Source organism: Kitasatospora sp. NBC_01246, from assembly GCF_036226505.1.
Lineage (GTDB): Bacteria > Actinomycetota > Actinomycetes > Streptomycetales > Streptomycetaceae > Kitasatospora.
Genome location: NZ_CP108484.1, coordinates 400,383 through 514,959 on the forward strand (window position 1 = coordinate 400,383; position 114,577 = coordinate 514,959).

The following is a 114,577-nucleotide window of genomic DNA, read 5'->3' on the forward strand; positions in this document are numbered from 1 at the left end:
AGCGCGTCCGCGTCCGCGAACGAGGCCGGGAACGCTCCTCCGGCGATCCGCTCCAGCAACCGACGCGCCCCGGCCAGCCCCTCGGCGGGCGGGCCCGGCAGGTGCGGCAGGTGAGCGACCAGATCGAGGTGGTGCAGCGTCCACTCCAGCACGTAGGCGTCCAGGTAGTCACCGGCGGTCAGCACCTGCCCCTGGGTGGCCACCCGCAGCCGCGGATCGGCGAGTTCGGCGGCGCGCCCCGCCGCGGAGCCGACGTCGTCGAGGTGGAGGCGGAGCAGCCCCGGGTCCCCGTAGGCGGCGGCCAGCCGGACGGTCAGCGCGTCCAACGGGTCCTGGCCGTCGGGCGGTTCGGCGGACACCTGCCAGTACGACGCCGCGTCCCGGGTCGGCTCCGCGGGGGACGGGGTGACCAGGGTGATCAGTACGTCCTGGGCGTCGATCACCAGGTGGCACACCAAGTCCCGCACCAGCCACCCGGCACAACCCGACGGCTCGGCGAAGTCCTCCTCCGCGAGCCCGTCCACCGCGGCCCGCAGCGCCGCCCATGACCGTCCGAAGAGATCCACGCCCGCAAGCTACCACCGCCCCCGCCCGGGCCGCCGGAACCGGCGACCGGGTGGAGCGGGAGCGGGCCGACCGCCTCTGCCCGCGCACCCGCGGCGAAGCCTTCTCGGCGCGGAATGCGGCGGCGGTGCCCTACTCGGTCGGTGCCCTACTCGGTCCAGACGAGCACGGCCTGCCGGTAGCGGGCCGCCGTCCGGAGGAAGTCGGCGAGGGCCCGGTAGTGGCCGGAGGCGAGGTGCGGCGCGTCCTCCTCCGTCCAGCCGGCGGGCAGCGCGACAGCGGCAACGAGTTCCGCCGGGTCGACCCCGTCAACCAGGGCGCCGGGGGACAAAGCCGTGGCGCGTCCGCGAGGGCGCGGACCTGTTCGGGAGTCAGGCAGCGCGGCGGGCCGTAGCACCGGTCCCCCGCGTCGGGGAGCTCTTCCTCCCCGTGGACGACGTCGACCGGGGGGCGTGGCGGCGGAGCAGGAGGCCGAGTACGTGCCCGGCCCGTCCGGTCTCGTGCAGCCGCTCCCGGGCGGCCGCCCCGCCCCCGTCAAGCTCGGCGACCCGTGCCCGCGCCCAGTCCGGCTCGGCCGCCGCGCGCCGCAACTGGTCGGCGCTCAGCCGAGACAGCGACCGTTCATTCCCAGGACCGTGAGTCTGGAGCCTGACGGTTCGGCGTCCCTGCGGGGAGAGCGGGTGGTCCCGGGGGATGGCCGGCACCCGCGTCAACTCCCGGGCGAAGCGGCGGTCGTGGGACAGTCGTGGTGATGGGGTGGCAGGCACACGACGTTCAGGACCGGCTCCTCGTCGTCCACGATCTCGAAGGTGAAGACGGCGCCGGAGGGTTCGGCCTCGACCGAGCGCTGACCCTCGAAGGTGAGTGCCGGGTACGGCCGCCAAGGACAACCGGCCCGGTCCAGGGCGGCGATGACGTCGGTGTAGTACGGCTGTCCGGGAAGGGCCGGTCGGCCGGCCAGTGCGGGCGGGAGGTCGATGACTTCTCGCCAGGTCTGGAGGCAGACGAGCACGACGGCTCCGCAGCGGCACACCGCCAGTTCCAGGTCCCCGTAGCCGACCAGTCGGGGCCACTCGTTACGGTGCCCGACGGCACCCACCCACGGCTCGCCGAACTCGGCGGTCACCGAGGCCAGGGTCACCCCGTTCGCGACCGGCCCCAGGTGCCCGGTCCGCGCCAGGCCGGTCAGGACATCGAGTATCTCCACGACGGCGGAGCCTGCCACCTGCGGCGATGGCTGTCCAACCGGTTGACCGGCCCCGGACGGCCGCGCCCGACCCGGAGCGAACGGCCGAGCAGGTCCCCACACGGGAGGCTCGTGGACGCGGGCCCACCGCAAGGGGTCGACCCGCAGCCGGTGGGCGCGTGCCACAGTGAAACCGATGCCCGGCAACGGTGGTGACGCCGACTCGGCGACATCCGTATTCCCGATTCCCGGATGCCGGCCGATCCTCGTGGACTCCCGAACCGGATTCTGCGGGGTCTCCTCGCTCGCGGAGCGGGAGAGGTGGCGGGGCGCCGGCTGAGCGTTCGACGCAGGCCGGCGCGGACGTCCAACAGTGCGGTGAGGGCGGCCCGTTCAGGCTGTGGGCGCGGTGGAGGTCAGCCGAGCCGGAGGTCAGCCGAGCCAGACGATGTCGAGGACGTACAGGCGCTCGGCCAGGCGGTTGACCGAGTAGACCAGGCTGAGCTGGCCGACGGAGGCGCAGCGCAGGTCCTCGCCTTCGAGGTCGGTGGCGTCCCACTGCGGCCATCCCCAGGGGGTGCAGGAGGCGATGTCGAGCAGGTCGCGGACCGTCAGCCGCGCGTGTCGGGGCAGGTCGACGAAGGTCTTGGCCGCCTGCGGGGACAGGCGGGCCGGCCAGACCCGGTCGGTCACGGGTTCGTCCCGGTGAGTTCGGCGAGATCGATGCCGTCCTCGTCGTCCAGGCCGGCAGCGAGGAACGCGTCGACCGCCGGTGCGCTGTCCAGGCGGAACCGCCAGGTCCGGACCACCTCGTGCAACGGGGAGAGGTCGTAGGTCTGGCGGGAGTCCTCCAGCGCCTTCGCCCAGTCCCGCTCGAAGGCCGGCAGCCACCGGGCGGACCGCTCGGGCGGCTCGGCGTGGATGCGGACGAGCAGTTGGGCGGCGGCGCGAGGCGCCGGGGCCGACGGCGGGGCGGGCAGGTGGTCGGGCTGGGCGCTCAAGAGGTCCTCCACTTCGTCGTCGGTCACGGTACGGCAATCGGTGGGCGCGAGGGCGGGGCCGCTACCGGATTCCCTCCTGGTTGGCCGATTCGCGTGCGTCCCGGGCCGTCGGTCCGGCCTGCCCCGGGTCCGGCGGTCCGGGGCGTGCTCGTCCGCCCCGTTTCCCCAGAGGGGGCGCCGCCGCGTCGAGTTGCCCCGCGCCGTACGGGTCGCGAGTCGCGCCCCTGCCCCGCCGCCCGGGGGCCCGGCGCGGACGCGACAACCCCCGTGCCGCTGCTGCCGCTCACGAATCTCACCCACCGGACCGCTGACACCCGAACCGCCGCGGGGGCGACGAGCCGCAGCTTCGGGGTGTGCGGCGACGCTTCGGCGGCGTACGCCCCTCCACCGTGTCGGATGCCTCCGGCAGCGGTCGCCACTCGACCGATCCGTCGAGCAACGCCCTTCCAGCCAAAGGGAGATGGGGCGCGGACAGGGGTGCCGTTCAAGCACCGCGTCGGGTGCCGGGAACCCTGGTCGACCTCCGTCCGCCAACACCCGCCCGCCCTCCGCGCGTTCGCTTCCACACCGGTTCCACCGAGGTCGGGCCACGCACCGTCGGCACCCCGTGCGATGGAACATTCCGCAATCCTCGTACACCCCGCCCGGCTAGCCGTACATTCACTGCACGACTGGTGACGGACTACGCGTAGGAGTGGTTGTGGGAAACGGGAACACTTTCGGTACGGACAGCGGTGTGGGATCGACGATTTCGCTGTTGGAGGGGAGACTGCCCGCAGTGCGGGACCGGCTCGCCCGGGCGGAGCAGGAACTCGCCGCCGCCAGGGCCGAGGAGGAGGCAGTGGCCAAGGCGCTGGCGGGCCTGCGGGGGCTCGCCGGCGTGTCGATCGGTGACGGGGGCGAGTCGGGCGCCCCCGAGGCGCAGCCGGTTTCGGCCGAGGCACCGCAGGAGGCGGCCGCGGCGACGGAGCCGACCCCGGCGGCACCGGCACCGGCTGCGGCGGAGGCGCCCGCTGCCCCGGCCACGCCTGCCGCTCCGGAGGCGTCCACCGCTCCGGAGGCGTCCACCGCTCCGCCGGCGAAGGCGCGGAGCAGGAAGCCGGCAACCGCCAAGAAGGCGGTGGCGGCGAAGAGCGCCGCGTCCGAAGCGGAGCAGGCGGCGCCGTCGTCGGCCCCGGGCAAGAAGCGGACCGCGACGAAGGCGGCGGCCAAGGACAGCGGGCCGAAGCCCACGGCGAAGCGGACGGCTGCCAAGAAGGCCACGTCGACTCCGGCGGCGGCCCCCGCCAAGAAGGCGGCTCCGGCTCCGGCGACCACCGCCAAGAAGGCCGCACCGGCGACCCCTGCCAAGAAGGCCGCACCGGCTCCGGCGACCACCGCCGAGGGCAAGACCGCCTCGTCGGACCGCCGGCGCCAGGTGGCGGACGCGGACAGCGTGGTGGCGGTGCTCGCGAAGGCCGAGGGCCCGCTGCGCGCCCGCGAGGTCACCGAACTGCTGGGCCTGGAAACGCACGAGGGCAACATCAACACGATCCGCACCAGGTTGGAGCGTCTCGCGAAGGCCGGCCGCGCGCAGCGGCCCGAGCGCGGCCTCTACACGGCCGTCGCCGGGGCGAAGGCCTGACCGCCGGACGGGGGCGTGCACCGGTCGACTCCGGTGCACGCCCCCGGCGATGACGTCCGTCGGGCGGCCGGGCCCGTCGCGACGGGCCCGCCTCGGCCGGTGGGGGTGAGGGCATCGGCACGAGAGGACGAGGCCGGTGCACGCAGGGACCGGTGCGGCGGGCCCGAGGGGACGGCCGCGACACCCGCGCAGCGCTCTGTCCTATGATCATCCCTGCCCATCGGGTCCCCGAGACACGGCGGACGAGCCGCGTCGACGAAGAAGGAGCCCGATCGGTGGCGACAGTCAAGCCCGGCAGGAACACCGCGGCCACGGTGACGGCGGTGGCACTCGCCGCCGTCGGAATCGGCGGCGGCGCGTGGGCGCTGGTCGCCCCCCGCACCGAGCGGGCCGAACCCCCGGCCGCGTGTGCCGCACCCCGGCCCACGGACCCGGCCAGCTACGCCGCGCTCTGCGCCGCCCTCAACCGCCCCGACCTGCCGGCCCTGCTGGGCACGCCGCAGGACCGGGTCTCCACGGCCGGTCCGGCACCCTTCGGCCTGGGCAAGGACGCCATGGTGGAGGTTCGGCTGGGGGTGAGTGCCGTCGCCCTGACGGACAGCTCCACCACGGTCGAGGACATCGCCGACATGCCGCGGTTCCTCCCCCGGCCCGCCACCGTGCTCGGCCATCCCGCCATGACGTACTACACCGACGCCATGAGCCTCGGCTTCGGCACGGACGGGAAGGCCACCACCGGCGTCGGCTCCCCTGTCCGGAACCTCGTCGTCGCGCAGGGCGCCGGCGCCCCGGGCGGCCGGGCCTTCGAGGTCGCCGTCTTCCGCCACGACGGCCGTCCCGTCGACGACGCACTCCTGTACCGGGTCGCCGAGGCCGTCATGCCCACCCTCCCCGGCTGGGTCACGGCGCCCTCGGAACCGTCCGGCCACTGACCGCGCCGCACGGCGACCACGACAGCCCCACCAGCCGGGGCGCGGAAGCAGCCCCGACAGCCCGGCCGGGCGCCGGACGGACGGACGCGAGCCGGCCCGCGGCTATGACGACTGTCACGGCCCGTGAATGATCACCCGGCTGGTGCGGCGTTCCGCCCGGTTGCGATGATGGGTGACATGGACGGGGCGAGGTGCCCCGAGCGGTCGAACGGGGGGGTCGGCGATGTCGCCGCATGAGATCGGGTTGTACGCGAGCGCGGCGGTGGTGGTCGGTGCGGGGCTGCGGACCTTGGTCCTGGCCGGCCTCACGGGCGGCTCCGGACACGGCGGTTCGGCGAGCGGCGACTCCGGGCCGGGTGAGGTGTTGGCGGTTGTCCGTACCGCCTTGGCGCGGCGCCCCAGGGTCACCCTCGCGCTGTTCGCGGTGATGGCGGCGATGGCGGTGGTCCAGTACGCGGTGCCCGGCGTGGTCGAGGACCTGATGCGCCGGCCGGGTGCGCTGTCGGACGGTCAGTGGTGGCGGGCCGGGACCGCGCTGCTGGTGCAGTCCTCGGGGATCACGCAGATCGCGTTCAACCTGTCGGCGCTGCTCGTGATCGGCGCCGTCACCGAAGCGGTCCTCGGACGGTGGCGGACCCTGGGCGTCTTCCTGGCCAGCGGTGTCCTGGCCCATGTGGTCAGCCTGGCCGGCTGGGCGCCGAACGGGGGCGGCGACTCCGTGGCCATCTGCGGACTGCTGGGCGCACTGGCCGTCACCTGTCTGCTGGGCAGGAGCACGCTGGGCGTGACCGCCAAGGACATCTGGCCCGTACTGCTCATCCCCGCGGCCGGCACGTTCCTGTGTCTGCTGGAGAACAACCACGGTGCCGGACTGGTGGCGGGCTGCCTGATCGGCCTGGCCCTCGCGCTCCGCGGCAGGGAGCTGCCTCCGCAATCGGTCGTGGCGTAGCGCCACGAGTCCCGCCGGCGCGGGCCGGCAGCCCGTCCCGGAGGCGGCCGCCCAGGGACGCGTTCGCCGCCCCGATGCCGCGACCGCACCGCCGATGACCCCGAGGCGGCTCGACCGTCTCGGGGTGGGCGGGCTCCCGACCGAACCGCGGCAGGTCCGCGGGGACGCGGCCCGCTGTTCCCGGGGTGGGTCGGGGTGGGGCGAAGCCGCCACCCCGGAACCGTCGGTTCGGCGGCCGGCCCCGGTCCGGCTCCGCACCGGGCCGGGGGCCACCGCCTCCGTCACCGCAGGACGGTGTCGAGCCAGTCGAGGATCCGGCCCATGGCGAGACGCTGGGCGCCGGTGTGGCAGTGGGCGCCCGCACCCTCGGCGACGGTGAAGCGGGCGAGGGTCTTGGGGCAGGTGAGGCGGTCGTAGAGCTGCTGGGCCTGGCCGTCGAAGAAGAGGTCCTCCTCGGCGTCGCAGACGAGGGTGGGGCAGGTGATCCGCTCGGCGATGCCGTCGGCGAGCGTGTAGTCGAGGTAGGAGGCGAGGAACGCTCGCGGGGTCGCCACGTCCATGACGTAGGAGCCGTGCGTGATGGCCCAGCGCACGGTCGGGTTGGTCTTCATCAGCGCCTCGATGGAGGCGTCGATCTCGGGGGCGTGCTCGGCGCGCAGCAGGGCCTCGGCCTCGGGGCGCGGCATCGGCAGGTTCTTCACGCTGACTTCGCCGAGGTCGTACACACCGTCGACGGCGATCACGGCGGCCAGTCGGTGTTCGAAGGCGGCCGCCCTGGGCGCGAGCAGGCCGCCCATGCTGAGGCCGAGCAGGGCGATGCGCTCGGGGTCGACCTCGGGGCGCTCGGCGATCAGCCAGTCGACCACCGGGGTGACGACGCTCTCCCAGTTCGGGCGGAAGGGCAGCCCGTCCCGGAAGCGGGCGGCCGGCTGGCCCGGGCCGTCGAAGGTGAGCACGTGGTAGCCGCGCTCCTGGCCGGCCGCTCCCCCGAAGAAGTGCATCTCCTCGGCGGACCCGTCGAAGCCGTTGTGCATGACGATCGTGGGCGCGGGCGCGTCGCCGGGGGCCCGGTAGAAGTAGCCGTGGAGCACGGTGCCCTCGAAGGGGATCTCGACGGGTTCGATGCGGGGCTCGAAGAGGGCGGCCGCCGAGCGGAAGGTGTCCACCGCGCGCTCGTAGGAGGCCGCGATGCGGGGGTCCTTCGGGTTGCCGTGCAGGAAGAACTCGGCGGAGCGGAAGTAGTTGCTCGCCCGCAGGTAGGCGTCCCGGGCACTGATCCGGTGGCCGCCGGCCAGGGCGGTGGCGGCCTCGGCGGCGGTGCGCTCGGCGGTGGCGGACCACTCCTCGTACCAGCCGTCGTAGTCACCGGCGGTGATCCTCTGGGCCGTGGCGATCACCTCGCCGAAGTCGGAGCCTCCGTAGGCCGCGTGGCCGATCGCCCGGAGGGTCTCGTACCAGAACTGCGGGTCGTTCTCGAAGAGCAGGGGCTTCATGGCGTTCTCCTAATGCAAGATTGGTTGCGTTAATTACGGTAGTGAGCCGAAGCCATAGACGCAAGTTCTCTTGCGTTAGTCTTTGGCTGTGAACGAAGACCAGGTACGGCGCAGGACCGGCGGCCGAAGCGCCCGCGTACGGGAGGCGGTGCTCGGCGCGACGGCCGAGCTGATCGCCGAGCACGGCCACGCACGGATCTCCATCGCCCAGATCGCCGAACGTTCCGGCGTCCACCAGACGTCGATCTACCGGCGCTGGCGGTCGACCGACGCGATCGTGCTGGAGCTCGCGGTGGAGCGCCTCTCCGCCACGTCCGTGATCCCCGACACCGGGACACTGCGCGGGGACCTCGTCGCCTACGCCCACGGGGCGGCGTCGTCGATCGAGGGACCGGACGGCCTGGCACTCCTACAGGCGCTCGTCGCCCTGCCCGCCGGGAGTGCCGACGCCGGCCTCGACCCCAGGACCGTGCTCGCGCCGCGCGGCAGGGACCTGCAGGACATGCTCGACCGGGCCGTGGCACGCGGGGAGCCGCAGCTGCACCTGATGGACGTCCTGGACGGGATCGTCGCACCGCTCTACCTGCGGGTCCTCTTCCGGATCGGGGGGATCGACGAGGCGTACCTCGACTCCCTGGTCGTCAGGACGCTGGCGGCGGCGGCGACGGACTGACGCGACCGGCGGCCGGAGCCGGGGCGCCGCGCCGGCCCTGCCGGGGCGGCGAAGAAGGCCCCCGACGCGGCGGCAGGCCGGGCCGCCACCGCCGGGCGACTGCGGGCCGTTCGGCCTTTCCAGCTGTGTGCAAGGTTCATGACGCACAGACTGGCGCCGGACGGCGTCCACTTCCCAGGTCCGTGCGGGGCGGGGACTGTCCACCCCTGTCCGCGGCTGTCCACCCGGTCCGCGACGGTCCACGGCGGTCCACCCGGTCCACCCGGTCCGACGATGCGCGGACCAGGCCGTGCCCGTACCGCTCGGTCGCGGTCATGGCCCAGGCGACGAAGGCCGTGCCCGGCAGGTCCGCCGACGGTCTCGTCGCCGTGCCCGAGCACCTCGGGGATCCGCTCGCGTACGCGGGCCCGGCCGTCGTCGTGCTTCTGAGCGCGCTCGAACTCCGCGCACTCCGTCGCCGGGGCGGGCGCGGAGTGCGCGGAGCGACAGCCGGCTGACCGGTGTCGGGGCCGCCCCGGGCGCGGGACGGCCCCGGTCGGCCTCGCCGGGTGGGGTCAGCGGGCCCGCAGCGGGCCGGCGAAGGACTTGCGCAGGGAGGACGGGGCGACGACGGGGAGCAGCGAGGCCAGCAGCTTGCCCTTCAGGGTGTCCGGGGTCCTGGTCAGTCGGACGTCCACCCGGGTGCCGTCGCCCTCGGGGGTCAGCCGGAAGACCCAGCCGCCGCCGGGCCCGAAGAGCTTGGAGTCGAGGGTGGTGATGGTGACCTCGTCGCCCCCGGGCTTCCAGTCGTAGCGGGCGCGCTCCCAGGCGGCGGCGGTGCCCTCGGTCACCTCGGCCCAGCCCTCCCCCGCGCCGTGCACCGCGAAGTGCGCCGCGTCGATGGTGGGCCACGCCTGGGCGCGGGCCGGGCCGAAGTCGGTGAGGACGGCCAGCACGGCGTCCGGGTCGAGCGAGGAGATCAGCTGGAAGTTGACGACGGTCACGAGGTCCTCCGGAGGTGGTGCGGGGCGGGCTGGGCCCGGTCGCACCCACCCTGGTGCGCGGACGCGGGTACGGCATCCGTCAGTTGACCGAGGACAGGGCCCGCGTCATGGCACTACGTCGACCGCCGGGTACGAAGTACCCGCGCCGGGTGGGGGTTTCGCCGGCCGCGGGTGGCGGGGCGGGGCGGTGACGGGCAGTCGGCGGCTCGCTCGTTCGCCCCGGCCGGGCCGTCGGCGGGTGCCGGGACCGACCGTCATTCGACGGATCCGCGGCGCCGCCCGTGCCGCGAGGGTGGAACCACCGAGGCGCCCACCGTCCGCTCGGACGGGTTCGGGGCGCCGCATCGGCCCACTGCCCCGCGTACCGGTACCCGTACCCGTACCGAACGGAAGGACTGTCCCATGGCAGCAGGAAAGAGCACCCGGACGCGCCGGCTGGCAACGGCGGCGGTCTGGGCCGCGGCCGCGAGCGTCGTACTGGGCACGGCCGTGGCCGGGGGCACCGCGAACGCGAGCGCGCCGGTCGCGGTCGGCGTCAGGCCGACGATCGTCCTGGAACACGGCGCGTTCGCCGACGCGTCCAGCTGGAACGGCGTGATCAAGCGGCTCCAGGCGGACGGGTACCCGGTGGTGGCCCCCGCCGTCCCGCTCCGCGGCCCCGCCTCCGACGCGGTCGCGCTGCGCGGCCTGCTCCAGCACATACCGGGGCCGAAGATCCTGGTGGGCCACTCCTACGGCGGCTCGGTCATCAGCGCGGCCGGCGCGAACGACCCGCAGGTCAGGGCCCTGGTGTACGTGGCGGCCTTCCTGCCAGCGCCCGGGGAGACGGCGCTGGAGCTGTCCGGCAGGTTCCCCGGGTCCACCCTCGGGGACGCGCTGGACCCGGTCACCTACCCGCTGGCCGACGGCACCGCCACCACGGACCTGTACATCCGGGCGGACGCGTTCCGCCACCAGTTCGCCGCCGACGTCCCCGCCGCCCAGGCGGCGCTCATGGCCGCCACCCAGCGCCCGATCGCCCAGAGCGCGCTCCAGGAGCCGGCCACCGTCGCCGCCTGGACGGAGAAGCCGAGCTGGGACGTCGTCACGACCCAGGACCTGAACATCCCCGAGGCCGCCCAGCTCTTCATGGCCCGCCGCGCCCACGCCCGCGTCACCCTCGTCCCGGCCTCGCACTCGGTCGCCGTGTCGCATCCGGGGACCGTGGCGCAGGTGATCGAGGAAGCCGCCCGGACCACCCGCTGAGGCGGACCGGAACGGCGGCTCCCGGGGCCCGGCGTCCGGCCCGCCCCGGCAGCGGCACCGCACATCTGACGCTCCATCAGCAGGAGTCAGGATCCGAACCGGTGACCGCGGACGCGGAGCGCCGGACCGACACGCACGAGGAGAAGGACATGGCAGTCAGTTACACCGGTGTGGTCACGGTGACCGGCGAGGGGCGCAACGGCGGGCAGGTCACCGCCAGCGACGGCCTGCTCAGCACCGCACTGGCCATCCCGAAGGCGCTGGGCGGCGCGGGCGGCGCCACCAACCCGGAGCAGCTGTTCGCGGCCGGCTGGGGGGCGTGCTTCCTGGGCGCGGTGCGGCGTGCCGCCGCCGAGCGCGAGGTCCGGCTGACCAGCACCGCCGTCACCGTCGAGGCCACGCTGACCCACGGCGACGACGGGGAGTTCGGCCTCAGCGCGGTGCTCGACCTCGAACTCGGCGGCGTGGACCAGGCGATGGCCGAGGAGCTGGGAGCCGCCGCGCACCGGCTGTGCCCCTACTCCAAGGCGACCCGGGGCAACATCCCGGTCACCGTCCGCGCGAGCGCGGTGGCCGGCTGACGCGGCCCGAGTCACTCGCGGCGGCGGTGAACACGTTCTGACGCGCACGGCGCACAGAGCGAATCACGCGCACACACCGAGGGCCCCGCCACGGCGGGGCCCTCGGTCGTGTCGTGTTCCCGACCGGACCGGCCGGGAGTACGGGGGCCGGCACAGGCGCGCGGCCCCCGATCGGGCTCCCGGCCGGTCAGCGGGCCGGGGCGGTGGGGCGGACGCCCCGCTCGTCGAGCCAGTCGAGGACATAGTCGGCGACGGACCGCCAGCCGCTGTCGATGACCAGGGAGTGGCCCCGGTCGGCGAACTGCTTGAGGTCCGTGGTCGCGGTGGAGTCGCCGTACGCCTTGTAGACGGCACGGGTCACGCAGTCGGGCACCAGCAGGTCCTCCTGCCCCGACACCAGCAGCAGCGGCCCGCGGGCCGCGTTCCGGGTGTCCGCCGAGGTGCTCGGGTGCCGGGGGCCGCCGCCGCAGCCGAGGTCCGCCAGCAGGCGGCGCGGCGCGGGCACGACGTAGCGGTCGTACAGCCGCTCGCCCTCCGCGCCGCCGACCGTGGTGCCGAGGAGGTCGCGGAAGCGCTCGGGGGTGAGCGGGACGGCGAGGCGCGCGGACGCGCAGGCGCAGTCCGGGCAGCGCAGCGCCACGTCGTTGACGGGCGCCGGGGCGAGGGCCACCGCGGCCCGGCCCAGGCCGGCGCCGACCAGGTGCTGCGCGACCAGTCCGCCGACCGAGTGCCCGATGATCACCGGCGGGACCTCGAAGGAGCGCACGATCCCGGCGTAGTGGTCGGTGAGGCCGTCCAGGCCGAGGTCGGGCACCCGGTCCGGGTGCTCGCGGGCCTCCCGCGCGGTGGCGGCCTCGCCGGGCCACCCCGGCGCGAGGGCGCGGTAGCCGTGGCCGGTGAAGCGCTCGACCCAGCACTCCCAGGACAGCGCGTGCAGCCACGCGCCATGGATGAACACGACGGGAGTACGGATCACAACGGGCCCTCCGAGCGGGATGTCGGCCTGCACCGGCGTGCGGCGACCGTTCCAGCATCGGTCCGGGCGTCGCCCACGGGATCAGTCGAATGACTGAGGCCACGGGGTACCGACAGGAACGGACGACACCCACCAACGGGCGACACCACCGGGCGCGCACGGCGCGGCACCGGGGCGGCGCAGCGGCCGCCCCCGCCGAAACGTCCCGGCCCGCACCCCGGGGAGAGGGGTACGGACCGGGACGGCCCGGGGACGGGTCAGCGCCGGGTGGCGGGCCCGCAGCGGAAGTTGGCGGCGTCGGCGGTGTCGCCGTGGCCCTGGTAGCGCGGGACCATCGGGTAGGCGCACAGGTCGCGGGTGACGGTCCGGCCGTCGGCCGTCGGCAGGGTGGCGGGCAGCGTCCGCGGGGCCTCGCCGTGCTCGACCCAGGCGGTCAGTGCGGCGAGGTCGGCGCCCTGGCCGAGGAGTCCGCAGTGCGACGCCCCCGGGGCGAGGAAGACGCGGTAGAAGTCGTCGACCTTCTTCGCGCCGCCCATCCGCTGCTCGACCCGCTCGCGGTACTGCACCGTGCCGGCGGCAGGGATGAACTGGTCGGCGGATCCGTGCCAGGTGAGGAGCTTGCCGCCGGCCTTCCGGAAGCCGGACAGATCCGGGTCGTCGGTGCCGATGATCCGGTCGTACTCGGCCTCGGACTGCCGGAACAGCTGGGCGAACCGGCCGGTGGTGAGGGTCGTGAGGTCGAAGGCCGGCTGCTTCTTCAGCCAGGTCGACACCCAGGCGGCCGGTACCGGGAACGGCGTGCCGACCCGCTCTCCGGTGGTCTCGTCGACCTTGCTGCCGGCGAGGCCGGCCAGGTCGGCGCCGATCGGCACGCCCGACCACAGCTTCGTGCCCGAGGCGGTGCGCGGGCCGTCCCAGATCCGGCGCACCACCTCCGCGTCGGCGGCGGTGATCGTCAGCCGCCCGCCGTCGCACTCGACGGTGGTGCCGATCAGCCGGCGCGGGTCGAAGCCGCACGCGTCGGGGTCGGTCAGCAGCCCGTCCGCGGCGCCGTCGAGCCGGTCGCAGGCCTGGACGGCGGCGTCGGTGAAGGCCTTGAACTCGCACGCGGTCGGGAAGGTCCCGGCCTCGTTCATCACCACCTGCGGCCACAGCGTGGCCACCTCGAACTCGTCCCAGTTGACGGCGGGCGCGTTGGCGAGGATGCCGTCGTAGTCGGCCGGGTACTTCTGGGCCTCCGCGTAGCCCTGGCGCCCGCCGGTCGAGCAGCCGTTGAAGTAGGAGTAGGACGCGGCCCGGTCGTAGTGGGCGGCGACGACCTCCTTGGCGACCACCGCGGCCTCGTGCTCGGAGCGGGAGGCGAAGTTCTCCAGCAGCGCCCGGTCGGCCCGGCCGTCGGCCTTCAGCGCCCACGTGGTGTCGAGGTAGGTGCCGACGCCCGCGTCGGTGGTGGCGGCGGCGTAGCCGCCCTTGACCGCGCCGGCCAGGCCCGCGCCGTAGTCGCCGGCGGCGTACGCGCTGCCGCCCACCGTCTGCAGCCGGCCGTTCCAGTTCTGCTGCGGCAGCCAGACCCGCACCGTGGCGTGGTCGCCCTGGCCGGGGTGGGTGAGGGTGATCGTCACGTCGCAGAACGCCGGGACGTCCGGGACCTGGGCCGCCGGCTGCGGGAACACCGCGGGTACGTCGAAGGTGCCGGCGGCGTGGGCGACCGCGGCGACCCGCTCCACCGCGGTGCCCGCCGGGGCGTGCACCGCGGGGCTGGTACAGCCGTGCGGAGCGGCGGAGTCGGGCGCGGCGGCCGAGGCGCCGGGTGCGTACACCGCGGCGGCGAGGGGCACGGCGGCGGCGAGGGCGGCCAGGAAGCGTCGGTTCATGGAGGTCCCTTCCCAGGGGTGGTGTGGTGTGGTGCCCGACGGGGAACGGCGTTGTTCGGTCGGGCGGGGCGGCGGCCGCCGGTCGGGGCGGACCACAGACTCCCGGCGGATTCGCGGGTACCGGGGTCGGGCCCGCGACCGGGGCTCGCCGGTCAACTGTGTGCCGCGGCCGGCCACCACCACATCAGTCATCCGACTGCCGGTCGGGCAGCGCCGTCGGCGCAGTCGTACCGGCCGGCCACGGCTGTTGCGCCCCCTCACGCACCGTCAAACTGGTCCGGCACGGGGCCCGGACCGACTGCGGGGAGGGGCTCGGCCACCAGGGCCGCCCTCCCAGGGTCGGCTTTCGGGGTCGGCTTCCGGGGTCGTGGGAACTCCCGCCCCGGCGCGGGAATCCGCCGGACCGCTGCCACGTTCCCCGGGTACGACACATCCGCCACCCGTCAGCCGGAGGTCCCTGTGAAGCCCCGCGAACACGGCACCGACGAAGCGGCCGAGGCCGGCCGGGCCCGCTTCCGCACGCTGCCCGAACGGATCCGCCCGGAGCAGACGTCCACCTCACTGCCGGCCTCACCGGCCGGCCACGCACGGGGCTCGTACAGCCAGGACGACTGGCTGGCCCGGAACGTGTGGTGCGGCACGCTGCTCTGAGCCCGGGGCGGTCCGGGCCCTGCGCCTGTCTGACGATCCGGGTCGCACGCGCAGCAGGAATCCCCTACCGCTCGGGCTGCTCCCCCGGCTGGTCCGGGAGGGCGGCCAGGGCGTCCCGCAGGGCCGCGCGGGAGGTCACGCCCAGCTTGGGGAACACCCGGTACAGGTGGGAGCTGACGGTGCGCGGCGAAAGGTGCGTCCGCTCGCCGATCTCCTTGTTGGTCAGGCCACCGGCGGCGAGGTCGGCGATCCGGCGCTCCTGCCAGGTCAGCGCCGCCGGGTGCGCCGCGGCGGACTGCGCCGGGGCGCCGCAGAGCCGCAGTTCGGCCCGGGCCCTCTCGGCCCAGCCCCGGGCGCCGAGCCGCTCGAAGGTCTCGACGGCCCCGCCGAGCACCGGGCGGGCGGCCCGCGGCCCCAGGTGCTGGCGCAGCCGGATGCCGTGCGCCAGCCGGACGCGTGCCAGCTCGAACGGGAAGTCACCGGCGGCCGGGTGCTCCTCGGCCCGGCGGTACATCTCGGCCGCCTCGGTGCCGTCCTCGGCCGTCATGGCGAGGGCTCCGAAGGTGATCACGGCCAGCCGGGGCGAGACCTCGGGCAGGCCGGCGTCCCGGGCCGCCAGGGCGTGCCGGCGGGCCTGCTCGGCACGGCCCGTGTGCAGGGCGGCCTCCACCAGGTCGAGCACGGTGCGCGAGGCCTGGTGCGCGCAGGGTTCGAGGACGCCGGGGGCGGTGATGCCGATCGCGCACAGGTAGGCGGCCTCGTAGTCCCCATCGCTGAGGGCGGCCGTCGTCCCCACCGTGTCCGCGATCTGGGTGAGGAAGCCGATCCGCCGCGGCCGGGCCCACCGGTCGACCACGGCCTGCAGGTCCCGTGCACGGTCGAGGTCGCCGCGCAGCGCCGCGAGCACGGCCAGGTAGGCCCGGCTCTGCTGGGCGAAGAGGACGTGGCCGTGGGCCAGGGTCAGTTCCAGGACCTGCTGTCCGGTCCGCTCGGCCGCCTCCCAGTCACCCGAGGCGGTCTGGTCCAGCATGATCAGGTGCAGCATGGTCATGCCGGTGCCCACCGCGCCGGCCCGCAGTTCGCGCTGCACGCTCCGCCGCAGGTACGTCCGGTAGTGGCTCAGGGCGTCGACGTGGTAGGCGGCCACGCCCAGCCGGGTGATGTCCCACGGGTCCAGGTCCGGGTAGGCGGCGAACGCCGCGGCGACGCGTTCGCCGACCCCGGCGCCGCGGCGCACCACGTCGCACCAGGCGTCCTGGTAGACGCGCGAGTTCGGGGGGACCAGGCTGCCCAGGGAGTCCAGCAGGCGGTGGGTCCGCTGCCAGGACGTGCTGTCGCCGGCGTACTGGCTGACGGCCAGCAGGAGGTTCACCAGCCGGGTGAGTTCCTCGCTCGGCGCGGGGGCATCACCGACGGTCCGCCCGGCCGCACCCCCGATGGTCCGCGCCGGGACGCCGCCGACCGGCTGCCCGGCCGCGCCGTCGACGATCCGCTCGACGGCCGCCGCCACCTGGCGGTGGGCGGACCGCACGTCCCCGTCCTCGTAGAGGACGGCGTAGGCGAAGGCCAGGGCGGAGGCCGTCGTCCCGGCCCGGCCGGGCGCGCCGTCCGCGCCGACCAGGCGCTGGGCCTGGTCGAGCAGTCCGGCGTGCCCCGCGACGAACGCCGCGTCCCCGAGCCGGCGGGAGCGGTCCTCCGGGGTCCGGCTCAGCTCCGCGGCCCGGGTCAGCCAGGTCACCGCGGCGGCCGCGCCGCCCCGGCGGGTCGCCGACGCGGCCGCCTGCTCCAGGGCGGCGGCCACCTCGTCGTCCGGATCGACCGCGGCGGCGGCCAGGTGGGTGGCCCGGCGCTCGATGTCGTCCCGGTGCACCTCGGCCAGCGCCGCGTGGGCGGCGCGCCGCTCGTTCGGGGTGGCCGCACGGACCACGGTCGAGCGCACCAGCGGGTGCCGGAACACGAACTCGCCGCTGAAGTGGTCCTGGTCCAGCAGGCCGACGGCCGCCGCCTCGTCGACGTCCCGCATGCGGTAGCGCGCACCCGCGGTCGGACCGGCCGGGGCCCCCGCGTTGACGCCGTCCAGGGCGCCGCGCAGCAGCTCCGCGCGGGCGGCCGGTCCCAGCGCCGCGATGCGCGCGCCGAAGACCTGGCGGAACCGGTCGGGAAGCGGGACGACTTCATGGCCGTCCGGCTCCCCGGGGGCGGGCCGTGCGGCGCTCCCGCCCAGGTACGACGGGAGTTCCAGGAGGGCGAGGGGGTTGCCCTGGGCCTGGTCGAGCACCCGGCGGCGGACCCGCGGGTCCACGTGCGGGTGGCGCTCGTCGAGCAGTCGCTCGGCGGCGGGCCCGTCCAGCGGCGGCACCGGCAGCGCGGGCAGCGCGGCCGCGTCGAACCCGGCGGAGCTCTCGGGCCGCAGGGCGACCAGCAGCTTCACGGTGTTGCCGGCGAGGCGGCGGCCGACGAACCCGCAGACCTCGACGCTGGCCGCGTCGAGCCACTGGCCGTCGTCCAGCACCAGCAGGAGGCGTTCCTGCGCGGCCGCGACCGCGACCAGGTCGAGCACCGCGATCCCCAGGGCCATGACGGACGGGGCCCGTTCCTGGCTGCGTCCGAAGACCACGTCGAAGGCGACCCGGTGGACGTCGTCCAGGCGCTCGGCGTACGGGAGCAAGGGGTGGAGCAGCTGGTGCAGACCGGCGAAGGGGAGGTGCGACTCCGCCTCGACGCCGACCGCCCGGACCACCCGGTAGCCGACGCCGCCCGCGTACTGCGCGACGTGCTCCAGCAGGGCGCTCTTGCCGACACCGGTCTCGCCCTTGAGCACCAGGGCCTGGCCCTGCGGCGCGGCCAGGAACGAGGCGAGGACGGCCCGCTCGGCCTCCCGGCCGACCATGGGCGTGGCGAGGGACTCCACCGTGTGCTGCTCCTTCCGCCCGGCGGGCCGGCTGTGGCCCCGCGCCCACTCTCTCCTCCTCCGGTGCCCGGGGGCCAGGCAGTTGACCGGCGGTTGGCAGGCGGTTTCGCCCGCCGCCTCCCGGTGGACGGGTGCGACAACCGACCCGCCCGGATGAGATGATCTCCGTCGAGGGAGCAGGTCGGGGGGTGTGGGGCGATGGAGCAGGCGACCTTCGGCGCGCTGCTGCGGGCGGCACGCGGGCGTGCCCGGTTGACGCTCGACGGGCTCGCCGGCGCGTCCGGCGTCAGCGTGCGGGCGATCGGCGACCTGGAGCGCGGCCGCAGCGTCCCCCGGCACGGCACGCTGGACGAGCTGATGGACGCCCTGGCCCTGGACGAGGACGAACGGCGCACGCTGACGGCCGCCGCCCGGCTCACCGCCGACCCGGCTCCGGCGACGACGACCGCCGCCACGGCTCCGTCGGTCCCCCGCCAACTGCCGCCCGCCCTCCGGACCTTCCGCGGGCGGGACGACGTCCTGGCCCGCGTCCGGCACCTCGGCGGCGGCCCCGGCGACCGGGCCGAGCACCCGCCGGTGGTCGCCGTGGGCGGTATGGCCGGAGTGGGCAAGACCAGCCTGGCCGTCCACTGGGCCCACCGGGTCGCGGACCGGTTCCCCGACGGCCAGCTCTACGTGAACCTGCGCGGCTTCGACCCCTCGGGCACCGGGCTGGACCCCGCCGAGGCGCTCGGCGGGTTCCTCCGCGCGCTCGGGGTGCCGGGAGCGTCGATCCCCGACGGCGCCGAGGAGCGCGCCGCCGTGTTCCGGGAGCTGCTGGCCGACCGCCGGATGATCGTGCTCCTCGACAACGCGCGCGACTCGCAGCAGGTACGGCCGCTGCTGCCGAGGTCACGGCACTGCCTCACGGTCATCACCTCCCGCAACCACCTGACCGGACTCGCCACCACCGACGAGGTCCGGCTGGTCGACCTCGGCCTGTGGACGGCCGAGGAGAGCCTGGACGCGCTCGCCGCACGGATCGGCCCCGAGCGCGTGGCCGCCGAGCCCGCCGGGGCGGCCGAGCTGGTGGAGCTGTGCGGGCGCCTCCCGCTGGCCGTCGCGATCGTCGCCGCCCAGCTGGCCGCGGAGCCCGCCCTGGCGCTGCGGGTCGCCGCCGGTGAACTGACCGGGGCCCGCTCCCGGTTGGACGCCCTCACCACCGACGACCCGCACTCCGACGTCCGGGCCGTCTTCTCCTGGTCCTACCGGGCGCTCGACCCGGCGGCCGCCCGGTTCTTCCGCCACCTGACCGTGCTGCCGGGCCCGGTGTTCTCCGCCGAGGCGGCGGCCTCCGCCGCGGGCGAGCCGATGGCGACGGCCCGCCGCCTGCTGCGCTCCCTGGTCGCCGCCAGTCTGCTCAGCCGTGACGCGGACGGCTGCTTCGTCCTGCACGACCTGGTCCGGGAGCACGCCGGGGACCTGCTCGACCAGGAGCGCGACGACCGCTACGCCGCCGAGATCCGGCTGCTCGACTACCTCCGCCACAACGCCCGGGCCGCCGTCCGGGCGTCGGAGACCCGCCCCATCCACGAGCTGGACCACGCACCGGCGCCCGGGACGGTGCTGCTGCCCTTCGACGGCCGCGAACAGGGCCGGGCCTGGTTCCAGCGGGAGGAGCGCACCATCCTGGCCGCCCTGCGGACGGGCGACGACCCCCGGCTGCTCCACTACCGGATGGGCCTCGCCCACGACTGCATCCCGCACTTCTCCGCCCGGGGGCAGTGGGCCGACGAGATCGCCATGCAGCGGCTGGCGCTGGAGGCGGCCCTCCTGCTCGACGATCCGGAGGGCATCTGCCGCACCGCGGCCTCGCTGGCCCGCGCCCTCGCCGAGACCGGCCGCAGCGAGGAGGCGGACCGGGCGGTCGGCCACGTCGAACGCCGGCTCCACCTGCTGCCGCCGCTCGCCCAGGCCAACGCGCAGCGCAGTCTCGGCTGGGTCCGCGGCCGGCAGCGGCGGCACGGCGAGGCCCTCGGGCACGCCCGCACCGCACTGGCGATCTACCGGACCCTGGCGGACGACAACCTCATCGCGCGTGAACTCAACGCCGTGGGCTGGTACCTGACCCTGCTGGGCCGGCACCGCGAGGCCATCGCCACCTGCCGCGAGGCACTGCCGCTGCTCCAGGAGACCGGCAACCGCTTCAGCGAGGCCGCCACCTGGGACAGCATCGGCTACGCGCTCCACCACCTGGGCGAACTGGACGAGGCCGTCCACCACTTCCGGACCTCGCTGGGGCTCTACGAGGAGCTGCTCGACGGGTACAACCAGGCCGAGGTGCTCGACCACCTGGCCGGGACCCAGCAGGCCCTCGGGGACGCCGATGCGGCCCGGGCCAGCTGGCTCCGGGCCGCGGACCTGCTGGGCGCGCTCGGCAACTCCCGCGCGGACGAGATGCGGGCCCGCGCCCTGACCGGCCGGGAGCCGGCCGGCTCGTCCGCCCACGCGGGCGACTGACGGTCTGTCGGGCGCTCAGGCCCCGGGCCCGCAACCGGTGCCCCGCTACCCGCCCGGGAGCGCCCGGGCCGAAGCCCCGTCGGCCGCCGGGGGCGCCGGGTGGGGGCGCAGGACCATCAGCGAGTCCTCCCAGGTCGCCACCACGGCGAACGGGAACCGGTCGAGTTCGAGGCAGAGCGCGACGTCGTCGGGGTGGGCTCCCTGCCGCACCCCCTCGGCGAGTTCGGCGGCGGCGCGTGACCCGCCGGCGCGGCGCAGGTACTCGGCGGCGTCCGTCCCGGCACCGGTGGCCCGCCCGGCGATGTACCGGGCGCAGGCCTGGTCCTCCTCCGCGTGCCCGTCCTCGCCGGTGACCACGAAGGTCACGCTGTCGCACGCGCGCGCCCGCAGCAGCCGGGCCGTCGCCTCCGCCACCACGAAGCCCGCGCACAGCACCAGTGCCGCGTCCCTGACGGCGAGTGCGCCGACCGTCCCCGCGGTGGTCTTCTGCACCACGGTGCGCCCGCCGAGGTCGGCGGAGCGCAGCAGGCCGGGCGAGTTGACGAGGTCGAAACCGGGCGCGGGCGGACCGTCCTTGAGCGCCAGCCACTCCGGGTGGTGGGCCTTGAGTGCCAGGGCATCGTCCAGCGACTCGGCGAGAACGATCTTCTCCGCCCCCCGGGCGAAGGCCCAGGGTGCCACGGTGAAGGCGCGCATGACGTCGACCACGACGGCCACGGACGGGGCTTCGGCCAACTCGGCGATGCCGAGGAAACGAGTGTCCATCCGGTCATGATCACGCAGGGCGGCCGCGGCGCGCCCGGTCAGTGACGCGCCTCACAGCGACGGGGGCCCCGCCGGACAGCCGCCCCCGCACAGCGCGGGTCACTCCACCAGGGCGGCGGCCACCCGGCGGACCAGGTCGCGGCGCCGGGTGCGGTCGGCGGGGCCCACGACCGCCAGCACCTCGGGGTTGGGCCGCCCTCCGGGACGCCCTCGCCCGAACCGGCGCCTCGGAGTCCGATTCCTCGCACGTCTGATCACAGGTGCGGTTTTCCCCGCATCTCCCTTCAGATTTCTGCACCATCGCGCCGCCATTTCTGGACAAATCGCCCATCGAACTCCCGCACCTGCATAAACTCGGCCATGACAGCGGCTTAGCGGCCGGAGCGACCCCCGCACGAGCGGTCCCGACCAGGGCCTAGTTGCAGTTATCTGAGTCAAAAGAAGCAGTTGCGCTCATGTTCGTTCTCTTGACTGCACTTTTGGTGAGTGGTGTCATGCCTACGCTGCCCACTCGGCCAGTCGCCCGTCGCGTTCGCCGGCGGGTTCGGACCTTCTCCCGTGAAGGACGTCGCATGCCTCGCAACACAACCCGCTGGTGGCAACGATGGGGTGGGGGGCGGCCGTTAGCGGCCGGGCTCGTCGCCGTACTGGTCGGGGCGGTGCTCTCCGTCACCGGTCCGGCCTCGGCCGCCGCGGCCTCGACCGCCGGGAACGCCACCGGGCTCACGCAGTCCGGGAGCACCTACACGGTGAGCACGTCCAGCGGGGCGAAGGCCCGGGTGGCGATCGCCCGGGCGGACATCTTCCGGATCTGGCTCTCCCCCACCGGCGCCTTCACCGACGACCCGGCCGGCTCCGCGCTGGCCGTGAAGACCGACTTCGGCCCGGTGGTGACGAGTCACTCCGACGCCGGCGCCTACTACCGGATCAACACCGACGCGATGACCATCAGGGTCTACAAGTCGCCGCTGCGGTTCGCCCTCTACCGGGCGGACAACACCACGCCGATCTGGCAGGAGGCCCAGCCCACCACCTGGACGGCCTCCCAGACCACCCAGTACCTCACCCAGGGCGCCGACGAGCAGTTCTACGGGACCGGCCTGCGGCTGGGCGAGTGGGCGCTGCGCGGCAAGACGGTGCCGATCTCGGTGAGCAACACCTGGCGGGAGAACGACAACGCCAGCCCGGCGCCGTTCTACATGTCGACCAACGGCTACGGCGTCATGCGCAACACCTGGGCCCCCGGCAGCTACAGCTTCGGCGCACCGGGCTCGTTCACGCACAACGAGAAGCGGTTCGACGCCTGGTACGTCGTCGGGGACTCGCTCAAGGGCGTGCTGAACTCCTATACCGACGTCTCCGGGAAGCCCTTCCTGGCCCCGATGTGGGGCTTCGAACTGGGCAACGCCGACTGCTTCAACGCCTCGAACCCCACCTACCAGGGCGACCACGACCGCGTCCGGCACCAGACGACGCCCGACGTGGTCGGCTACGCGACGGACGCCCGCAACGCCGACATGCCGTCGGGCTGGTTCCTGCCCAACGACGGCTACGGCTGCGGCTACACCGATCTGCCCGGTGCTGTCAGCGGGTTGAAGGCCAAGGGGTTCCAGACCGGCCTGTGGACGTCGACCGGTCTGTCCAACATCGGTGACGAGGTCAGGACCGCCGGCAGCCGGGGCGTCAAGACCGACGTCGCGTGGATCGGCGGCGGCTACAAGTACGCGTTCGACGGCGTCCAGCAGGCCGTCAAGGGCATCGAGGACAACTCCGACGCCCGGCGCTACGTGTGGACGGTGGACGGCTGGGCCGGGACCCAGCGCAACGCGGTCGTCTGGACCGGCGACACCTCCGGCACCTGGGACGCGATGCGCTGGCACGTGCCGGCCATCACCGGAGCCGGGCTCTCGGGCCTCAACTACGCGTCCGGCGACGTCGACGGCATCTTCGGCGGCAGCCCGCAGACCTACGTCCGGGACCTCCAGTGGAAGGCGTTCACCCCGGCGTTCATGACCATGTCCGGCTGGGGCCCGACCGCTCCCTCGGCCGGGTACAACGACAAGGAGCCCTGGCGCTTCTCGGAGCCGTACCTGTCCATCAACCGCAAGTACCTCCAGCTCAAGATGCGCATGATGCCGTACCTGTACACGATGAGCCACACCGCCGCCCAGACCGGTGTGCCCTCCACCCGGGCGATGGTGCTGGAGTACCCCGACGATCCGGTCGCCCGGGGCAATCTGACCAGCGGTCAGTTCATGGCCGGTGACTCCCTGCTGGTGGCCCCGGTGGTCACCGACACCACCACCCGCGACGGCATCTACCTGCCTGCCGGCACCTGGACCGACTACTGGACCGGCAAGGCCTACAACGGTCCGGGCTGGCTCAACGGCTACGCGGCGCCGCTGGACACCCTGCCGCTGTTCGTCAAGGGCGGCGGCATCGTCCCGATGTGGCCCCAGATGAACTACACCGGGGAGAAGCCGGTCTCCACCCTGACGTACGACGTCTACCCGCGCGGCAACTCCTCCTTCAGCCTCTACGAGGACGACGGGATCACCCGCGCCTACCAGGGCGGCGCCTCCGCCACCCAGCCGGTGAACGTCACCGCGCCGACAGCCGGCACCGGCACCGTCACCATCGACGTCGGCGCCAGCACCGGGTCCTACACCGGCAAGCCGGCCTCCCGGGGCTACGAGTTCAGCGTGCACGCGGCCTCGGCCCCCAGCGCGGTCTCGGTCGGCGGCACCCGGCTGGCCGCGTACGGCTCGAAGAGCGCCTACGACAGCGCCGCCACCGGCTGGTACTTCGACGCGGCCGACCGCTCGGGCGTGCTGTGGATCAAGGCCGGCGACAGGTCCGGCGCGTTCACCGTGACCGCGTCCGGTGTGACGGTCGCGGCCGGGAGCGCGATCCCGACCTCCGCCACGCCGATCCCGCAGGCCGGCTGGAAGCTCGTCTCCGCCGACAGCCAGGAGACCGCGGCCGAGAACGGCGCGGCCGCCAACGCCTTCGACGGCGACCCCGCGACCCTCTGGCACACCGCCTGGTCCGCCGGGAACGCCCCGCTGCCGCACGAGGTCCGGATCGACCTCGGCGCCCGCTACAACGTCGACGGCATGACCTACCTGCCGCGCCAGGACGGCGGCAGCAACGGCCGGATCGGGTCGTACGAGGTGTACGTCTCCGACAGTGCCGACACCTGGGGGACGCCCGTCGCCACCGGGACCTTCGCCGACTCCGCCGGGGCGAAGACCGTCACCTTCAGCCCGACGACCGGCCGCTACCTGCGGCTGCGGGCCCTCACCGAGGCGGGCGGCCGCGGCCCCTGGACCAGTGCGGCGGAGATCACCGCCACCGGCCGGCCCACCCCGCTGCCGAGCAACGCGGAGCTGGTCAACGCCGCCTCCTCCAGTTGCGTCGACCTACCGGGCAGTGCGAGCACCCCGGGCACCCAGCCCGCCCTCTACGGCTGCCACGGCGGACCCAACCAGCGGTGGACCTTCCAGCCGAACGGCACCCTCACCGGCCTCGGTGGCAGCTGCCTGGACGGTGGCGCGGCCGTCGCCGCCGTCCAGACCTGCAACGGGTCGAGCGGCCAGCAGTGGCAGCTCGGCGGCGCCGGCACCGTGACCAACGGCGGCCGCTGCCTCGCCCCCGTCGGCGCGGCCACCGCCTCGGGCACCAAGCTCGAACTCGCCACCTGCAACGGCACCGGCGCCCAGCGCTGGACGCCCACCCCGTAGTCCGCCGACGGCCGTTCCCGCTGCCCGGCCCCCACCGGGCAGCGTGGACGGCCGTCCTCCGTCCAAGAGGACGCGGGGGCGACCGGTGCCCGCAGGGAGGCGGGCTGGCGTGGCCTCGCGATGGTCATCGCCGCCGACACCATGACGTACTCGATGACGTACTCGGACATCTCGTTCTCCGGCCGTGCATCCCCGCCCCGATGTCGACGCGTGCGTTCTGCTCGACGCGGCGCGGTCGGCACACCCCCGTCCCTTACCCCCTGGCGGCGGGGTCGCGCGGGGGCCCGGGGGCCGCCGCACGGCCCCGACCAGGACCAGGGGCCCGGTCGGGGATCGGCCCCCGGTACCGGTTCGGGGCCGGGAGCCGCTGCGACAATGGGACCACCGACGCCCCCGGGTCCGCAGGTCACCACAGGTCACCGCAGGGGACGGCGCACGGACGACGGCTGCGGCGGACCCGCGAGGGCCGGTCCGCCCGGCCACGGAAAGGACCACCACCAGCATGTCGACGCACCACCGGCCCCCGCCGCCCTCACCGGGAACCGACGGCCTGCCCTGGACGGCCAGTGACGCGCTGGTGGCCGTCGCGGCGGCGGCCCTGGACCTCCTCGGTTACTCGATGGGCGGGCCGGACGGAAGCCCGCCGATCGCCCTGACCGCCGTGGTCCTGCTCGTCCTGGGAGCGGTACCGCTGCTCACCAGGCGCCGCTACCCGCTGGCGTCGCTGTCCGGCGTGCTGGTCCTCGGTCTGGCGCTGAACCTGAGCGTCGCGGTGCCGCAGCACTTCAACTGCGCGCTCTGCGTCGCGCTGTTCGCCGTGGCCCGGTCCCGGGGCATCGCGGTGGCGGCGCCGGCCGGCCTCGTCGCGGCCGCGGTGCCGCTCCTCGGGCGGGGCTACCCGTGGCCCCCGCCGGTCTCCGGAGTGGCGGTCAACCTGCTCGCCGCGGCCCTGGTCGTCGCCGCGGCCGAGGTGCTGAAGCGCTGGCAGCACGAGGTGGAGGTCAGGCGCCGGCTGCTGGCCGACCGCGCGGTGGCGCAGGAGCGGCGCCGCATCGCCCGGGAGCTGCACGACATCGTCGCGCACCACATCACCACCATGCAGTTGATGGCCGGCGGTGCCCGCGCCCACCTCGGCCGCGACACAGAGGTGGTGCGCGACGCCCTGGTCACCCTGGAGGGCTCCGGCCGGATGGCGCTGCGCGAGATGCGCCACCTGCTCGACGTCCTCCGGGCCGGCGACGAGCCGGACGACGGGGCCCCGACCGCGCCGCAGCCCGGGGTCGGGCACCTCGGCGGGCTCGTCGAGGAGTCCCGCAGGGCAGGTCTGCCCACCGGGTTCACCGTCCGGGGCGAGGAGCGCCCGCTGCCGCCGAGCACCGGCCTGGCGGTGTTCCGGATCGTCCAGGAGGCCCTCACCAACACCCGCAAGCACGCCGGCCGGGCCCGGGCGAGCGTGGAACTGACGTACCACCCGGACCGGATCACCGTCGAGGTGACCGACGACGGCGCCGCCGCCGCACCGGCGGACGCCCTGGAGGGTGCCGGAGCAGGGGCCGGCACGGGCGCCGACGGGCCGGGGCCGACCGCGGGCCGCACCGGGTACGGACTGATCGGCATGCGCGAACGCGTCGCGCTGCAGGGCGGCAGCATGGTGGCGGGCAGCGTCGACGGGGGTGGCTTCCGGGTGCTGGCCACCCTGCCGGTCGCGGCGGTCGGCGGTGGAGCGGAGGAGCTCGACTGACGGCCCCGCTGACGGCCTCGCGGCCCCTGAGCCAGGGGCCGCGAGGCCGTCAGCGGGGCGGGTCAGCGGCAGAGGGCCGCGTCCAGGGCGTCCGCCATGTGCTGCGCGCCGGTCGCGCCCGGGACGGCGGTGACCGTGATGGTGGCGGCCCGCCCGTCGTCGGTCACCCCGCCCCTGGTCCGGTAGCCGGGAGAGGTGCCGCCGTGGCCCCAGGCGAGGCCGCCGCAGGAGAGCGGCTTGCTCTGCAGCCCCAGTCCGTAACGGACCCCCGGGCCCAGCAGTTCGGCGGGCACGGTGGTCCGCATCTCGGCGAGCTGGGCCGGCGGCAGGAGACGGCCGCCGAGCAGCGCGGCGAAGAACGCGTTGAGGTCGGTGTTGGTGGAGACGATCCCCCCGGCCGCCCAGGCCATCGAGGCGTCCATCTCGGTGTAGTCGACCAGCGGCGCGTCCGGCGAGCCGCGGAAGTAGCCGTGCGGGTGGGCCTCGTGGACGGCGGTGTCGCCCGGGGCGGGGAAGTAGGTGTGCCGCAGGCCGACGCGGTCGATGACGCGCTTGGTGATCACCTCGCCGACGGGCCGTCCGGTGACCTTCTGGACGAGGAGCCCGGCGACCAGGTAGTTGGTGTTGCTGTACTCCCAGCTGCTGCCGGCGGGGAAGCGGGCCTTCTGGACGAGGGCGCCGTCGAGCAGCTCGCGGGGCTCGAAGTAGCGGTACTGCACGGTGGTGAAGTCCGCGAGGGCGGGCGCGTCCATGTAGTCGGGCAGGCCGCTGGTGTGCTGGAGCAGTTGGCGGACGGTGATGGCGCGCCCGTCGATGCCGTCGCCGCGCAGCAGGCCCGGCAGGTAGGTGTCGACGGACGCGTCGAGGCCCACCTTCCCCTCCGCGACGAGCTGGAGGACGACCACGGCGGTGAAGGTCTTGGTGTTGCTGCCGGCCCGTATCTGGCCGTCCACGGGGACCTTGGCCCCGGTGGCGAGGTCGCCGACCCCCGCGGTGTAGTCGCGGGTACGGCCGTCGCGACCCTTCACGGCGGCCAGCGCGGCCGGCAGCCCGTCCTCCTTCACCAGGGCGGTCAGACTCGACTGGACACTGTCGGGCCGGCCGCCCGCGAATGCCGTCGTCGGCGCCAGCGCTCCGGCCACCACGGCACCCGCGGCCAGGGCGGTCACGACCGCCACCGCCCGGTGCCGGCCGCGGCGGGTCCGGCTCTGCGGGACGTACTCGCTCACGATGGAACTCCTCTGCTGGGAATGCTGGGGGAACTGATGGGGGGCAAATGGGGAGACTGATGGGGGCCCGACGGGGCGCGGGTGCCGCACGCCGTGGCGCGCGGCACCCGCCGGTCATGCCGGTACGGACGCTCCGGTCCGGCCGGGGAGGGTCAGCGGCACAGCGCCGCGTCCACCGCGGCTTCCACGTGCTGCCCGGTCTCGCCGCCCGGGATCATGGTCACCGCGAGGCTGACGGCCCGGCCGTCGTCGGTGGCTCCTCCGGCGGTGTCGTAGCCCGGGATGGTCCCGCCGTGGCCCCAGGCCACGCCGCCGCACGACAGCGGCCGGCTCACCAGGCCCAGTCCGTAGCGGGCGCCCGGAGCGATCGCGTCGGCGGCCACCGTGGTCCGCATCTGGGCGAGCTGCGCCGCGGGCAGCAGGCGGCCGCCGAGGAGCGCGGTGAAGAAGCGGGTGACGTCGCTCGGGGTGGAGACGGCGGCGCCCGCCGCCCAGCCCCAGGACGGGTCCAGCTCGGTGTAGTCGCGGAGCGAGCCGTCCGCACCGCGGTTGTAGCCCTTGGGGTGGGCCTCGCGGATGCCCATGTCCCCCGGAGCGGGGACGTAGGTGTGGCGCAGGCCGATCCGGTCGACGATGCGCCGCCCGATCTCCTCACCGAGCGGCCGCCCGGTGACCTTCTGGATGATCAGGCCGGCCAGCAGGTAGTTGGTGTTGTTGTACTCCCAGCTCGTCCCCGGGGCGAAGTGGGCCTTCTGGCCCAGCGCCGTGTCGAGGAGTTCGCGCGGCTCGTAGTAGCGCGTGGGGTCGGTGAGGATGGCGTCCTTGTCCACGTACTCGGGCAGGCCGCTGGTGTGCTGGAGCAGCTGACGGACGGTGATGTGACGCCCGTCGATGCCGTCACCGCGCACCAGGCCCGGCAGGTAGCTCTCCACCGGGGAGTCCAGGCCGACCTTCCCCTCCGCGACGAGCTGGAGGACGACGACGGCGGTGAAGGTCTTGGTGTTGCTGCCGATCCGTATCTGGCCGTCCATCGGGACCCTGGCCCCGGTGGCGAGGTCGCCGACGCCGGCCGTGTAGGTGCGGGTACGGCCGTCGCGGCCCTTCACGGCGGCCAGCGCGGCCGGCAGCCCGTCCTCCTTCACCAGGGCGTTCAGGCTCGACTGGACGCTGTCGGGCCGGCCGCCCGCGAACGCCACGGTCGGCGCCAGCACCCCGGCCGCCACCACACCCGCGGCCACCGTGGTCGCCACCCAGCGCCGACCGTGGCGGCTCCGGCTCTGCGGGACGTACTCGTTCATGGAAGGACCTCTCTTGATCGATGGCACCGGTGGTTCCCGGCTTGCTCAAGAAGACCATTCGGGGACAACGGAGTTCGTCCGCAGCCAGGACGAACCGCAGGTGGGAGCAGGCTCCGGGCGAGCGGTCCCGGCCAGGACCGTACTCCTGGGACCGCGAGGACCTGACTTGGCGTCAACGAGCGGGCGCGACGGGGACGCCGGCCCCGCCCGGGTGGGTGGAGCCGACGCCGGAGCGCTCCCGGCACGGCGCCGGCGGGCGAGGCCTCCGGGCCCCGCCCGCCGGACCGCCACCCATGCGCGTCAACTCCCGGCGCGGCCGGAAGTCCGTTCGCTCACGGGCCCGTTGCGGTCAGCCGCCGATCTCGACGGTGACGTCGTCGAGCACGAAGCTGGTCTGCAGGGAGGTGTCCTCCCTGCCCTTGAAGCCGAGCGTGACGGTCCGCCCGGCGTAGGACGAGAGGTCGACGGTGTGCCGCGTGTAGCCGTCGGCCCGGTCGAGGTTCGAGTGGGTCGCCACCTCGGCGCCGTTCACCGTGACGCTGAGCCGGTCGTACTGGGTGGTCGAGGTGGTCTCGTCCGAGCCGACGTGCAGCCAGTACCCCAGCATCGTGGTGCAGCCCGCGGGGACGACGACCGTCTGCGTCAGGGTGTCGGTGTGGGAGGACCCGTAGCCGTCCAGCCAGGCCTTCCAGGTGCCGCCGTGGGCCGGCTGGGTGAGGTCGGCGTCGACGACGCTGCCGGACGTCGTCCAGGGCGCCGCGGCGCCGCTCTCGAAGCCGGCGTTGCCGACCAGCTGCGCCGAGGGGCAGGGTCCGGTGCCGTCGGTGACGGCCCAGGTGAACCCGGTGCTCGCGGTGGCGCCGGAGGCGAACACGGCGGTCACCGTCACGGCCGCCGAACCGGCGGTACCGGGCACACCGGTGATCCTTCCGGTGCCGGCGTCGATGGACAGGCCGTCCGGCAGACCGGCTGCCGAGTAGGTCGGCGCGCCGGAGCCCCCCACGGTCGGGAGCAGCAGGTCGACCCCCGTCCCGACCGCGGTGACCTGGTCCCCCGGATGCGTGATCGCGGGCGCGACGGACAGGGCCGTTCCGACGTTGACGGCGCCCCAGGCGGCGCCGACGGCGGCGTACTCGCCGCTGCCGGCGCCGTACAGGTCCTCGGCCGCCCGCAGGGTCGCGGTGCGGGCAGCGGCGTAGTCGGTGGTGGAGGTCATGTAGACGGTCAGCGCCCGGTACCAGACGGCGGCGGCCTTGTCGCGGCCGATCCCGGTGAGCGTGGAGTGGTCGAAGGTCGGGCTGTCGTAGGCGACGCCGTTCACGGTCTTCGCGCCGCTGCCCTCGGAGAGCAGGTAGAAGAAGTGGTTGGCGACCCCGGAGGAGTAGTGAACGTTGCGGCTCCCGATGCCTCGGTACCAGTAGTCGGCCGAGACGCCGTCCTTGGACGGCTTGTCCATGAAGCGCAGGGGTGTGCCGTCCCCGTTGATGTCGATCTTCTCGCCGATCAGGTAGTCGGGGGTGTCGGCGGGCAGGTCGGCGGAGAACTCCACCATGGTCCCGAGGATGTCGCTGGTGGCCTCGTTCAGGCCGCCGGACTCGCCGGAGTAGACGAGGCCGGCCGTGGCCGCGGTGACGCCGTGGGTCATCTCGTGACCCGCGACGTCGATCGCGGTCAGCGGGTGGACGTTGCCCTCGCCGTCGCCGAAGGTCATGCAGAAGCAGCCGTCGTCCCAGAACGCGTTGACGTACCCGTTGCCGTAGTGCACCCGGCTGGACGCCCCGACGCCGTCGCCCCGGATGCCCTCCCGGCCGAAGGCGTTCTTGTAGTAGTCCCAGGTCGCCGCGACGCCGTAGTGCGCGTCGACCGCCGCCGACTCGCGGTTGGCCGGCAGGCCGTCACCCCAGGTGTCGGTGGCCCGGGTGAAGATCGACCCGCCACCGCCACCGTTGCCCAGGTCGGTGGTGTACGTGCCGCCGCGGGTGCCGTCCTTGAGCTGGTACCCGGAGTCCGTCGGGGTGGTGGCGATCGGGACCTCGCCGACGTGGACGCCGTGGCCAGTGCCGGCCTGCACGCCCTCGAAGGTCCGGATCACCTCGCCGTCCGCCGCGTCGGTGATCACGTGGAGCCTGCTCGGGGTGCCGTCGGCCTCCACGCCCTCGGTCACGGTCTCCCACGCGACGCGCGGGGTGCCGTCGGCGGCCCAGACCACGAGCCGGGGCGGTTGGCCGACCGCGGCACCGGGTCGGGCGTGGAGGGCGGCGGCCTGCGCCCGTTCGGCGTCCAGCGCGGGCTTGGTCACGAGGCCGGCGAGGGGGGCGGCGGAGGCACGATCGACGCCGTGGAGGGATCCGTCCGCGGCCTGATGCACCACCAGGTCACCGCCCAGGACGGGGAGTCCGGCATAGGTCCGCTCGAAGCGCAGGTGCCGGGCACCGTCCGGGTCGAGGACGACGTCCTTGGCGACGAGCCGCTCCTGGGGAGCCAGGCCGAGGCGCTGGGCGACGGCACCGCTCTGGCCGTCGGCCGCCGCCAGGGCAGCGCTCCGGCCGTGATCGGGCGCCGACACCGGGACGGCTGGCACCGGCTGCGCGGTGACGGCCGGGGCGCCGGTCGCCAGCAGGGCGGTGGTGATGGCGAGTGCGGCGAGACTGTATGCGGGAGCTTTGCGGGACACGAGCACTCCTTTGCCTGCCGACCGCGGGTGCGGCCGGGCACGGGTCCGCGCCGCAGGGTGCGGCGCGGGGTGCGGCCGGCCGGTGATCGTCGGGTGGGACGCCGGGCGAGCCGCTGCGGCTCTGGACGGTGCGGGTGCGGCGCATGGGTGACTGCCATGCACATGACATGAATGCCGCGATACGTCGACTTCGCGACAACGGCGTCAACCTGCGCGCAGCATCAACCCCCCGAGAGAGACCCCGAGGAAGGAGATGTTGGAATCATAGCCATCAAGTTGGAATGACTGTTTGAATATGCGCCATTATGGTGCCACGGCCGATGCTTTCCGGCCGCCGGGTGGTCCCCCGGGCCGTGGAACACCGGCAGGTGTTCCACGGCGCCCGGGCCGCCCCCGTCCGGCCCGGGCGTTCGACCTGCGACGGACCCCGCCACGGCGATCAGCCGTCATCGGCCGGATCCCGACGCTCCTCGCCCGGTGTGGTCGTGCCTGGACCACTCCACCCTCCGCAAGCTCAATGTCGGCCAGGCCCCGGGCGGCGGCCGGGCGTCCTCCCTCGGCCCGGTCGGCGGAGGCCACGGGGCACACACGGTCCGGCGGGGTCCCCGGGACGGCCCTCCGTGGAGACCCACCAAGGAGCCGGTACCAGGGTTCGGACGAACACACGGAACTCTCGGCACCCCCTGGACTCCGCGCCTGCGGAGCGGGTAGAAAACGCGCAGGGAGCATTTCGCCGCCGCCCGCGGAGGCAGCGCAGACCGCGTCGAGGCGACGCTCACCTACCTGCTTCCCACAGCGCGGTACCGAGCATCCGCAGGCCGTACGGCTCGACGCCGACCCCTCAACTTCGACGCCCGCGGCCGCCGACATCACCATCGCCTCAATGCCACCTGGAGCAGCACGTGCGCAACCGGCAGACACTCACCGGCGGCGGCTCCGCCGCCACGCGGTCCGTCCCCGCCATCCCCTCGACGCTTCGCCCCGGCGTCACCGGTTCACCGGCCGCGCACCGGCCCCTGAGTACGCCCATCCCGAGTCTGCTCCTCAAGAGGATCACCGCCGGTGCCCGCCGCGTCGCCGGGCACCCCCGCGAAGCGCACTGAACCCCCGCACGACGCACGCCCGCGGGTCGCACCCGATCTGGGGAGCCGCCGCGGCTCCCCCCACCGCTCGCCGTCCCGGCCGGACCGGGCGCAGCGTCCACGCCGACCGGGCCGGCGGTCGGTGCGGGAGGTCCCCTCCGGGGTGCCGGAACACCGGCGCCTGCGGGAACGGCCGTGTTCCGGCACCCCGGGCCCGCTTCAGACCGCGGGCACCAGCCCGAGCAACTCGCCCAGCCGGCGGAGCGTAGCGGGCGACGTCACGTGCAGGGTGGCGAGGTCGAGGCCCTCGTCACCCAGGACCGTCAGCAGGGCCTGATCACCGATCGCCATCACCACCACGTAGCCACCGTGGCAACGGCTGACCACCTCGCGCAGCCCGCCCACGCCCACCTCGAACGCGGTGCGCCTGCCGAGGCCGAGCATGGCGGCCGACAGCGCCGCGGCCGACTCGGGGTGGACGGTGGCCGTGTCGGCGGCCACCAGGAGGCCGTCCACGGTGGAGATGAGGCTCTCCGAGACGCCTGTGACCGCGTCGCGGAGGGCCTGCAATTCGGCGACCAGCACGGCGGTCGGTATCTGGCTGCTCATGGCGCGCTCTTCTCTGTCGTCTCGGTTCGCTCGGCAGGGTGCTCGTTCGATGGGCTGTCGGAAGCGAGCGGCGCTCCCTCGGACCGGGTCGGCCTCCGGAGGGTGCTGCTCCGGCTCCCCTCACCCGGCAGGCGGCGCGGCAGCGGTCCGACCGGGGCCGTGGACGGCCCGCTCCGGGCCGTCCGTGGGGCAACGCTCGGGGCCATGGGAACGCCGGACACCGGCTCCCGGTGGAGCAGGTGCAGGGCGTCCATCCGGACGACGTCGAGCAGCACCGCGAACACCCCGCGCCCCAGGGCGAATCCGATGTCGCGCGCGGTGCGCCGGCCGGTGGCCGCGTCGAGGACGTCCCGGTAGCGGACGGGGATCCGCGGACCCTCGGCGCCGAGCAGGGCCGCGGGCCGGATCCGGGTGCGGGCCAGCTCACCGGGCGGGCGTCCCGTGAGACGGTCGAGCAGCGCCGTCCGACGTGTGGTCTCCTCGAAGAGCCGCTGCGGCGTGATTCCCGGACGCAGCGCGATCCTGGCGGGCGGGGACGCTTCGACGGTCTCCCGGACGCCGGGCCCGGCGAGCGCCAGGGCGAAGGCGCCGTCGACGACGGCGGCGGCGCAGACGACGTCGAGTTCGGCCGTGCCGATCACCCCCCGGGCGATCAGGACGGCACCGAGGTCGCGGTCCCGGGCCGCGGCGGCGGCGTTCGCGTCGACGCCGGAGACGGCTGTCTCGGCCGCCACCCAGGCGGACTCGTGGACGCGGCCCGATCTCAGTAGCAGCGATTCGACGGACGGGGCTCCGGGGGTCTCGACGGCCGTGACGAGCCCCTGTTCCAGGTGGATCGTGCCGCCCGGTGCTCCGGAGAGCACGACCGAGCCGGTGAAGCCCTCGCTGTGCAGGGCGAGCAGGTGCGCGGGGACGCCACGGACGCCGGGCCGCTCGGAAGGGCCGGGCAGGCCGGTCACGTCAGCAAGTCCGCTGCTCTGTGCGCGGTCTGGTGGACCGCCAGCGCCAGGTTGGTCCGTCCCCGGTCGAGCACGGTCGCCAGCAGCAGGGGGTCGCCGTGCCGGGGCACCACCTGGACGACCTCGTGGTGGCGAGTGCTGGTGACCACCACGCTCTCCAACTCGCCCGTCGCCCCGGCGGCGAACAGCCGGTCGCCGATCAGCTGGGCCAGCTCGGCGAGTTCGACGCCGGACCCGAGCAGTCGGTGGTCTCCGGCGGAGCCGTAGCCGAGGCCGGTGACGGCGTCGACGAGAACGGCACCGACCACCCCGGGAACGCCGAGCACATCGGAGAGGGAAGCTTCGAGCGCGCGCACTTGGACCCCTTCGCGTTCTGAACTCCAGGCAGCGTACATTACTCCGACCACTATTAGCAGGGTGACACCGACGGGTGATTCCTTGCTATTTTGTTGCCCCACAGGGGAGTTCCGCCCGGACGCCGACCAAGGGACGATCAGCGCATGAACATTGACGACGCACTCAAGGACGCGATGAAGCTCGAAGGCGCCATCGGCGTGGCTCTGGCCGACTTCGACAGCGGTATGTCGCTCGGGTTTCTCGGCGGCAACCGGCAACTCGACCTGGAGGTCGCGGCCGCCGCCAACACCGAGGTCGTCCGCTCCAAGGTCAAGGCCCTGGCCGCACTGTCGATCGACGACGCCATCGAGGACATCCTGATCACCCTCGGCACCCAGTACCACCTGATCCGCCCGCTGGCCCGTAGCCGCGGGTCGCTCTTCCTCTATCTGGCGCTAGACCGTTCGCATGCCAACCTTGCCCTGGCCCGGCACGGCCTCAAGCGCATCGAGGCCAACCTCGACGTCTAGTCCACACCCGGCCGGTGGGGCGGAGCCCCGCCCCACCCGAGCCGCCCGCACAAGCGGCACACCGCGCGGGCAAGGCGAGCACCGGGGCACGCCATTCGGGAATCTGCCACCTTTTCCTCGGGGGCACATCGACCCCGGAAACGAATCACCGTTCAACAACTCCGCCGTAGCAGCCCCCCGGGGATTCTCCTGAATTCGCGCGCACCGGATCGGCGGCACGAAGAAGGGCATTGTGGAATTCGGCTCGGCCACGCTCCAGAAAGAGCACGGCCGAGCCGCCGCCCGCCCCTTCCGGCCGCGCCAGAATCCAGATGCCACACCCGCTTACGGAAGAGCGGGACGTTCTCCTTGAGTGCGAGGATCCCCGTCGGCCGCTCTGACAAGAAAGAGCGGTAAGTCCGCGTCGGCGCCCGCGGCGTTGCCGAACCGTTATCGGGCCGGACGGGCAGCACCTGTACTGCCACGGCCCGGTGTCGCGCCGTCACCGCCACTCACCGGGGCACCGGCCGTTCGGGAGACCGGTCGGAGCGGCGCCGACGACCTCCCCCATGAACATCGGCCCCGCGCGGCCGTTCGATCACGCGGCGGCCGACCCGGGCGTCCTCACCGGCCTCCATGCCACCCGACGACGCGGCCCGCTGTCGCCAAGTCCTGCGCGACAGCGGGCCGGAACGTCCGACACCTCACGGACGACGCCCCTACGGCACCGAACCGTCCTTCGTGAACGCGAGACCGCCTCCCTCTCTCGGCACCGACAGCGGGGACCACGACCTCTCCGCGCCACGCGCGCGTGCCCCCGGGGCCGCCGGGCACCGCGTCGCCGAGCGGCCCGGGGGGGCGGCACGCGCGCCGTGGGCCGTGCACCAGGGGCTTTCGGCTACCCGGCGGTCAGACCGCGCGGGGCCGGCACCCCGGCCTTGCGCGCGTGCAGCAGGGTGCCGCCGAGCGGCAGCGGCGAGTCGTCGACGGGTTCGAGGCCCGCGTCGGCCAGCAGCCGGGCGAAGTGGTCGGCGCGGCGTTCGCGGCCGCCGGTGTTGCACATCATGTGGAGGTCCCACGCGGTGGCCAACGAGGTCGAACCGTCGGCCGGCAGGACCCGCTCGACGATGAGCAGGTCGGCGTGGGCGGGCATGGCCCGGGACACGTGACGCAGGATGTCCCGGCAGCGCTCGTCGTCCCAGTCGTGCAGGACCCGGGAGAGCAGGTACACGTCCGCGCCCGGCGGTACGTCCGCGAAGTCGCCCGTGACGTACGTGCACCGCTCGCCGCAGCCCGCCGCGTCCAGCTGCCCGCGGGCGGCGGCGACGACGTGCGGGCGTTCCAGCAGGACGCCGCGCAGGCGGGGGTTGGCGGCCAGGACGCGTCCGAGCAGCTCGCCCGTCCCGCCGGCGATGTCGACGACGGTGCCGGGAACGGAGGCCCGGCCTGCGGCCAGGATCGCCGGATGTGCGGGGACCGGCTCGAACATCCGGGTGCTCGCGACCATCGACCGGTCGAACTGCTCGGCGAGTTCGGGGTCCCGGGCGAAGTGGTCGAAGTGGTTCTCGCCGAAGAGGTGGTCGAAGGCGGCCTCCCCGGTCCGCACGGTGTGCTCCAGTTCCGCGAAGGAGTGGTAGAACGGGCCGCCGTACATCAGTGCCAGCGGCCGCATCGACCCCGGGGCGTCCGCCCTCAGGAGCGCCCCGGTACCGGTGAGCCGGAAGCCGTCCGGGTGCTGCGCGACCACGTCCAGCATCACCAGGTAGCGCAGGAGGGTCGCGAGGCTCTGCGGGTGAGCGCCGATCCGGTCCGCCAGTGCCTCGGCGCCGGCTCCCGTGCGGGTGTCCAGGGCGTCGGGCAGCCCCAGCCGGGCGAACACCGCGAGGGCCTGGGTCGTCCAGGCCCCGGTGAGCAGGTGCAGCAGCGCTTCCGCTTCCCGGTGCGGATCGGCGGGCCCGTCCGGGCGGTCCTGCCCCCGGTCCTCGTCCGGCCCGGCGGGGTACCGGCCCAGGTGCGCGGCCAGGGTGTCCGGGTGGGCGCCCGCCACGTGGAGTTCCAGCCGCCGGTACCCGGTCCGCGACCCGGCCGGGGCGGTGAAGTACAGGACGGTGCCGTCCTCGTGCGGGTTGTAGCCGCCGCCGTCGGGGCTCGCGCCGTGCCGGGCGAGCAGCGCGCACAGGCCGTCCAGCACCAGCGGGTCCGCGGACTCGACCTCGAAGGCGAGGTGCGCCTCGTGCTGGGCGACCCGCTCGTGCGCGGCGAGCGCGGCCAGGCCGGAGCCCGGCGGGACGGTCAGCGCGAACACCTCGACCACCCGGCGCTCACCGAGCGGGCCGCGCAGCGGTGGCCGCAGGATGGCGACGTCCAGGCCCGCCGGGTCGTGGCCGTGCCGCAGTGCCAGCCGCTCGCGGACCACGGTGCTGGGCGTCGACGGCACGTCCACGGTCAGGTCGCAGGCGGCCAGTTGATCGTGCAGGGCGTCCCGGTCGGACGGGAAGACCAGGACCGCGGCGTGGGCGAAGCGGCAGTGGTCCGCCAGTGCCCGCAGCCGCGAGTCGGGGAGGCCGGGCAGCAGGAGGCGGAGCAGCGTGGTGCTGTCGTGTTCCCGGACGAAGGTGGCCGCCGCGAGGAGGCGGGTGACATCGTCGGTGTCCGGGGGCGTCATCGTGGTCGGCATGGTGCGGTTCCTTGTCCGGGTGTTCGGGAGTCCGGCGGGCGGCGGGCAGCCGACAGCGACCGGCCGGCTCGGAGCCGGGCGGAGCGTGGCGGGCGCGACGGGGCGGGCACAACGAGGTCGGGCGGAGCGGGGTCGGCCAGCGCGGGGCCGGGCGGAGCGGGGTGGAGCGGGAGGACTCAGACGCCGGTGTAGCTCTCGGCGAACCAGTCCTGGTGGGAGCGCGAGGTGCGCAGGGATTCGAGGCGCGAGCGGCGCAAGGATTCGTGGAAGAACGATTCGCCTATGGGAGCGGCGGGCTCGCGGTGCAGCAGCCGGATCATCCAGAGCGAGAACTCCTGCGCCCGCCAGATGTGCTCCAGGGCCTGCCGCGAGTACCGGTCCAGCGCCTCGGAGTCGCCGTGCGCGAGGTCGGCGATCAGGGCCCGGGCGAGGAGTTCCGCCTCCAGGACGGCCAGGTTGGCGCCCTTGGCGGCGGACGGGCTGATCAGGCTCGCGGCGTCCCCGGCCAGCAGGAGCGATCCGTGGCGCAGCGGTTCGATGACGTCGGACTCGAAGTCGACGACCCCGCGTTCGAGGATCCGGCCGCGGTGCAGCGGTCCGTGCTCGGCGGCGTACATCCGCGTGTCGAGTTCGTCCCAAATCCGCCCGTCGGACCAGTCTCCGGTCGCGGTGCCGCGCTCGCACTGCAGGTAGTAGCGGGTGACCTCCGGGGTGCGGGCCATGTGCCCGGCGAAGCCGCGGTCGTGGACGGCGTAGCCCACGGCGTCCAGGCTCGGCGGCGCCTCGGCGAGCAGGCCGAGCCAGGAGATCCCGTGGTCCCGGTGGTGGCGTACGGTGCCGGGCGGCAGGGAGCGCCGGGCCGCGCCGTGCCGGCCGTCGCAGCCGGCCACGTACCTGGCCTGCCACCGGGCGAGGCGGCCGTCCGCCTCCCGTACGGCGACGGTGGGGCGGGTGGTGCCCGTGTCGTGCACGGCGAGCGCCTCGGTCTCGAAGTGCACCCGCCCGCCTGCCTCCAGGTAGGACGTCAGCAGGTCGGAGACCAGGTACTGCTGGGGGTAGACGGTGTGCGGTTCGCGTCGGCCGAGGTTGCCGTAGTCCAGGCGGAAGCGGCCTTCGGCGGTGCGGAATTCGCAGGCGCCGTGCTGCTTGCCATTGCGGTGCAGGCCTTCGGCCAGGCCGTGGCGGTCCAGGATCCGCAGGGTGTTGGGTGCGAGGAAGCCCGCGCGCGCCCGGGTCTGTACGCGGGTGCGGTCGGTGCGTTCCAGGACCACGCAGTCGATTCCGCCGCGCTTGAGCAGATTGGCCAGCAGGAGACCGGCCGGGCCCGCCCCGAGGATCACGACGTCGGCCGACTGCACTGCCGTTATGGTGCTCTGACTGTTCGTCACAAGAAGTGGATCATAGTCACCGATCTGCGACCGCCATGGCGCCGGTAACCCGAATTGGCCAATAGGATGACAATCTTTACGCCAGCCACAGAAATCGGCGCGTGGCCGTCATATTCACCGTCGCGAGGAAATCGTGCGGCAACGGCGGCGCCCCGGGGGGAGGCGCCGCCGTTGCCGCTCCGCCGGAACGGGTGGTCCGGGGCGGTGTCAGTCGCGGTACTCGCAGAGGTAGGCCGTGTCGGCTTCGACCTTGAGCTGGAACTCGCTGTCCGCCGGGACGTCGAAGCGCTCGCCGGTCCGGAAGGTCTCCCAGGAGGGCAGGCCCACGTAGTAGCCTCGGCGACCCGCCACCGCATCGGCGGACCGCCCCGGCGCAGGCCTCCCCGAAGAGGCCGCGGGCCCGCTCCCGGTCCTCGATCCCACCCTCCGTCAGAACCCGGCAGCCGCGCCGGAAGAACTCCTCGCCGCCGCCGTCGGGGAGCGGCGGAGTCCTCGTCTCACCCGTGCGCCCAGGCCTACCACCACCCACCGACAGGGACCTGCCCCCGGCAGGCCGGGCACGGCAAGGCCCCGGAGGGCGGGCGCCACCGTCGGCGCCCGCTCTCCGGGGCCGGTGGGTCAGTCCCAGGGGTTGGCCGACTGGCCGCTGATGGCGGTCCAGAAGCGGGTGTTGGCGGGCAGGGTACCGTTGGCCCACAGGCCCCAGCCGGTGCCGTCGTGGAACTCGGCCATCCGGAAGCCGGTGCCGAAGGCGGTCGCGCACTTCTGGTCGGCGACGGCACGGCTGGTCAGCTCGTAGCCGGGCAGCGCCGGGGTGACCTTCACCTCGCCGCCGGCCCAGCTGTGGAAGCCGCTGGTGGGGACGCCCGCCGGAGCGGGGCGGCCGTCCTGCCTGATGCAGAGCACCGGCAGCACGGCGTTCGCCGCGGTGTCACCGTTGTACGGGTCGCTGTTGGTCAGGTTGTCGAAGCCGACGTGCACCACGTTGTCGGCGCGCTGCTCCAGGGTGCCCCAGGTCATGCCCTTGTGCTGGCCCGGAGGAGCACTGAAGATCGCCTCGTAGGTGCTGCGGTAGACGTCCCACTGCTGGTAGCTGCCGCCGTCACAGCCCCTCAGGACCAGCTTCCAGCCGCCGAAGTTCTTGCGCGAGTTGTCCAGGCAGTCAGACGTGCCCACGTTCTTCAGCCGCAGGCCGACCAGGTCGTAGAGGGCCGGCTCCGCCTCGAACGGGGTGATCTCCCACTGCTGCCTGGTGTAGCCCGCCACGCAGCCGGTGGTCATCGGCAGGTCGTCGGCCGTCAGACAGAGGACGCCGTCCGGGCTGCTGGTGGTGACGGTGAACCGCTCGGGGTAGCCCGGGACGCGCTTGACCACCCACATGCCGGGGTTGTCGGACGGAGCGCAGGGGTGCATGTCCTGGATCCCCGACCTCGCGTCGGGGCAGCGCTGGGAGTACTGGTTGAACAGGACCGACGCCGGGGTGTCGGCGGACGCGCCGCCCGGCAGCATGAGCAGCCCGGTGAGGGCGAGCAGGATCGCGAGCAGGGTACGCCTGAGGGATACGAGCAAGAGTGCCTCCGGAAGCCGTCGGTACGGGGAATGCCGGATCCTGCGCGGGAACGCCCCTTCGCAGTGGCCGGCCACGCGCCAGTTTGTCCGTACGCAGCCAAGGCCGGTATCCCAGCCTTCTGGGATACCCGCCGGACGGCGACCGGTGCCGCACGGGCCCCGCGACGCCACCCGCGGACAGGCCTCGCCGCCGATCGGCCGCGACACCCCGAGGGCCCTCTGGCGACACCGATGGCGCCCTTGCGCATACGAAGGGAGGCCTCCCCGCCGCCGGTCGCCGAGCCCGGCCCGCCTATGCTGGACGCCGCCCGAGCCGTCCGGCCGCCACGGCGGCCGAGCGGAGCGGAACGACGGGGGAACGGACCCGTGACCGGGGACCAACGGGGGGAACGCAGTGCCAGCAGAACACGAGGAATCCGGCGCGTACGCCGACGACCACGGGTCGGACCCCGAGTCCATCGGGAACCCGCCCGGCCACACCGAGTACCCGGACGACGCCGAGGACATCGAGGACGAGGAACCGCCGCGCCGCTCCGCCGGACGCCGGGTCTGGCAGGGCGCGCTGGCGGCAGCCGTCGTGGGGCTGCTGGCCGCCGGCGGGTACGGGGCCTACAACGTGGTGAACGCCGTGACGGGCAACGGCCCGGCGGCCGGCGACCACCAGGAGTCCCCGGCCGCGGCCGCGTCGGCGCAGCCGGCGCCGACCGCCGCGGAGGCCGACGCCGTGGCGAAGGACTTCCTGGCGGCCTGGGGCCGTGGGGACGTCACGGCCGCGGCGGCGCTCACCGACCGCCAGGAGACCGCGCGGACCGCCCTGGCGGCGTTCCGCGACGCGGTGAAGCCGCGCTCGTTGACCTTGGCCGGGACCGGCCCGGTGGCGTCCGCGACGCCGAGCGAGCCCGCGGTGGGCTTCCGGGCGAAGGCGGAGTTCGAGGGCACCGCGGAGGCCTGGGAGTACGACAGCGCGCTGACGGTGCTGCGGGCGGCCGACGGGCGGGTCGCGGTGCGCTGGTCGCCGCACGTGATCCACCCGCATCTCGACGCGGGCGAGACGATCGGCATCAAGCTGCTGCCCGATCCGGTGGCGAAGCCGGTCGACCGGAACGGCAAGCCGCTCGACGCGTTCCCGTCGCTCAGGAGCGTGCTTCCACAGATCACCCCGGCCCAGGGCGGGTCCACCGTCGACGGGCAGGCCGTGGTGATCTCCGACGGCGGCGCGAAGGCACCGGAGCAGCTGTTCGTGCTCACCCCGGCGAACGCGCCGGAGGTCAGGCTCACCCTGGACGCCGGCCTCCAGCAGGTGGCCGAGGAGGCGGTGAAGAAGCAGGCCGCGGGCGGGAAGCCGGCCTCGCTGGTCGCCGTCCAGCCGAGCACCGGCCACATCCTCGCCCTCGCCTACTCCTCGCCGGACGGGTTCAACCGCGCGGTCGGCGGCGGGCAGCCGCCGGGGTCCACGATGAAGGTGATCACCTCCGCCGCCCTGCTCCAGGCCGGGGTCGGGCCGGACACCGTGGTGCCGTGCAAGGAGACCACCAACTCCCCGCGCGCCTGGCACAACGACGAGCCCGGCGACTTCCCCGGCTACACCCTGACCGACGACTTCACCCGCTCCTGCAACACCGGGTTCATCGACAAGGGCCTGGAGAAGCTGCAGCTCGGGACGGTGCCCGAAGTCGCCCGCAACCAGTTCGGCCTCGGCCTGGAGTGGCACATCGGCATCCCGAGCAGGGACGCCACCATCCCGGTGCCGAAGAGCAAGGACGAGGCGGCCGCCACCTTCATCGGCCAGGGCCAGATCCAGGTGAACTCGCTGCTGATGGCCTCGGTCGCGGCCACCGTGCAGAGCGGAACGTTCCGCCAGCCCGTCCTGGTGCCGGACGCGAAGCGGGTGACGGCCCCCGGCAGGCTTCCCGAGGGCGTCGCGCGGGACCTGCGGGCGATGATGGCGAAGACCGCGACCCAGGGCACCGCCCGGGCACCGATGTCCGGACTGTCCGGGCGGATCGGCGCCAAGACCGGCACCGTCGAGGCCGGTGCCGGCAAGGGCACCAACAGCTGGTTCATCGCCTACCGCGACGACCTCGCGGTGGCGGCCGAGGTCGAGGGCGGCGGCCACGGCAACAGCGCGGCCGGCGTGGCCGCGGCCGAGGTCCTGAAGGCCGGCGGCAAGGGCTGACACCGTCGGTCGGGCCGGTGCCGGCACCGGACCCGTCGAACAGCCCACCCCCGCGTTCGTCCCGGGCGACGAACGCGGGGGCTTAGCCTTGTCCGCAGGTACCGAGCGGGGGGCGCGGTCAGGCCCCTAACCTGCGGAGATGATCAGGCACATGGCGACGCACTCCGCCGGCGGCCTGGGCCGGGTACTGCGGGACCTCGGCCCGACGCTGCTCGACCTGCTGCACGGCGACGTCGGCCTGGCCCCGGAGATCGGCGGCGTGGGGATCCACGACCCGTACGACGAGCAGCAGTACCCGCCGCGGGCTATCGTGCTCGGGGCCGGCGTCCGGGGCTCCGAGGAGATCGTCCGGCTGCTGCACGAACTGGCGACCCACCGCGTCGCGGCCCTGGTCGTACGGGGGCCCGTCGGGAGCGGGCCCGTCGGGAGCGGGCCGGTCGGGAGCGAGCCCGTCGGGGACGGGCCGGTCGGGGACGGCGAGGCACTCGCGCGGGCGGTGTCCGAGACCGGGATACCCCTGCTCGCCCTGACCCGCGGCGCCTCCTGGGCCCAGTTGGCGGCGATGCTGCGCACCCTGCTGGCCGAGGGCGACATCGGGGACAGCGGCGGGCAGACCCTGGGAGGGGTGCCCTCGGGCGACCTGTTCGCCCTGGCGAACGCCGTCGCCACCCTGCTGGACGCGCCTATCACCATCGAGGACCGCTGCCAGCGCATCCTGGCCTTCTCCGGCCGCCAGGACGAAGCGGACCCCGCCCGGGTGGCCACCATCCTGGCCCGCCGGGTCCCCGACCGGTACGTGCGGCTCATGGAGAGCCGCGGCGTCTTCCGGGAGATCTACCGCAGCGAGGACCCGGTGCGGATCGCACCGGCGGCGGTCGGCGAGGGCGAGACGGCACTGCCGCGCGTGGCGATCGCGGTACGGGCGGGCGACGAGGTGCTCGGCTCGGTGTGGGCCGCGGTCCGCGAACCGCTCACCCCCGCCAGGGAGGCCGCGTTCAAGGACGCCGCGAAGCTCGTCGCCCTGCACATGCTGCGCCACCGCGCCGGGGCCGACGCCGAGAACCGGCTGCGCACCGACCTGGTCACCACCGTGCTGGAGGGCGGGGCCGGCGCGCCCGACGCGCTCGGCCGGCTGGGACTGGCGAACGAGCCGACCCTCGTCATGGCCCTGGGGCTGGCACACCGCCCGGGTGAGGACCACGCCCACGTCACGGCGGAGCGGCAGCGCCTGGCCGGCGCGCTGGCCATCCACCTCACCGCCGTCCAGCCGCGTTCGGCGGTGGCCCTCCTGGGCGACGTGGCCTACGCGCTGTTCCCGGTGCGGGGCGAGGCGGCCCATCGGTGCGAGCGTGCCGTACAGGTGGCCTCGGACTTCCTGGAGCGGACCGGGAACCGGACGGGCGCCGTCATCGGCATCGGGTCGGTGGCGGAGGAGTCCACCGCCCTGGCGCGGTCCAGGACGAACGCCGACCGCGCGCTGCGGGTGCTGTTCGAGCGGCGGTCGGGCGCGGGGGTCGCGTCGATCACGGACGTCAACACCGACGCGCTGCTGCTGGAGCTGCGCGACCTCGCCGCCACCCACGGCGACGAACTGTCCGCGCCACTGGCCCGGTTGGTGGCCTACGACGCCAAGCACAACGCCCACCTCGTCGAGACGCTGCGGGCGTGGCTGGACGCCTTCGGCGACGTGATCGCCGCCTCGGCGAGCGTGTACGTCCACCCCAACACCTTCCGCTACCGGATCCGCCGGGTGGCCGAGGTGGGGTGCCTGGACCTACAGGACCCGGCCGCCCGGTTCGCGGCGATGCTGCAACTGCGCCTGATGCCCTCGCAGCGCGGTGGTGCGGACCCCGCCTCAGGAGCGGGCGCCACCGGCTCCGGCTGACCGCCCGGGTGCCCGGGCGCTGCCGCCTCCGGCGCCGTGTCCGGCGCACCGCGGCGTCCGGGCTCTTGGGTCCCGCGTACGAACGGGCCGTCCACGTTGTGACGGGACGACGAACGCGCGGCCGTCGGCACTGCCTAGCGTGGGTGTCACCCCACCCCAGGAGGACCCTCCCGTGCCGGCCGACCTCGGAACCCCGCCCCTGCCCGCGCCCCCGCCCGCAGACCTCGCGCCGGAGCTCGACGCGATGCTCGCCGACCTGGAAGAGCTCGTGACCTGCGAGTCGTACTCCGCCGACCACCAGGCGGTGGCCCGCAGCGCCCGGGTCGTCGCCGCCCAGGGGACCCGCCTGCTCGGCGCCCCCGCCCGGCTGCTGGTGAACGGCGGCGTCACCCACGTCCAGTGGACCTTCGGAACGCCCCGCGTCCTGCTGCTCGGCCACCACGACACCGTCTGGCCGGTCGGCTCGCTCAGGACCCACCCGTGGTCCGTGGCGGACGGCATCGCGCGCGGACCCGGCGTCTTCGACATGAAGGCCGGCCTGGTCCAGATGTTCCACGCCCTCGCCTCCCTCCCCACGCTCGACGGGATCTGCGTGCTCGTCACCGGCGACGAGGAGGTCGGCTCCGCCACCTCGCGCACCCTCGTCGAGGAGACCGCCCGCCGCTGCTCCGCGGCCCTCGTCGCCGAGCCCTCTGCCGACGGCGGAGCGCTGAAGACCGCCCGCAAGGGCGTGTCGATCTACGACCTCACCGTGCACGGCCGCGCCGCGCACTCCGGACTCGAACCGCGGAAGGGCGTCAACGCGGCCGTCGAACTCGCCCACCAGGTCCTCGCGCTGCAGGACATCGCCGACACCGTGGTCGGGCGGACCGGGCCCGGCACCACCGTCACCCCGACCCTCCTGTCCGCGGGCACCACGAACAACACCGTCCCGGCCCGGGCCGACCTCAACATCGATGTCCGGGTCCCCAGCACCGCGGCCCAGGAGACGGTCGACCACCTCGTGCACACGCTCCGGCCCCACCTGCCCGGCGCGCGCCTCGACCTCCGGGGCGGCCCCAACCGCCCGCCCCTGGACGCCACCGCCTCGGCCGCGCTGTTCACGCTGGCGGCCGAGCAGGCTGCCGCGCTCGGGCTCCCTCCCCTGCGGCAGGCCGCCGTCGGCGGGGCCTCCGACGGCAACTACACCGCCGGCGTCGGATGCCCCACCCTCGACGGCCTCGGAGCCGTCGGCGACGGCGCCCACGCCGACCACGAACACGTCCGCACCGCCGAGATGCCGCACCGCGCCCGCCTCCTGGCCCACCTCACCGGAGCCCTGCAATGACCGCGTTCCAGGTACGCGAACTCCACGACCTCAAGGACTTCGAGGACGTGAAGCGCCTCTACGCCGACATCTGGCGCACCGACAGCGGCGGCACACCCGTCCCGGTCGAGGTGATGCGTGCCCTCGCACACGCCGGCAACTACGTGGCCGGCGCGTACCGGGACGGCCACCTGGTCGGGGCGTCGATCGCCTTCCTCGCCACCCCGCCCGGCACCACCCTGCACTCCCACATCACCGGCGCCGCCCCCGGCCGCGGCATCGGCCTGGCGCTGAAGCTCCACCAGCGCCGGTGGGCGCTCGAGCGCGGACTGCGGCGCATCACCTGGACCTACGACCCGCTGATCCGCCGCAACGCCTACTTCAACCTCGTCAAACTCGGCGCCCGGCCCACCGAGTACCTGGAGTCCTTCTACGGCCGCATGGACGACGCCATCAACGGCGGCGACGACTCCGACCGCGTCCTGGCGACCTGGGACCTGAGCGCCCCGCCGGTCACCGCGACCGTCGCCGGCACCTGCCCGCCCGTCACCGCGCCGCCCGGCACCGCTCACGCCGTCCGCGACCGCGACGGCCGGCCCGAGACCGGCCCGATCGACGCCGAGTGCGTCCTCATCGACCTCCCCGAGGACATCGAGGCGCTGCGCCGCACCGACCCCGGCGCGGCCCGGGCCTGGCGACTGGCCGTCCGCCACACCCTGGGCGAGCTGCTCGCCGACGGTGCCCGGGTCACCGGCCTCCACGACCGGCGCTCCTACCTCGTCCGACGCACCGGCGCCACCGCCCCGCGGACGCCCCTGACCACGACCCCCACCCCGACCCTCGCCAGGAGCCACCAGTCATGAAGATCTCCGGGATCGAACTCCGCCGGATCCAGCTGCCGCTCGTTTCTCCGTTCCGCACCTCCTTCGGCACCGAGACCGGCCGCGACGTCCTGCTGGTCCGCGTCGAGACCGCCGACGGCGAGGGCTGGGCCGAGTGCGCCGCGATGTCCGAGCCGCGCTACTGCTCCGAGTACGTCGACGGCGTCCAGGACGTCCTGCGCCGGTTCCTCGTCCCCGCGCTGCCCAAGGACGGCATCGACGCCCACACCGTCGGCCGGGTGCTGGAGCCCTTCACCGGCCACCGGATGGCCAAGTCGGCCCTGGAGACCGCCGTCCTGGACGCGCAGCTCCGGGCATCGGGCGAGTCCTTCGCCCAGTACCTCGGCGCCTCCCGCGACAAGGTCCCCTGCGGGGTCTCGGTCGGCATCATGGACTCGATCCCCGAACTCCTGGACGCCGTCGACGGCTACGTCGCCGAGGGCTACGCCCGGATCAAGCTGAAGATCGAACCCGGCTGGGACGTCGAGCCGGTCCGCGCGGTCCGCGAGCGCTTCGGCGACGACCTCCTCCTTCAGGTCGACGCCAACGCCGCCTACACCCTCGTCGACGCCCGGCAGCTCGCCGAACTCGACGCGTTCGACCTGCTCCTGATCGAGCAGCCGCTCGCCAACGACGACCTCGTGCAGCACGCCCGGCTGGCCGATCTGCTGAGGACCCCGATCTGCCTGGACGAATCCATCGAATCCGCCGCGGACGCCGCGGCCGCCATCTCGCTCGGCTCGTGCTCCGTCATCAACATCAAACCGGCCCGGGTCGGCGGCTACCTGGAGGCCCGCCGCATCCACGACCTGGCGCGCGCCCACGGCATACCCGTCTGGTGCGGTGGCATGCTGGAGACCGGCATCGGCCGGGCCGCCAACGTCGCCCTCGCCGCCCTCCCCGGCTTCACCCTGCCCGGCGACACCTCCGGCTCCCACCGCTACTTCGCCACCGACATCACCGAGCCGTTCGTCCTCGCCGACGGCCACCTCGCCGTCCCCACCGGCCCCGGCCTCGGCGTCGAACCCCTGCCCGACCTCCTGAAGGAGGTCACCACCTCCACCGAGTGGATCGCCCTGTAACCGAACGCGGGGAGGGTGTCCGGCCGATCGGTCGCGACGACCAGCGGCGGTGGTCCACCGGTCCGGTGGACCACCGCCGCCGCGACCGTGTCCCGCCGGGGCCCCGGGCCGCCCTCCGGAAGGAGCGCACGTGCGCCCGGCCCGCGCCGGCTGCCGGGGGAAGGCTCCGGCCTCCGGCGCGGGCCGGGCGCGGGGCGGGCCGTGGATCCCGTAGGGTCGGCCAATGGCGAAGTACTTCGACGTTCACCCGCAGACCCCGCAGGCCCGCACCATCGGCACGGTGGCCGAGAGCCTCCGTGCCGGGTCCCTGATCGCGTACCCGACCGACTCCTGTTTCGCCCTCGGCTGCCGCATGGGCAACACCGAGGGCCTCGAACGGATCCGGACGATCCGGCGGCTCGACGACCGCCACCACTTCACCCTGATGTGCGAGAACTTCGCCCAGCTGGGCCAGTTCGTCCACATCGACAACGCCGTCTTCCGCGCCATCAAGGCGGCGACACCGGGCAGCTACACCTTCATCCTCCCCGCCACCAAGGAGGTCCCGCGCCGGCTGATGCACCCGAAGAAGAAGACGGTGGGGGTCAGGATCCCCGACCACGTCGTCACCCAGGCCCTCCTCGCCGAACTCGGCGAGCCCCTTCTCTCCAGCACCCTGCTCCTCCCCGGCGAGGACGAGCCCCTGACCCAGGGGTGGGAGATCAAGGAGCGCCTCGACCACGTGCTGGACGCCGTGGTGGACTCCGGCGACTGCGGCACGGAACCGACCACGGTCGTCGACTTCTCCAGCGGCGAGGCGGAGATCGTCCGGCGCGGCGCCGGCGACCCCGCGCGCTTCGAGTGACGCCCCGGCCACAGGCCGACCGGGGGGTCCAGGGCCGGTTCGCCGGGGGCTGAGAGCGGGCCGACGAGCCGTGGGCGACGTCGGGGCACGGGAGGGACCGGTACTCCGGTCCCTCCCGCGGCCGGCCGGGCGCCTGGGGAACGCGCCGTCAGTGGACGTCGTAGGTCACGTGCGTCGCGGTCGATGTCGCGAGGACGCTCCGCTGTACCAGGGTGCGCGGCACCGCGCCGGTGAACAGGGGTGTGCCGGCGCCCAGCAGGACGGGGGCCAGGTGCAGCGACAGCAGGTCGACCAGGCCGGCGTCCAGCGCCGAGCGGATCAGGGCGCCCCCGCCCATCAGGACGACGTCGAGGTCCCGGCCGCTGCTCGCGGAAGCCGCCTCGGCGTGCCGGCGCGCGACGGTGACGGCATCGGGCAGACCGGTGGTGACGAACGTCCAGTCGAGGGCGCCGAGTCGGACGGACTCCGGCCGCGAGCTCGTCACGACGACGAAAGCCGGTTTGCCGACCTCCGCGGCGCCGTAGCCGGTCTCGTCGTCCCAGCCGTGCGGCCCGTCGACCAGGTCGAAGAGCCGGCGGCCGAGGATGACGGCGCCCGAACGGCCGGTCGCCTCGCGCAGGAGCCGACGGTCGTCGGGGTCGTCGGAGAACGCCCAGGTGTGCAGCGCCTCGCCACCGGTGCCCAGCCCGCTGTCCGGGCCCGGGTCCGGTCCGGTGACGAAGCCGTCGAGGGAGACCGAGATGTCCGCGATGATTCGTGTCATGTCGAGGTGGACTCCATCTGCCGCCTGCACTCATCTGTCATGGCCGCAGTATGTGACGCACGCCACTCGCCCTCAACAGGACGCGCTCGGGGTTCGCCGATCCGGGACGGGCGGGCGGGCGGGCGGCGGGGAGGCGAGCCACGGCCTGCCCCGGCGGCACCGCGCGGTTGCGCGAACGCGCACCCCGCGAAGGCCCGGTGAACCCCTCGGACCTGAGCAGCCGTCACCTCGACAGAGGAAGCCGTCCGCCGGACGGGCGGCTCCGGTCCGCGCTACTGAGGAGTACCCATGAAGAAGATCAAGACGGCGGTGGCCGCCGCCGTTCTCGCCGGTGTCGCGTCGATGGCCGCGCCCGCCAGCGCGGTGGCGGAGCCGATGCACTGCACCAGCCCGGCTTGGGGCGGCGAGTACCTCTGCGGCGGCGAGTTCGGCCAGCCCGGCATGGCCGAGTACGCCTACCGGGACGGTCGCCGACAGGTGTTCGTCATCGGCACCGACCACGCCGTGTGGACGCGTTCGAGCAGCGCGGCCGGCAAGAAGACCGCTTGGACGTCCCTGGGCGGCTACCTGATCGGTGGCGTCGGCATCATCGCCTCGGACACGGGCGGGGGCCAGTTCGAGGTCGGCGCGAGGGGCACGGACGGCGGCCTCTGGGCCCGGAGCCACGCCGCGAACGGCAGCTGGACGGCCTGGGCCCGGATCGCCTAGCACCCCGACTCCCCCGGCCCGTCGGGCATGCGAGCGTGCGCGCGTCGACGTCGGCGGCGAGCCGCGGCCGAGCCGCGTCGTCGTGCCATCGCGCCGCCGGCCGTGCCCTGGCGACGATCTCCCCGCCCGGTGTCCGGCGGGGAGTTCGTCGTTTCGGCTGCCGGGCGGTCTCACGGAGATCCACCGCCCCGGACGTTCACCGGCTTCCGCACCGGGAGCCGGATCGGCCTGGGTACGCTCGGCCCCATGGAAGATCGCGAACAGTACGTGAGGTACCAGCGGGACCGTGCCGTGCTGGCGGCGATCGGGGCCCATCTCGATCCCCAGGTCGATCGGATCACCGTGCGGTTGCCGCGCTCCGTCGCCGAGTCGGCGGTCGCCGCCTGGGACCGTGACGAGCTGGGCGAGGTCGGCGAGGAGAGCATCGCGGAGTACGAACTGCGCAACGACGCCGGTGACCTGGCCCTGATCGGCCTGATGATCACCGGCCGCGGTGTGTGGGACGCCGAGGGGGTCGTCGTCGATCTGGGTGTCATGGTCGTCGCGGGGGCGTTGCGGGCCGCGCTGGAGGCCGGGCCGCACGAGTGAGGGGCCGTTCGCCCGGTGGACGCGGTCCCCGGCCCTGGGACATGGGGCCGGGGACCGCGGTCGGTGGGGCGACGAAGGGTCAGGAGGCGGGCATCAGCACGGTGTCGACGATGTAGACGGTGGCGTTGGCGGTCTGCACGTTCCCGCAGAGGACCTTGGCGGACCCGTTGACGGCGAACTCGGGCGTGGCACCCGTGACGGTGACCTCGTCGGCCTCCAGGGTCTTGTGCGCACCGGTCAGGGCCGTCGGGGCCAGCCGCTGCGGGACGACGTGGTAGGTGAGGATCTTGGTGAGCTTGTCCTTGTCGGCGAGGACGGCGTCGAGGTCGGCCTTGGGCAGCTTGGCGAAGGCGTCGTTGGTGGGGGCGAAGACGGTGATGTTCTTCGCGGAGTTGAGGGTGTCGACGAGACCGGCCTTCTTGACCGCGGTGACGAGGGTGGAGAGCAGCGGGTTGTTGGAGGCGGCGGTGGCGACCGGGTCGGCGGCCATGCCCGTGAAGGAGCCGGCGCCGTCCTTGGGGACGGCGGTGCAGGCGGCGCCGAACGGCTGCCCGGTCATCGCCTGTCCGGCCGTGCTCGCCCCGGCCGTGCTCTGGGCGGCCGGGGAGTCCGGCACGGGTACCGGGTGCGCGGCCCCGGTGGTCGCGGCCGCCGCGGTCGGCGCCGGGCCGGCCGCCGTGGAGCTGTCGTCGCCCCCGCAGGCGGTGAGCGTGGCGGCGAGGACGCCGCCGACGAGCAGGGCGGTGACGGGCTTGCGGCGCAGGATGGTGGTCATCGGTTTCTTTCTCTTTCGGATGGGTGGTGGCGTCCCGCTCGGAGCGGGGGTCGGACGGTTCACAGGACGGTGACGACGGTGCTGTGCCAGCCCGTCGCACCGGCCGGGAAGGGCGGTCTGCGGGTCTCCTCCTGGACGGCCCCGGTCGCGTCGGTGGCGCGGACCTCCAGGCGGTGCGTGCCGGGCGTGGCCGAGCGCCAGGTGTGGTGCCACTGCCGCCACACGTCGGGCCCGGCGTCGGCGGCGAGCACCGCCTCCTGCCAGGGCCCGCCGTCGACGCGGACCTCGACGGCGGCGACGCCGCAGTGGGTCGCCCAGGCCGTGCCGGCGACGGTGACGTCCCCGCCTGGCACCCGTGCGAAGGCGGCGGGCACGTCGATGCGGGAGGCGGTGCGCACCTCGCCGGTGCGGTCCCACCCGCGCTGCACCCAGTACGGGTCGCGGGGCGGCGAAGGTGGTGACCTCCAGGTCGACCAGCCACCTGGTGGCGGAGGTGTAGCCGTAGAGGCCCGGGACGACGGTGCGGCAGGGGAAGCCGTGTTCGACGGGCAGCGGCGCGCCGTCTATGCCGATCGCCAGCAGGGCGGCGCGGCCGTCCAGGACCGACGCCACGGGTGTGCCGATGGTCATGCCGTCCTCGGAGCGGCCGAGCAGCTGCTCCGCACCGGTCCGCAGACCGGCCCGGCGCGGCAGGCCCGGCAGCGAGGCCCCGAGCCGGCGGGTGGTGCCCGCGTACGGGCCGCCGACCTCGTTGGAGACGCAGGTCAGGGTGTGGTCGAGTTCCTCCATCGGCAGCGCGAGCAACTCGTCGAAGGACAGTTCCAGGGGCCGGTCGACCAGGCCGTGGATCCGCAGCGTCCAGTCGCGCGGGTCGATCCGGGGCAGGGTCAGGGCCGTGTCGACGCGGTAGAAGTCGGCGGTCGGCGTGCGCAGCGGTGGGAGTCCGGGGATCCGTGGCCCGGCGGCGGGCGGCAGCGCTGGCAGGGGGCGGGCCGGTGGCGGCAGGACGACGGCCGCGGCGCGGTGGCGGGCCGCCACGGGCCCCAGGGCGACGGCGAGCAGTGCCATGACGGTGTAGATCCCGGTGAGGAGCACGGTCTTGTCGGAGGTGCCGAAGGAGCGCACCGCCCACTCCTTGACCGCGGTGGGCGCGAGGTCGATCGCGGCCGAGCCGATCGCGATCACCGGGGCCGCCTGCGGGCGCAGGAGGGCCGCCGCCGTCTCGCCGACGGCGAGGGCCGCGCAGGCGGCGGCCGCGCCGAACGCCATCAGGGCCGTCAGCGCTCCGGCACGGTCGCGGCGCCCGGCGCGTCGGGTGGTCACATCGTTGCTCACACTCCCCATTCGGTCGGCTCGGCGCCGCGGATGGGTCCGTTGCCCGGGTTCACTCGATCGGGTGAGGGGGGCGACCGGATCCGTCCGAAGGCAATCCGCCGGCCCGCCGGGGGCGAATACCGTCCGACCGGTGAACGACATTCCTGAAGCCCCGAACCAGGCCCGGACGGTCGCCGTGCCTGCCGCACGCGACCGTCCGGCCGGTACGCCTCGCCGCTGCATCCGCCCGGCCGGTCACCGGAGTTGCGGATCGCGGGGGCGTGGCAGGTGACCGCCGTCGCCTTCCTGCCCGGCCGCTCCGAGCCGCCGGGCGACCTCAAGGCGGTGATGGCGCTCGTCGCCGCCGGTGATCACGAGGCGTTCGCCCGGCTGTACGACGCGGTGGCCGGCCCGGTGTTCGGCCTGGTTCGCCGGATCCTTCGGGACGAGGCCCAGTCGGAGGAGGTGACGCAGGACGTGATGCTGGAGGTGTGGCGCGGCGCGGCCCGCTACGACCCGCTGCGCGGGGAGGTACTGCCCTGGGTGATGACCATCGCCCACCACCGTGCCGTGGACCGGGTCCGGCACTGCGAGGCGGCGGCCGACCGCGACCGGACGGTGGCCGCCGGCAGCCGGGAGACGCCCTTCGACGAGGCCGCCGAAGGAGCCGGTACCTGGATGGAGCGACAACAGGTCCGGCACTGCCTGCGGCGCCTGACCGATCTGCAGCGCGAGTCCGTCCTGCTGGCGTTCTACCAGGGCCTGACCCACCGGGAGGTCGCCGAACGGCTGAGCACCCCGTTGGGCACCGTCAAGACCCGGATGCGCGACGGTCTCATCCGCCTGCGCGACTGCCTGGGAGCCGGATCATGACCGCCCCCGCCGACAGCGATCTCCACCTGCTCACCGGCGCGTACGCGCTGCACTCCCTCGACGCGGACGAACGTGACGCCTTCGAGGCCCATCTCGGCGGGTGCGAGAGCTGCGGGGAGGAGGTGGCGGGCTTCGCCGCGGCCCTGAGCCGGCTCGGTACGGCCCAGGCGGTCGAGCCACCGCCGCGGCTGCGGGCGGCGCTGCTGGCCCGGCTGGAGGGGGAACACCAGTCGCCGCCGCTCCCCCGGCACACCGGCGCGGCCGCGCCCCGGGTCGCGCCGCCCGGCGTCCGCCGGCGGGCCCGCTGGCCGCGGTTCGCCCTGGCCGCCTCGCTGGCCGCGACCACCGCGCTCGGTGTCCTCGCCGTGCAGCAGCACGAGCAGGCCCGGCGGGCGCGTTCCGACGCCGGGCAGTTGCGTGCCCGGCAGGCGGCCTTCGGCGAGTTGCTGACCGCCCCGGACGCCCGGGTGAGCACCGTCACCGCCGGTTCGGGTGTCGGCACCGTGGTCTGGTCGGCCGACCGCAACCGGGCCGGGTTCCTCGCCACCGGCCTTCCCGATCCCGGGCCCGGCCGCGTCTACGAACTCTGGCTCGACCACGCGGGCACCTACCTCCCGGCCGGTCTGCTGCCGGACGGCGACGGCGCCCTCCTGCTCACCGCGCCCCTGGACGGTGCCCGGTCCGTCGGCCTGACGGTGGAGCCCGCCGGCGGGTCGGTGCGGCCGACCGGCGAGCCCGTGCTGGCCCTGCGCCTGGGGCGGACCTGATGCCCGGCCGCCCGGGGCCGGCGGCCGGGCACGCCGAGGGGGGTGCCGGGCCGCCGGCCCGCGGCCGGGTCAGGAGGAGGTGACCCGGCCGCGGTGCGGCGGACGGCGGTGTTCGGCGGGCTTCCGCGGGCGCCCTCCCCAGCTGTGCTTCACGCGGTGAGGTGCCGCTCCGCGTCGGAGCCGGTGGCGGGCGCGGTGGCGGCGGCGGTGCCGTGCTGCTCTTCCTCGGGGCGGCCCTTCCTGGGCAGCAGGAAGGTGATCGCGAAGAAGACGGCCAGCAGGCAGGCCTGGACGATCAGCGCGCGGTGGAAGCCGCCGGTGAAGTCACCGGCCTTGGCCTGGGCGAAGAACACCGAGCCGAAGACCGCGACACCGATGGAACCGCCGACCGCCTGGACCGCCGACAGGACACCGGAGGCGGAACCGATCTCGTCGTCGTCGACCGCGGCCAGGATGAAGCTGAACAGGGCGGCGATCACCATGCCGGCGCCGATGCCCGCCACCGTCACGCCGGGGACGACGTCCCAGATCGAGAACGAGGTAACGTCCAGGCCGTCGAGCTCGAACCACAGCACGCCCGCGCCGGCCAGCTGGACCAGCGGTCCGATCTGCAGCACCTTGCGGCCGATCCTGTCCGCGAGGAACGCGCCGCTGACCGCGCCGCCGATCGCGGTTCCCACCGCGAGGGGCAGGTTGCCCAGTCCCGCCTCACCGGCGGTGAAGTGCCGGCCGATCTGGAGGAACAGGGTAAGAACGAGCTGGGTGCCGATGAGCCCGCCGAAGAACAGGGCGATGCCGCCGAGGCCTACGGTGAAGGCCGGCTTGCGAAGCAGGCCCGGGGTCACCAGCGGCTCGCGTCCTGCGGCTGCCGTGCGGCGCTGCTGGAGGGCGAAGAGGGCGAAACCGGTCGCCGAGGCGGCCATGGACAGCCATGTCCACAGCGGCCAGCCGTTCTCCTGCCCCTGGTTGAGCGGCAGCACCAGCAGGGCGCAGGACGCCACGACCAGCGCGGCGCCGGTCGTGTCGACCCGTACGGAGCGGTCGCCCGCCTTCTTGGGCAGGAACTTCGCGGCGACGATCAGTGCCGCGATTCCGATGGGCAGGTTGACCAGGAACACCGACCGCCAGCCCAGGTCGAAGTAGTCGCCCTCGATGAGGAAGCCGCCCAGGACCGGGCCGATGATGCCGCCCAGGCCGAGGACCGGTCCGAAGACCGCGAAGACCTTGGTGAGCTCGGGGCCGGAGAAGTTCTCCCGCAGCAGGCCCAGGCCCTGGGGCAGCAGCATCGCTCCGGCGGTGCCCTGCAGCAGGCGGAAGGCGATCAGTGACTCGATGTTCGGCGCGACCGCGCACAGCAGGGAGCTCGCGGTGAAGGTCGCCAAGCCGATCAGGAACATGCTGCGTCGGCCGAAGCGATCGCCGAGCCGGCCGCCGAGCACGAGGCCGGCGCCCAGGGTGAGGGCGTAGCCGCCGATCACCCATTGCAGTCCGACGGAACCGGCGCCGAGGGACCTCTCCAGGTCCGGCCCGGCAACGTTGACGATCGAGGCGTCCAGGAGATCCATGATCTCCGCGACGATCATCACCGCCAGGATCAGCCACCGCCACCGGTATGGCTCGGTCGTCCTGTCGGGGATGGGAGACGGGGCACGCACGTCAGATACCTCCATGGTGAAGTAATTCCATGATGAAGGTAAATTGATGGGGGTAGGTTGTCAAAGGCGGGCCGCCCACCTGGACGCCCGGCGGGCGAGACGAGGTGGCAGTGCCTGTGGAGGAAGCGATGGGCGACGGTGTCGCGGCGCGGCGCGAGCGGCTGATGGAGGGGCTGCGGATCCATGGCGGCCACTACGCCGAACTCAGCCGGCGCTTCGCCGCCTGGCTGGGCCTGCACTCCACCGACGCGACCGCGGTGCTGGAGATCGCCGCCGCCGAGGAACGCGGGGCCCCGCTGTCACCGGCCCGGCTGAGCGAGCGCATCTCCCTGTCCACGGGAGCCACCACCGCGCTCCTCAACCGCCTCGAAGCGGCCGGGCACATCACCCGCACCCGCGAGCACTCCGACCGGCGCATCGTCACCCTGCGCGGCGGCCCGCACATCCAGGAGCGGGCGGACGAGTTCTTCGGCCCGCTCGCCCACCGCCTCGACGCCGCGATGGCCCCCTACCCGCCACAACTCCTGCAACAGTTCGAGCAGTTCATCACCGCTCTGAACGCCACCATGGACGCCCACCTCGCCGAGCGGAGCCCGGTGGCCCCACCCCCCGGCTCCCCCCGGGGGACCGCAGGCGCTGGCTAGGGGTGGCGAAGACCGTCGTCACGGCCAGGGCCAGCCATCCACCCACAGCGTCCGCAGCGGTCGGGCCCCCGGGGCGCGACCGCTGCGGAGCCGGGGCGGGCGCCGCCGGCGGGCTACCGGTCGAAATGGTGCCGGTGTTCGGCCAGGAAGGCGTCGAGGGTGCGGGGCGAGCGGCCGAGGACGTCGGCGACGGTGCTGGTGGGTGTCTCGGGGCGGGCGACGGCCAGTCGCTGGATCTCCACGACGTGGTCGGCGAGCCAGTCTGGCATGCCGGCCCGGTGGACGAGGTCGTCGCGCATCTCGTCCGGGGCGAGGTCGACGTACCGGATCAGGCGGCCGGTCACCGCGGTCAGCCGGGCGGCGAGGTCGGGATGGGAGACGGCCTCCGGTCCGGTCAGGGTGTAGGTGCCGCCCGCGAGGTGACGGCGGGTGAGCACGGCGGCCGCGACATCGCCGATGTCGCGGCTGTCGACGTAGTTGCAGGGCGCCTCCCCCATCGCGCCGAGGACGACCCCCTCGGCCACGGCGGGCGCCAGGCGCAGGAGGTTCTGCATGAACGCGTAGGGCCGCAGGACGGTGCCGGTGAGTCCGGAGGCGCGCAGGTGTGCCTCGACGGCGTGGTGTCCGCGGGATATCGCGACGGGCGAGTCCGGCTCGGCCGCCGGGGCGGAGACCTTGACGACGTGTCCGATGCCGCTGACCACGGCGATGTCGATGACGCGGGTTTCGAGCGCGACCTGCGCGGGGCTGTTGGCCATGGCGAGGAAGAGCTGGTCGGCGCCCTCGAAGGCGGCGCGCAGCGAGTCGGGGTCGCCGGCGTCGGCGTACCGGACCTCGACGAGCCGGTCGTGCCGCGGGCCGGCGGTGCCGGGGAGCGGCCGCTGCGGGGTGCGGGTGAGGGCGCGCACGGGTACGTCGAGTGCGCGGAGGCTGTGGAGCAGGGCGGTTCCGGTGGTTCCGGTCGCTCCCATGACAACGATCATCGGGTGTCCTCATATACCTGGTGTCTTCCGCGGCGGCGGGTGCCGCCGGGTTCAGTGACGGCCGGAGCCGGGGCCACGGCCGGGGTTACGGCCGGGGTTACGGCCGGGGCTTCGCGACGGTGCCGCGCCAGCGCAGGGTGACGATGGTGGTGGCGAGGACGGCGGAGACGGGCAGGTCGACGCGCAGCCGCCGCAGCCAGGGGGCGGCGGGAAGCGTGGTGTGCGCCGGCAGCCATGCGGCGACGAACCACCCCAGCCCCGCCGCCACGCCGGCGGTCGCGACGACGAGCAGCACGGTCAGCACGAGCCGCGGCAGGGCGAGGGTCCAGCGCCGTGGCCGCCCGCCGTGCCGCAGCCAGGCGCCGACCAGGAACGCCACCACGGCGGAGGTACCGGCGATGGAGGTGACGGCCGCCACCGTGAGGTCCGCCTGACCGGTGACCACCCCTGCGGTACCGGCCATCAACGCGGGAGCGGCGTAGGCGGTCAGCACCTCGCGCCACAGGACGAACGGCCGCGCGGCCGCCCGGCTCGGGGCGGTTCGGTCCTTCGTTGCGGGCATGTCGGCCTCTTCTTCTCGTTCGGGTTCCGATAGGCGAAAGGGTTAGACCGGGCAGCCGGGCGGGCTCACCCCGGTCAGGTAATTAGTCGGCTAATTACTACTCCGTGAAAAGGGCTCCCGTCCACGGGACGGGAGCCCGGGCCGGCCTACGGCCGGGGTCGGCCGACTGGGCCGGGGTCAGTCGGCGGTCAGTCGGCCGTCAGCGCCGAACTGCCGCGCACGACGCGGGAGAGCAGGTCCAGGAACACCGTGCGCTCCTCGACGGTGAGCCCGCCCACCATCGCCTCCAGTCGCCCGAAGTGCTCGGGCGCCATGTCGCGAAGGCGCTGCGCACCGCGCGCGGTCAAGACCGCCACCGTGCCGCGCCCGTCCTCGGTGGACGGGCGCCTGGCGACCAGGCCCTCGCGTTCGAGTCCGTCGAGCAGGCCGGTGACCGTGGCCCTGGAGACGTCGAGATCGGCCGCCAGCTGGGAGGGGGACTTCTCTCCCCCGTGACCTTCGAGGTCGGAGAGCAGGCGGTAGCGGCCCGTCGAGAGCCCGAACCGGGCGAAGTGCGCCTCGGCCGCCCGGCCGACTCTCGCGCCCGCGGAGATCAGTCGCACGGCGACCAGCACCGCCTGCGGATCGACCGCCAGCCCGTAGTGCCGCAGCTGCCATCCGGCCTGCTCCAGCGTGGGCTGCTCACCGTCGCTACCGTCCCTCGTCATGCAGATAATATGGCAGCTAATGACTTGGCCCGTCAAGGAGCCATCGGAATTCATCGAAAGGCGCCACCCGACGGCCGGAACCCCGGAGTGACGGCAGGACGCGTGGCGGGAGGGTGAACCGCGCTCCGGCCCCAGCGGCCGGGGCCACCGCCCGGGTATGTCTCGCGGAATGTCCGACCGTCAGGACGGCGCCGGTACCCGGCCCAGAACAGGTGGATCCATGAGTTCGACCCCCAGAAGTCGCCGTTTCCGGGCCGCGGCCCTCCTCACCAGCCTCGCGACCGTGCTCGTCCCCGCGCTGACGCTCGGCACCGCCGCGCCGGCCGCCGCGCACGGCGACGAGCTGAGCGCCGAGATCCGGGCCATCATGGCCAAGCCCGGCTACGAGCACGCCCAGTGGGGACTGCTGGAGCGGGACGGCACCACCGGCGAGGTCATCCACTCCCAGTTCCCCGACCAGTTCTTCCTCCCCGGCTCGACGGCCAAGCTGCTCAGCGTCTCGGGCGCCTGGCACGCGCTGGGCGGCGACCACGAGTTCACCACCCCCGTGCAGGCCGTCGGGCAGCAGAACGGTTCGGCCCTGGACGGCAACCTGGTCCTGATCGGCCAGGGCGACCTCACCATGGGTGGCCGCACCGCGCCGGACGGCTCGGTCTCCTACACCCCGATCGACCACACCTACGCCAACGACGTGCCCGGCGCGACCCTCACCCCCGAGGACCCGCTGGCCGGGCTCGACCTGATCGCCCGGCAGGTGCGTGATGCCGGACTCACCCGGATCGACGGCGACGTCGCCGTCGACACCCGACTCTTCAGCTCCTTCCCTGGCCTGGACCCGACTCCCACCCCGCTGATCGTCAACGACAACGTCATCGACCTGCTGACCACCCCGACCGCCCCGGGCCAGAGCGCGCAGCTGACCTGGCGTCCCCAGGTCGCGCCGTACCAGGTCGAGTCGACGGTGCGGACGGTCGCGGCGGGCAGTCCGACCGACCTGACGGTCTCCGCCTCCCCCGACGGCACCCGGATCACCGTCTCCGGCACGATCGCGGCCGACGCCCCGCCCACCCTGCGGATCTCCCCGGTGCAGGACCCGGCCGCGTTCGGGCGCACCGCCCTGATCGAGGCCCTCGGCCGCGCGGGCGTCACGGTCACCGCCTCGCCGACCGGGCCGAACCCGACCGACAAGGTGCCGGACTCCTACGACGGCACCCGGCGGGTGGCCGCCTACGTCTCCCCGGTCTACGCGAAGTACGCCAAGCTGATCCTCAAGGTCAGCCACAACCTCGGCGCCAATCTGGCCATCTGCCTGATGGCCGTGACCGCGGGCAGCCACCAGTGCGAAAACGGCTTCCCCGTCCTCAACGAGTTCCTGCGCGGGGCCGGGATCGACCCGACCCAGGCCCAACTCCTCGACGGCCGCGGCGGAAACCCGGTCGACCGGGTCACCCCGAGGATCGAGACCGACATCGTGAACTACTGGCAGAACACCCCGGAGGCCGCCCGCTTCCGCGACGCGCTGCCGATCCTGGGCGTGGACGGCTCGCTGGCCGGCGCGTGCGCCGGCTGCCCCACCTGCCCCGGCAAGGGCAAGGTCTGGGCCAAGCCCGGCAGCGTGGTCGGCGAGGACGGGCTCAACCAGCGGCTCGCCGTCGGCGCCCAGACCCTGGGCGGCTACCTCGACGCCGGCCACGGCCGGCTGAACACCTTCTACCTGGCCGTGAACGGCGCGTCCACGCCCGACATCGAGGGCTTCCTCGACGAGATCAACGACCTGGCCCGGATCGCGGGCCTGCTGCAGCAGGAGGCCGAGGCACGCAATAGCTGAGGTCCGAGGCCGTCCGGCGGGCCCGGCCGGACGGTGACCGGCGGGGGTACGGCCGCAGCCGGGGCGCCCCCGGCCGTGCCCCCACCCGGGTGCCTCCGGGGTGCGGGTCAGGTCCGGGCCTCGCGGCGACAGATCCGGTCGTGCTGGCGGATGCCGATCAGGGCGGCTTCGAGGCGTGAGGCCACTGCGCCACGAGGAGGGCGTACTCCGGTTGGGAGAGCCCTTTCGCCGCCCGCAACAGGGTGAGGGGGTGTGCCATGGGAGAGCCTTGGGTTTCAGGACGGTGCCGGGAGAGGGTCTTCCGGTGCGGTTCCAGATCCTAGGAAGCCCCTTCGGGCTGTGCCAGGCTTCGAGGCACCCCCCTGGGCACGCCCGGCCCGTAGGGGTTGCCCTCCGGGGCCGACTCTGCTGGCGCTTCCTCCGCAGGTGATCGGCCCGGCGGGACGGGCCGCAGGGTGGTGGGGTCGGCGATCAGCCAGGCGGTGTCCTTGTCCTCGCCCCACCGTACGTTCGCGATCCAGGGCAGCTCCGGGCCCGGGCGGCGACGCGCGGTGACCAGGCAGGAGCGCCAGTGGCCGCCGACCCGCGCCCAGGCCAGGCGCCAGCACCGGTCGGCGCCGTCCTCGGCGGGCGTGCCGGCCAGCTCGGCGGGCACCGCCACCGCGTCCCGCCACCGACCGAGGAACGGCGCGGCCGGTGGAGGCGCGTCCTGCGGCTCGGGCAGCGGCCGGACGGTCTCCTCCGTGTACAGGAACCACCCCCAGGGCTGTGGGCTGTCCGTGTCGGGCGCCCAGCGCACATGGACCACCCAGCAGGCGGCGCCGGGCGGGCGCCGCCACACGGTGAGCATCCCCGGGCGCCACTCCCCGCCGAGCCGGATCTCCACCAGCCGCCACCGCCGCACGTCCCGGGATGCTCCGGGCAGGGTCATCAGCTCGCGCGGCGCCCGCTCGGCATCGCCGGGCCGCTCGGGCGGGCGGACGGGGCGGGAGAACGGAACGGCCGAGGTCATGAACCCATTATTCGATTGTTTGTTCGAGTGATCAAACGTCAGCTGCGCGGACCGCCGGATGGGGGCCCTGTGCCGACGCGTGATATCTGTCCCGTGCGCGAACTGGTGGTCACCAAGATCCACACAGCCGATCCGTGATTCCTGAGTCGTGACGCGCTGGTTGGAACCTGGTCACGAGAGTGGGAACCGGTCCGACCGTCGCCGACGCGGAAGCGATCCGGACGTGGCTCGCCCGGACGGTGAACCGACCGCGGCTCCGGACTCCGGCTCCCGCCGCCGGCGGCCGGGTCAGCGGCGGCTCTCGATCCGCAGGCCGCCCGTGGTCACCCGGCGGATCGGCTCGCTCACCAGCAGCTCGTGCGGCTGGCCGAGGGCGATCGCGCCCGCCGCGTCGAGCCGGGCCAGCTGGGCGTCCGTCAGCTCGACCGCCAGGGCGCCCAGGTTGTCCTCCAACTGGGCGCAGGTGCGGGCGCCGAGCAGCGTGCTCGTCACGCCCGGGTTCCGCAGCGTCCAGGCCAGCGCCACCTGGGCCGGAGTGTGCCCCAGCTCGTCGGCCACCTCCCGGACCACCCCGGCCACGCCGAGGCTGCGTTCGGTGAGGGTTCCCAGGGCGAGGTTGTGGCTCCGGCGGGTGCTCCCGTCGGGGCCGGCGCCCGTCGCGCCCACGTCGTCCCGGCCGTACTTGCCACTGAGCACGCCGCCGCCGAGCGGCGAGTACGGGACCACGCCCAGGCCCAGCTCCCGGGCCATCGGGATCAGGTCGCGCTCCGCGGTGCGTTCGATCAGGCTGTACTCGAGCTGCAGCGCGACCAGCGGCGACCAGCCGCGCAGGTCCGCGATCGCCTGCATCCGGGACACCTGCCAGGCCGGGGTGTTGGAGATCGCCACGTACAGCACCTTGCCCTGCCGGACCAGGTCGTCCAGGCCGCGCAGCACCTCCTCCACCGAGGTCCGGAAGTCCCAGACGTGCAGGTACAGCAGGTCGAGGTAGTCGGTGCCGAGCCGCCGCAGGCTGCCCTCCACCGAGCCGAACAGCGCCTTGCGGTGCCCGCCCCCGGAGTTCGGGTCGCCGGGGCGGCGCAGGGTCGAGTACTTGGTCGCCAGCACCAGGCGTTCGCGCTCCTCGTGGGCGAACTCGCCCAGCAGGCGCTCGGAGCTGCCGTCGGTGTAGGTGTCGGCGGTGTCGAGGAGGTTGCCGCCGAGCCCGACGTAGCGGTCGAACAGCTTGCGGGCCTCGGCCCGTTCCGCGCCCCATCCCCATTCGGTGCCGAAGGTCGCGGTGCCCAGGGCCAGCGGTGAGACCCGCAGTCCCGAGCGGCCCAGCAGCCGGTAGTCGTCGAGGGCCAGTGCCATCGGGTTCTCCAGTGTTCGCGTGTGTTCGTGTTCCCTTGCCGGGACCGAGTCTGCAGCGACGGCGGGTCCCGGATAAGGGAGGGACTTTCCTGGGAAGACCGGTCCCACCCTGGCGGTTGGACCGGTCATGACGACCCGCACCATGGACACCACCGAGGAACTGGCCGCCTTCCTGCGCAGCCGGCGCGAACGGCTGGACCCGGACCGGCTGGGCCTGCCCGCGCACCGGCGGACCCGGCGAACGCCCGGACTGCGCCGCGAGGAGGTCGCCGAGCTGGCCGGAGTCAGCACCGACTACGTGGTCCGGCTGGAGCAGGGCCGGGGGCTTCGGCCCTCCGCGGAGGTGCTGGCGGCGCTGGCCCGGGCCCTGCGGCTGGCACCCGGCGAACGCGACTACCTCTTCGACCTGGCCGGACGGCGCCGCCCCGGCACCACCGGCGGGCCGGCCGCTGGTCCGGCGCCGTCGCTGGCCCACCTGGTCGACGACCTCTCCCCGTTGCCCGCCATGCTGCTGGACCACCGCTACGACCTGCTGGCCTGGAACCCCGAAATGGCCCGGCTGCTACCGGAGTTCGAAGCCGTTCCGCCGGAGCGGCGGAACGCGATGTGGCTCTGCCTGCTGCACCCGCCGATGCGCGGCTTCTACGCCGACCGCGAGAGGGTGCTGCGGGACGGCGTCGCCCATCTGCGCGCGGCCTGGGCCGCCCACCCGCAGGACCGGGCACTGGCCGGGCTGATCGCCGAATTCACCGCGCAGGACGAGGACTTCGCCCGGCTCTGGGCAGAGCGGGAGGTCCGCGTCAACGGCCGCGGTCGTAAGCTGCTGCGGCACCCGGCCGTCGGGACGATCGCCGTCGACTTCGAGGTCCTGCTCCCGCTGGAGGACCCCGAGCTCCGGCTTCTGGTCTACCGCGGCGCGGACGACGAGAGCCGCGTAGCCCTGCACCGGCTGTGCGGCGGTGACGGGCGCCAGGAAGGCTGACAACGCACGGCTGGTGGCAGGAAGCGTGACCACTTGCGCTGGATGGTGTCGACGCCGAGGTGGGTGAGGACGCCGTGCCCGCCGTTCTTCCCCCCCCGGACGTGCAAGGTGTCCCGGTGTCCCTGGACAAGCGCCGCCTGCGCCGCGCCTTCGGGCCCGGGCTACCGGAAGAGCGGCGCGACCGTGATCACCCCCGTCCGGATCTCCCCCGCCGTGCGGACAGGCCCGCTGTTCGGCGGGGAGGTCTCCGTGCACAGCCCGGACGGCCGGCACGGACGCGACACCCGGCAGCAGTTCGACGTCGAGGTCGTCGAACGGCTGCCGACGGAGGACCGCTACGAGCGCCGGGCCCGCCGCGTCACCGGCGCAGCTGCGCGTTGAGCCGGGCGGCCTGCCGGGTGAGGTGGTCGCGTTCGGGGAGGGTGGGCGCCGACCGGGCGGCCTGGGCGTAGAGCCGTGCCGCGGTCGCCGGATCACCGTCGCGCTCGTGGAGGTACGCCGCGACGGCGGTGTACCTCGGCAGGGCGGGGTCGAGCTCCGCCAGGGCGGCCAGCCCCGCCCGGGCGCCGTCGGCCTCGCCCACCGCGACGGCCCGGTTGAGGCGTGCCACCGGGCTGTCGGTGAGCCGTACCAGCTCGTCGTACCACTCGACGATCTGCACCCAGTCGGTCTCCTCGGTGGTCCGGGCGTCGGCGTGGAGCGCGGCGACGGCCGCCTGGGCCTGGAACTCGCCCAGGCGGTCGCGGGCGAGGGCGGCCTGGAGCACGTCGACGCCCTCGGTGATCAGCCGGGTGTCCCACAGGCCGCGGTCCTGCTCGGCGAGCGGCACGAGCCTGCCGTCCGGGCTCGTCCGGGCCGGGCGCCGGGCGTGGTGGAGCAGCATCAGCGCCAACAGGCCCGCGACCTCCACGTGGTCGGTGCCGGCCGCCAGTTGGCGGGTCAGCCGGATCGCCTCGGCCGCGAGGTCGACGTCCCCGGAGTACCCCTCGTTGAAGACCAGGTAGAGCACCCGCAGCACGGTGGCGACGTCACCGGGCCGGTCGAAGCGGACGCCGGAGACGGTCCGCTTGGCCCGGCTGATCCGCTGGGCCATGGTCGCCTCCGGCACGAGGTAGGCCTGCGCGATCTGCCGCGTGGTCAGGCCGCCGACCGCGCGCAGAGTGAGCGCGACGGCGGAGCCCGGCGTCAGGGACGGGTGCGCGCACAGGAAGTACAGCTGGAGCGTGTCGTCCACCGCCTCGCCCCGGTCGGGCACGGGCTCTGCCTCGACCAGGTCCTCGCGCCGCCGCCGGGAGGTGTCGGCCCGGACGGCGTCGAGGTACTTGCGCCAGGCCACCGTGACCAGCCAGCCCTTCGGGTCGCGCGGCGGGTCGTCCGGCCACCTGCGCACGGCCTCGACCAGGGCCTCCTGTACGGCGTCCTCGGCCGCCGCGAAGTCCGCTCCGCGACGGACGAGGACACCGATCACCGCGGGCACCAGGGCCCGGAGCAGTGCTTCGTTCACTCGGTGGCCGTGCACTTCTCGCCGTAGAACGGGCGCACCTCAAGCCACTCGTGGATGGGCTTGCCCCCCGCGCCCGGGGCCGCCGACAGCTCGCCGGCCAGCTCGACCGCGCGCTCGTAGGTCTCCACGTCGATCACCATCCAGCCGGCGATCAGGTCCTTGGTCTCCGCGAACGGACCGTCGGTGACCGGGGGCCGCCCCTCGCCGTCGTAGCGGACGAACGTGCCCTCCGGGGAGAGCGCCTGGCTGTCGACGAACTCGCCGGTGCCCTCCAGCCGGGCGGCGAAGTCACGCATGTACTGCACGTGGGCCGTCACCTCCTCCGGCTCCCACTGGTCCATCGGCACGTCGTTGACCGCCGCCGGCGCGCCCCGGTAGTGCTTGAGCAGCAGGTACTTGGCCATGATGTTCTCCTTGGTGAGGTACGGCCCATTGTGGCCGTCTTCACCCCTGGGACGGAGCCGGGCGCGGGTTCTCGACATCCCTTCGCGAACTTTCTTCCACGGTTTTCGGGGCCACCGTGCTCCGGCGGGGGATCGTCCGGTGCTCGGCGTCGCCGTGGTCGAAGGTGTGACGGAAGGACCGGTCCGGGCAGCGGCACCGTGACGCGTCGGACGGGTCCGGCGGGTCCGGCGGGTCCGACGCGGGCGGGTCGGACCGGCCGTGGCGCCGCCCCCTCCTCCTCCTCCTCCGGGGCTCAGCGCTCGCAGGCGACGCCGTCGCCGTCGGCGTCGAGCCCGGCGCGGTAGCCCGGGTCGCCCCGGTGCAGCGGTGCGGCGCCGGCGGCCTTCGCGGCGGCGCAGTTCTTGTAGTAGGCCGCCGCCGGGGCCTGGGTGGTGGGTTCCGGCTCGCTGGTGGGGGGCTTCGGGGTGGTCACCGGCGGCTTGGTCTCCGGGACCGGCGGCTTCGGCGGAGCCGGGGCGGCGGCGGGGGTGCTGGGCGCGACCGGGCTGGGCGCGACCGGGACGGGCGCGGGCAGCGGGGGCGCGGTGGTCGGCACCGGGCTGGGTGCGGCGGGCGGCTCGGTGGCGGCGGGTTCGGGCGCGGCCGGGGCGGGCGGGGTGGTGGGCGCCGGCGGGGTGGTCCCGCCGGGCGGGGTGGTGGGCGCGGTCGGCTCGGCTGGGGCGGAGCTCACCGGGCCCGGGGGCTTGCTGTTCTGCTCGGCCTTGGAGTCGCCGGAGGCGCCGATCAGGATCAGCAGCCAGACGGCGGCCAGCACGGTGACGGCGAGCTTCGCGCCCTTGGTGAGCCGCTTGGAGCGCCACGCCCACAGTGCGCCGAGCGGCGGGAGCAGCCAGAGGGCGAGCACCCGCAGGGCAATCTGCCCCTTGGTGCGCGGGGGCAGGGGCGCCGCGGCGGGCGCGGGGGTGTGGACATGGGTCGAATTCACGCGGATTCCCCGGGTCAAGATCACAGGTGGTAGGCGCACATTGTGCCGCAACCGTGAACGGCTTCGACCGGTATTCCACACATCGGGCACCCCGGCCCCGGAAGTGGGCCCCGGGGCCGGGCGCTCCGTCAGTTGGCCACCCACCCGGCCACCCGCCCGCCGCCTACGATTCGGCGGAGGTCCGGCGGGCGGCCGCCTCGTCCCGCAGCACGCTGTAGCGGATGCTGTCGCGCCACTGCCCGTCGCGGAACACCACGTTGCGCAGCACGCCCTCCTGGGTGAACCCGGCCTTCTCCAGCGCGCGTTGCTCGGCGAAGTTCTCCGTCTCGGTGTCGGCCTCCACCCGCGCGACCGGCGAGTACGCGAACAGGTAGTCCACCAGCAGGATCTGGGCCCGAGTCCCGATGCCCCGCCCTCGCGATCCGGGGAGCAGCTGGATACCCATGCTCCAGTAGTACGAGCGCGGCACGACGTCCACCCGCCGCCAGCCGACGAACCCGTGGAACTCGCCGCCGGCCGCGACGGCCAGCTGTCCGCGGTCGTCGCCCAGCAGCCGGTTCTCGGCCCACCGCCGCCGCCATGACCCGGGGTCGGTCCAGCCGAACCACTGGAACGTCCCGACCGCCTCCGGGTTCTGGACCAGTTCCTCCAGCGTGCCCAGCTCGCTCTCGGCCACGGGGCGCAGTGTCACATTGTCATATGGCATGCGGTGAAGTGTAGTTTCGGCCATCGGGGGCCGGAGAGGATTTTCTTTTGCAGGGTGGACGGGGGCGGCGGAGCCCGCACCTGCTCCGTTTCGCTGTGGGGAAAGTCCGCCCCGGTCCGGAGCGACGATCCGTACAGTCCGATCTCATGACGATGGTCACCACACGCACGGTCACCTATCCCGCCGACGGCCTGACGATGGCCGGGCACCTCGCGCTTCCCGCCGGGGTCGACCGCCGGCCCGCCGTCCTGATCGGCCCCGAGGGGCCGGGCCTGAACGACTTCCAGCGCCGCCGGGCCGACGCCCTCGCCGAACTGGGCTACGTGGCACTCGCCTTCGACCTCCACGGCGGCGGACACTGGTTCACCGACCCGCAGGAGATGCTGGCCCGCGTGATGCCACTGCTCGCCGACCCCGGCCGGATGCGGGGCATCGGCCACGCGGCCCTCGATGTACTGCGCGCCGAACCCCGGACCGACCCCGACCGGATCGCCGCCATCGGCTACGGAACCGGCGGCGCGATCGCGCTGGAACTCGGACGCGACGGTGTCGACCTGCGGGCGATCGGAACGGTCAACGCACTGACCACGGGCCGCCCGGGCGAGGCCGCGCGGATCCGTTGCCCCGTGTGGGCCGGGGTCGGCTCGGAGGACCCGATCATGGCCGCCGGGCAACGGGACGCCTTCGCCGCCGAGATGCAGGCCGCCGGCGTCGACTGGCGCCTGGTGGTCTACGGCGGGGCCCTGCACGCCTTCCACCACCCGCCGGTCGACCAGAGCGTGGTCCCCGGCGTCGGCCACCACCCGCGGCACGCGCGGCGGGCCTGGCGCGACATCGTCGGCCTGCTCGCCGAGTGCCTGCCCGTGACGGGGTGAGCGGGCCGACCGTGACACGGCCGCGGGAGTGTCCGGACAGGCCGTCGCCCTAGGACCAGGAGACCTGGGCCCGCGTACCGGCCGAACGGACATCCACCAGATCGAACCCGTCCTGCCGGCGGATCACATGACGGATGCCCTCCGGGGCCGAACTGCGGACGAACCCCACCCATCCGACGCCGGTCGCCTTCCGGAGGAGCCACTCCACCGCCTCCATCACCACCCCGAACTCGTCCTCGTGAACACCGGTGCGAAGGGTGAGCGCCCAGGGGGCGCTCCCCTCGGGATCCGCCCGATCGACGGCACGGACCAGCAACGCGGTGTCCGCACCGGCGAACGAGTGGCTCGCCGATCCGCCGTCGAAGACCGGCCACGGCTCGTGGCCGGAGTCCTCCCAGTCGACGGCAGCATGCGTCGCCGGTGCCCGGTCGGCCTGACCCAGGAGCCATCTCACCTCCTGTACGACCGACGCCGGGAGGTCCGACGGGAGATCCACAGCCAGGAACAGGTCGTAGTAGTCGCTCACCCCCCGAACCTAGCCCCTACCACCGACACTCCCGGCTGTCGGACCGCACGGACCTGGGTCCCCGGGCGAGCGGATGGGCCGTCAGGTCACCCGCTCGGATGAAGTATCGTCCGGTGATCGCACCGGTTCGAGCGGTCCGCAGCGATCGGCGGTCCGCACCGATCGACGGTTCGCACCGATCGGCGCCCGGGCCCGGTCGGCGAGCGTACCGGCCGTACCATCGAGGAGAACCGTGACCCTGCGCCCACCCGCCCTCGGCCGCGGCCGGGCGGCGGCCCTGCTCGCCGCGACCTTCCTGGCGTTGAGCGGCTGTACGAGTCCCGGCGGAGGCAGCGGGCCGGAGGCGGCGCCGACGCCGGCCGGGCCGCCGCTCGCGGGGCCCGGCCGGCTGGTGGTCGCCCGCTGCGAGCGGTGGGCCGCGCCGTCGCCGACCACGGCGGACGGCAAGGTGCACGTGGTGACCGTCACCGCCCACGCGGCCACCGACGGCAGGGAGGAAGCCCGCCGGGTCGCCACCCTGCCGGACCTGGCCACCAGTGCCACGCTCTGCGACCCGACCCTGGCCACAGCCGTCTCGGCGACCGCCGACCGGCAGGCGTTCAACGCCGACTTCTCGCTGATCGCCGGCACCGTGGCACCGCACTCGGGGGCGATGAAGCGGGCGGCCGCCTTCACCCTGCCCGGCGGACGGGCAGCCTCCACCGCGCCGGCCGACGGGCCGGGCGAGGATCGCCGACCGCTGTTCCAGGAGGGCACCTCCGTCCTCTGGTACGAGACCGTAGGCCGGAAGCTGACCAGCCGTGACCTCGCCGTACGCGGCGCCGAGCCCGCGCCCCGGGGCACGGCGCCCGGCGAGGATTTCGCCCTGGCCGGCGACCGCCCGTGGCCGGCACGCCCGTTCGGCACCAAGCCCGAGGGAGTCTCGGTCGCCCCCGGCGGCACGGTAGCGGCCGGGTACACCCAGCAGAACGCGGTGCTGTGGCGCGGCGACCAGGTCACCGGAAGCACCCTTGGCGTCGTCGAGCCGCTGCTGCTCGGGACGCCCGCCGAACCGGGCCACCAGGTCGTACCGGGTTCGGCGGGCGTACCCAGCGGCTGCGTTCCCAGGCTCTGGCTCGACGGCGGCCATCTGCTCTGCGGGACACGCGACAACCTCTACCGCGTCGGGTTCGCAGCCGACTTCAGCCGGGTCGAGGGCGTGGACGCACTGCTCCCGCCCGAGAAGCGCTTCGTCTCGGGAGCGGTGCTCTCCCCCGACGGCAAGGCGCTCGCCTACCTGTCCGCCGCCGACGGGACCGAGTCCATCCACCGGGTCGACCTGGTGCCGGACGCCGTCCCGGTCAAGCTGGCCGACCTGCCCCCGACCGCCCCCGCCACGGACGACCCCGAGAACGGCTTGCCGCACCTGGTGGCCTGGCTGTGAACCGGGACAACCGAGATCCTCAGCAGCCAGGGAACGGGATGAAACGAATTCAGCGGGTCACCGGCACGGTCGTCGGCTCGGCGGTGGGCGACGCGCTCGGAGCCCCGTTCGAGTTCGGCCCCCGCGGCGCCTTCTCCACCCGGTTCCCCGTACCCGGTGACGGTGTCAGCGCCGGTGGCGCCGGCGAGATGTGCGGAGGTGGCGGCTGGGATCCGGGTGAGGCGACCGACGACACCCAGATGGCCGTGCTGGTGGCGGAGTCGCTGCTGCAGCGCGGTGGACTGGACCTGCCGGACATCTTCGGCTGCTTCCAGCGGTGGGCGGCGTCCGATCCCAAGGACATCGGCCTGCAGACCGAGGACGTCCTGACCAACGGCATGGCCTGGGACATGGCCGCCGCGATCCACTTCCAGGTGAACCTGCGGGCGGCGGGCAACGGATCGCTGATGCGGGCCTCGACCTCCGCGGTGCACCTCGCCGGTGCCGGACGGGCGGCCACCATGGACGCCGCCCGGCGCATCGCCGCCCTCACCCACGGCGACCGGGCCGCCTGGGAAGGCACCGCGATCTTCCACGAACTCGTCCGCCTCACCCTGGAGGGCGAGGACGCCCTCGGCGCGCTCCCGGAGATCCTGGACCTCGTCGATCCCGATCACCGGCCGCGCTACGCGACGGTCCTCGATCCCGGCTGGGATCCGGACCGGGCGACCGAGTTCAACGGCGCCGTCTGGCCCTGCCTGGGATCCGCGGTCTGGGCTCTGCGCACCACCACGAGCTTCGAGAGCGCGGTACGCGCGGCCGTCGACCTGGGCGGCGACACGGACACCGTCGCCGCGGTGACCGGCGGGCTCGCGGGCGCCCGCTACGGGCTGGACGCGATCCCTGCCCGGTGGACCGCACCGCTGCACGTCCCGCTGCCGGGTTCCGGCGGACGGGTCCTGCTGTTGCCCGACCTTGTCGACCTGGCGCGCCGCCTCGGGGGGTGACCTCGCCCGAGTGCCCCCGGGGTCCCGGTCGTGCCCGCGGCGCGCACCCGGGACCCCGGGGCACTCACCCGGCAGGGGGAGGGAGATCGTTCCGGCGGCTGACGGCGCACCGCCACGGACGGTGCACCGTGGGGAACATGACGAGTGCCGAACGGACGATGAGGACGCTCCCGAGCGCCCGGTGGCAACGGTGGCCGGGTTGGGTGGCCCGGGCCACCCTGCTGTGGGGGGCGCTGTACGCCGCCTTCGGCCTGGCGTGTGCGCTGAGCGGGACCTCCCTGCTCCCTCGCGGCGGTGACTCGGCCGGCGCCGCGCTGAGTTGGGCGGTCGTGACGACAGGGGCGCTGGCGACGACGGCGAGCGGAGCGGTGGTGCGGTACGGACTGCGGCCCGCGCTACGGGTCCTGCTCCTGGTGACCTGCGGGCTGGCGGGAATCACCGCGTTCAGCCTGCTGATGGACGTGATCACGCTGCTGTTCGGTCAGGGCGTGGACTACCCGGCCGCCGCGGCGAACAAGGCCCTGGCAGCGGTCGGAGCGGGCCTGCTCGCGGCCACGGCCCGCTCCGACCGGGCCGGCGAAGCCACCGGTACCACCGGAATCGGCAGTACCGGCGGTACCGCTGTGCGGGCGCCGACCGCTGCGCCGCGGGCCGTCCAACTCGCCGCCTGGGCCGGGACACTGGCCTTTCTCCCGTACGCGGCGATGAAGCTGGTCTGGGCGTCCGGCGGGACGTTCGCGGGAGTCACCGGTGCGGAGACGCTGGCGATCTCGGAGCGGAACGGCGCCTCGGGCGTCTTCCTCGCCCTGGAGTCCTGCGGCCTGGACCCCACCGCACTCCTGGCCGCGCTCGGCGTCTTCCTCCTCTGGGGCCTGGTCCGCCCGTGGGGACAGGTCTTCCCCCGCCCGCTGCCGTTCCTCCGCGGCCGGCGCGTGCCGCGCTGGCTCCCGCTCGCCCCGGCTCTGCTCGGCGCCGCCACGCTCGCCCCGTACGGCGTGGTGGGAGTCGGATACCTGGCCCTGGCCGCGGCCGACGTGGTGACGATCCGGCCCGGTGACTTCCCCTCCTCGGGCGACGCGCTGCTGGTCGGCTGGATCGGGCTGGTCGCCTTCGCCGTCTACGGCCTCGCGCTGACCGTCGCGGCCCGCTCCTACTGGCTCCGGACGCGACCTGCCCGTCGGGCGGGTGTCGGCGCGGAGTGATCGGTGGCGTCCGGCCTCGGCAACAACGGTGTCGAGCGGCTGGACGAGCTGGTCTCGGTCGACGGCCTGTCTCCGCTGGAAGCGGCCGCGCGTCACCCGCACGCGTGGTGAGCCCGTACCCCACCCTCGACCCAGCACCTGCGGGACGAGCCGTCGACCTCCTGCTGTCCGAGGACGCGGGCTGCGTGGACCCGGTCCGGCATGGCAGGGAGTTCCTCCACCACGCCGTCGGGCTCCTCGCCGAGCGCGGTCTGGAGCAGTTCCTGGACCTGGGCTGCGGTCTGACGACCGGCGCGCCCGGCACCGCGCTCGCCCCGATCCACAGCTCGGTCCTGGCCGCGCAGCCGGGCGCTCGGGTCGTCTACCTGGACCACGACCCGGTCGTCATGGTGCACGCCCGGGCGCTGCTCGACGCCCCGGCACCGGCCCGGATCCGACACCTGCGGGCCGACCTCGCCGCGCCCGGCGCGGTGCTCGCGACTCTGCGGGAGCAGGCGGGCCTGGACTGGGAAAGCCCCGTGGCGACCGTGCTCGGCGACGTCCTGCACGAGCTGAGCGACCCGCAGGCCCGGTCCCTGCTCGCTGCGTTGCACCAGGAACTGCCCGCCGGCAGCGTGCTCGTGCTTGGCCACCGCACCGCGGGCACCCACAACCCGGGCCGCGCCGCACGCGTGGCCGCCTGCTGGGCACGGGCCGACCTGCCGTGGCACCCCCGCACCCCGGCCGCCGTCATTGCCCTCCGGGGCGGCTGGGAGCGGCAGGCGCTCGGCGCCGAACCCACGGGGGGCGTGCCGCGCCGGGCGGGTACGCGGTGGTGGCGGTCGGCGGCATGGCGCGCGTCCCCGTCACGCACGACAGCGGGGCCAGGGCGGCCCTCGAGCCGTAGGCGGCGCGGCGGCGTCGGGCCGGGGGGGAGGGGACCTCCGGTCCGGCCGGCATCGATCGCCTGACACGCCGTCGGCCGTGTCCGGTGTCCGCAGTCCGGTCCGCGGGAGTACGCGGTGTGACCCCGTCGACGAAGCTAGGCCGGCGGGCGGGAACTGGCGATCACCGAGACGCCGTCCGTGCTCGGGCTGCGCCGAACCCCTCGGCGAGGCGGCCTCGATGGACCTCGCTCTGGCCACCGGCCGGGGCCCGCGATTCTCCCGGGACGAACGGCCCGGTGCTCGGATCAGAGCAGCTCTGATCATTCGATCTTCAGGTTATAGTGCGCACGTCAAAATGTACGGGACGGCCTCTGCGGGGCCTGCCCTGACGCCGGATCATCTCCGCCGTCCCGAAGCAGGAACCGATACGACGTTGCCCAGAACGCGAGTTGCCGTCCCGGTCACGGCGCGGAGAGTCGAACTCACCCGCCCGGACACGGTGCACGGATCCGCGTTCCGCCGCCTCCGCCGCCGACTCGCGGGCGGGGCTCCTCGGTTCCTCGCCGCGGCCCGCGGCCCCGGTCGCCGGAGACCCCGCCGCCGCTCGGCCCCCGTCTGAGAGCGAAGTCGGCCGCTCACCCCTTACGTCACCGTCACCCGGCGCTCCTCGTGCGCCCGCGCTCTCCGAGAGGTCCGCCCCGTCATGGTCGACCCCCGCTTCAGCATCCTGTCCGAGGGCCTCGCCGCCGAGCACGCCCCCGTCACCACCGCGGACGGTACGCACACCACGGACCACCGCCGGCACGAGGAAAGAGGAGCCGCCATGGCAACCGTCGGAGAGCGGCTGAGCAGCGCCCGGGTCCGGGCCTTCATCGGCCGCGACGAGGAACTCGACCACTTCGCGCGCGCCCTGGCCGGGGACCCGCAGGCGCCGTTCGCGTTCTACCTGTCCGGTCCGGGCGGCATCGGCAAGTCGACGCTGCTGCGCCGCCTGACGGACCACGCCCGCACGGCGGGACGGCCCCTGCTGGAGCTGGACGGCCGCTTCGTCAGCCGGGACCCGGCCGACTTCGAGCGCGCCGCCGCCTCCTTCCTGACCGTCCCCGGCACGGTGCTGTTCCTCGACTCGTTCGAGCACTGCCAGTGGCTGGAGAGCTGGCTGTGGCAGCGCTTCCTGCCCCGCGCCGCCGCCGACACCCTGGTGGTGCTGGCGGGCCGCCTCGCGCCCCAGCCGCAGTGGGCGGCCGATCCCGCCTGGGCCGGACTCCTCCACGTCAGCGAACTGGGGCAGTTCACCGAGGAACAGGCCCGGAGCCTGCTCACCACCGCGCAGGTCCTGCCCGAACTGCGGGAGCGGGTGCTCCGCTTCGCCGGCGGCAACCCGCTTGCGCTCTCCCTGGCGGCCGCGTCCGGCATGGCGGACTGGACGAGGGAGGAGGTCTGGGCGCCCTCGGCGGATGTCCTGCGCACCCTGCTGTCGGGCCTGATCGGCGAGGTGCCGACGGCGGCCCACCGCCGCGCGCTGGAGCTGGCCGCCCAGGCCTACTCGACCTCCGAGGAGCTGCTCGCCGCCGTCCTGCCCGAGGAGGACGCCCACCCGCTCTTCACCTGGCTGCGCGACCTGCCGTTCATGGAGTCCACCCACCGCGGGCTCCACCCGCACGACGCCGCCCGCGAGACGCTGGCCGCCGACCTCCGCTGGCGGGCCCCCAACGCCTTCGTGACGATGCGCCGGCGGCTGGCCGAGGAATACCTGCGCGTCCTGCGGGAGGCGCCCGAGGAGCGGGTCTGGACCGTCACCGACGAGCTGTTCTACCTCTTTCGCGACGGAGAGATGGTCGCCCGTCTGCGCACCTTCTCCCGCGAGGACGAGGTGCACGACCGGCCCCTCCACCCGGACGACCTCGACACGGTGCTGCGGATGGCCGAGCAGACCGAGGGCCCGGCCTCCGCGGAGCTCGTCCGCTACTGGGCGCGGCGCCAGCCGCAGGCCTTCAGCGTCTACCGCCTGGTGAGCACCGGCCGCATCGTGGCCTTCACGGCCCGCCTCGCCCTGCCCGCCCCCGCCGACCCGGAGGACCTGGCCGCCGACCCGGTCGTGGCGGCCGCCTGGGAGTACGCCGAGTCCGCCGGGCCGGTCCGGCCCGGCGAGCACATCGGCGTCAGCCGCTTCTCGGTCTACCCCGAGCGGTACCAGGTGCCCTCGCGCGTCATCGACCTCAGCAGCTCCCGCGCCCAGGCGGAGTCCGCCCGCGCCCGCGGCCGCGCCTACGGCTTCGCCGTCTGGCGGGACGCCGAGACGTGGTCGGCGCGCGTCAGGGGCAGCCTCGCCGACACCGGTGCCCGGCCGCGGGTCGGCGAGCACACCTACGGCCTGTTCGCGGTCGACTGGCGCCAGGTGCCCGTCGAAACCTGGCTCCGCCACTTCATAGCGGCCACCGCCGTGCCCACCCGGGCCGGGCCGTCGGGCGTCTCGCGCGCCGCGTTCGACCAGGCCGTCCGCGATGCCCTTACACACTGGCGCGACGCGGGCGCCTTCGCCGCCTGCGCGCTGCTCCGCACCCGCCTGGCGGCCGACTTCGGCGAGCCCGTCGAGGAGTTGCGCGCCCTGCTGCGCGGGAGCGTCGACGACCTCGCCCGCGATCCGCGCGGTGTCCGCGCCCGCGACGCCGTGACCGCGGGCTACTTCTCCGGTGCGCCCACCCAGGAGGCCGCCGCCCGCCGGCTCGGCCTCCCCTACGGCACCTACCGGCGCCACCTGCGGCAGGGGCTGGACCTGCTCAGTGAGGCGCTGTGGCGGCTGGAGCTGCACGGCCCCGGTCCCGAGTGAGGCGGCGCGAGCGCACGCGTGTGGCGGCCGTCCCCCTCCCGGCACCGGCAGAAAGCGGCTGGTCACGGGCGCCGGACTGTGGTTCCATGCCGCGATGAGGAGTGAGAGCGGGTCCGGCCCGGGCACCGCCCCGGGCGTGCGGTGTCGTGACGACCGTGACCTCGGTGCGTGCGTGCGGGTCCTGGCGGAGGTCCATGCGCGGGACGGCTACCCGGTGAACTGGCCCGAGGCGCCGACGTCATGGCTCACGCCGCCCGCGCTCATCGGCTCGTGGGTGGCGGAGCTGGACGGCCGGATCGCCGGCCATGTCGTCCTGTCCCGCAGCGGCGCGGGCGACGCGGCGCCGGGGCTCTGGAGCGCTCGGGCGGGGGTGGGCGTCGACGGGACGGCGGTGGTCAACCGGCTGTTCGTCGCCCCGTCCGCCCGTGGCCGCGGGATCGGCGCGCTGCTGGTGGCGCGGGCGGCCGAGGAGGCCCGGGCCCGCGCTCTGCACCCGGTGCTCGACGTGGTGGCGTCCGACACCGCCGCGGCCGCGCTCTACGAACGCCTCGGCTGGCGGCTGCTGGCCACCGTCGAACAGCGCTGGAGCCCGGAGCAGCTGGTCGCCGTCCGCTGCTACGCCGCCCCGTAGCGCGCGGCGACGGCGGACGCTCCGCCCGGCCGCGAGGAGGCCCGGGCGAGCCCCGGTCTCACCGGCCGTACGCCGTGTCGATGTGGGCGAGCACCGGGGCGGCGCCGTCCTCCGTGGCGATCCGCCGGGCGAGTTCGGCCGCGCGGCTCCGGTGGACCGGCTCGGTCGTACAGGCCGTGATCGCGGCCCCGAGGGCTTCGGCGCTCAGCTCCTCGAACGGCAGCACCAGCGGGGCGACGCCCAGCCGGTGCAGCCGGTCCGCCCAGAAGGGCTGGTCGGCCATGACGGGGACCGGTACGGCCGGTACCCCGGCACGCAGCCCCGCCCCGGTGGTACCCGCTCCGGCGTGGTGGACGACGGCGGCCGTGCGGGGGAAGAGCCAGTCGTGCGGTACGTCGCCGATGGCGAGGACGTCGTCGCCACCGCCGCCGAGGTCGGCCCAGCCCGCCTGGACCACCGCGCGCACCCCCGCCCGCTTCACCGCCGCGGCCACCAGGTCGCTGAGCCGTTCCCCGTGCCCCGGGGCCATGCTGCCGAACCCGATGAACACCGGTGGCGGCCCGGCCTGGAGGAAGTCGGCCAGCTCGGCCGGGGGCCGCCAGCCGTCCGGCCGGGCGGGCCACCAGTAGCCCGGGACCTCGACCCGGGTCGGCCAGTCCGCCGGGCGCGGCAGCACGGAGGGGCTGAAGCCGGCGAAGACCGGGCGGCGGTCGGCCTCGGACGGTGCCGGTGCCGCTTCGGGCAGCCCGAGGCGGGACCGCAGCCGGGTCGCGGCGCCCGCGAAGAGCTGGTCCCGGCGCCGCACCACGTCGTGGCCCGCGGCCAGGTTGCCCTCCGGCCCCAGGCCGTCGGCGTCCGTCGCACCGGGCAGCGCGAACTCCCGGGTGGCGAACGCCGGTACGAGGTGGGTCTCGAGGACGGGCACACCCAGCGCCTCACCGGCCGTCTCGCTCAGCGGAGCCGGGGCGAAGGCGGTGAGCACCAGGTCGGTGCCGTCCGCCACGGCCCGCTCCACACCGTCGGCGAGCCCGTCCACGTACGCCCTCGTCAGCGCCCGGGCCTCCTCCCGCGACGCCGCCCGGGACCAGCCGCGGATCAGCTCCTCCGGGTCCCCGGGCAGCGGCCGGTACCCGAGGCCGCACCCGCCGACGAGTGCGGCGAAGGCCGGATGGGCCGCCACGGCGACCTCGTGTCCGGCGTCCAGCAGGCGTCGCCCCAGGCCCGTGAACGGTGCGACGTCGCCGCGCGACCCGGCGGTGATGATCAGAATCCGCATGCCGCGATTCTCCCCGACGGGCGCCGCCCCGTTCACCGTTCACGGGAGCCCACCAGCCGCTCCGGGCGGGAGGCGGTACCGGCACGCCCCGGCCCGCGGGTTTCCCGGGGAGCGGCGAGCCGGGAGAATGCGGGCATGGTGATCACGGCGCGCGCCCTCAACCGCTCGACCCTCGCCCGGCAGTTGCTGCTGGCGCGGGAGCCGATCGACGCCGCCGACGCGGTGCGGCGGGTGGTCGCCCTCCAGGCGCAGGAGCCCGCCTCGCCCTACCTGGCACTGTGGAACCGGATCAGCGGGTTCGACCCGGCCGGACTCGACGGCGCCGTGGCCGGGCTGCGGGTGGTGCGGTCGACGCTGATGCGGATCACGCTGCACCTGGTCCACCGCGAGGACTACCGGGCCTTCCGCGAGGCCGTGGAGCCGACCCTGCGCGCCTCCAGGCTCGGCGACGCGCGCTTCACGGCGTCCGGGCTGACCGCCGCCGACGCCGACGCCCTGCTTCCCGAGCTGCTGGACTTCGCCGACCGGCCGCGGACCGGCGCCGAGGCCCAGGCCTGGCTCGGCGAACGCCGTGGCACGCCGGTGGAGCTCCCGGCGTGGCGGATGCTGCGGCAGTACGCGCCGCTGTGGCACGTGCCCGCCGGCGGGCCCTGGTCGTTCACCCCCCGGCCGTCGTACGTCGCCGCCGCCACGCGGCCGGTGCTGACCGACCCGGACGCCGTCCTCGACAGCACGGGGCCACTGATCCGCCGCTACCTGGAGGGCTTCGGCCCGGCCTCGGTGGCGGACATGGCGCAGTTCGCCATGATCCAACGGGCCCGCGCCAGAAAGGCCGTGCAGGCACTCCGCGACGAACTCGAAGAGCTGGAGGGCCCCGACGGCACGGTGCTGTTCGACCTCCCCGGCGCGCCCCGGCCGGACGAGGACACCCCGGCTCCGCCCAGGCTCCTGCCGATGTGGGACAGCACCCTGCTGGTCTACGCCGACCGCAGCAGGGTCCTCCCGGCCGCCTACCGCAAGCTGGTGATCCGGGTGAACGGGGACGTGCTGCCGACCCTGCTGGTCGACGGCCACGTCGCCGGCGTCTGGCGGAGCGTCGACGCGGGGATCGAGGCCACCGCCTTCCACCCCCTCCCGGAGGAGGTCTGGGAGGCGCTGGCCGCGGAGGCCGGTGCGCTGTTCGCCTTCCTCGCCGACCGCGACCCGCGGGTCTACCGGCGCTACGACCACTGGTGGGTCAAGGGCCTGCCCGCCGCCGAGACCCGTCTGCTCACACCGGCCTGATGCCGCCTGATCCATCTATCGATATTGAGCGCATGATCCGTCACTGAGGAGGCCGGAACCCTGCGCCACCGCGACGCGCTCGCGGGGGCGGGGGCGGCGGGGATCCCGCACGGTTTCGACATCGGCGGGGGCGCGGAGGCGTACCGTACATCCGACAGGCCACGGTGATGAAGCGCCCGAGCGGCGCAGCTCGCCGAACCGGCGGACCGGTACCGATCGGCCGTGCTTCCGAGGGTGCTCCGGAAGCTCCGACGGCCCGCGCGGCAGCGCCGCCCACGAACGACAAGCTACGACCGCGTAGGTCTTGACACCTTTTGACCTCCCTGACACCTTCATGGTTAAAGCTGCTCACAAGGCACTTAGTTCAATCATCCAGAAGCAGATTCGGCGCGCTCTTGCGTCACGTGCCTGATGCCGCCGCCCCACCGCGCGGCACCCGGCACGGCAGGAGATCCGGCGCTCCGCTCACCGGCGCACCGCCGGGGGATGCCTCGGGGCCCGACACCAGCTGCCGAGACCCCGAGTCACCATCCCCGCCGACACACAACACGCGCCTCCCCGACCGTCCACCCGGTGTTCGGTCCCGTGCCTTCTTGCCCGAGGAGTCAACATGCGCAGGTCGCACCGACGAGGCAGACGCCTCGTCGCACTCGCCACAGCCGTCGTCACCCTCCCGCTCACGGCCACGCTCTCCCAGGCCGCCGCCGCTCCTCCCGCCCCCGACCCCGCCCCCTACGCCCTGGTACCGCAGCCGGTCTCGCAGCAGGCAGTGGCGGGCGCCGGGTTCACCCTCACCCCGCAGACCCGCATCGCCGTCCTCTCCCGGGACTCGGCGGCGGTGGGCGTCGGCACCTACCTCGCCCAGCTGCTGGGCCCCGCCACGGGCTACAACCTCGCGGTGGTCAAGGACGACCGGGCGCCGAAGAACGCGATCGTGCTCGATCCCGACGGCCCCAAGAGCCTGGGGGACGAGGGCTACACCCTCACCTCCGACGAGCGCGGTGTCGTCGTCAGGGCGCACGGCGCCCAGGGCCTGTTCCGCGGCGTGCAGACGCTCCGGCAGCTGCTCCCCGCCGCGGTCGAGTCCCCCACCAGGCAGTCCCGTGCGTGGACGGTGTCGCCCGCGAAGATCTCCGACTCGCCCCGCTACGAGTACCGCGGCGTGATGCTGGACGTCGCCCGCCGCTTCTACCCCGTCGCCCAGGTCAAGCGCTACATCGACGAGGCGGCCGCGTACAAGATCAACACCCTCCACCTGCACCTGACGGACGACCAGGGGTGGCGCATCGCCATCGAGGGCATGCCGGAGCTGACCTCGATCGGCGCCAGTACGCAGAGCGGCTTCACCGGCGGCCGCGACTGGTACTACTCGGCAGCGGACTACAAGGAGATCGTCTCCTACGCCACGTCCCGCTTCATGACCGTGGTGCCCGAGATCGACGGACCCGGCCACACGGAAGCCGCCCTCGCGTCGGTACCGGGCCTGAACTGCGATGACAAGGCGAAGGCCCCCTACTCGGGCTTCGACGTCGGCATCAGCCTCTACTGTCTGGAGGACGCGGCCCACATCGGAAACACCAGGCGCTTCCTGGCGAAGGTCATCAAGGAGGTCGCCAAGCTCACCCCCGGCCCCTACATCCACCTCGGCGGCGACGAGACCCCGGATGCGTCCCCGGAGGAGTACGCCGCCTACGTCAAGGCGGCCACCTCGGCCACCACCGGCCGCGACAAGACCGTGATGGGCTGGCACCAGCTCGGCCAGTCCGGCGTCCCCGCCAACAGCCTCCTGCAGTACTGGGGTGAGGACGAGGACCGGGAGAGCATCGGCACCGCCGAGGAGACCAAGAGCATCCGCGAGGTCCGCCAGGGGGTCGCGCAGGGCGCCAAGTTCGTGATGTCCCCGTCCGACCACGCCTACCTGGACATGAAGTACGAGGTCGCCACCCCGTACGGCCTGAGCTGGTCCGGCTACGTGTCGGTGCAGCGCGCCTACGAGTGGGACCCGACGACCAGCACCGCCAAGCCCGACGGCACCGGCTCGGTCGTCCCGGCCGAGAGGATCGCCGGCGTCGAGGCCGCCCTCTGGGCCGACCGTGCCTACGAGGGCAGTAACGGCCTGCCGACCCCGGACACCCGCTGGCCCGCACCGCAGGACTACGCCGACTACATGAGCTTCCCCCGTCTCCCCGCGCTCGCGGAGGTCGGCTGGAGCCCCCGGTCCGCCCATGACTGGAACAGCTTCCGCCAGCGCCTGGCCCAGCAGGGCCCCCGCTGGACCGCCGCCGGGATCGGCTACTACGCCGCCCACGGCATCCCCTGGCCCGGCGTCGTGAAGACGGTGCCGGGCGCGCACAGCGTCGAGACCGGGGGCAAGGCGCTCGACAACCCCGGCGGCTCCACCACCGACGGCACCGCACCGGTGCTGTGGTCGCCGAACCGCGGCCCCAACCAGACCTGGACCTTCGCCCCCCAGCCCGACGGCTCCTACACCATGACCAACAAGTCGTCCGGCAAGTGCGCCGAGGCGACCGGCGCCGCCGGCGGCGCCGTCGTCCAGCGGACCTGCGACAACCAGACCGGTCAGCGCTGGAAGATCACCCCCGGCGACAACGACCAGTACACCATCGCCTCCGCCGCCACCGGCCTGCTCGTCACCGCCGCCTCGGCCGCCAACGGCGCCATGGTGACCCAGCAGCCCGACACCGGCTCCGCCCTGCAGCACTGGTCCATCGACTGACCGACCCCGCCCCGGACCACCGCCCGCCGCCGCTCCCGACGCCCCGACCGGAGCGGGGGCGGGCGGTGCCCGTTCCCTGACCGCCGCGCTCCCCGCTGCCGCGTCGGGCGCAGTAGGGTCGGCGCATGCTCCTGTGGATCAACGGCCCCTTCGGCGGGGGCAAGACACAGACCGCGCACGAGATCCGGCGGCGGCTGGCGGGCAGCGTCATCTGCGACCCCGAGCACGTGGGTTTCGGCCTGCACCGGATGATGCCGCCCTCGCTGCGCGGGGACTTCCAGGACCTTCCCGCCTGGCGGCAGGGAGTGTTCGAGGTGCTGGACCGTGCTCTGACCGAGCACGACGGCGTGGTGATCGCGCCGATGACGGTCGTGGAACCGGCGTACCTCCGCGAGACCGTCGGTCGGCTGCGGAAGCGCGGCCACGACGTTCGGCACTTCGCGTTGCTGGCGGAGCGGGCGACGGTGCTGCGACGGCTGCGCGAGCGCGGCTTCGGGCACGTCGTGCAGTTCGTCGCCGGGAAGGACGCCGCTCCGCGCCGGGAGAGCTTCGCCCTGTCGAAACTCGACGTGTGCCTGGAGCGCCTGCGCCAGGACGAGTTCGCCGAGCACCTGTGGACCGACCGCCTCACCGTCGCGCAGGTCGCCGAGCACATCGCCGCCGCCTCCGGGCTGACGCTCGCCCCGAACACCGACAGCGCGCTCCGCGGGCGCCTTCGGCGGACGTGGACGGGTGTGAAGCACATCCGGTTCGACTGAGCCGCCGCTACCTCCTCCCCCGGTTCCACTGCACGCCGCCCGGACTGTCGCGGCGTCCGAAGCCCCGTGCGCTGCCGGCGACCTGACGCCCCACCCGCACCCGCACCTGTCTCCGGCCCAGGCCCAGGCCCAGGCCGACGGAAAACGGCTTGCCTTCGAGCGGTGACCTCGACAGGATCGCCCGCATGGACCTGTAACGGCTGCCACGTAGCGAGAACCACCCTGTCGCGCGATCGATCTCGGAGCCTGATGGCTCGGCCCCGAGGCGATCAGTCGCGCCCGCGTGTGCATCCGTCAGATCCAGGAGCCGCAGCACCGCCTGCGAGAGCTCCTGCCGAGTCCTGAAAGCAATCACCTCCATGCATACCGACCGCAAGGCCCTGTGGGCCGTGCGCCAGTCCGCCCTGCCCACCGTCGTGCGCCAGTGCCCGGACTGCTACAGCACGCGTCACCGTCCCTCGGGCAAGATCCGCGTCAACGCGAACGGCAAGCTCCTCGACGTCTGGCTCCTCCTGAGTTGCGCGGGGTGCGACCGGACGTCCAAGGTGCCCGTCCACGAGCGCGTCCACGTCTCGTCGCTGGAGCCCGCCCGCCGGGTGGCGTACGAGACCAATGACCCCGCCGTGGTGCGGGAGTTGACGATCAGTGCGGCACTCGCCGCGAAGACCGGATACCGCCTCGACTGGACCGGCACCTGGGGCCTGGAGACCCGCACGCCCCTCTACGCGCTCGACGACCCGACCCCGCTCAGGGTGCTGGTCACCTTCGAGCTGCCCGCGCCGATCCGCGTCGAGCGGCTCCTCGCGCTCGGGCTCGGGCTGAGCCGCGCGCGGATCCGGCGCATGCTCGGGGACGGGCGCATCCACCTGCCGCCGGCCCTGGGCGCCAAGGCGCACCGGGACTTCGAACTCACGATCCAGCGTCCCGGCTCCGTCGACCTGGCGAAGCCCGCGACGCTCCTCGGCCCCCCTGCGCCGACCGGCGCGCGCACTGCTCCGCACCCTCTCGGATCGCTCGACACGGCGCGGCAGCTGTCGCGGTCGGCGGGGGCGTAGGAGAGAAGCGGTGGGGCCTCCCTTCGAGTCGTCGGGAGGCCCCACCGCCGCGGCACCCGACCGGGCGCCACCGTTGCCTCCCCGCAGCACCGCGGCCGGTCCCGCTCCGAGGCTGATGGCGCGGCGCGAGCTCGCGCCGCACCGTGCGGGGCCGGGCGGGGCGGGGCAGGTTCCCCGGTCCCCCGCGGCACCCCGTCGCTGGGCCCCGTCGCTGGGCCCCGTCGCTGGGCCCCGTCGCTGTGCCCCCGCAGGTTCTCCCGGACCAGTGGCCCGGGGCGACCGTGCCCGGAGGCGTCGGCAGTCGTTGTCGAAACTGTCGACCCATTCCACACGAAGGCAGGCGGACACCGTGACCGACATCGACTGGGACCACCCCAAGGACCCCGCGCCGGGCACCTGGCAGCTGGACCACGTCAAGCAGTACGTGGGCTCGAACGGCGCCGAGGGGCAGCACTGGAAGGGCACCCAGACCCTCCTGCTGACCACCGTCGGCCGGGTCTCCGGGCAGGCCGTCCGCACTCCGCTCATCTACGGCGAGGACGGCGGCCGCTACCTCGTCGTCGCCTCCAAGGGCGGGGCCGACGACGCGCCCCTGTGGTACCGGAACCTGACGGCCGACCCCCGGGTCCGCGTACAGGTCGGCCCGACGATCGTCCAGGGCACCGCGCGCACCGCCACCGCCGCGGAGCGGGCCGCCTTCTGGCCGGTCATGGTGGGCCACTGGCCCGCGTACGACGAGTACCAGGCCAGGACCGACCGCGAGATCCCGATCGTGGTCATCGACCCCGCCTGACCGGCGCGCGTGGGCGCACCGCGGGCGGGCGGGTGGCCCCCGGTGCGCTCCACGCCCACCGCGGGCCGAACCGGGCGCGACGTCCGCACCGGCTCCGGGCCGGCGGCCACCCTCACCCGGGTGGCCGCCGGTGGATCGGTACTGTGGCCGGACACCCCGTCGAGAGGCGCCCTCCCCATGGCCAAGAACGCCGCCGAACCACGTGCCGCGGCTCGCAAGCCCCTGCTGCAGCTGACCGGCGTCAGCCGCTCGTACGGCGAGCGGGAGGTGCTGCACCCCGTGAGCCTGTCGCTGGCCGCCGGAGAGTGCGTGGCACTGCTCGGCCACAACGGATCGGGCAAGTCGACCCTGCTCAGGGTCGCGGCCGGACGCGACGCCCCCAGCAAGGGCACCGTGGTCTTCGACGGCATCCCGATGGACGAGAACGACCCCCGGGTCCGGGCCCGGGTGGCGGTGGTCGGCGACACCGTCGCCTGCTACCCCGACCTGACCGTCCGCGAGCACCTGCTCCTGGTAGCGGTCGCGCACGGGGTCGCCGACGCGCCCGACTGGGTCTCCCAGGTACTGACCGACCGGATGCTCACGGCACGGGCCGACGCGCTGCCCTCGGCCCTCTCCTCCGGACAGATGCAGGCCCTGCTGCTGGCGTGCGCGCTGGTGCGCCCGCGCGACCTGCTGCTGCTGGACGAGCCCGAGCAGCGGCTCGACCCGGACGCCCGCCGACACCTCGCCGACCTGCTCAGGGCGGAGCTGGCCGACGGCGTCGCGGTGCTCCTGGTCACCCACCACACCGACCTCGCCCTGGACGTGGCCGACCGGGTGGTGGTGCTGGAGGACGGCAAGATCCTGAAGCAGGGCGCGACCCGCAAGGTCCTGGCAGCGGATCTCGCGGCCCGCACCGCCGCCGGCTCGGCGGGTGCCCGGTGACCACGACCCACCCGGAGGCCGACCGCGACCTCGCCGTCGAGGCCTGGACGGACGACGACGACTGGACCGACGAGACGCTCGCCCTGCTCCGCGCCCTGCGGGCCCCCCACCGGCGCAACCGTGCCAAGTCGGTCGGCTTCGCGGTCTACTGCGTGGTCCTCATCCTGATCATCTGGGGCGGCGTGCCCAGCCTCGGCCTGTTCCTCCAGGCCTCCATGGGCGCCGACTACACCGGCCACGGCGGCGATCTGCTCGCCGCCATGCCCGCCGGGATCACCGCGATCGGGCTGCTCACCTTCGTCCTGCTGGTCCGGGACGGCCTGTGGCGCGGCCCGGTGGTGCCGCCGCGGGCGGCGACCGACTGGCTGCTGACCCACCCCGTCCGGCCCCGCCCGGTGCTCCGTCCGTGGTTCTGGCTGTCCTGCGCCGTGGCCGCCTTCCCCGGCCTGGTGGCGGCGGTCGGCGGCATGGTCGCGCTCGGGCTGACCGTTCGGGTCGGCCTGCCGGCCGCGCTCGGCTGGTGCCTGCTCGGGGGGCTGTGCGTACCGCTGCTGGCCACCTGCGCCGCGCTGGTCGTGGAGCGCAGCGACCGCGCCGCCCGCTGGGTGCGCCGGCTCACTCCGTACCTGACCGTGCTGATCATCGCGCTGGCCGGCCAGAGCGCGCTGGCCGTCGCCGGACACCCGGTGCACTGGCTGGAGCTGGTCGAACTGTGGTCGGGGCCGTGGGGCTGGGCCGCGATCGCCGCCCTGGCGCCGACGCCGGCCGCCGTGGCGGGCGGCTGGGTGGCCGCCGCACTGCTGTTGCTGTCGACCGTCGCCGCCCTGGCGCTCGCCGACCGGGCCGCCGCGACGGTGCCACTGGCCCGGCTGCGGGAGCGGGCCAGGACGGCCGCCGGGGTGCTGGCCGCGCTCCGCACGGTCGAGCTGCGCAGCGCACGACTGGCCGTGAACAGCGCCAACGGCAGCGACCGGCAGCGCAGGCTCCGGCTGCCGGCGCCCCGGCGGGCGTGGCAGGTCGTGCCGTGGCGGGACACCCTCGCCCTGCTGCGCTCGCCCGCCCGGCTGGGTCGCGCGGTGGTGCTGGCGGTGCCCGCGCCGCTCTGCGCCGTCCTCGCGCACGGCGCCACCGGTGGGCTGTCCTGGCTGACCACCGCCGCCGCCCTGGTGTTCGGCTACCTGGCCGTGGCACAGCTGCTGGAGCCGGCCCGGATCGAGACGGACGACGTCCGGCGGGCCTCCTGGTCGCCCTATCCGTTCGCCGCCCTGATGCTGCGCCACGCGATCGTCCCGACCGTGGCGGGGCTCCTGCTGGGGCTGGCCTGCGCCGGGGCGCTGCTGGCCGCGGGCAGCGGCCCGGCCGCCTGGCTCGCCCCGGCCGCCGCGCCGGCACTGGTCGCCGCGGGGCTGGTGAACGCCTGCCGCGGGATGCTGCGCAAGGACCTGATGCTGTCCCCGGCCCAGGGCGCGGGCGGCGGGACGGGCCCGCTGCTGTTCGCCGCCTGGTACGCGGCCGGGCCTGCCGTGGCGGTGGCGGTACTGACACCGATGTTCTCCACCGCCCTGCGCGGCGGGACGGCCGTCCCGGTCGGCAAGGCCGCCCTGATGGCGGTGGTGGTCGCCGTCCTGCTCCTGCGCTGGGCGCAGGCCAGGGCGACGAAGATGAGCAAGGCCCGCCCGGGGACGAGCGCTCCCTAGCCCCGTCCGTACGTCGCGGGTCGTCGCTCCGGCCACGTCGGCGCACCACCACCCGGGCCGCTCGCCCTCATGACCACCGAGCCGCCGCCCACCGAGCCCGCGCCCCACCCTCGGGGCGGTGCAGAGCGCCTGCGTGACGACGCCGCCCTGCACCGAAGCCGACCCCGGCCGGGCCGGGCACATCGCGCTCGTCAACGTGCCGGACGTGAAGTCGGTCCGCCGGTCTGCCCCGATCGCCCTGGCGTCCGGGGCAGCCGGTTCAAACCCCTGCCCCGGCCTAGGAGGTGACGTCCAGCGGGCGCAGGAAACGGCGCTCGTACCGCTTGATGCAGCCGGTGCTCCGGGCCAGTTCGAAGGCCGCCTGGCACTCCGGGTCGGTCATGCTGTCCGTGCGGTACCGCTCGTACGCGGCGAAGCCGGGAAAGGAGAAGAGGGCGTAGGCGATGTCGCTGTCTCCCTCGCTCGGCAGGAAGTAGCCGTGGTGCGTCCCGCCGAACCGGTTGACGAGCCCGACCCAGCGGCGGCCGTACTCCTCGAAGTCCGCCAGCTTGTCGGCGTCGATCTCGTACTTCAGATGAATGGTGATCATGCCCCCATGAAAGCGGCCGCGCGGACCCGAACGCAACGGGCGGCGATGTCCTCGACCAGATCGAAGCGCCCCCACGCGCTGGAGGTGCCGGCCGACGCCCGGGGGGCCGGGGGCCCTGAATCGGCCGACGACTCGGGCCGTCCGATCGCCCCCTGTCCTCCAGCGGGAAGAGGTGGGTGGTTCGGCGATCACGGTGCAGTGGATCAGGACGTCATGGACGAAGGCATCCCGGGGCGGTGAGGCCGCGTGTTCCTGTCGGCACCGCCCGTCCTCGTCGACGAGTGCGGGCCGCTACGCTAGCGTCACCGCGTCGCTCCCCCGTCTGACCTGCGGCGCAGCCGGTGCGGCCGGGTGACGGCGGGCGGCGCGGGGGCTCCGTTGTCGAGGCACCCCCGTGCGGTGTTGTCACAGGCCTCTTGGATAATGATCGTCTCGCCGTCGGCACGAATCGAGCACACTCTCCATCGAAACCGACGCGCAAGCGAGACATCACTCCCAAGGAGACCCACTGTGCCCATCCGACGCCGCGTCGGCCTGGCCGTCGCCGTCGCGAGTTCCGCGGTCGCCGGCGCCGTACTGCCGCCGCTCGCCCACGCCGACTCCGCCGACTCCGGCGTGCTCTACGTCGACAACGCCTCCCACGCCAACTGCTCGGACGTCGGCGCGGGCACGAGCGCACAGCCGTACTGCACCATCCAGGCCGCCGCCGACGCCGCGCAGCCGGGTCAGACCGTCCGGATCGCGCCGGGCCGCGGCGGCTACGAGGAGCAGGTCACGGTCAGGCGGTCCGGGCTGCCCGGCAAGCCGATCACGTTCAACGGTGAGCTGGTCTACCTGTCCGGGACCGTCCCGGTCGGCGTGCGGTCCTGGAGCACCGGTACGCAGCCCGCCCCGCACGGCTTCGTCCTCGCGGGCGTGCACGACGTCACGGTGACCGGTCTGGCGATCGGGGGCCCGCAGGAGGGCGTGCTCGTCCAGGACTCCGAGCGGATCGTGCTGGACCGCAACAGCGTGGCCGCCGGCAACCCCGTCTCCAACGGCGTCCGCGCGTACCCGAACGCCGCCCCGGGTGTGCGCATCGTGGGCCGGAGCACGGCCGTCACGCTGAGCCGCAACGTCATCAGTGACGTGGGCACGGCCGGTGTGGCTGTCGACGCCGGCGTCACCGGGACGGTCATCACCACCAACCAGGTGACCAACAACCCGGCGGAGGGCGTGCTGGTCACCGATGCCCCGGGCACGGTGGTGGTGAGCAACACCTTCGCGCAGAACTGCGGGAGCGACCTGTCGCTGGCCGGGAACTCCTCGGGCGCGACGGTCGAGAACAACATCGTCTCCAAGCTCCCGGCCTTCTCCTGTGCGAACGGCATGCAGTCGCCGTACGCCAACCTGACGGTGTCGGCGGGTTCGACCGCTGGCACCAAGGCCGACTACAACGTCGTGGCGCCCGCCATCGGCGGGTCCGGGTACTCCTGGGGCGGCGCGACCTACGCGAACCCGTACGCGTTCAAGGCCACCGGCCAGGGCGTGCACGACTACGGCGCCGACCCCCAGCTCGGGTACCGCGCCAGTGGTTTCGGCGTCGTGCAGTACGCGCCGGTCGCCGCCCAGGGCGTGACGGACGCGGCCGACGAGTCCGCGCCCGGCATGCTGGACAGCGATGTCTATGGCCGCCCGCGGGCCGACCACCCGAAGATCGCCGACACCGGCACCGGAACCGGCTTCGTCGACCGTGGCGCGGTCGAGCTCCAGGACACCATGTCCGCCTCGGTCTGGACGACGCCTTACCCCCGCGCCGGGCACCCGCTGCAGGCCCGGATCGGCTACGCCTACACGGGGGGCTGGGCCCCGGCCGGCGCTCGCCTGGACTTCGGCGACGGCAGCCAGCCGGTGTGGGCGAACCCCGGAACCGTCGAGATCGACCACGACTACCCGACCGCCGGCCCCTACACGGTGACGCTCACCGCCACCAGTGAGACCGGCCTGACCCGCACCTCGGTCAGCACGGTGAACATCGCTCCGGCCGGCCCCATCTCGGCCCGCCTGTCGGTCGCCCAGGACGACAACACCGTCGCCCGGATCAAGGTCACGGACAAGAGCGACGGCCCCTGGCCGGTGAGCCGCTACACGGTGGACTTCGGCGACGGATCCGCCCCCGTGGTGACCGACGGCTCGGCCCCGCCGAACGGCCTGACGCACGACTACGCCGTCTCCGGCACCTACACGGTGACCGAGACCGTCACCGACGACCACGGCCGCTCCGCCGGCGCGTCGGTGCAGCAGTACGTCCACGGTCCCCTGGCGGGCGTGCCGTTCACCGGCAGCTTCGCCGGCCCCAGCACCCACCTCGGCCTCTTCGACAACGGGCGCTGGGCGCTGTCCACCCAGAAGTCGTCGGCCCAGGCCGGCACGATCTGGACGTTCGGCAGCCCGGGCGACGTCCCCGTGGTCGGCGCGTGGGACAACGCCTGCCGGTGCCGGCTGGGCATCTACCGCCCGAGCACCGGCACCTTCGCCCTGAAGCACAACGACGGCTCGGTCTCCGCCGTGCAGTTCGGTGACCCGGGCGACATCCCGGCCGTCGGCGCGTGGGACCGCAACGGGCACGACCAGCTGGGCATCTACCGCCCGAGCATCGGCACGCTGGCCGTCCGGCACGACGACGGCTCGGTGACCACGATGCCCTTCGGCGACGCCGGGGACCTCCCCGTGGTGGGCGACTGGGACGGCGTGGGCCACGCCCAGTTCGGGCTGTTCCGCCCCGGTCGGAACCCGGGCGACCCGAACCTGTTCATCCTGCGTCACGACGACGGCAGCGTGTCGACCGCCACCTACGGCGTCAAGGGCGACCTCCCCGTGGTCGGCGACTGGCTGGGCAAGGGCCGGACGACGTTCGGTGTGTTCGGTCCGAGCACCCGTCTCTTCACCCTGAGCAACGCGTATGCGGGCCAGGCCGACGTGAGCTTCACGATCTACGGGTGACCTACGGCTGAACCGGACTCCGGTGAGCCGGAGTTCGACAGCCCGGGGTTCGACAGCCCGGGGTTCGACGGCCCGGGGTGCGAGGTTCTCGCGCCCCGGGCCCAACTGGCCGGCCTGCTGACCGGAGCGCAGCAGGCCGGCACGGTCCGCCCTGAGCTGCGCCTGCCGGAGCTGATCGCCTTGATCGCCGGCGCCAGTACGACGATGGAACTCCTCGGAACCGAACCGGCGGCCCAGCAGCGGATCTTCGAAGTGGTCTTCGACGGCCTGCGGGCCCGCTGACCGGCAACGCATCGCACATTGCGGGTTACTGACGCTACGTCAGGACCATTCGTCGGCAGACCGGATCGGCCGAACTCGGCCCTCCAGCGGCAGGCGTCACGATGCCCTCCGCCTCCTTTGCGTCGGAGGCTTCACGACAGCCAAGGAAAGCTTATACATATGCGTCTGCCATGCTGCATTCCTTATGACTAGGCATCGTGCGGCGGCCGCGATGCCGCTCGGAGTCGATGTGAGGATGTGGCGGTGCGGACGATCGGCCTGATCGGTGGGATGAGCTGGGAGTCGACGGCGGAGTACTACCGGTTGTTGAACGAGTTCACGCGCGAGCGCCTCGGCGGACTCCACTCGGCGCGGTGCGTGATCTACTCGGTGGACTTCGCGGAGATCGAGCGATTGCAGGTGCAGGGCCGTTGGACGGAGGCCGGCGAGATCCTGGCCGCGGCCGCCCGGGCGCTTGAGGCGGCCGGCGCGGACATGGTGCTGATCTGCACCAACACCATGCACAAGGTCGCGGACCGGGTCGAGGCGGCGGTCTCCATCCCGCTGCTGCACCTGGCCGACGCCACCGCGACGGCCGTGCGGGCGTCGGGCCTGCGCCGGGTCGGTCTCCTGGGCACCGCGTTCACCATGGAGCAGGACTTCTACCGGGGCCGGCTCGAAGCCGGCGGACTCGATGTGCGCGTCCCGGACGCCGACGGGCGCGCGATCGTCCACCACGTCATCTACCAGGAGCTCTGCCTGGGCGTCGTGCGGGAGGAGTCACGCGCCGCCTACCGGAAGGTCATCGCGGACCTGGTCGCCGACGGTGCGGAGGGGATCATTCTCGGCTGTACCGAGATCGAGCTCCTCATCGGTTCCGAGGACAGCCCCGTCCCGGTCTTCCCCACCGCGCGACTCCACGCGGCGGCCGCCGTGCACGCAGCGCTGTCCGACACCCGGCACGAGGGACCCACCGCATCCCGCTGACCACCGCCGAGACCGAGTGCGGAGATCGCGGGCGGGATTCCCCCGCGCAAAGACGAGCGAACGAACGACCTACGAGACGCGGGACCTTCCAACACCCCTACGCGGAGGAGACGTTCGCCGCTGACGTGGCCCGGGGCCGGGCGGCGGCCGACAAGTACCGGGCGAAGGCGGGGGACGTGCTCGCGCAACTCGCGCAGCTTGCCGCGTCAGCACGATCCACGCTCCGAGGCGGACTCGCCGAGGCTCCCGGGACGGGGGCGATCAGATGCTGGTGAGGCTGACGCTCTCGAAGCTGGGCTGCGGGATGTTCGTCGCCGGCTGCGGGATGGACGGCACGATCGAGACGGTGAGCGGGCCGTCCGGCATCAGCCCCTGGTCCTTGAGGCGTTGGACCTGCTCGGTGACGTCGTAGCTGGCGTCGTGCCCGCCGGCGCCGGCCATGCCGAAGAAGGAGATCCAGCCGACGAAGTAGGGGCCCTCCGGGTCGAGGTCGCCGCCGGGGCCGTTGAGGAAGACGTGGAACGGCGTCCCGGGCGGGATCTCGGTGTACACGTCGTGCACGGTGAGGATGAGGTTGGTCTGCGGCTCGTCGCGGGCGGCGAGCGAGCGCATGGCCCCCTCGACGCCACTCGGTTCCAGGGACACCGTGGTCGCCGCCCGGACGTCGAGCGGCTGCCGGGGGTTGGCGACGGAGGCCGCCAGGACCCGCTCGCCCGCCCGTGGGGCCTGGACCGGCGGCAGGATCACCGGCCGGGTGCCCGACCCGTCGGTCAGCGACTCGTACGCGTAGTCGCGTGCGTCGTCCATGACCGCCTTGCTGGTGGGCCGTTCCTCCTGTCCGTTCCCGTCGAAGAAGATGAACGCGTGGTCCAGCCAGGACGTGTGGTCCGGGTTCTGGTTGCCCTTGTCCAGCCAGCCCGACCAGAGCCGGTCGAGGTTGGCGTGGTGCAGCCAGAAGATCGGATCGCGGGCGGAGCCCTCCACCCGGCCCATCCAGCCGCCGACGCCACCGTGGACCTGGTTGTGCGGGACGTTCTCCAGCTCGCCGAAGCCGGGCTGGAAGTGGGGCATGACGGTGTAGCTGACCTCGCTGCCGAAGGTCGGCTGGACCGGCGTCCGGCTCTTCGTGGCGGCGAAGATCGTCTCGCTCATCGCCCTGAAGGGGTTGAGGTCCACGTAGGGGAGGACCTGACGGGCGGTGTTCTTGTCCTTGGCGCGATGCGGGGCGGCCCAGAACTCCGCCTCGGTCGTCGGTTCCAGGTCGTCCCGGAGGCAGAGCGGGTTGTCGACGGTCAGGGTGGTGCCGCCCGGGCGGTCCGGCATCTTCGGGCTGCGGAAGGCCGCCGGGAGCGCGCGTGTCGTGAAGGTCGAGGGCGGGGTGGCGGAGGGCGCGTCCAGCGCGTAGTCCCAGTACGGGAGGGCCCAGGTGGTGGAGGGGTCGGGGGTGATGTGCTCCTCGGCGGCGATCTCCTTGATGGCCGCCCGGATGATCCGCTCGAAGTACCAGAGGTAGCCCCGGTGCCACGGCAGGAAGAACCAGCCTCCGTGCGGACACTGGCTGAAGGCTTCGTGCGTCTGCGTGACGGTGGGCGGGATGCCGTGGATGCACCCCTGGAAGACCCAGCTCGTCGGGTCGGTGGCGGGCCGCTGCTGCATCCTTCCGACGGCGCGGGCGTACCAGTACAGCACCGGATCCCACTCGGCCATCTTGCTGGCGTCTCTTCGTATGAACGTTCCGTTCGACATGTCACTCCTAGGGTGGGCCGGACGCCCTGGCCGGGCGCCCCGGATTCCCGGGGCGGCGGCGGCCGCCCCGTGGTGCTTCGTCCACAAGCCTTCGAGGAGGTGAACCGGGCCCGCTGTCCGGACGAGCGGCGGCGGGCGGGGCAGGGCGCCCGAAGGACCCCGGAACGAGGTGCCCGATCCGCCTCACCCGCCCAGGAGGGACGCCAGGAACACCAGCGCTCTGACCGGCACGTACACCTACCGGAGCTTCCTCGAACGGCCCGATCCCGTCGACGACTTCAATGTCCTGCGGTTCGCCCAGGCGACGCTGCGGCTCACGGCCGACGCGGACGGCGCCCTCCACGGTGAACCGATCCTCTCGGATCCGGGGGAGGAACCGGCTTTGATCATGGATATGGTCGGCCGGGCGGAGGACTCGCCCCGCCTCCCGTTCACGTTGAGCGGCCGGGGCCGACCGCCCGTCGCGGACCTCCACTACGACCACGACGTCGTCGTCCTGCGCCACTGGGAGACCGGGACCGACCAGCGGATGGTCCTGGCCGGGGCGGCGCTGCGGGCGGAGCCGCACTCGGGTGGCCCCGCCGGGCAGACCGCGAGGTTCCTGGCGGTACGCCGCTGCGGTGCGTGACCCGGTCACCGGACGGCCCGCCGTCAACTCATGCCGAGCAGCATGTAGGCCATGCCGATCGACATCACCGTGCGCCGCGCGGCGACCAGGTCGGGTGAGGTCAGGGCGGCCGGTCCGTGGACGCGGGCCGGCCGCCCTGCCGGTCGTTCCCCCCGCGGGCGGCCCACGGCGGCCGGGCGCGGCAGGAGCGTGCCCGCGCCGCGGGCCGCGTGGACCAGGAAGTAGGCGACCAGCGCCAGCAGGGCCCACTCCGGCACCGCGGCATGGCCGCCCCCGTGGCCGCCACCGGTGTGGCCGGCGCCCGCGTGGCGCTGCGCCGGTGCCATCAGCAGCACCAGGGCGGCCATCACCGCCGCGCTGAGGATGTGGTGCGGATAGTGACGCAGGGCGCCGGTCGGGGCCGAGCGGTGGTGACGGCCCATCCGCCCCGCCAGCAGGAGCGCCGGCCAGGCCGCGGCCGCGGCGAGCAGAGCGGCCCACAGGACTCGCGGCAGCGGGTCCGCCGCCGGTGCCACCATGGCGACCATGGCGAGGGCCGTCACGAACTCGATCGGCTCCAGCCGGCGGTCCGGACAGCCGCCCCCCGCGACGGCGAGGGCGCAGTGGACCGCACACCAGCCGGTCAGGGCGATCAGCAGGGCGGTGGCGATCACGGGCTCTTGCACGGGAGACCCCCGTTCCATGGCCGTACCCCTCATCTCCACGGTAGGCCGCGGTGCGGCGGGGCGCACGGGGAAACCGGACCGCCCGGCCGGCGGTCACCTCCGGCCCCCCGACCGCGGGAACAGGGAGTGACCGGGGCTGCGGCGCGGCAGAACTGACGGAGCGTCACCCGCCGCCCGGCGTATCGCGCACGACGCGGCCGCCCCCTCGGAGCCAGTCGATACCCGCACAGCAAGTCCGTGCACGAAGTTGGCCGAGAATGCACTCCCCCTTCATTGTCGTGCACCGGACAATTAGGCCGGATCCCGCACAGAAAGGACCTACCGATGAAGCTGTCCGTCCGCCGCTCCCTCCGCGCCACGGCCGTGGCCCTGGCCGCGCTGCTCGCGCTGGCCGCACCCGCCCTCGCGGCCCCCGCCACGACCGCCGCTCCGGCCGCCCCCGCGGCCTCGGCCGCCGACCAGCGCCAGGCCATCTACGCCATCGCGCACCGGGTCGACACCCTGGACGGCGTGGACGCCGCGCTCAACCACGGCGCCAACGCGATCGAGATCGACGTCTGCGCGTGGTGGAACCCGAACGAATGGCGTGCCTACCACGACTGTTCCTCGGCCGGTGAGAACCGACTGGGCCCCAGCTTCGACAGCATGATCGACCGTATCCTCTCCAACGCCAACGCGGGACGCCGGCTCGCCCTGGTCTGGCTGGACATCAAGGACCCGAACTACTGCGGGGAGCAGCCGAACCGCACGTGCAGCGTCGCCGGGCTGCGTGACAAGGCGCAGCGGCTGACGGCCGCCGGGATCCAGGTGCTCTACGGCTTCTTCGAGTACCACGGCGGCAGCACCCCGGACGTCGGCGGCCGGGGCTGGCAGAGCCTGGCGGGCAGGCTCGGCCCGCTGGAGGGCATCACCTCGACCGGGACCCGCGACCAGGTCCAGGGCGCCTTCAACCGGTCCGGCAACGGGTTCCCGGCCGGGCACCGGGCGATGGACTACGGCGACTCCGACATCACCAAGGGGTTCGGCAACTGCACGGAACCCACCTACAACACCTGCGCGGAGCTGAAGAAGGGCGCCGGTGACCGGGCCGCCGGGCGGCTCGCGGCCACGCTGTCCTGGACGACCACGTACAACGACCCGTGGTACGTCGACAAGCTCCTCGGCGACGCCCGCGTGGACGGCATCATCGCCGGCTACGGCGCCTTCACCGGGGTGCGCGAGTACGACAACAGCTGGCAGTGCGCCAACGCCGTCAACCTGATCCGTGACTGGGTGAACCGCCACAGCGGCACCCACCGGATGGCCAACGCCGGCGACCGCCTCTTCCGGTAGCGGGACCGTCGCGGCCGGGAGCCCCCGGTCCGGTGACCGGCGCCGCCCGTGGACCGGTCCGACAGCCGTCGGACGGGACTACGGGCGGCGTCCCCATGCGGAGATCATCGGAGCGGTGGCGAGGTCGAGCCGCCCGGTGGCGACGTTCGCCAGGTGCCGGTCGATCTCCTCGTCGGTGGCGAGCCCGTGCTCGACCAGACGGTGGCGGATCTGCCGCACCGTCGCGTCCTCCAGTACGGCGCACGCCGGTGAGGTGATCGGGAAGTACGCGTCGGCCCGCACGTCCTCCAGGCCGGCTTCGCGCAGCACCCTGGGCAGGGTCCGCCCGTAGGCGAGGTCCGCGCCGCGCGCCGCCATCAGGGTGCGAAACCCCGTGCGCAAGCGGTTGGCGAGCCGCTGTTCGGGGCCGGACTCGTCCGGGCAGAGCAGCGGCTGCAACGCGGGGTCGGCGTCCTCCAGGAGCAGCCGACCACCGGGGCGCAGCGCGCTGACCATCCTGCGCAGGGCCTCGGCGCGGTCGGCGACGTGCACCAGGACCAGCCGGGCGTGCACCAGGTCGAAGCCGCCGGGCGGCGGTGGATCGGCCGCCACGTCGTGGACCAGCACCTCGATCGCGCCGCCGGCGATGTCCCTGGTCCAGCCGACGTCGAGGTCGGTGGCGACCACCGCACCGGTCGGGCCGACGCGTTCGGCCAGCCCGAGGGGGACGGAGGGTCCGCCGGCGCCGACCTCCCAGCACCGCATGCCGGCGCCGATGCCGATCCGGTCGACGTGCCGGAACGTCACCTGGTCGAACAGCTCGGCGAGGGCGCCGAAGCGAACGCCCGCCTCGGCCTGCTTGTTGTCCAGCAGGTAGCCGTGGTCGGTGCCGTGCTCACTCATGGGGCGATTGTGGCACCTGCGCCTGTACCCGCGCCCGCACCGGCACCGGCACCGGCACCGCGCACCGGCCTTCGGCCGGGAGGCCGGTGGGTTCGCCGGTGGAGTGCGCCGCGATCGGTGCCGCCGCTCCGGCGGCCCGGTCCGTCCCGCGCCGCCGGAGCGGCGCCGCCAGGTGGCGGGCCAGCGCGAGGACGGCGAGGAGCGCCACCAGGGCGCAGACGGCCGGCCAGCCGGCGAGGCCGTAGACGCGGACACCGAGCCAGGAGCCGGCGCTGCCGCCGAGGTAACCGCAGGTCATGTAGGCGGTGTTGAGCCTGGAGCGGGCGTCGGGGCGCAGCTCGTAGACCCGGGTCTTGTTGGCGATCATGCCGGACTGCATCGCGACGTCGAGCAGGAGCGTGCCGAGGACGAGGACCGCCAGCCCGGGTGTGCCGCCCCAGCCGCCCGCCGCGAGGACCGCCGCCGCGCCGAGGGTGCCGAGCAGGGCGGCCAGGTTCACCGGGTCGGAGCCCCGCCGGTCGACGTGGCGACCCGTGAGCGGGGTGCAGACCATGGTCGCCGCGCCGACCAGCGCGAGCATCCCGACCGTCTGGGCGCCCAGCCCGTAGGCCGGTTCGGCGAGCAGCAGCGGCAGGCAGGTCCAGACGGCCGAGAAGCCGGCGAAGACCGTCGCCTGGTAGAAGCAGGAGCGGCGCAGCTCCGGTTCGGCGCGCAGGAGCCGCAGCGGTTCGGCGAGCAGCGCGGGGTACGGCTGCCGGGTGGGCGGCGCGGTGGCGGCGGTCCCGTCCGGCAGGGCGCGCGCCAGCACCGCCGCGAGTGCCAGCACCAGCGCGCCGGCCACCAGGTACGGGGCCCGCCACCCGAGCCACTCGCCGAGCGCGCCGCCGAAGGTACGGGCCAGCAGCATGCCGCCGATGGAGCCGCTCAGCAGGGTGCCGAGCACCGCGCCGCGCCGGTCGGCGGGCACCATCCCGGCCGCCATCGGGGAGATGATCTGCGCGGCGACCGTGGTGGCGCCGACGAAGGCTCCGGCGGCCACCAGGGCCGGCAGGGTGGGGGCGCAGGCTGCCGCCAGCAGCCCGACACCGCTGAGGGTGAGCAGGGTGACGAGCAGCGGCCGGTGGGGGAGCCGGTCGCCGAGCGGCACCAACAGGAAGATCCCGACCGTGTAACCGATCTGGACCGCGGTCACCACGAGCGTGGCGGAATCGACCGATGTGCCGAGCCCGGCGGCGATCAGTGGGGTGATCGCCTGCGGGAAGTAGAGGTTGCCCACGCCGAACGCACAGGTCAGCGAGAGGAGCAGGAGAAGGCGGCGGCTCATCCCACCTCACCGCCGAGGGCGACGGTGGCCGGGTTCGCTTCAGGTGTCATGCGGGGCAGTCCACGGCACCCGGGTGGCCGCCGCCAAGGGATGTAGCGTGGGGCTTCATGGTCGTCAGCTTCGAACTGGGCGTCGAGGATCTCGCGGACACCCGCTTCGCCCTCTCGCCCCTGCACGAGGCCGTGGTGAGTCTGCGGGTGCTCCGCGAGCCCGGCCTCTCCGCGCTCCACCTGCCGTGGCGGCGGTCGGTCCTCCCCCGTCTGGCCGGGCCGGACACCGAGTTGCTGCTCTCCGTGGTCTCCGCACGGCGCACCCTGCCCGACTTCCTGACCCCGCGCCCGGAGGGCTTCGCCCCGCCCTTCGAGGAGGAGCTGGCCGTCGTCCGCCGGACCGCTCCGGAGGTCGTCCGGGCCGACCTGCTGGCCACCCACGCGCCGGACCGGCTCCCCGCACCCCTCCTGGGGGCCCGCTCGGACCCCGCGCGGCTCCGGGACGCGCTCTGCGACGCCCTGGAGCGGTACTGGGAGCTGGCCGTACGGCCGAGCTGGCCCCGGATGCGGCTCCTCCTGGAGGCCGACATGACCTACCGGGCACGCCGGCTGGCCGTCGGAGGCGCCCGTCTGCTCTTCGCCGACATGCATCCCTTCCTGCGTTGGGAGAACGGGGTGCTGCGCATCGCCGACATGATCAGCCGCCACCACGTCGCCGTCTCGGGACGCGGTCTGCTGCTGGTGCCGTCCGTCTTCGCCCACAAGCCGGCGCCCCCGCTCAGCCCGGACGGCGCGCCGGCCCTCTCCTACCCGTGCCGCGGTGTGGCGACCCTCTGGTCCCGGGAGCCCGCGCCCGATGCTCCGGCGCTGGCGGCGCTGGTGGGCCCGCCCAAGGCACGGCTGCTCGCCCTCCTCGACGAGCCCCTGGCGGGAGTCGAACTCGCCCGCCGCCTGCACGTCTCCCCCAGCGCCGTCTCCCAGCACCTGCGCGTCCTGCACGCGACCGGCCTGGTGGCCCGTGCCCGAGACGGCCGCCAAGTCCTCTACCGCCGCAGCCACCTCGGGGACCAACTGCTCGGCTCCCCCGATCCGCCCGGGCCGTAGCACCGACCGTCCGGCCCCGGGGGTGACGGGAGGTCGGCTCCGAGCTGTCGGGCCATCAGCCGCACAGGGCGGCCGTCTGCGCCTCCATCAGTCCCGTACTCCGCGGGACGGGCGGCGCGCCCTTGAGGTCGGCGCCGAGGTCGTAGAGGTTGACGGCCAGGACGAGCTGCCGTTCACCGTCGACGGTGGTGAGGGACACGCTCGTGTAGCCGGGGCCGCCGCCGTCCGTCGCCCAGGTACCGACCTGCCTGGTGTCCGGCTCGGTGCCGCACTCCACGTCCCGGCGCTGCACGCCGAGTCCGTAGGCCGGTTTGTCGGGGAAGTCGACCGTGGTCAGGAGTGCGCGCTGCTGGGCGGGGCGCAGCAACCTGCCGGCGAACAGGGCCCGGTGGAACCGGGACAGGTCGTCGACGGTGGAGATCATGGCGCCGGCGGTCCAGTCGTAGGACGGGCTGAACCGGGTGACATCGTGCCCCGCGAGGTCGTAGCCGTGCAGATGGGGGCCGTGGATGTCGGGGTCGGTGACCGGGAAGGAGGTGTCCTTGAGGCCGAGCGGCGCGATGATCCGCCGCTGGATCTCGGCGGGCGCGCTGCGATGGGTGACCGCCTCGATGACCAGCCCGGCGAGCAGGTAGTTGGTGTTGGAGTACGCCCAGTCGGTGCCGGGGGCGAAGACCGGCGCGTGCCGGACGGCCAGCGCGACCACCTCCCGCGGGGTGTAGACGTAGTCCCGGTCGTGGTGTTCCAGGTAGGGGGCGAAGAACGCCGGCTCGGTCGTGGGGTCGTAGATGCCCGAGGTGTGGTTGAGCAGTTGGCGGACGGTCACGGCCGCGCCGTCGTTGCCGTTCCCCCGGACCGTGCCCGGCAGCCACCGCTCCACGCTGTCGTCGAGGGAGAGCCGCCCCTCGCCCTCCAGTTGCAGCAGCACCGTCGACACGAACGACTTGGTGTTGCTGGCGATCCGGAAGCGCTGGTCGGGCCGGGCCCGCTCGCCGCTCGCGGTGTCGGCGAGCCCGGCCGCCGCGCGGGACTCCCGCCCGCCGTTCCGGGTGTACGCCACGACGCCCGGGAACCCGTCCGCGACCGTCTGTTCCAGGGCCGCCCTGAGGCCGGCCGGTGGGGCCGACGGGCCCTCCGCCGCGGCCGCGGCCTTCGGGAGGATGCCCGCTGCCGCCACCACGCACATCCCCACCCACACTGCCGCGGCCCCCGTACGTACCGTCACCGAACGCTCCTGTCCTTGTCGCCCGTGTTCGTCCTGACTCATCGTGCCGGGCCGCCGCACCGGCTGCCCATCCCGCTGACGCCCGTGTCGGTACGGGGGCTGTCCCCACCCCGCACCCTCCGGTTCGCTCCATAGCCCGTTCGAGGGGATCCGGAGCTGGTCGGGGTAGGCACCGTACGGAACGGGGAAGGCAGCCGCCGTGTCCACCGGGACACGGGCGCACCGCTCGTGCGTCCGCCCACCACCCCACCAGGCATCGGGAACGTGATGACGAACATCGACCGCAGGCACGCCCTGCGCGTGGCATCCGCGGCAGCAGTCGGCATGGGTGCGACCCTCGGCGCGACCGGGACCGCCAGGGCGAGCCGGCGGGCCTCGACCCTGAACCTGAAGGGCAGGCGAGCGGCGGCCGACATCCCGGGCGTCCTCACCGCCGGCGCACCGTACTTCGTCCACTACGAACTCCGCGACACCGACGACAATCCGGTCGGCACCGAGAGCGCGCACAGCCTGCCGATCACCGTCGGACCGACCGGGTCCCTCGTCCTGGCCACCGTGGCGCTGCGCCTCACCGACGGGATGCTCACCGCCGCCGGTGCCTTCGAGCGGCCGCTTCCGGCGGTGACCGAGGTGGCGCTGGGCTACCAGCCGTGGTCCCACACCTTCGCGATCACCGGCGGGACGGGCGACTACACCGGCGCCTCCGGCGCGCTCCGGATCGACCACCTCAGCCGCGACGACTCCGCCCTCACCGTCACCCTGGCCTGAACCCGAACCCGAACCCGAACCCGGTCCCGAACCCGGTCCGGCCCGAGGCCCCACGGCCCCCCGGAGTCGCCAACCGGCCTTCCAGGCCGAGATTTTGGACTTGCCGGTCCATTTTGAGCCGCCTAACGTGCTGACCGTTCCCTCACGAAGAAGCCCTGCAGAGAGGCGGCACCATGCACGCGATCCGGATCGAGAAGCACGGCGGCCCCGAGGTCATGCACTGGACCGAGCTGCCCGACCCCACCCCCGCCCCCGGCGAGGCACTGGTACGCCTGGGGGTCGCCGGGGTCAACTACATGGACATCGGTGCCCGCACCCAGGGCGGTCCCGGCTGGGCGGCCCCGACGGTCCTCGGCGTCGAGGGCACGGGGTACGTCACCGCGCTCGGCGACGGGGTCCGGGGCCTCGCCGTCGGCGACCGGGTGGCCTGGTTCTACCACCCGGGCAGCTACGCCGAGTTGCTCGCCGTCCCGGCGGACTCCCTGGTCAAGGTGCCCGACGGCGTCGACGACGAGACGGCGGCCGCCCTGATGGTGCAGGGCCTGACCGCCAGCCACCTCAGCACCGAGACCTACCCGATCGGCCCGGGCGACACCGCCGTGGTGCACGCCGCGGCGGGCGGCGTCGGCCAGTTGCTCACCCAGATGGTCAAGGCCCGTGGCGGCGACGTGATCGGCCTGGTCTCCCGCGAGGAGAAGTCCGCCGCCGCGAAGGAGGCCGGCGCCGACCACGTCCTGGTCCACTCCGGCGGCGGCTTCGAGGGCCGGATCAAGGAGCTGACCGGCGGACGCGGCGCCGACGTCGTCTACGACGGCGGTGGCGCCGACACCTTCCGCTCCTCCCAACTGGCCCTGCGCCCGCACGGCGTGCACGCCTACTACGGCCCCTTCATGGGCGTCCCGACCCTGCGGCCCACCGACCTGCCCAACAGCATCCTGCTGACCTATCCCGTGGTGCACCACCACGTCGCCACCCGCGAGGCGCTCGTCCGGCGCACCGGTGAGGTCTTCGACCTGGTCCTGGCCGGCCGCCTCACCCCGCAGGTCGGCGGCCGGTACCCGCTCGCCGACGCGGCCCGCGCCCACGCCGACCTCGAATCCCGCCGCACCACCGGCAAGCTGCTGCTCCTGCCGTGACACCGCCGGGCCGGATCCGCTTCGATGGGAGCCGACAGCTCGTACCGGGAGGACACATGCCGCTCACCCGCAAGGGCGCCGCGACCAGGCAGCGCATCGTCGAGGGCGCCGCCGAGCAGATCCGCGCCCAGGGCGTGTTCGCGCTGCGGCTGGAGGACGTCATGGCCCACACGGCGACCAGCAAGAGCCAGCTGTTCCACTACTTCCCCGACGGCAAGGACGAGCTGCTCCTCGCCGTGGCCCGGCACGAGGCGGCCCGGGTGATCGACGACCAGCAGCCGGAGCTCGGCTCCCTCACCTCGTGGGCCGCCTGGCAGCGGTGGCGCGACAAGGTCGTCGCCCGCTACCGCGCCCAGGGCACCGACTGTCCGCTGCACACCGCCCTCGCCCAGCTGGGCCCGGCCACCGACGCCACGCGGACCGTGGCCGGCGGCCTGCTCGACCGGTGGCAGCAACAGCTGGCCGCGGGCATCCGCCACCTGCGGGACGCCGGCGAGACCGACCCCGACCTGGACCCCGACCGCGAGGCCGCCGCCCTGCTGGCCGGCATCCAGGGCGGCGTGCTGATCCTCCTCACCACGGGCGCGACCACCCACCTGGAGGCTGCTCTGGACGTGGGCATCGCGCGCCTGCGCGGCCGGACCGCCGCGGCCGTCGAGAACGGCACCGGCCGCGCGGCCCGCTCGGCCGTGGCCGAGTGAACCCGCCCGGCGGTGGCCGGTCCCCCCGCGATCGCATCGCGCGGGGACCGGCCACCGTGCCGCGGTCAGGACACCGAGGACCTGGGCGGCCCGGGCGGCCGGTACGCGGCGACCTCTAGTAGAGCGTGACGGAGCTCGCCTTGTCGTTGACCCCCCACGGGACGTTCACCGGTGCGCCGTAGGGCCCGGAGCCGATCAGGTACCCGGTGTAGCCGGAGCCGTCGAACAGGCTCAGGGTGCCGCCGCTCCTGTTCCAGAAGGCGCTCGTCCTGTCGTTCATCCCGAAGTTGGCGAGCTTGAAGGACCCGGCGCTGGGCACCACCCAGAGCTGGCCGCCGCCGTTGGTGTCCGAGAACAGGCACGCCTGGCCGTGCAGACAGTTGTCCCACACCGTCGCCAGGGAGTCGGCGCCGACGGCGATCGGCTGGATCACGGCGGGAGCGGCGCCGGCCTCGCCGGCGGGGGCCTGGGCCGCGGCGGTGCCGGCCGCGGAGGCGATCATCAGGACGGCACCGGCCGTGGCCAGGGCGAAGTGCTTCACCATGTGTGCTTCCTCTTCCTCGTGGATCGTGCGGTTTGCCGTGCTCTCCGTGCGCGGTACTCGGACGACCGGCGGTGCTGGGGACACCCGGCGGTGCTCGGACGACCGACGGTACTGGGACCACCGGCGCCCCCTGCCGAACGGGCTCACGCCCCGGGGACCTCGTGCTGCCGGTGTCGGCCGTCCCGCGCTGCGTGGACCGGAGCAGTTCCCGGGTGCGGCGCCGTTCGCGACCGATCGCCGGAGCCGGCGGATGCCGCGACGTGTGCCGGCCGTGCTCCTCGGCAGGAACGACTGCGCCACGGGACCCACCACCCCGTCCGAAGAACCGGTGGTGGCCCCACCCTGCGATCCGATGTGATTGTCCATCTACAGGAAGGCGGCAACCGGCAGCTGGGCGGCGGACAACCCGGATTGGCCGCGGACAAGGCAGCGGTACCGGCGGGCGGTGCCGCACGTACGCGGGGAGGACGCCGGCGGCGAGCCCGACGGGTGACGCCCGCGCGGGTCGGGGGCCGATAGGGCGGGGCACCGGGGCTCCCGTGCCGATACTGCGGGGATGAGCCCCTCCCGCCGGACCTCCCTGCTGTGCCTCGCCGCAGCCACCGCGCTCGTCGCCCTCAGCACCCCGGTCACGACCGCCGGTGGTGCGGCCGGAACCGCCGGTCACCACCGACCGTGCGTCAGCTCCGCCGCCCCCACCGAGGGCGCCGCGCTCGACGTGCTGCGGATCGCCGAGCAGGCCAAGACGGAGATGGACCTCAAGTCCGTGATCCTGCGGGTCACCGTCGACGGCCGCGAACTCCTCACCACCGCCCTCGGCGAGTCGATGACCGGGGTCCCCGCCGAGCCCGCGATGCACTTCCGCAACGGCAACATCGCGATCAGCTACCTGGGCACCGCACTCCTGCGGCTGGTCGACGACGGCAAGGTCCGCCTCGACGACCCGATCGGCCGCTGGCTGCCCGACCTCCCGCACGACTACGGCGACCGGATGACCCTGCGGATGCTCGGCGCCTCCACCACCGGCCTCGTCGACTACGTCACCAGCCCCGGCTTCGGCGAGACGGTCTACGCGGACCCGTTCCGCCAGTGGACCCCCGAGGAACTGGTGGGCATCTCCACCGACCAGGACCTCTGGTACGAGCCGGGGACCAACTGGAGCTACTCGCACGCCAACTTCGTCCTGCTCGGCGCCGCGCTGGAGAAGATCACCGGCACCCGGCTGGACGTCCTGCTCCAGCAGCTGGTCACCGGCCCGCTCGGACTGCACGAGACCAGCAACAGCTTCACGCCCGACATCCCGACACCCGTCCTGCACGCCTTCACCTCCGATCGCGGCACCTACGAGGAGTCCACCTTCTGGAACCCCTCGTGGACCACCGCACCCGGCGCGGTGGAGACCACCGACATCTGCGACCTGGCCCGCTCGGCCGTCGGCCTCGGCTCGGGCGAACTGCTCTCCCCGTCCTCCTACCGGGAGTTCCTCAACCCTGGGACGGTGGGCCTGGGCACGCCGACCGAGAAGTGCCCCGCCACGGTCTGCATCGCGCAGACCCCGGCCACCCACTACGGGATGGGCGTGCTCGTGCTGAACGAATGGATCTCCCAGCACCCGCTGTTCTTCGGCTACTCGGCCTCGCAGAACTACCTCCCGTGCGAGCACCTGGCCATCGCCGTCTCCACCACCGACGGCCCCACCGCCCCCGGCGGCCACAGCGCCCACACCATCGCCCAGCGCATCGCCGCCGCACTCGCCCCCGACCACCCCATCCCCGACTTCGGCTGAGAACGTGTCGGGCAGCGGTCGACCGGCGCGCGCCGGCCCGGGTGGGCGACCGTCCGCGGCCCGGGGTTCGACGGGCGACCGGATGACCGCGGGTAGGGCGAGGGGCCTGCCCCTCCGGAGTGAGGCGCAGGCCCCTCGCCCTACCAGGTGGAACGCCCACGACAGTGTGCGGGTACGTCAGTTGTCCTGCGTCGCGTCGGAGTCGGCCTGCGCGACGGCGCTCTCGGCGGCATCCACCTTCTGCTGCATCTCCTGGACCTGGCCGTCGCCCGCCGTGGCGGCGGCCCTGCCGGGCGGGCCTGCGGTCGCTGCCGCCCGGCCCGCCGGATCCGCGGTCGCCGCGGCCTTGCCCGGAGCGGCCGCGCCCGGCCCACAGCCGGTCAGCAGCAGGGCGGCGGCCGCGGCGAGCACGGCGGTGGCGCCGGCCCGGTGGCGCACGGAGCGGGCGCTCACTTGCTCGCCGACGACGAGGGCGACGACGAGGACCGGGGCTGGCCGGCGCACCAGGTGGCGACCGCCTTCAGGTCGCTCTGGCGGGTCTGCAGCGTCGGCAGCATGCTCTTGCGGAACGTCAGCCGGTCGTTGAGGTAGGTGTAGATCTCGTTGTGCCCGGCGCTCTTGGCGTCGGTCACCCGCTGCTGCAGTCGGGCCACCGACCCGGTGACGGTGGCGTCGCCGTTGAGCCGCTCGATGGCCTTGTCGACGTGCTCCTTGATCTTCGGCAGGCGCTCGCAGACCGACTTCGTGCCGTCGTTCTTCGGCGCGGAGTCGGCCTGGGCGGGGACGGCGGCCATCAGCGTGCCTGCGAGGGCGAGTGCGCCGACGGCGGCGGCCTTGCGGTTGATGTGCACGGCGGTTCTCCTCCGGTACCGGGGTGGTCGGACTCGGGGAGCGTAGGACGGCTTCTTGTGGAATCCCTGTGACTTCGGACGGGCACCGCTCGGGCTCACCGGTCGCCGGAGATCCAGTCCCGCTGGGCCGGCAGTCGCAGGGTCGGCGCCTCCGGTCGCAGCAGCGGCAGCCGCACCTCGACCCGGCAGCCGCCTGTCGCGGCCGCGTCGCCGACGACCACCGTGCCGCGGTGCAACGCCGCCTGCTGGGCCACCAGGGTCAGCCCCAGGCCCGCCCCCGGGCTGTCCGGGCGCCGGTGGAAGCGGTGGAGGACCGCAGCCCGGTCGGCCGGCGGCACACCCGGCCCGGTGTCGTCGACGGTCAGCACCGCCGCATCGCCGCGGCCCGTTCGCAGCCGGACCGTGACCCTGGCCGACCCGCCGCCGGGCGGACGGCCGTGCACCACGGCGTTGCCGACCAGGTTGGCGAGCAGGATCCGCAGGCCCGCCTCCCAGCCGAACACCCGGATCCCGGGCGCGGCCTCGACGTCGATCACGGCCGGCGGATGGCGGCGCGCCGCCTCCGCGACCGCGCTCTCGACCAGCTCGCCCAGGTCCAGGGCGCTGAAGGCCGAGACCTCGACCAGGTCGCCGCCGGCCAGCGTCCGCAGCGCCGTGAGCAGTTCCTCGAGCCGGGCACGGTCCTGCGACAGCTCGGAGACCACCTCGGCCCGCTCGACGGCCGGCAGGTCGGGGTGGGCGGCCAGGACCTCCAGGTTAGTGCGCATCGCGGTCAGCGGGGTCCGCAACTCGTGCGCGGCCGCGGCCGAGAACGACCGCGCGGTGTCGAGGGCCTGCGCGGTACGGCCCGCCTGCTCGTCGTAGCGGGCCAGCAGCAGGCCCAGTGCGGAGGACAGTTCGTCGACCTCGAAGACCCGGCTCGGAGTGTGCGCGAGCGCCGTCGCCCCGCTGCCCGGATCCAGCACGGCGGCCCGGGCACTCAGGCGTCGCAGCGAGGCGGTGGCCCGGCCCGCCAGGGCGAACGCGAGCAGGCCCGCCACCGGTGCGGCCAGCAGCGCGACCAGCAGCACCCGCCGCCGCACGGCCGCGACCTGCGGATCCACCGCGGACGACGGCGACACCAGCCAGAGCGTGCCGGGTGCCGCGCCGTCCACCCGGACGGACAGCACCCGCCACGCACGGCCGCCGTCCCGGACGGTGGCCGGCGCGTCGGCGCCGACCGGCAGCGGGATGTCCGGCTGCGGGCCGACCGCCAGCAGCACCGCGCCGTCCTCACCGGCCAGCCGCACGCCGGAGTCCAGCGCACCGTCGAGGACCTTGCGCTGCTGGTTCTGTTCGGCCCGGGGCCGGCCCTTGCTGTCCGCGGCGAGCAGCGTACGCACATTCGGCAGCACCGCGGCGGCCCGCACGCGCAGCACCGCGTCCTGCTGGTGGGAGAGGTCGCGGTGGACGAGCCCCAGCAGCAGCAGGCCCGCCGCCAGCACGACGACCGGCACGAGCACGGTCACCGAGAGCGCGATCCGGGTGGAGAGCCTCACGGCCGCCCCCCGTCGGCCGGCAGCCGCAGCACGAACCCGACGCCGCGCACCGTGTGCACCAGACGCGGCCGCCCCCCGTCCTCCAGCTTGCGCCGCAGATAGCTGACGAAGGTGTCGACGGCATCGCTGCGCACCTCGAAGTCGTAGCCCCAGACCCGGTCCAGCAGCTGGTCGCGGCTGAGCACGAGGCCGGTGTTGCGGACGAGCTGGGCGAGCAGTTCGAACTCGCGCCGGGTCAGGTGGATCTCGGTCTCCTCCCAGTGCGCCTGGCGGGTCGCGGGCGAGAGCGTCAGCGGGCCGGCCCGCAGCACGTCGGGCGGCGGGGCCGGCCGCCGACGCAGCAGCGCCCGCAGCCGCAGCACCAGCTCCTCCAGCGCGAAGGGCTTCATCAGGTAGTCGTCGGCCCCGGCCTGGAGGCCTGCGACCCGGTCGGCGAGCTCGTCCAGGGCGGAGAGCATCAGCACCGGGGTCTCGTCGCCGACGGCCCGCAGCGCCCGGCAGACGCCCGTTCCGTCGAGCCCGGGCATGGAGACGTCCAGCACCAAGACGTCCGGTGCCGTCGGGCCGCCCATCAAGGCCAGTGCGCTCGCACCGTCCGACGCGACCTGGACGGCGAAGCCGCTCAGCCGCAGCCCGCGCTCCAGCGACCGCCGGATCGCCGCGTCGTCGTCCACCACCAGCACCCGGCCGCCTGCGCCGCTCATCGCTACCTCCTCGCCCCTGTGGGCCGACGACTCTCTCACGCGCGCCCGGGCACCGGGGGGCCGGGGTGGCCCGGGGGCGGCCGAGGCGTTCTGCGGACCGGCTCTCCGTGGTGCGGCTCTCCCCTGGTGCGGCGGGGGCGGGCAGGCGATCGGTCACGACGCGGGCCGGCGTGTTCGGGGCGAGACCCCGGGGGCAGCGGTAGCACCGCTCGACCGGGACGCGCGTACCCCGGGACGCGCGGACGCCGCGCGCCTCAGTCGAGCAGGTCGAGTACCGCCGTCAGCGCGCTCGGGCGCCGGTCCGCGGGCAGGGGGTCGACCAGGTGGACCGGGCAGCCCAGGGCCGCGGCGCCACCGTCCGCGACGCGGTCGTCGCCGACCATCAGGACATCGCCGGGCGGCAGTCCGAGCCGGTCGCAGGCGGCCCGGAAGAGCGCCGGGTCCGGCTTCTGGATCCCGTGCTCGAAGGAGAGGACGTAGGCGTCGACGAGGCGCTCCACACCGTGGTCGCGGAAGACCGGGCGCAGGTCCCAGCCGATGTTGCTGACGACGGCGACCGGGATGCCCCTGCTCCGGAGCTCCTTGAGGGTGTCCTCGGTGTCGGGGTAGGGCCGCCAGGCGGCGGGGACGCGGTGGCGGTCGTACAGCGCGTCGACCAGTTCCGGGTACGGCAGCGAGGCCTGCCGCGTGAGAGCGGTGTAGGCGGCGCGGTGCTTCTCCGCGCTCAGGTCCCGCTCACTCCACAGCACCTCCAGCTCGGAGGGCAGACGGCGCGGCGCGGGCCCTCCCGGCTGGGCCCCGGCCGCCTCCAGGCGGTCCGCGCAGAGGGCGAGTTCGCCCTCCGCCAGCTCGTACCCGGCCTCCGTCACCACCGCTCGCAGCCACTGCGCGGTCGGCTCGATCCGGAAGAGCGTCCCGGAGAAGTCGAACATGACACCCTTGATCATGCCCGCGATCTTCGCCGCACCCGCGGGCCGGACGCAAGCCCGTGGGCACGCCCGGGCACCTCGACCGTCGCGGTCCGGACGCCGTCACGCCCACGGGGCCCCGACCGCGTCGAGGGCCGGGGCCAGGACGGCGAAGGCGTGGTCGATCAGCGCGGCCGGGTCCTCGGTGCCGTCGCTGTCGCTCCATCGGCGGAGCACCGTGTCGAAGGCGGACAGCGCCATCCCCGCCGCGAGGGGCGGGTACATCGCGGTGGCGGGATCGAGCCCGAGGCGGGCGGCCAGCTCGGCCGCCAGCTCGTCTCGCCACTGCGCCTGCCGTTCCAGGAAGCGGCCGAGCAGCGCGGGCGTCCGCACGATCAGCTGCACCACGCGCAGGGCGCGGTCACCGTGGCCGGCGTGCTCCGGGCCGTCGGCGCAGGCGGCGAGCGTGGTCCAGACCGCGTGACGGAGCGCCACGGAGGGCGGTTCCGCGGCGGGGCGGGCGGCGAGTTCGGCGCACATCCCGGGGCCGAGATCGGCCAGCACCTGGACGACCACGTCCTCCTTCGAGGCGAAGTACCGGAAGAACGTCCGCTTGGACACCCCGGCGGTGACCGCGATCTCGTCGATCGTGACGGCCTCGAAGCCCTTCTCCGCCAGCAGGAGCAGAGCCGCCTCGGCCAACTCGGCGGCGACGAGCCGGCGTTTGCGCTCGGCCATGCTCAGACCGGGGCGGCCGGCGGGCCGGGTCGGTTCGGGACGGTCCGGGGCAGGACGGTCCGGAGCGGGGCGGTCCGGAGCGGGGCGGGAGGTCACCGGGTCATGGTAGCGCGATGCCCTGGGTGGCACTCGGGCGCATCTTGACACCAAGTGACAGCAACGTCAGCATGTGTCGCATGACTGAACATCAGAAGTGGACCGCCGAGCAGATGCCGGACCAGACCGGGAGGCTCTTCGTCGTCACCGGCGCCACCAGCGGCCTCGGCCTCGCCACCGCCCGCGCGCTGTCCCACCGCGGTGGCCACGTCGTGTTGGCGGTGCGCGACGAGGAGAAGGGCCGGCGGGTGGTCGCGGAGCTGCGCGCCGACCAGCCCGGCGCACGACTGGAGGTGCGCCGACTCGACCTCGCCGACCTCGCCTCGGTCCGCACCTTCGCCGCCGGCCTGCGCGCCGACCACGGCCGGCTGGACGTCCTCGTCAACAACGCCGGCGTCATGGCGCCGCCACGCACCTTGAGCGCCCAGGGCCACGAGCTGCAGTTCGCCGCCCATCACCTCGGCCACTTCGCCCTCACCGGGCTGCTCCTCGACCTGCTCGCCGAGGGCCGCGACCCCCGGGTGGTCACCGTCACCTCCCTCAACCACCGGCGCGGGCGGATCCGCTTCGACGACCTCGCCGGTGAGCGGCACTACGCGCCGATGGCCTTCTACAACCAGTCCAAGCTCGCCAACGCGGTCTTCGGCCGGCAACTGCACCTGCGGCTGACCGCCGCCGGGAGCCCGGTGCGCAGCCTGCTCGCCCACCCCGGCTTCAGCGCCACCGACATCGTCACCGGCACACCGACCGCCCTGTACCGCTTCCTCTTCGGCCGGCTGGCGCGGCCGCTCGGCCAGCACCCCGACCGCGGCGCACTCCCCCAGCTCTACGCGGCGACCCGGCCGGGACTGGCGAGCGGCGAGTTCATCGGCCCGAGCGGCCTTGGCGAACTGCGCGGCGCCCCGGTTCGGGTCGCACTCGCACCCGCCGCGGCCGACACCGAGACCGGGCGCCGGCTCTGGGAACTGTCCGAGCGGCTGACCGAGGTCCGGTACGGGCTCCCGGACGCCGGTTGAAGGGTCGTCAGCACTCCTGACGGGCAGCTGGTCGACGAAAGGACTCCATGGTGGACCTCCGGACACCTCGACCGAGGACTGGGGGCCGGGGGGCCGGGGGGCCGGGGGGCCGGGGGGCCGGGAGGAGCGTTACGGCAAACCCCCTGAATCGTCCGATACCACCGGCTACCCTGTCGCGGTGACGACCTCCCGAGCACTGTCGATCGCCCTCCAGGACACCGACCGGCCCCGGCTGCGGCCGCTGCCGATCGAAGCAGCCGAACTGCTGCACGATGTCGACGCTCCGCCACGTCTGGTCGCTCATCTCCGCGTGGTCCACGACGTCGCGGGGCAACTCCTCGAATGGCTCGGCACCCGCGGCCTCGATCTGGGGATCGACCCGGATGCCGTCCTGTTCGGCGCCGCCACGCACGACATCGGCAAGACGCTGCACCCCGCCGAGCTGTCCGCTCCGGGCGCACGGCACGAGGAGGCCGGCCGGGACCTCCTCCTCGCCCGGGGCGTCGATGCCGACCGGGCACGCTTCGCCGCGACGCACGCCGCCTGGGCCACCGAGGCGGCCGGGACGGAGGACCTCCTGGTCAGCCTGGCCGACACGAGCTGGAAGAACAAGCGCGTCCCCGGGCTCGAAGACCTCGTCGTCGCCAGGCTCGCCGCGGCGAGCGGGAGGCCGGCCTGGGAGGAGTTCACCGAGCTGGACACCGTGCTCACCCGCATCGGCGACCGGGCCGACGAACGGCTCGCCTTCCAGCTCGCCCACCCCACGGCGGGGGGCAGCCCACGGCTGACGGACCTCACCCACGCGCTCGCCGACTGGTTCGCCGCGAACGAGCCGGCTGTCCGCGCACGCGGGATCGCCACCGAACTGGGGCACTCCCCGGACGACGGCCGGCTCAAGAACAGCGCCTGGCTGACCCTCGAAGCCGGCCGCCGGGCCATCATGATCACCGTCTGGAGCAGCGGCGAGACCGAACTCGACGACGTGGACCTCGACACCGGCGACAACCGCCCCGAGCACCGGGACCTGACGACCGCTCAGGAGCTGCACGACATCCTCGCGTCCGCCCTCGACCGGGCCGACCCCGGCACCGACGCCTGACCGCGCGGAAGGGGGCGGGGCCGCCTACCGTGGCACCCGCAGGCCACCTGGGCGATCCTGGGCTGGGAGAGCAACCCGTCGGGCGCCGTGCTGTCGGGGGTGGACCGCGGCCGGATGCTGATCCTGGACGGCCTGGCCGACCGCTACGACGGGCTCGACCGCGAGCCGCAGTGGCAGGGCGCCCCGTACGCCTTCGGGACGATCCCGAACTTCGGCGGCCACACCTCGCCGGGAGCGAACTCGGCCGTGTGGGTGCGGCGGTTCCAGCAGTGGCGGACCAAGCCGGGCAGCGCACTGCAGGGCATCGCGTACCTGCCGGAGGCGGTGGGGACGGATCCTGCGGCGTTCGAGCTGTTCGGCCGGCTCGCCTGGGAGCCCGCCGGGATCGATCAGGCCGCGTGGTTCGCCGCCTACGCGGCGCGCCGCTACGGCGCGGTCGACCCGCATGCGGCGGCGGCGTGGGAGGCCCTTCGGCAGGGCCCGTACAGCATGCCGTCCGGCCGGTGGAGCGAGGCGCAGGACAGCCTGTTCGCGGCGCGCCCGAGCCTGACCGTGGCGACCGCCGCGACGTGGAGCCCCCCGGCGATGCGCTACGACCCGGCACGGGTGCGCGCCTCGCTCGACGAACTGCTGCTGGTGGCACCGGCGTTGCGGTCCTGCGACGCGTACCGGTTCGACCTGGTGAACGTCGCCCGGCAGGCGCTGGACAACCGGGCGCGAGCGCTGCTGCCGCAGATCGCGAGCGCCTACCACGCGCGGAACCGGACGCTGTTCCGGTCGCTGGTGCGCGAGTGGGAGGCCGACCTCGCGCTGGTCGACCGCCTGTCCGGGACCGACGCGCGGTCCATGGTCGGGCCGTGGATCGCCGCCGCCCGCTCGTGGGGCGCCGACGCGGCGGAGCGCGACCGGCTGGAGTACGACGCACGGTCGGTCCTGGCGAACTGGAGCGGCCGCGTCCCGAGCGACGTCCACGGGCTGCACGACTACGCGAACCGGGAGTGGGCGGGCCTGGTCGCCGGCCTCTACGCCCGGCGGTGGAGCTCCTACTTCTCGTCGCTGGACGAGGCTCTGACGAGCGGCGCGCCGCCGGCGTCGATCGACT

General features: G+C 74.2%; 100 protein-coding genes and 2 pseudogenes (2 of these 102 only partly in view). 53 read left to right on the top strand and 49 right to left on the bottom strand.

Features of this window, described 5'->3' with window-relative positions; all coding sequences use genetic code 11:
• From OG618_RS01760 to OG618_RS01780, 5 genes are all read right to left on the bottom strand, one after another.
• Nucleotides 1-566, bottom strand: the 5' portion of a protein-coding gene (locus tag OG618_RS01760; RefSeq protein ID WP_329485315.1) for a maleylpyruvate isomerase N-terminal domain-containing protein. 100 nt of this gene lie to the left of the window's left edge; only the first 566 of its 666 coding nucleotides appear in the window; it begins with the start codon at nt 564-566; its stop codon lies off the left edge, out of view.
• A 146-nt stretch (nt 567-712) separates the two neighbouring features.
• Entirely contained in the window at nt 713-895 is a 183-nt protein-coding gene (locus OG618_RS01765) for a hypothetical protein (RefSeq protein ID WP_329485316.1), read from the bottom strand.
• A gap of 378 nt (nt 896-1,273) precedes the next feature.
• Nucleotides 1,274-1,771 carry a hypothetical protein gene (locus OG618_RS01770; RefSeq protein WP_329485317.1) on the bottom strand — a complete coding sequence of 166 codons (498 nt, stop codon included), beginning with the start codon at nt 1,769-1,771 and terminating at the stop codon, nt 1,274-1,276.
• A gap of 411 nt (nt 1,772-2,182) precedes the next feature.
• Complete coding sequence (locus OG618_RS01775; protein ID WP_329485318.1) at nt 2,183-2,443, bottom strand: hypothetical protein; 261 nt, start codon at nt 2,441-2,443, stop codon at nt 2,183-2,185.
• The gene (locus OG618_RS01780; RefSeq protein ID WP_329485320.1) at nt 2,440-2,778 is read right to left on the bottom strand and encodes a DUF6247 family protein; all 339 of its coding nucleotides are present in this window, start codon (nt 2,776-2,778) and stop codon (nt 2,440-2,442) included. The genes OG618_RS01775 and OG618_RS01780 overlap by 4 nt, the downstream gene beginning before the upstream one ends.
• Nucleotides 2,779-3,487: 709 nt before the next feature.
• On the opposite strand from OG618_RS01780, the gene OG618_RS01785 reads away from it, so the two are divergent.
• From OG618_RS01785 to OG618_RS01795, 3 genes are all read left to right on the top strand, one after another.
• On the top strand, nt 3,488-4,375 hold the full coding sequence (locus tag OG618_RS01785; protein ID WP_329485321.1) for a hypothetical protein: 888 nt from the start codon (nt 3,488-3,490) through the stop codon (nt 4,373-4,375).
• Nucleotides 4,376-4,650: 275 nt separating this feature from the next.
• Nucleotides 4,651-5,307: a DUF6215 domain-containing protein gene (locus OG618_RS01790; protein ID WP_329485323.1), complete on the top strand. Its 657-nt coding sequence runs from the start codon at nt 4,651-4,653 to the stop codon at nt 5,305-5,307.
• A 223-nt stretch (nt 5,308-5,530) separates the two neighbouring features.
• A complete protein-coding gene (locus OG618_RS01795; RefSeq protein WP_329485324.1) occupies nt 5,531-6,256 on the top strand; it encodes a rhomboid family intramembrane serine protease in 726 nt (241 codons plus the stop codon).
• A gap of 281 nt (nt 6,257-6,537) precedes the next feature.
• Here OG618_RS01795 and OG618_RS01800 read toward each other — a convergent pair whose 3' ends face one another.
• Nucleotides 6,538-7,749 carry an alpha/beta hydrolase family protein gene (locus tag OG618_RS01800; protein WP_329485325.1) on the bottom strand — a complete coding sequence of 404 codons (1,212 nt, stop codon included), beginning with the start codon at nt 7,747-7,749 and terminating at the stop codon, nt 6,538-6,540.
• Between the two features lie 88 nt (nt 7,750-7,837).
• On the opposite strand from OG618_RS01800, the gene OG618_RS01805 reads away from it, so the two are divergent.
• Nucleotides 7,838-8,422: a TetR/AcrR family transcriptional regulator gene (locus tag OG618_RS01805; protein ID WP_329485326.1), complete on the top strand. Its 585-nt coding sequence runs from the start codon at nt 7,838-7,840 to the stop codon at nt 8,420-8,422.
• A 554-nt stretch (nt 8,423-8,976) separates the two neighbouring features.
• Here OG618_RS01805 and OG618_RS01810 read toward each other — a convergent pair.
• The gene (locus OG618_RS01810; protein ID WP_329485327.1) at nt 8,977-9,405 is read right to left on the bottom strand and encodes a hypothetical protein; all 429 of its coding nucleotides are present in this window, start codon (nt 9,403-9,405) and stop codon (nt 8,977-8,979) included.
• A gap of 402 nt (nt 9,406-9,807) precedes the next feature.
• On the opposite strand from OG618_RS01810, the gene OG618_RS01815 reads away from it, so the two are divergent.
• Together OG618_RS01815 and OG618_RS01820 are read left to right on the top strand one after the other, a co-directional pair.
• Nucleotides 9,808-10,650 (top strand): alpha/beta fold hydrolase, encoded by an 843-nt coding sequence (locus OG618_RS01815; protein WP_329485328.1) that lies wholly within the window; start codon nt 9,808-9,810, stop codon nt 10,648-10,650.
• A 149-nt stretch (nt 10,651-10,799) separates the two neighbouring features.
• The gene (locus OG618_RS01820; protein WP_329491978.1) at nt 10,800-11,231 is read left to right on the top strand and encodes an Ohr family peroxiredoxin; all 432 of its coding nucleotides are present in this window, start codon (nt 10,800-10,802) and stop codon (nt 11,229-11,231) included.
• Between the two features lie 187 nt (nt 11,232-11,418).
• Here OG618_RS01820 and OG618_RS01825 read toward each other — a convergent pair whose 3' ends face one another.
• Entirely contained in the window at nt 11,419-12,189 is a 771-nt protein-coding gene (locus tag OG618_RS01825; protein ID WP_329485329.1) for an alpha/beta hydrolase, read from the bottom strand.
• A gap of 275 nt (nt 12,190-12,464) precedes the next feature.
• Nucleotides 12,465-14,081 (bottom strand): DUF6351 family protein, encoded by a 1,617-nt coding sequence (locus OG618_RS01830; RefSeq protein WP_329485330.1) that lies wholly within the window; start codon nt 14,079-14,081, stop codon nt 12,465-12,467.
• Between the two features lie 459 nt (nt 14,082-14,540).
• On the opposite strand from OG618_RS01830, the gene OG618_RS01835 reads away from it, so the two are divergent.
• Nucleotides 14,541-14,732: a hypothetical protein gene (locus tag OG618_RS01835; RefSeq protein ID WP_329485331.1), complete on the top strand. Its 192-nt coding sequence runs from the start codon at nt 14,541-14,543 to the stop codon at nt 14,730-14,732.
• A gap of 64 nt (nt 14,733-14,796) precedes the next feature.
• Here OG618_RS01835 and OG618_RS01840 read toward each other — a convergent pair whose 3' ends face one another.
• On the bottom strand, nt 14,797-17,643 hold the full coding sequence (locus tag OG618_RS01840) for an AAA family ATPase (RefSeq protein ID WP_442906727.1): 2,847 nt from the start codon (nt 17,641-17,643) through the stop codon (nt 14,797-14,799).
• Between the two features lie 198 nt (nt 17,644-17,841).
• Between OG618_RS01840 and OG618_RS01845 the strand changes: the two genes are divergently transcribed.
• Complete coding sequence (locus OG618_RS01845; protein ID WP_329485332.1) at nt 17,842-20,142, top strand: ATP-binding protein; 2,301 nt, start codon at nt 17,842-17,844, stop codon at nt 20,140-20,142.
• A 45-nt stretch (nt 20,143-20,187) separates the two neighbouring features.
• Here OG618_RS01845 and OG618_RS01850 read toward each other — a convergent pair whose 3' ends face one another.
• Complete coding sequence (locus OG618_RS01850; protein ID WP_329485333.1) at nt 20,188-20,907, bottom strand: 2-phosphosulfolactate phosphatase; 720 nt, start codon at nt 20,905-20,907, stop codon at nt 20,188-20,190.
• A 572-nt stretch (nt 20,908-21,479) separates the two neighbouring features.
• Between OG618_RS01850 and OG618_RS01855 the strand changes: the two genes are divergently transcribed.
• Both OG618_RS01855 and OG618_RS01860 read left to right on the top strand, forming a co-directional pair.
• Nucleotides 21,480-24,650 carry a TIM-barrel domain-containing protein gene (locus OG618_RS01855; RefSeq protein ID WP_329485334.1) on the top strand — a complete coding sequence of 1,057 codons (3,171 nt, stop codon included), beginning with the start codon at nt 21,480-21,482 and terminating at the stop codon, nt 24,648-24,650.
• Between the two features lie 502 nt (nt 24,651-25,152).
• Entirely contained in the window at nt 25,153-26,391 is a 1,239-nt protein-coding gene (locus OG618_RS01860; RefSeq protein ID WP_329485335.1) for a histidine kinase, read from the top strand.
• 62 nt (nt 26,392-26,453) lie between these two features.
• Here OG618_RS01860 and OG618_RS01865 read toward each other — a convergent pair whose 3' ends face one another.
• The 6 genes from OG618_RS01865 to OG618_RS01890 form a co-directional block, all read right to left on the bottom strand.
• A complete protein-coding gene (locus OG618_RS01865; protein ID WP_442906728.1) occupies nt 26,454-27,620 on the bottom strand; it encodes a serine hydrolase domain-containing protein in 1,167 nt (388 codons plus the stop codon).
• A gap of 152 nt (nt 27,621-27,772) precedes the next feature.
• Complete coding sequence (locus OG618_RS01870; protein ID WP_329485336.1) at nt 27,773-28,918, bottom strand: serine hydrolase domain-containing protein; 1,146 nt, start codon at nt 28,916-28,918, stop codon at nt 27,773-27,775.
• 349 nt (nt 28,919-29,267) lie between these two features.
• Nucleotides 29,268-31,592 carry a M4 family metallopeptidase gene (locus tag OG618_RS01875; RefSeq protein WP_329485337.1) on the bottom strand — a complete coding sequence of 775 codons (2,325 nt, stop codon included), beginning with the start codon at nt 31,590-31,592 and terminating at the stop codon, nt 29,268-29,270.
• A gap of 1,301 nt (nt 31,593-32,893) precedes the next feature.
• Nucleotides 32,894-33,283, bottom strand: a complete 390-nt coding sequence (locus OG618_RS01880) for a roadblock/LC7 domain-containing protein (protein WP_329485338.1) — start codon at nt 33,281-33,283, stop codon at nt 32,894-32,896.
• Complete coding sequence (locus OG618_RS01885) at nt 33,280-34,242, bottom strand: hypothetical protein (protein ID WP_329485339.1); 963 nt, start codon at nt 34,240-34,242, stop codon at nt 33,280-33,282. Before OG618_RS01885 ends, OG618_RS01880 begins: the two co-directional genes overlap by 4 nt.
• A complete protein-coding gene (locus OG618_RS01890) occupies nt 34,239-34,598 on the bottom strand; it encodes a hypothetical protein (protein WP_329485341.1) in 360 nt (119 codons plus the stop codon). Before OG618_RS01890 ends, OG618_RS01885 begins: the two co-directional genes overlap by 4 nt.
• A 144-nt stretch (nt 34,599-34,742) precedes the next feature.
• Here OG618_RS01890 and OG618_RS01895 point away from each other — a divergent pair, with 144 nt between their 5' ends.
• On the top strand, nt 34,743-35,108 hold the full coding sequence (locus OG618_RS01895) for a hypothetical protein (RefSeq protein WP_329485342.1): 366 nt from the start codon (nt 34,743-34,745) through the stop codon (nt 35,106-35,108).
• A gap of 877 nt (nt 35,109-35,985) precedes the next feature.
• On the opposite strand, the gene OG618_RS01900 is transcribed toward OG618_RS01895, so the two are convergent.
• The 4 genes from OG618_RS01900 to OG618_RS01915 form a co-directional block, all read right to left on the bottom strand.
• Complete coding sequence (locus OG618_RS01900) at nt 35,986-37,764, bottom strand: methyltransferase (protein WP_329485343.1); 1,779 nt, start codon at nt 37,762-37,764, stop codon at nt 35,986-35,988.
• Nucleotides 37,765-37,940: 176 nt separating this feature from the next.
• Nucleotides 37,941-39,122: a 4-hydroxybenzoate 3-monooxygenase gene (locus OG618_RS01905; protein WP_329485344.1), complete on the bottom strand. Its 1,182-nt coding sequence runs from the start codon at nt 39,120-39,122 to the stop codon at nt 37,941-37,943.
• Nucleotides 39,123-39,359: 237 nt separating this feature from the next.
• A complete protein-coding gene (locus tag OG618_RS01910; RefSeq protein ID WP_329485345.1) occupies nt 39,360-39,503 on the bottom strand; it encodes a pyrimidine/purine nucleoside phosphorylase in 144 nt (47 codons plus the stop codon).
• Nucleotides 39,504-39,770: 267 nt separating this feature from the next.
• Nucleotides 39,771-40,721, bottom strand: coding sequence for an RICIN domain-containing protein (locus OG618_RS01915; protein ID WP_329485346.1), 951 nt, complete (start codon nt 40,719-40,721; stop codon nt 39,771-39,773).
• A gap of 394 nt (nt 40,722-41,115) precedes the next feature.
• Here OG618_RS01915 and OG618_RS01920 point away from each other — a divergent pair, with 394 nt between their 5' ends.
• From OG618_RS01920 to OG618_RS01945, 6 genes are all read left to right on the top strand, one after another.
• Nucleotides 41,116-42,897: a penicillin-binding transpeptidase domain-containing protein gene (locus OG618_RS01920; protein WP_329485347.1), complete on the top strand. Its 1,782-nt coding sequence runs from the start codon at nt 41,116-41,118 to the stop codon at nt 42,895-42,897.
• Between the two features lie 151 nt (nt 42,898-43,048).
• On the top strand, nt 43,049-44,782 hold the full coding sequence (locus OG618_RS01925) for a PucR family transcriptional regulator (protein WP_329485348.1): 1,734 nt from the start codon (nt 43,049-43,051) through the stop codon (nt 44,780-44,782).
• Nucleotides 44,783-45,026: 244 nt separating this feature from the next.
• On the top strand, nt 45,027-46,109 hold the full coding sequence (locus OG618_RS01930; RefSeq protein WP_329491981.1) for a M20 family metallopeptidase: 1,083 nt from the start codon (nt 45,027-45,029) through the stop codon (nt 46,107-46,109).
• Entirely contained in the window at nt 46,106-46,951 is an 846-nt protein-coding gene (locus OG618_RS01935; protein WP_329485349.1) for a GNAT family N-acetyltransferase, read from the top strand. The genes OG618_RS01930 and OG618_RS01935 overlap by 4 nt, the downstream gene beginning before the upstream one ends.
• Nucleotides 46,948-48,051, top strand: a complete 1,104-nt coding sequence (gene menC, locus OG618_RS01940; RefSeq protein WP_329485350.1) for an o-succinylbenzoate synthase — start codon at nt 46,948-46,950, stop codon at nt 48,049-48,051. Before OG618_RS01935 ends, menC begins: the two co-directional genes overlap by 4 nt.
• Nucleotides 48,052-48,274: 223 nt before the next feature.
• On the top strand, nt 48,275-48,895 hold the full coding sequence (locus OG618_RS01945; protein WP_329485351.1) for an L-threonylcarbamoyladenylate synthase: 621 nt from the start codon (nt 48,275-48,277) through the stop codon (nt 48,893-48,895).
• Nucleotides 48,896-49,043: 148 nt separating this feature from the next.
• Here the strand turns inward: OG618_RS01945 and OG618_RS01950 are convergent, their stop codons facing one another.
• A complete protein-coding gene (locus OG618_RS01950; protein ID WP_329485352.1) occupies nt 49,044-49,658 on the bottom strand; it encodes a dihydrofolate reductase family protein in 615 nt (204 codons plus the stop codon).
• Between the two features lie 288 nt (nt 49,659-49,946).
• Between OG618_RS01950 and OG618_RS01955 the strand changes: the two genes are divergently transcribed.
• The gene (locus tag OG618_RS01955; RefSeq protein ID WP_329485354.1) at nt 49,947-50,366 is read left to right on the top strand and encodes a hypothetical protein; all 420 of its coding nucleotides are present in this window, start codon (nt 49,947-49,949) and stop codon (nt 50,364-50,366) included.
• 246 nt (nt 50,367-50,612) lie between these two features.
• Nucleotides 50,613-50,954 carry a hypothetical protein gene (locus OG618_RS01960; RefSeq protein WP_329485355.1) on the top strand — a complete coding sequence of 114 codons (342 nt, stop codon included), beginning with the start codon at nt 50,613-50,615 and terminating at the stop codon, nt 50,952-50,954.
• A gap of 79 nt (nt 50,955-51,033) precedes the next feature.
• On the opposite strand, the gene OG618_RS01965 is transcribed toward OG618_RS01960, so the two are convergent.
• Complete coding sequence (locus OG618_RS01965; protein ID WP_329491982.1) at nt 51,034-51,729, bottom strand: fasciclin domain-containing protein; 696 nt, start codon at nt 51,727-51,729, stop codon at nt 51,034-51,036.
• A 59-nt stretch (nt 51,730-51,788) separates the two neighbouring features.
• Nucleotides 51,789-53,073: pseudogene (locus tag OG618_RS37960) on the bottom strand (molybdopterin-dependent oxidoreductase).
• A gap of 258 nt (nt 53,074-53,331) precedes the next feature.
• Here OG618_RS37960 and sigK point away from each other — a divergent pair.
• Nucleotides 53,332-53,916, top strand: coding sequence for an ECF RNA polymerase sigma factor SigK (sigK, locus tag OG618_RS01980; RefSeq protein WP_329485356.1), 585 nt, complete (start codon nt 53,332-53,334; stop codon nt 53,914-53,916).
• Nucleotides 53,913-54,683, top strand: coding sequence for an anti-sigma factor (locus OG618_RS01985; RefSeq protein ID WP_329485357.1), 771 nt, complete (start codon nt 53,913-53,915; stop codon nt 54,681-54,683). The genes sigK and OG618_RS01985 overlap by 4 nt, the downstream gene beginning before the upstream one ends.
• A gap of 149 nt (nt 54,684-54,832) precedes the next feature.
• Here OG618_RS01985 and OG618_RS01990 read toward each other — a convergent pair whose 3' ends face one another.
• The gene (locus tag OG618_RS01990; RefSeq protein ID WP_329485358.1) at nt 54,833-56,353 is read right to left on the bottom strand and encodes an MFS transporter; all 1,521 of its coding nucleotides are present in this window, start codon (nt 56,351-56,353) and stop codon (nt 54,833-54,835) included.
• Nucleotides 56,354-56,466: 113 nt separating this feature from the next.
• Here OG618_RS01990 and OG618_RS01995 point away from each other — a divergent pair, with 113 nt between their 5' ends.
• A complete protein-coding gene (locus OG618_RS01995; RefSeq protein WP_329485359.1) occupies nt 56,467-56,982 on the top strand; it encodes a MarR family winged helix-turn-helix transcriptional regulator in 516 nt (171 codons plus the stop codon).
• Nucleotides 56,983-57,095: 113 nt separating this feature from the next.
• On the opposite strand, the gene OG618_RS02000 is transcribed toward OG618_RS01995, so the two are convergent.
• The 3 genes from OG618_RS02000 to OG618_RS02010 form a co-directional block, all read right to left on the bottom strand.
• Entirely contained in the window at nt 57,096-57,953 is an 858-nt protein-coding gene (locus OG618_RS02000; RefSeq protein ID WP_329485360.1) for an SDR family oxidoreductase, read from the bottom strand.
• Between the two features lie 109 nt (nt 57,954-58,062).
• Entirely contained in the window at nt 58,063-58,527 is a 465-nt protein-coding gene (locus OG618_RS02005; RefSeq protein ID WP_329485361.1) for a hypothetical protein, read from the bottom strand.
• Between the two features lie 188 nt (nt 58,528-58,715).
• Nucleotides 58,716-59,234: a MarR family winged helix-turn-helix transcriptional regulator gene (locus OG618_RS02010; RefSeq protein ID WP_329485362.1), complete on the bottom strand. Its 519-nt coding sequence runs from the start codon at nt 59,232-59,234 to the stop codon at nt 58,716-58,718.
• A 220-nt stretch (nt 59,235-59,454) separates the two neighbouring features.
• Here OG618_RS02010 and dacB point away from each other — a divergent pair, with 220 nt between their 5' ends.
• Complete coding sequence (dacB, locus tag OG618_RS02015; RefSeq protein ID WP_329485363.1) at nt 59,455-61,062, top strand: D-alanyl-D-alanine carboxypeptidase/D-alanyl-D-alanine endopeptidase; 1,608 nt, start codon at nt 59,455-59,457, stop codon at nt 61,060-61,062.
• A 319-nt stretch (nt 61,063-61,381) separates the two neighbouring features.
• On the opposite strand, the gene OG618_RS02020 is transcribed toward dacB, so the two are convergent.
• Entirely contained in the window at nt 61,382-62,074 is a 693-nt protein-coding gene (locus OG618_RS02020) for a hypothetical protein (protein ID WP_329485364.1), read from the bottom strand.
• 288 nt (nt 62,075-62,362) lie between these two features.
• Nucleotides 62,363-63,427, bottom strand: coding sequence for an aldo/keto reductase (locus tag OG618_RS02025; protein ID WP_329485365.1), 1,065 nt, complete (start codon nt 63,425-63,427; stop codon nt 62,363-62,365).
• Nucleotides 63,428-63,554: 127 nt separating this feature from the next.
• On the opposite strand from OG618_RS02025, the gene OG618_RS02030 reads away from it, so the two are divergent.
• Nucleotides 63,555-64,409, top strand: a complete 855-nt coding sequence (locus OG618_RS02030; RefSeq protein ID WP_329485366.1) for a helix-turn-helix domain-containing protein — start codon at nt 63,555-63,557, stop codon at nt 64,407-64,409.
• A 183-nt stretch (nt 64,410-64,592) separates the two neighbouring features.
• Complete coding sequence (locus OG618_RS02035; RefSeq protein WP_329485368.1) at nt 64,593-64,790, top strand: hypothetical protein; 198 nt, start codon at nt 64,593-64,595, stop codon at nt 64,788-64,790.
• On the opposite strand, the gene OG618_RS02040 is transcribed toward OG618_RS02035, so the two are convergent.
• The 4 genes from OG618_RS02040 to OG618_RS02055 all read right to left on the bottom strand — a co-directional run bounded on the left by OG618_RS02040 (nt 64,768) and on the right by OG618_RS02055 (nt 68,009).
• Nucleotides 64,768-65,913 carry an RNA polymerase sigma factor gene (locus tag OG618_RS02040; RefSeq protein ID WP_329485369.1) on the bottom strand — a complete coding sequence of 382 codons (1,146 nt, stop codon included), beginning with the start codon at nt 65,911-65,913 and terminating at the stop codon, nt 64,768-64,770. The genes OG618_RS02035 and OG618_RS02040 overlap by 23 nt on opposite strands.
• Nucleotides 65,910-66,317, bottom strand: coding sequence for a YciI family protein (locus OG618_RS02045; RefSeq protein ID WP_329485370.1), 408 nt, complete (start codon nt 66,315-66,317; stop codon nt 65,910-65,912). The genes OG618_RS02040 and OG618_RS02045 overlap by 4 nt, the downstream gene beginning before the upstream one ends.
• 293 nt (nt 66,318-66,610) lie before the next feature.
• Nucleotides 66,611-67,303 (bottom strand): excalibur calcium-binding domain-containing protein, encoded by a 693-nt coding sequence (locus OG618_RS02050; protein ID WP_329485371.1) that lies wholly within the window; start codon nt 67,301-67,303, stop codon nt 66,611-66,613.
• 163 nt (nt 67,304-67,466) lie between these two features.
• Nucleotides 67,467-68,009 (bottom strand): GNAT family N-acetyltransferase, encoded by a 543-nt coding sequence (locus OG618_RS02055; protein ID WP_329485372.1) that lies wholly within the window; start codon nt 68,007-68,009, stop codon nt 67,467-67,469.
• 146 nt (nt 68,010-68,155) lie between these two features.
• On the opposite strand from OG618_RS02055, the gene OG618_RS02060 reads away from it, so the two are divergent.
• Nucleotides 68,156-68,884: a dienelactone hydrolase family protein gene (locus OG618_RS02060; protein WP_329485373.1), complete on the top strand. Its 729-nt coding sequence runs from the start codon at nt 68,156-68,158 to the stop codon at nt 68,882-68,884.
• Nucleotides 68,885-68,933: 49 nt separating this feature from the next.
• On the opposite strand, the gene OG618_RS02065 is transcribed toward OG618_RS02060, so the two are convergent.
• Complete coding sequence (locus OG618_RS02065; protein ID WP_329485374.1) at nt 68,934-69,410, bottom strand: hypothetical protein; 477 nt, start codon at nt 69,408-69,410, stop codon at nt 68,934-68,936.
• Nucleotides 69,411-69,642: 232 nt separating this feature from the next.
• On the opposite strand from OG618_RS02065, the gene OG618_RS02070 reads away from it, so the two are divergent.
• From OG618_RS02070 to OG618_RS02095, 6 genes are all read left to right on the top strand, one after another.
• Complete coding sequence (locus tag OG618_RS02070; RefSeq protein WP_329485375.1) at nt 69,643-70,833, top strand: hypothetical protein; 1,191 nt, start codon at nt 69,643-69,645, stop codon at nt 70,831-70,833.
• Nucleotides 70,834-70,871: 38 nt separating this feature from the next.
• The gene (locus OG618_RS02075; protein ID WP_329485376.1) at nt 70,872-71,819 is read left to right on the top strand and encodes an ADP-ribosylglycohydrolase family protein; all 948 of its coding nucleotides are present in this window, start codon (nt 70,872-70,874) and stop codon (nt 71,817-71,819) included.
• A gap of 137 nt (nt 71,820-71,956) precedes the next feature.
• A complete protein-coding gene (locus OG618_RS02080) occupies nt 71,957-73,021 on the top strand; it encodes a hypothetical protein (protein ID WP_329485377.1) in 1,065 nt (354 codons plus the stop codon).
• 107 nt (nt 73,022-73,128) lie between these two features.
• Entirely contained in the window at nt 73,129-73,971 is an 843-nt protein-coding gene (locus tag OG618_RS02085; protein ID WP_329485378.1) for an SAM-dependent methyltransferase, read from the top strand.
• Nucleotides 73,972-74,590: 619 nt separating this feature from the next.
• Complete coding sequence (locus OG618_RS02090) at nt 74,591-76,717, top strand: ATP-binding protein (protein ID WP_329485379.1); 2,127 nt, start codon at nt 74,591-74,593, stop codon at nt 76,715-76,717.
• Between the two features lie 94 nt (nt 76,718-76,811).
• Nucleotides 76,812-77,348, top strand: a complete 537-nt coding sequence (locus OG618_RS02095) for a GNAT family N-acetyltransferase (protein WP_329485381.1) — start codon at nt 76,812-76,814, stop codon at nt 77,346-77,348.
• A gap of 58 nt (nt 77,349-77,406) precedes the next feature.
• Here OG618_RS02095 and OG618_RS02100 read toward each other — a convergent pair whose 3' ends face one another.
• Nucleotides 77,407-78,624 (bottom strand): glycosyltransferase, encoded by a 1,218-nt coding sequence (locus OG618_RS02100; protein WP_329485382.1) that lies wholly within the window; start codon nt 78,622-78,624, stop codon nt 77,407-77,409.
• 135 nt (nt 78,625-78,759) lie between these two features.
• On the opposite strand from OG618_RS02100, the gene OG618_RS02105 reads away from it, so the two are divergent.
• The 7 genes from OG618_RS02105 to OG618_RS02135 all read left to right on the top strand — a co-directional run bounded on the left by OG618_RS02105 (nt 78,760) and on the right by OG618_RS02135 (nt 87,875).
• Complete coding sequence (locus tag OG618_RS02105) at nt 78,760-79,908, top strand: winged helix DNA-binding domain-containing protein (protein ID WP_329485383.1); 1,149 nt, start codon at nt 78,760-78,762, stop codon at nt 79,906-79,908.
• A gap of 610 nt (nt 79,909-80,518) precedes the next feature.
• A complete protein-coding gene (locus OG618_RS02110; protein ID WP_329485384.1) occupies nt 80,519-82,645 on the top strand; it encodes a family 20 glycosylhydrolase in 2,127 nt (708 codons plus the stop codon).
• 125 nt (nt 82,646-82,770) lie between these two features.
• On the top strand, nt 82,771-83,403 hold the full coding sequence (locus tag OG618_RS02115) for an AAA family ATPase (protein WP_329485385.1): 633 nt from the start codon (nt 82,771-82,773) through the stop codon (nt 83,401-83,403).
• Nucleotides 83,404-83,762: 359 nt separating this feature from the next.
• Complete coding sequence (locus tag OG618_RS02120) at nt 83,763-84,458, top strand: DUF1062 domain-containing protein (RefSeq protein ID WP_329485386.1); 696 nt, start codon at nt 83,763-83,765, stop codon at nt 84,456-84,458.
• A 349-nt stretch (nt 84,459-84,807) separates the two neighbouring features.
• Nucleotides 84,808-85,251 carry a nitroreductase family deazaflavin-dependent oxidoreductase gene (locus tag OG618_RS02125; RefSeq protein WP_329485387.1) on the top strand — a complete coding sequence of 148 codons (444 nt, stop codon included), beginning with the start codon at nt 84,808-84,810 and terminating at the stop codon, nt 85,249-85,251.
• 177 nt (nt 85,252-85,428) lie between these two features.
• Entirely contained in the window at nt 85,429-86,178 is a 750-nt protein-coding gene (locus OG618_RS02130) for an ABC transporter ATP-binding protein (RefSeq protein ID WP_329485388.1), read from the top strand.
• Nucleotides 86,175-87,875 carry a hypothetical protein gene (locus OG618_RS02135; RefSeq protein WP_329485389.1) on the top strand — a complete coding sequence of 567 codons (1,701 nt, stop codon included), beginning with the start codon at nt 86,175-86,177 and terminating at the stop codon, nt 87,873-87,875. The genes OG618_RS02130 and OG618_RS02135 overlap by 4 nt, the downstream gene beginning before the upstream one ends.
• A 277-nt stretch (nt 87,876-88,152) precedes the next feature.
• Here OG618_RS02135 and OG618_RS02140 read toward each other — a convergent pair whose 3' ends face one another.
• Nucleotides 88,153-88,464 carry an NIPSNAP family protein gene (locus OG618_RS02140; RefSeq protein ID WP_329485390.1) on the bottom strand — a complete coding sequence of 104 codons (312 nt, stop codon included), beginning with the start codon at nt 88,462-88,464 and terminating at the stop codon, nt 88,153-88,155.
• A gap of 510 nt (nt 88,465-88,974) precedes the next feature.
• On the opposite strand from OG618_RS02140, the gene OG618_RS02145 reads away from it, so the two are divergent.
• The 3 genes from OG618_RS02145 to OG618_RS02155 all read left to right on the top strand — a co-directional run bounded on the left by OG618_RS02145 (nt 88,975) and on the right by OG618_RS02155 (nt 92,694).
• Nucleotides 88,975-91,446, top strand: coding sequence for a PKD domain-containing protein (locus OG618_RS02145; RefSeq protein ID WP_329485391.1), 2,472 nt, complete (start codon nt 88,975-88,977; stop codon nt 91,444-91,446).
• A 105-nt stretch (nt 91,447-91,551) separates the two neighbouring features.
• The gene (locus OG618_RS02150; RefSeq protein WP_329491984.1) at nt 91,552-91,728 is read left to right on the top strand and encodes an SbtR family transcriptional regulator; all 177 of its coding nucleotides are present in this window, start codon (nt 91,552-91,554) and stop codon (nt 91,726-91,728) included.
• 243 nt (nt 91,729-91,971) lie between these two features.
• A complete protein-coding gene (locus OG618_RS02155) occupies nt 91,972-92,694 on the top strand; it encodes an aspartate/glutamate racemase family protein (protein WP_329485392.1) in 723 nt (240 codons plus the stop codon).
• 261 nt (nt 92,695-92,955) lie between these two features.
• Here OG618_RS02155 and OG618_RS02160 read toward each other — a convergent pair whose 3' ends face one another.
• Entirely contained in the window at nt 92,956-94,401 is a 1,446-nt protein-coding gene (locus OG618_RS02160; protein WP_329485393.1) for a tyrosinase family protein, read from the bottom strand.
• 208 nt (nt 94,402-94,609) lie between these two features.
• Here OG618_RS02160 and OG618_RS02165 point away from each other — a divergent pair, with 208 nt between their 5' ends.
• Nucleotides 94,610-95,068, top strand: a complete 459-nt coding sequence (locus OG618_RS02165) for a hypothetical protein (protein WP_329485394.1) — start codon at nt 94,610-94,612, stop codon at nt 95,066-95,068.
• A 23-nt stretch (nt 95,069-95,091) separates the two neighbouring features.
• On the opposite strand, the gene OG618_RS02170 is transcribed toward OG618_RS02165, so the two are convergent.
• Nucleotides 95,092-95,733 (bottom strand): DUF5134 domain-containing protein, encoded by a 642-nt coding sequence (locus tag OG618_RS02170; RefSeq protein WP_329485395.1) that lies wholly within the window; start codon nt 95,731-95,733, stop codon nt 95,092-95,094.
• Between the two features lie 324 nt (nt 95,734-96,057).
• Between OG618_RS02170 and OG618_RS02175 the strand changes: the two genes are divergently transcribed.
• On the top strand, nt 96,058-97,065 hold the full coding sequence (locus OG618_RS02175) for a phospholipase (protein WP_329485396.1): 1,008 nt from the start codon (nt 96,058-96,060) through the stop codon (nt 97,063-97,065).
• A 78-nt stretch (nt 97,066-97,143) separates the two neighbouring features.
• Here OG618_RS02175 and OG618_RS02180 read toward each other — a convergent pair whose 3' ends face one another.
• On the bottom strand, nt 97,144-97,947 hold the full coding sequence (locus tag OG618_RS02180; protein WP_329485397.1) for a methyltransferase domain-containing protein: 804 nt from the start codon (nt 97,945-97,947) through the stop codon (nt 97,144-97,146).
• Nucleotides 97,940-99,271 (bottom strand): MFS transporter, encoded by a 1,332-nt coding sequence (locus OG618_RS02185; protein ID WP_329485398.1) that lies wholly within the window; start codon nt 99,269-99,271, stop codon nt 97,940-97,942. The genes OG618_RS02180 and OG618_RS02185 overlap by 8 nt, the downstream gene beginning before the upstream one ends.
• Nucleotides 99,272-99,378: 107 nt before the next feature.
• On the opposite strand from OG618_RS02185, the gene OG618_RS02190 reads away from it, so the two are divergent.
• Entirely contained in the window at nt 99,379-100,365 is a 987-nt protein-coding gene (locus OG618_RS02190; RefSeq protein WP_329485399.1) for an ArsR/SmtB family transcription factor, read from the top strand.
• Between the two features lie 55 nt (nt 100,366-100,420).
• Here the strand turns inward: OG618_RS02190 and OG618_RS02195 are convergent, their stop codons facing one another.
• On the bottom strand, nt 100,421-101,590 hold the full coding sequence (locus tag OG618_RS02195; protein WP_329485400.1) for a serine hydrolase domain-containing protein: 1,170 nt from the start codon (nt 101,588-101,590) through the stop codon (nt 100,421-100,423).
• Nucleotides 101,591-101,857: 267 nt separating this feature from the next.
• Between OG618_RS02195 and OG618_RS02200 the strand changes: the two genes are divergently transcribed.
• The 3 genes from OG618_RS02200 (at nt 101,858) to OG618_RS02210 (ending at nt 104,195) form a co-directional block, all read left to right on the top strand.
• Nucleotides 101,858-102,358: a hypothetical protein gene (locus OG618_RS02200; RefSeq protein ID WP_329485401.1), complete on the top strand. Its 501-nt coding sequence runs from the start codon at nt 101,858-101,860 to the stop codon at nt 102,356-102,358.
• Between the two features lie 173 nt (nt 102,359-102,531).
• On the top strand, nt 102,532-103,494 hold the full coding sequence (locus OG618_RS02205) for a quinone oxidoreductase family protein (protein WP_329485402.1): 963 nt from the start codon (nt 102,532-102,534) through the stop codon (nt 103,492-103,494).
• 56 nt (nt 103,495-103,550) lie between these two features.
• Nucleotides 103,551-104,195 (top strand): TetR/AcrR family transcriptional regulator, encoded by a 645-nt coding sequence (locus OG618_RS02210; protein WP_329485403.1) that lies wholly within the window; start codon nt 103,551-103,553, stop codon nt 104,193-104,195.
• Nucleotides 104,196-104,310: 115 nt separating this feature from the next.
• On the opposite strand, the gene OG618_RS02215 is transcribed toward OG618_RS02210, so the two are convergent.
• Nucleotides 104,311-104,739: a peptidase inhibitor family I36 protein gene (locus OG618_RS02215; protein ID WP_329485404.1), complete on the bottom strand. Its 429-nt coding sequence runs from the start codon at nt 104,737-104,739 to the stop codon at nt 104,311-104,313.
• Nucleotides 104,740-105,295: 556 nt separating this feature from the next.
• Between OG618_RS02215 and OG618_RS02220 the strand changes: the two genes are divergently transcribed.
• The gene (locus OG618_RS02220; RefSeq protein ID WP_329485405.1) at nt 105,296-106,525 is read left to right on the top strand and encodes a serine hydrolase domain-containing protein; all 1,230 of its coding nucleotides are present in this window, start codon (nt 105,296-105,298) and stop codon (nt 106,523-106,525) included.
• Nucleotides 106,526-106,702: 177 nt separating this feature from the next.
• On the opposite strand, the gene OG618_RS02225 is transcribed toward OG618_RS02220, so the two are convergent.
• From OG618_RS02225 to OG618_RS02250, 6 genes are all read right to left on the bottom strand, one after another.
• Complete coding sequence (locus OG618_RS02225; protein WP_329485406.1) at nt 106,703-106,978, bottom strand: hypothetical protein; 276 nt, start codon at nt 106,976-106,978, stop codon at nt 106,703-106,705.
• A complete protein-coding gene (locus OG618_RS02230) occupies nt 106,975-107,376 on the bottom strand; it encodes a hypothetical protein (RefSeq protein ID WP_329485407.1) in 402 nt (133 codons plus the stop codon). Before OG618_RS02230 ends, OG618_RS02225 begins: the two co-directional genes overlap by 4 nt.
• A 95-nt stretch (nt 107,377-107,471) precedes the next feature.
• The gene (locus tag OG618_RS02235) at nt 107,472-108,914 is read right to left on the bottom strand and encodes a sensor histidine kinase (RefSeq protein ID WP_329485408.1); all 1,443 of its coding nucleotides are present in this window, start codon (nt 108,912-108,914) and stop codon (nt 107,472-107,474) included.
• Nucleotides 108,911-109,618 (bottom strand): response regulator transcription factor, encoded by a 708-nt coding sequence (locus tag OG618_RS02240; RefSeq protein ID WP_329485409.1) that lies wholly within the window; start codon nt 109,616-109,618, stop codon nt 108,911-108,913. The genes OG618_RS02235 and OG618_RS02240 overlap by 4 nt, the downstream gene beginning before the upstream one ends.
• Before the next feature lie 254 nt (nt 109,619-109,872).
• On the bottom strand, nt 109,873-110,565 hold the full coding sequence (locus OG618_RS02245) for an HAD family hydrolase (RefSeq protein WP_329485410.1): 693 nt from the start codon (nt 110,563-110,565) through the stop codon (nt 109,873-109,875).
• Between the two features lie 84 nt (nt 110,566-110,649).
• A complete protein-coding gene (locus OG618_RS02250; RefSeq protein WP_329485411.1) occupies nt 110,650-111,264 on the bottom strand; it encodes a TetR family transcriptional regulator in 615 nt (204 codons plus the stop codon).
• A gap of 176 nt (nt 111,265-111,440) precedes the next feature.
• Here OG618_RS02250 and OG618_RS02255 point away from each other — a divergent pair, with 176 nt between their 5' ends.
• The 4 genes and pseudogenes from OG618_RS02255 to OG618_RS02270 all read left to right on the top strand — a co-directional run.
• Nucleotides 111,441-112,376, top strand: a complete 936-nt coding sequence (locus OG618_RS02255) for an oxidoreductase (RefSeq protein WP_329485412.1) — start codon at nt 111,441-111,443, stop codon at nt 112,374-112,376.
• Nucleotides 112,377-112,554: 178 nt separating this feature from the next.
• Nucleotides 112,555-113,475 (top strand): HD domain-containing protein, encoded by a 921-nt coding sequence (locus OG618_RS37965; RefSeq protein ID WP_442906735.1) that lies wholly within the window; start codon nt 112,555-112,557, stop codon nt 113,473-113,475.
• 45 nt (nt 113,476-113,520) lie between these two features.
• Nucleotides 113,521-113,838: pseudogene (locus OG618_RS02265) on the top strand (alpha-N-acetylglucosaminidase TIM-barrel domain-containing protein); the annotation flags it as partial.
• 21 nt (nt 113,839-113,859) lie between these two features.
• A protein-coding gene (locus tag OG618_RS02270) for an alpha-N-acetylglucosaminidase C-terminal domain-containing protein (RefSeq protein WP_329491985.1) crosses the window boundary here: on the top strand, nt 113,860-114,577 show its 5' portion. It continues 110 nt past the right edge of the window; only the first 718 of its 828 coding nucleotides appear in the window; it begins with the start codon at nt 113,860-113,862; the stop codon falls past the right edge of the window.

Excerpts from the sequence above, each read along its gene's own strand:
- OG618_RS01795 (WP_329485324.1), top strand. The coding sequence starts at position 5,531 with ATGTCGCCGCATGAGATCGGGTTGTACGCGAGCGCGGCGGTGGTGGTC.
- OG618_RS01800 (WP_329485325.1), bottom strand. The coding sequence starts at position 7,749 with ATGAAGCCCCTGCTCTTCGAGAACGACCCGCAGTTCTGGTACGAGACC.
- OG618_RS01815 (WP_329485328.1), top strand. The coding sequence starts at position 9,808 with ATGGCAGCAGGAAAGAGCACCCGGACGCGCCGGCTGGCAACGGCGGCG.
- OG618_RS01820 (WP_329491978.1), top strand. The coding sequence starts at position 10,800 with ATGGCAGTCAGTTACACCGGTGTGGTCACGGTGACCGGCGAGGGGCGC.
- OG618_RS01830 (WP_329485330.1), bottom strand. The coding sequence starts at position 14,081 with ATGAACCGACGCTTCCTGGCCGCCCTCGCCGCCGCCGTGCCCCTCGCC.
- OG618_RS01845 (WP_329485332.1), top strand. The coding sequence starts at position 17,842 with ATGGAGCAGGCGACCTTCGGCGCGCTGCTGCGGGCGGCACGCGGGCGT.
- OG618_RS01850 (WP_329485333.1), bottom strand. The coding sequence starts at position 20,907 with ATGGACACTCGTTTCCTCGGCATCGCCGAGTTGGCCGAAGCCCCGTCC.
- OG618_RS01855 (WP_329485334.1), top strand. The coding sequence starts at position 21,480 with ATGCCTCGCAACACAACCCGCTGGTGGCAACGATGGGGTGGGGGGCGG.
- OG618_RS01860 (WP_329485335.1), top strand. The coding sequence starts at position 25,153 with ATGTCGACGCACCACCGGCCCCCGCCGCCCTCACCGGGAACCGACGGC.
- OG618_RS01870 (WP_329485336.1), bottom strand. The coding sequence starts at position 28,918 with ATGAACGAGTACGTCCCGCAGAGCCGGAGCCGCCACGGTCGGCGCTGG.
- OG618_RS01880 (WP_329485338.1), bottom strand. The coding sequence starts at position 33,283 with ATGAGCAGCCAGATACCGACCGCCGTGCTGGTCGCCGAATTGCAGGCC.
- OG618_RS01895 (WP_329485342.1), top strand. The coding sequence starts at position 34,743 with ATGAACATTGACGACGCACTCAAGGACGCGATGAAGCTCGAAGGCGCC.
- OG618_RS01900 (WP_329485343.1), bottom strand. The coding sequence starts at position 37,764 with ATGCCGACCACGATGACGCCCCCGGACACCGACGATGTCACCCGCCTC.
- OG618_RS01925 (WP_329485348.1), top strand. The coding sequence starts at position 43,049 with ATGGCGACGCACTCCGCCGGCGGCCTGGGCCGGGTACTGCGGGACCTC.
- OG618_RS01930 (WP_329491981.1), top strand. The coding sequence starts at position 45,027 with ATGCTCGCCGACCTGGAAGAGCTCGTGACCTGCGAGTCGTACTCCGCC.
- OG618_RS01935 (WP_329485349.1), top strand. The coding sequence starts at position 46,106 with ATGACCGCGTTCCAGGTACGCGAACTCCACGACCTCAAGGACTTCGAG.
- menC (WP_329485350.1), top strand. The coding sequence starts at position 46,948 with ATGAAGATCTCCGGGATCGAACTCCGCCGGATCCAGCTGCCGCTCGTT.
- OG618_RS01945 (WP_329485351.1), top strand. The coding sequence starts at position 48,275 with ATGGCGAAGTACTTCGACGTTCACCCGCAGACCCCGCAGGCCCGCACC.
- OG618_RS01950 (WP_329485352.1), bottom strand. The coding sequence starts at position 49,658 with ATGACACGAATCATCGCGGACATCTCGGTCTCCCTCGACGGCTTCGTC.
- OG618_RS01955 (WP_329485354.1), top strand. The coding sequence starts at position 49,947 with ATGAAGAAGATCAAGACGGCGGTGGCCGCCGCCGTTCTCGCCGGTGTC.
- OG618_RS01960 (WP_329485355.1), top strand. The coding sequence starts at position 50,613 with ATGGAAGATCGCGAACAGTACGTGAGGTACCAGCGGGACCGTGCCGTG.
- OG618_RS01965 (WP_329491982.1), bottom strand. The coding sequence starts at position 51,729 with ATGACCACCATCCTGCGCCGCAAGCCCGTCACCGCCCTGCTCGTCGGC.
- OG618_RS01985 (WP_329485357.1), top strand. The coding sequence starts at position 53,913 with ATGACCGCCCCCGCCGACAGCGATCTCCACCTGCTCACCGGCGCGTAC.
- OG618_RS01990 (WP_329485358.1), bottom strand. The coding sequence starts at position 56,353 with ATGGAGGTATCTGACGTGCGTGCCCCGTCTCCCATCCCCGACAGGACG.
- OG618_RS01995 (WP_329485359.1), top strand. The coding sequence starts at position 56,467 with ATGGGCGACGGTGTCGCGGCGCGGCGCGAGCGGCTGATGGAGGGGCTG.
- OG618_RS02000 (WP_329485360.1), bottom strand. The coding sequence starts at position 57,953 with ATGGGAGCGACCGGAACCACCGGAACCGCCCTGCTCCACAGCCTCCGC.
- OG618_RS02005 (WP_329485361.1), bottom strand. The coding sequence starts at position 58,527 with ATGCCCGCAACGAAGGACCGAACCGCCCCGAGCCGGGCGGCCGCGCGG.
- OG618_RS02010 (WP_329485362.1), bottom strand. The coding sequence starts at position 59,234 with ATGACGAGGGACGGTAGCGACGGTGAGCAGCCCACGCTGGAGCAGGCC.
- dacB (WP_329485363.1), top strand. The coding sequence starts at position 59,455 with ATGAGTTCGACCCCCAGAAGTCGCCGTTTCCGGGCCGCGGCCCTCCTC.
- OG618_RS02020 (WP_329485364.1), bottom strand. The coding sequence starts at position 62,074 with ATGACCTCGGCCGTTCCGTTCTCCCGCCCCGTCCGCCCGCCCGAGCGG.
- OG618_RS02025 (WP_329485365.1), bottom strand. The coding sequence starts at position 63,427 with ATGGCACTGGCCCTCGACGACTACCGGCTGCTGGGCCGCTCGGGACTG.
- OG618_RS02030 (WP_329485366.1), top strand. The coding sequence starts at position 63,555 with ATGACGACCCGCACCATGGACACCACCGAGGAACTGGCCGCCTTCCTG.
- OG618_RS02045 (WP_329485370.1), bottom strand. The coding sequence starts at position 66,317 with ATGGCCAAGTACCTGCTGCTCAAGCACTACCGGGGCGCGCCGGCGGCG.
- OG618_RS02055 (WP_329485372.1), bottom strand. The coding sequence starts at position 68,009 with ATGCCATATGACAATGTGACACTGCGCCCCGTGGCCGAGAGCGAGCTG.
- OG618_RS02060 (WP_329485373.1), top strand. The coding sequence starts at position 68,156 with ATGACGATGGTCACCACACGCACGGTCACCTATCCCGCCGACGGCCTG.
- OG618_RS02075 (WP_329485376.1), top strand. The coding sequence starts at position 70,872 with ATGAAACGAATTCAGCGGGTCACCGGCACGGTCGTCGGCTCGGCGGTG.
- OG618_RS02080 (WP_329485377.1), top strand. The coding sequence starts at position 71,957 with ATGACGAGTGCCGAACGGACGATGAGGACGCTCCCGAGCGCCCGGTGG.
- OG618_RS02090 (WP_329485379.1), top strand. The coding sequence starts at position 74,591 with ATGGTCGACCCCCGCTTCAGCATCCTGTCCGAGGGCCTCGCCGCCGAG.
- OG618_RS02095 (WP_329485381.1), top strand. The coding sequence starts at position 76,812 with ATGAGGAGTGAGAGCGGGTCCGGCCCGGGCACCGCCCCGGGCGTGCGG.
- OG618_RS02100 (WP_329485382.1), bottom strand. The coding sequence starts at position 78,624 with ATGCGGATTCTGATCATCACCGCCGGGTCGCGCGGCGACGTCGCACCG.
- OG618_RS02105 (WP_329485383.1), top strand. The coding sequence starts at position 78,760 with ATGGTGATCACGGCGCGCGCCCTCAACCGCTCGACCCTCGCCCGGCAG.
- OG618_RS02110 (WP_329485384.1), top strand. The coding sequence starts at position 80,519 with ATGCGCAGGTCGCACCGACGAGGCAGACGCCTCGTCGCACTCGCCACA.
- OG618_RS02115 (WP_329485385.1), top strand. The coding sequence starts at position 82,771 with ATGCTCCTGTGGATCAACGGCCCCTTCGGCGGGGGCAAGACACAGACC.
- OG618_RS02120 (WP_329485386.1), top strand. The coding sequence starts at position 83,763 with ATGCATACCGACCGCAAGGCCCTGTGGGCCGTGCGCCAGTCCGCCCTG.
- OG618_RS02130 (WP_329485388.1), top strand. The coding sequence starts at position 85,429 with ATGGCCAAGAACGCCGCCGAACCACGTGCCGCGGCTCGCAAGCCCCTG.
- OG618_RS02140 (WP_329485390.1), bottom strand. The coding sequence starts at position 88,464 with ATGATCACCATTCATCTGAAGTACGAGATCGACGCCGACAAGCTGGCG.
- OG618_RS02160 (WP_329485393.1), bottom strand. The coding sequence starts at position 94,401 with ATGGCCGAGTGGGATCCGGTGCTGTACTGGTACGCCCGCGCCGTCGGA.
- OG618_RS02175 (WP_329485396.1), top strand. The coding sequence starts at position 96,058 with ATGAAGCTGTCCGTCCGCCGCTCCCTCCGCGCCACGGCCGTGGCCCTG.
- OG618_RS02180 (WP_329485397.1), bottom strand. The coding sequence starts at position 97,947 with ATGAGTGAGCACGGCACCGACCACGGCTACCTGCTGGACAACAAGCAG.
- OG618_RS02185 (WP_329485398.1), bottom strand. The coding sequence starts at position 99,271 with ATGAGCCGCCGCCTTCTCCTGCTCCTCTCGCTGACCTGTGCGTTCGGC.
- OG618_RS02190 (WP_329485399.1), top strand. The coding sequence starts at position 99,379 with ATGGTCGTCAGCTTCGAACTGGGCGTCGAGGATCTCGCGGACACCCGC.
- OG618_RS02200 (WP_329485401.1), top strand. The coding sequence starts at position 101,858 with ATGACGAACATCGACCGCAGGCACGCCCTGCGCGTGGCATCCGCGGCA.
- OG618_RS02205 (WP_329485402.1), top strand. The coding sequence starts at position 102,532 with ATGCACGCGATCCGGATCGAGAAGCACGGCGGCCCCGAGGTCATGCAC.
- OG618_RS02210 (WP_329485403.1), top strand. The coding sequence starts at position 103,551 with ATGCCGCTCACCCGCAAGGGCGCCGCGACCAGGCAGCGCATCGTCGAG.
- OG618_RS02215 (WP_329485404.1), bottom strand. The coding sequence starts at position 104,739 with ATGGTGAAGCACTTCGCCCTGGCCACGGCCGGTGCCGTCCTGATGATC.
- OG618_RS02220 (WP_329485405.1), top strand. The coding sequence starts at position 105,296 with ATGAGCCCCTCCCGCCGGACCTCCCTGCTGTGCCTCGCCGCAGCCACC.
- OG618_RS02240 (WP_329485409.1), bottom strand. The coding sequence starts at position 109,618 with ATGAGCGGCGCAGGCGGCCGGGTGCTGGTGGTGGACGACGACGCGGCG.
- OG618_RS02245 (WP_329485410.1), bottom strand. The coding sequence starts at position 110,565 with ATGATCAAGGGTGTCATGTTCGACTTCTCCGGGACGCTCTTCCGGATC.
- OG618_RS02250 (WP_329485411.1), bottom strand. The coding sequence starts at position 111,264 with ATGGCCGAGCGCAAACGCCGGCTCGTCGCCGCCGAGTTGGCCGAGGCG.
- OG618_RS02255 (WP_329485412.1), top strand. The coding sequence starts at position 111,441 with ATGACTGAACATCAGAAGTGGACCGCCGAGCAGATGCCGGACCAGACC.